The following is a 115,343-nucleotide window of genomic DNA, read 5'->3' as shown; positions in this document are numbered from 1 at the left end:
ATCTGATCTGCCGCAGCAAATCAACGATGTATCATTCACGTTACCTTGCCAGTCTCACGGGACTGATTTAAAGGTGCTATTCATGTCGTGCATATGAGGAACCTCACAGAGTTCTGTCTCAATATGCCCTTTTGTCTTCATGAATTATGACAGAAAGACAACCCTCTGTCAACACCTCACCATCGCAGGTGCAAATCCTCTGCTTCATCTGTATTAGAATCAGCAATTAGGCTAAAAAACATCCATGTCACATCACATGTCATTCGTCATTTATAATTATACAACAAACCTGCATATTTATCCATAGAGAATTGCAACATGCTTTCGATCCAAAATTCGCCACCTGACACTATTTTCAAATGCTTCTCCTGAAATCTATGAAGACTATGAATCAGTCTCCTTTCAATGGGGGAAAGTTTATACACGCGCTCATTTATTAAATACGCCTTTTTTCCGATATACATCAAGCTTAGAGAGTAAGAACGTAAGGAAGGTGAGCCTTTCCCTCCACTGTTATAACTCTCTTCATTATTTTTAAGGAGGATACTATGCGTCACATATGGCATATTTACAAGACAGACTGGCTGCATATTTTCAAAGTACCCACAGGTATATTCCTGATCATCGCAATCATACTACTGCCAGGTGTATACGACTGGGTGAATGTCAAATCTGTCTGGGATCCGTACAGTAATACGCAAGGTATCAAAATCGCCGTAACTAGTGAAGACAACGGTGCCACAGTTACGGGTACGGCCATTAATATTGGCGATGAGTTAATGAATAGTTTAAGTCACAACCACAAGCTGGGATGGACATTTGTAAATCAGGCCGAAGCTAACCGCGGTGTTCAGACCGGTGAGTATTATGCCAGCCTGCTCATTCCTGCTGATTTTTCATCACGGATCACGGGCATTGTGAATGGAAAACTGGATCGGCCGGAAGTCATTTACACAGTCAATGAAAAGGTCAATGCCATCGCTCCCAAAATAACCGGTTCGGGCGTATCCGCCATTACAACGCAGATTAATGAGAATTTCACTGAAGCCGTCAGTGAAGCTGTGCTTACCAAGCTGAAGGAAGCTGGCGTAGAGATTAATACACAGTTGCCAACGCTACGCAAGATGGAAAGTGGCATCTTTATGCTGGAGAAAAATCTACCTGAAATCCAGATAGCAGGTCAGAAAGTGCTCGAAGTTGACCAAGCCATGCCGGAGATTATGAAGCAGGCACAAAAAATTGTGCAATTGGAGAAACGACTGCCTGAAATTAATGAAGCTGCTGGGTATGTACTGAAAGTACAGCAGTATTGGCCCCAGATCAAAACCGCTGCTTCAGAGGTGGTAGCCTTACAAGATCGAATACCAGAAATAGAGCAAGCCGTCGCCCGCATTCAAGAAGTTGATGCCAACTTTGGACAAGTTTCTGGAGTGATTCAAACCGCCCTGGATAAAACGAATCGAGCTCTTGCAATTGTATCTGCTGCTGAACAGGATCTGGATAAAGTTTCCGAAATTTGGGATAACGCAGTGCAGTTTGCTAATGGATTGAATCAATTTGCAGGTTCCAGTCAGGAAGCTTTTCAATCGATTACGCCAACGATTCGGCAAAATCTGCTGTTAGTGCAGCAAATAACAAACGTAGCTGGCGCTATGTTCGAACAATTGAAAGGAACCGATTCGAGTAAACTGCCGAGCGCTGATGACATCGACCGTCTTACATCCCGTCTCGGCATTGCGGTAAAAATTATGGACAGTATGTCCGACTTGTTTGGCAAAATGGATGCTTTACTGCCCTCTCATCCACTGGCAACAAAGATACTGCAATTGCAGACGATATCTGAAGAACTTCAGCAACAACTAAAACTGGCCGGAATCATCATTACAGCCTTGCGTGAGAATACGATTCCTCCAGCAGATATTGTTGCCCAATTAAATGAAATGAATAGAAAAATTAGCACTGGGATTGATCGCTTCCTAAGCACCTTTGACAGCCAGATTGTTCCTGCGCTTACGGATGCAACCGATCAGCTAAAGTCTGTTCTATCTACGTCTGCCAATACTTTGCAAGCAGCAAAGGATCGTCTTCCAGACATTGCAGCAATTTTCGCTACAGCGAAGGAGGGTATTCAATTGGGTCAAGCAGAGCTGGAAAAAATTCAGGGTGATCTACCCGATATTCAGGCTAAGGTACATGAGATTTCACAAACCCTTCACACCAAGGGCAAATCCTTTATTCATGCTTTGAGTATGGTGTCTTCCCTTATTCAGCGTGATCTGCCCAAGCTGGAGGATAAATTAAATGCAGCTGCGGATTTTGTTCGTAATGATCTGCCTCAGGCTGAGAAGCATATTGGCAAAGCGTCCAGCTTTGTGCAGCACCAACTGCCCGATGTACAAAAAGGAGTACATCGCGTAGCTACTCTTGTTCGTAAGAACTTGCCAGAGCTGGAAAGTGCAATCCGAAAGGCTGCCGAGAAATTAAGAGAAGTCGAGGGCAATAATCAGTTTGCCGAGCTTGCCAAGTTGTTGCGAGGCGATATCCAAGAAGAAAGTGCATTCCTTGCTAGTCCAGTACAGATTAAGGAGCAACACCTGTACCCCATTCCCAATTACGGTTCAGCCATGTCACCGTTCTATGCCGTATTATCACTATGGGTAGGTTCAACATTGTTAATTTCCCTGCTGCGTGCGGAAGCAGAAAACCCGGAGGGGACATACCGCGGATATGAACTGTACCTTGGTCGTCTAGCTACTTTCTTAACCGTTGGTTTATTGCAGGCGATATGTGTTACAGCAGGAGACATTTGGATCCTGGGAACTTATGTCGCAGATAAATGGTTGTTTATTTTATTCGCCATGCTGGTGAGTGCTGTGTTTGTGACGATCACATATACCCTTTTATCTGTATTCGGCAATATTGGCAAAGGCATCGCCATTATCTTCATGGTGTTTCAGTTCTCCAGTTCGGGTGGTACTTTCCCAATCAGCATGACTTCGCCCTTTTTTCAGGCGTTAAATCCATTTATGCCGTTTACTTATGCGATCAGTCTGCTACGTGAAGCAGTCGGTGGTATTCTATGGTCAACAGCCATAAAGGACATCCTGTGGTTGTGTCTGTTCATTGCGCTTAGTCTGATTTTTGCTCTTTTGTTAAAACGACCATTAAGCAATTTAACGAAACGTTCTGCTGAAAATGCGAAAAAGACGAAAATCATTGCTTGAGGCGTCCGTTAAAAAAAAAGGAAAAAGCTTCTTGAACGTCACGTTCAAGAAGCTTTTTTATTACGAAATGGGACATTATACATCCTGATATTAATGTAATCTTCTTCTGAATTAATTATTGTTGCACTGAACGCTGCTTCTCCAGCTGTTGATAAGATTGTTTAATCGTCGTTAACGTTTCGAAATGACGATAGATATTGTTGCCAACCGTAACGAGCAGCGATGCCAAGAGCAGTCCAATCAGTACTTTTTTACCAAACCCGGAACGCAGACCGCTGATAAACATACCACCGAGCAGATAAAAAGCAAATACATAATGTCCTGCATACAGGTACATATCATATTGGTACACAGCCAGCCCGAATCCTACAACGATATGAAGCAGGAAAGCAAATAAAATGTACGGCATTAACGTCCACACACTACGTTCTCGAATACCACGAATGAAGCCGGCTAGTGCAAGCAGCAATAAAAATCCTCCCGTAATCTGAACATAAAGCGGATTAGAGCGGGTAAGATCCGTAACAAATGCGACCATACCCGGATCAAGCAAGTGCACTTTGGGAGATAACATCGGATTGATTGTCAGCAAGACTAATGCTTTGAAATGTACCGCCCACTGGAAAGGTGTCGCGTAACTGGTACCTCCACTTTGAATCCCTAACAGCCAGTTACTTACCCAGCTTCGTCCCCCAAACGCAACATACTGAATGGCTGTTATTACCACGATCATCAGCACAGCCAGCGCCATGATACCGATATATTTTTTCCACCCAGCCTTGTTACGCCATGCCTGCATATTAAAGAAGACAGCCCCCGCAAACGGGATAATATTAGTCGAAGTTAATCCGAAGTTAATTGTGGCAAGCAGCGCATTCGGGACATAACGGATGTCTCTCTGTACACGCGTATACTGCAAGTACAGAACAGATAGAAGAATCACAAACTGCACATATGGATATGAGTCCGGGATAAAGGCGGTAAACATAAGATACGAGCTGAAACCAAACAATAAAGCGAACAACAGCGGTGTGTGGGAAGGTCTCTCTTCATTTTGACTTAGGAAAACAAAGGCCAGCACAACCGACCCTGCATTCACAAGCGATTGTAAAATCAAGAAGAACCAGTTGCCTCCCAGCAGTTTGGAGATCGCTGCCAGTGTAACCGCCAAATAAGAAATTAAAGGATGAATCACAGAGGAACTGTTGTCCCCGTAATACATCGAAGGATCAAAATTAAACAGATTAAGGGGAAATAAGGCTGTATTAAATGGTGTATATTTTCCCAACATCTCTGCATGTTGACTGATATACAGAATATAAGATCCATTCATCAAACCATAAAAAAGGGAAAAACCTGCAAACAGAACAAAAGAAATCCAAGTCACTCTACGATCATAAAATATGTAGTCTAAAAATTTCATGCGTTCACATCCAATATTTGAATTAAATTTTAAATCTTATAATACGAGCAGGCATAATCCGCCCATAATACATACTACACCCATCCAGCGCATTGGCCCTACAGTCTCTTTAAAGGCCCATCTCGCAATAATAAGTGTCCAGACATAGGTTAAGGCGTTAGCAGGCAGGACAACGGTGAGAGGTAGAAATTTCAGCAAGACGATATTCAGCAGTGCACCTGTCCCGTAAAAACCAAGTCCAATCAACACATGCATGCGTTTACGGCTAGTTGCGTAAAATTTCAATCCCGCTCCACCCATCGCTCCGCACAAGGTCATCACAATTAATACAGCAATCATCCAGCTATCGTTCCACACTTGTTAATGTCACCCCGATTCCCAGGAGCACAACTGCAGCAAGCTTTTGTACTGTGATCTCTTCACCAAGCAGGAAGTACCCATAGATTAAAGCAAAAACATAACTGGCACACATTAGCGGATAAGCTACCGAGAGTTTCTCCCGAGCGAATGCTTTAATCATTAAAATCGCACCCAACCCGTAACATAGAAAACCGACGCCCATGTAGATCCATTCCGTCAATCCCCACTTCCAGAACAGCTGCCCGGTTGCTGTCAGGAATGCAGAAGCCAGCATCAACCATTTGCCGATATGACGTGCCCTACTTATTTCCCCCACGTTAATGCCTCCATCTCCGGAACACGTTTGTTAATAAAATACCGCTGGCTCACAAGCTGCATTACCGGAAGGTCGGACAACGAATCGGAATAAGAGCAGGATTGCTCATAATCAATTTCCAACTTTTTTTCGGCCAAATATGCCTGAATCCGGCGCACTTTCTCTTCGCCTTTACAATTGGCACCTTCAATGATGCAGGTATATCCATTCTCGTGTGGGACAAGTTCGGTCCCGATGACGTGATCGACCCAAGGAAAGTTCTTGAAGTACTTCATATACGCATGTGGAGAAGCTGTTACGAGCAACACATGATATCCTGCTTCCTTCCGATGTTGCATCTCTACACTAGCCTCAGTGAATATGGATGTGCGCAGGTGGGTATCAAAAAAATGTTCCAGATCCTTTTCAGACATCCGCCTGATTTCTTGAAAATAGGAACGTTTAACACGTTCAACTGTCATAAAGCCCGCTTTGAATAATATCGTGTGAAGAGCAATAACAGGTAATCTCCATACCTGCCACGGATAACGTCGCATCCCATAATATACAAACTGGAACATGGAGTCACTGCGTATAATCGTTTTATCAATATCAAAGATGGCAACTTTCGTACGTTTCACCCTGATCCCCCTCTACCTTATATTTCTCTCTATTTATTCGAAGATGGCAAAGATCGTAATTACACTAACGACGTACAAAATAACAGTAATTAGAATAGGCTTGTCCTCAAACAAAACGCGGTCCGGTGATCCACCTTGATTTTTCATATGGATCAGATATAAATACCGAAACATGCCATAGATCACCAGTGGGATCGTCCACATGAGATGAATCGTACGATCGGACGTAAAGGTGAACAGAGAATAACTGATGATGGTTGCTGTTGTCACGATAGTGTTAAACTGATCCAATAACGTAATGGAGTAGTTATCCAGCACCTTACGATGTGATCCTGTATTGCCTTCGAGCAATGTAAGTTCATTTCTCCGTTTCCCAATCGCCAGGAAGAGTGATAACAGCATCGTACAAATCAGGAACCAAGGTGTGAACGGAACATGAATCAAGACACCCCCAGCAATGGCACGTAGAACAAATCCAGCTGCAATGGTCATCATATCCAGAATTACGATATGTTTAAGCACAAATGAATAGGATACGTTCAGCAGGAAATACACTACGCACAGCACACCGAATAACGGATTCATGATAAAGGCGGCTGCCAAAGAGATTACCAGCAGTGCAATTCCGAATAATAACGCATGTGCAGGATTAACCTGCCCGGAAGCAATTGGTCGGAATTGTTTGGTCGGATGCTGCCTGTCCCGTTCCCGGTCTACATAGTCGTTTAATATATAAACACAGCCTGCAACCAGACTAAACAACAGAAAACCAACTCCTGTTGCAACGATGGTTTCTGTTCGAATTTCCTCAAATGAAAACAACAATGCAGCAAACAATAATAAATTTTTAGTCCACTGTTTAGGCCTTAACAATTTGAATAAGCCGGAAATCGTTCCAGCGCTGCCCTCAGCCGATGATATTGTATTTTGCCTTGATGAAAACAATGGTAATTACTCCCTTCAACAACAATTCTGTCTTTGATGTCTATACAAATAACGTAAAGACTTAATCATAAGTTGCTTGGTTATTTTTGTAAAGAGTATAAAGTATATATTTGGACATAAAAAAGAGACCGTTTCCGGTCTCTTTATACCAAACATAAGTCTATATTATCCCATATTTGAATTAAAATTCAAACTCTACGTCACTAAGACGACGTTTGATTTCAGCAATGACGCGTTTCTCTTCTTCTTCGCCGTTTGCGATAAACGTAACGGAGAAACGAACAAAGTTCCCTGCATCATCCCAAGGTACAGAAGAGATCAGCTTCTCACGGATCAGGAATTGGGAGAAATCTTCACCTGACTCAAAGCGGCGTCCACCTACAACACCTTTTGGCGCTTCAACATACAGGAAGAAAGAGCCTTTCGGTTTTTCAGCCTGGAAGCCCAGTTCATTCAATGCTGTAACCAACATATCGTGACGACGGGAATACTTTTCTGCAATTTTTTCCGTGATTTCCGGATGGTTCAACCCGTAAGCAGCTGCCTTCTGGATCGCGATGAATTGACCGGAATCATTGTTGTCTTTTACATCACTGAATGCTTTAACTACAAGTGGGTTACCCGCTACAAATCCAATTCTCCAACCAGTCATATTGTACGATTTGGAGAGGGAGTGCAGTTCTACACCTACATCCTTGGCACCAGGTACGGACAGGAAACTGAATGGTTTTTTGCCATCATACGTCAATGCCGCATATGGCGCATCGTGCACAACAACCACATTGTATTTTTTCGCCCATTCGACAACCTCAGTGAAAAACTCAACTGTAGCACTTGCGCCAGTCGGGTTGTTCGGATAGTTCAGATAGAGCAATTTCGCACGATTCGCAATGTCTTCCGGAATGGCCTTCAAGTCAGGCAAGAAGTTGTTCTCCTTCGTCAATTGCACGTTGAACACTTCTCCACCCAGATATTTGGTGTGTGTGCCCATAACCGGATAACCAGGAACCGTCATAATGGTTACGTCACCTGGGTTGATGAAGCAGGAAGGCATCATCGCCAAAGCCGGTTTGGAACCGATGGAGTGTACGATCTCAGTATCTGCATCAATACCTTCCACGTTAAAAACATTTTTCAGGTATGATGCTGCTGCAGTCTTGAACTCAGGAATCCCGTTATCGGCATAACCACGGTTCTCCGGTTTACCCGCTTCTTCAGCAAGTGCAGCTACGATGCCTGCATCTGCCATCTCATCCGGTTCACCTACCCCAAGGTCAATCAGCTCGACATCGGGAAAATCTTTTTTAGCCGAAGCTTTAGCACGTTTAATTTTCTCAAATTTATAGATGTTGGTGTCTTTACCATAGTTGGAGCCGCCGATACGGTCGGCAAAATTTGTTTGGATATACGTTTCCTGATATTTATCGATACTCATAATGTCGTTCATCTCCTCATTTGACGCAAATTTCTCATGTTTTAATATGAAGCATTTGAGCAATCAACACCATGGACAAAATATCCGAACATTTGTACTTTCTTCAAACGTCAGCGGCTTCTCAGCGAAGCCAGTACATCTTCCATATCCTGCGGGATCGGCGCGTTGAATTCCATGTATTCTCCTGTAGTAGGATGTACAAAACCAAGTATTGCCGCATGCAGGGCCTGTCCATTCATTCTAATGCCCTTGTTACGACCATATGTCGGATCACCAACAAGGGGGTGACCGATAAATTTCATATGCACTCTGATCTGGTGGGTACGTCCTGTTTCAAGCTTTAACTCCAGCAAGGTATAGTCGTTGATGCGCTCCGTTACTGTAAAATGAGTCACCGCATGTTTGCTGTTACGTTCCGTGACCGTGTACATTTTACGATCATTGGTGTCCCGTCCGATCGGTGCATCAATCGTACCTTGATCATGACTGAGATGGCCGTGAACCAGCGCAATATAACGTCTATTGACACTATGCTCCTTCAACTGGGCAGCCAGTGAAGCATGAGCACGGTCATTTTTGGCCGCCATAATCAAGCCTGACGTATCCTTGTCAATCCGATGTACGATCCCTGGACGCAATTCACCGTTAATGCCAGAGAGATCCTTGCAATGATACATCAAAGCGTTCACAAGTGTACCTGACGTATGTCCCGGTGCCGGGTGTACGACAAGTCCACGCTGTTTGTTAATGACAATAAGGTCACTGTCTTCGTAAACCACTTCAAGTGGAATATTCTCCGCAATGATCTCCACCGCAGCAGGCTCAGGTATCTGTAATACGATCTGATCTCCTTCATACAGCTTAGCGTTGGACTTTACTACAGCACCATTGACCGTAACCGCTCCGTCTGCAATCCATAGCTGAACCTGCGAGCGAGACACGTCATCTACAGCTTCTGTAATATATTTATCCACACGTTCTTTCTTATGTTCAGCGGCAACGATCCATTCCAACCGTTCCTCACCGTTAAATTGTTCATTGTTATTATGTTGTTCCTCATTTAATTTACTCATGATGCTCATTCCCTTCAATCTTTGCAGCCGCTTTTTCGCGGCGTCCTTCGAGCAATGTTTCCACAACAATCAGTGCAACCCCGATACAGATGGCCGAGTCAGCGATGTTAAAAATCGGAAACGTATAACTACCAAAATTAAGCTGCACAAAGTCTACGACTTCCCCTGTCAAAGCACGGTCAAGGAAGTTGCCAATCGCTCCTCCAAGCACAAGGCTAAGGGCTACTGGCAGCAATTTGTGCGGAGTATCTTTTACCTTTTGTAGATACCAAATCAAGGCGATAACCACAATGATGGTCACCACAATAAAGAACCAGCGCTGGTCCTGCAAAATGCCAAACGCTGCACCTGAATTACGATGAGAAGTGATGACAAAAAAATTGCCAATGACCGGAATTTCTTCTCTAAGTTCCATACGGGTAGCAATCAGGTACTTCGTTCCCTGATCTACTAAAAATACGATAAAAGCAAGGATATAATACACCACGTTTGTTGTCACTCCGTTCTTGTCTTTTCCAGCGATACCAAGCTTTCGCCAGACTTATTTATTGTAGCACAGCTGTTTAGAGATCGTCCATGACGCGGCAAACGTACAAGTTGGAAGCAGGGTCATACAGCATGGAAAATGCGATAACATTTGCCTTCTGTAATCCCGCCCGAAACGGTACATCCTAGAATGGAGACAATAACCGGATTCCAGATGGAACAGAAAGGGGAAAGCCATGTCACATTTTACAGCCGAGCAAATGCAATCTTTACGTTCCCAACTTTTGTCTGACAAACATGATATCGAGCACCGGCTATCGGAGAACGAACACTACGGCTTGGGAGACTCTTTAAAACTGCAGACCGGTGAATTGTCGCCGATTGATAACCATCCTGGGGATCTTGCCACGGAGGTGTATGAACGGGAGAAGGATATCTCCCTGCTCGAGCATGATGAGTTTCAACTCGAACGTATTGATTCAGCCCTGCACGCGATCGAAGAAGGTCATTACGGTACATGTGCTGTCTGCCAGCAACCAATCCCTTACGAGCGTATGGAAGCCGTTCCCTACACAAAATATTGTAAAAAACATCAGCCCGAGACGGTTGTTTCCGAAAATCGCCCTGTAGAGGAGGAATTCCTAGCTCCGTCGTTTGGACGTACCAGTCTGGACGAACGGGAAGATCAAAATGGCTTTGACGGCGAAGACGCCTGGCAGATTGTAGAGAGCTGGGGCAACTCGGACTCCCCTGCAATGGCGGAGAACGGTGATATTGACAGTTACGATGTTATGGCTATTGAAGCTACGGAGGAAATGGATGGTTTTGTTGAAGCTTACGAGAGCTTTGTTGCTACAGATATTTATGGTCATGATGTATCCATTGTCCGCAATCGCCAGTACCGACAGTATCTGGAGAATGGCGAAGGATCAGGGCTGCTTGAACCCGATGCCGGGGATGATGAACCATTTTAGGGTTTAGTGAAATGCTGAACCGTCATTGAAGCATTCTAGTAGGTATTCATATCAAGCTGCCGCTGCACGATCCGCACAATATCAGCAATGTAATCTCCGACGATGGGCAGATTTAACGCGCCAAGAACTTGTAACACATAGATAATGGTTGCGGCAAAAAAAGTAAATCCAATGGCGATCCCTACACCTCTCGCTGCACCGGACAACAAATTCAACCCGATGAGCTTCCACGGTCTGTTCAGCAGCTCTGTATACTGCGCGATTCGTGAACGCTCCAGTTCATTGGCAAGCCGGTTCGTTAATGTATGTAACTCTTCGATTTTGTCGTGGGATGTATTCACGGAATCTGTAACAGAAGTTTCCTTTATGGATTCGGCTGACTGTTCTTGTTTACTCATGTTTCGCTCCATTCCTTACATGAATATAGATCAAACGAACGAAATACTTTTTTAAAACTTTACCATTCAATCATTGCCTTATCCCCGAAAAAACAAACGAGCCCAGCTTCAGGAATTATTTCCTTAGCTGTGGCTCATTTATTTATATCCTCTATCTAATCACGTGTCCTAAAATATAGATCATGTTATCCGCAAGAACAGAAAACGTCTCTTTACCCTACGCTTCAATATAGATTCCGATGGCTTTGCCTCCGGCTTCTACACGTTCCATTGTATCCATCTTGCCAAATGTCACATCTGTGACGAGTACATTTTCACGCAAGACATCGTCAAATGCTTCAATTGCTGCTTGAAGATCTGCATCTACATCCAGCGTCAGACGCACTCTTTTTTCAATTGGCAGATCCAGTCGTTTACGTGTATCCTGTACCGCCCGAACCACTTCACGAACCCAGCCTTCCTGTTCCAGCGCCGTGGTGATTTCTGTGTTGAGGGCTACCGTCAAACCGTAACCGGATGCCGAGGCAAAGCCGGATTTGGCTTGTTTCTCGACCAGTAATTCCTCAGCCGTCACTTGCAGTTCTTCTCCTTCAGGAGAAACCACGTTGAAAGCACCTTCTGATACCACTTTACGAGTTTCATCAGCCGTCATACCTTTAAAGAGATTTTGCAAAAACCCTACGTTTTTACCGTATTTTTTACCGGCAACTTTGAGATTCAGCTTCAGTGTAAAGTCAACGAATTCCGCATCGTTATGCTCTGTACGGATTCCTTTGACGTTGATCTCTTCCTTGATGATCTCTTCATAACTTGCCAGATCGAAACCTTTATCGAGAGAAACGATCAACTCGGACAGTGGCTGACGGGTTTTGATGCCAGTCTCGTTACGTACGTTACGCGCAAGCTCAACGACGCGGCGAGCCGTTTCCATGTCTTGCTCCAGTGCTTCATCGATTAATGCTTCATTGGCTACAGGATAGTCATCCATATGCACGCTTTCGCCAGTAGTCAGGTTGAGGTAAATATCTTCCGCCAACATCGGCGTGAATGGCGCAACCAGCTTCGACGTAGTCACCAGCACTTCCGTAAGGGTGCGATACGCATCCAGTTTATCCTCCGTCAAACCACTTCCCCAAAAACGATCACGGGAACGGCGGATATACCAGTTACTGAGCTCATCTACAAAGGCTTCAATCGCTTTGGAAGAGTTCAGGTAGTCGTTCACAGACAACGCTTTTTCAACCACAAGAATCAGGCTGTTCAATCTCGACAGAATCCAGCGATCCAGCTTGTGAGCGGATAATTGGAACGGATGCTCCTGTGGATCAAATCCATCGATGGTCGCGTACAGCGTCAGGAATGCATGGGTATTTACCAGCGTATCCACCATTTTGGATTTCGCTTCCCCTACGATACCTTTGGAGAAACGTTTGCTGTTCCACGGTGCACTGTCAGACAAAAACGCCCAGCGGAATGCGTCAGTACCATACTCTTCAATGACTTCCCATGGATCGATAACATTGCCTTTGGATTTGGACATCTTCTGACCGTTTTCGTCCAGTACGTGTCCTGTTGCCATAACGGCTTTATAAGGTGCTTTGCCTGTCAAAAGTGTAGATACCGCAAGCAAGCTGTAGAACCAGCCACGCGTCTGGTCAATCCCTTCACAGATCATATCCGCCGGATATTGCTGCTCAAATACTTCTTTATTTTCAAAAGGATAATGCTGCTGTGCAAACGGCATGGAGCCGCTGTCGAACCAGACATCAATCACTTCAGGCGTACGCTTCATTTCATATTTGCCACAAGAGCTGAGCACTTTTACTTCATCCACATACGGTTTATGCAACTCCAGATTTTCAGGCACATCCCCTACGGCACGCGCACGTAACTCAGCAATGCTGTGAGGAGCAAACTGTTCGCCTGTCTCTTCACACACCCAAATGTTCAGCGGTGTTCCCCAGTAACGGTCACGGCTGATGTTCCAGTCCACGAGATCTTGGAGGAACTTCCCGAAACGGCCTTCACGCACATGACCCGGATACCATTCCACTTCGCTGTTGTTGGCAATCAGTTGATCCTTGATCGCTGTTGTCTGGATAAACCAGCTGTCCATTGCGTAGTACAGAAGTGGAGTATCACAACGCCAGCAGAACGGGTAGCTATGTTCGTATTTCTCTTTGCTGAACAGACGGCCATTCTCGGACAAGTATCTTACGATGTCAATGTCGCAATCTTTTACAAAACGACCTGCGAAATCAGTCACTTCTGCCACAAACTTACCTTCCAAATCAACCATGTTTACAAAACTGATGCCATTCTCGCGACATACACGGTAGTCATCTTCACCATGTGCAGGAGCCAAATGAACGATACCCGTACCGCTTGCATCCGTTACAAATCCTGCACCAAGCACGATGTTTGTTTTCTCAGCCTGTACGTAGTTAAATGGCGGGCTGTACGTTTTACCGACCAGGTCTGCGCCTTTCAGTGAACCGATGATCTCATACTCACCTTTGCTGTCTTTCATTACTTTTTCCACCAGATTCGTCGCCATGATGTACACTTCATCGTTTTGACGTACACGGGAGTAATCCATTTCCGGGTTCACAGCAAGAGCAACGTGAGAAGGAAGTGTCCATGGTGTCGTCGTCCAAGCCAATACGAATTCGCCGCTGTCTTGCAGCTTGAATTTCGCTGTTGCACTGAGGTCTTTAACGTCCTTGTATCCTTGTGCAACTTCATGCGAACTCAGTGTTGTCTGGCAAGAAGGGCAGTATGGACTTACGCGGTGACCTCGGTACAACAAACCTTTCTCATGGATCGTCGCAAGGATGTTCCACACACTCTCGATGTAGTTGTTGTCAAGTGTGATGTACGGATTATTCATATCCGTCCAGTATCCGATGCCTTCCGTCAAGTCGCGCCACTGCTGCTCGTATTCAAATACGCTCGCTTTACACTCGTTGATAAATTTCTCAACGCCATATTCTTCAATTTCCCACTTGTGGGAGATACCCAACTTCTTCTGTACACCTAGCTCTACAGGTAAACCATGCGTATCCCATCCAGCTTTACGTACAACGCGGTACCCCTTCATCGTGTTGTAACGACCCACAAAGTCTTTGATTACACGGCCGAGAACGTGACCGATATGTGGTTTACCGTTCGCTGTAGGCGGACCTTCATAAAATACAAAGTTTGGCTTACCTTCCCGATTCTCAATGGAGCGTTTGAACGTATTCTCCGTTTTCCATTTATCTAACACGCGTAATTCTCGTGCGCGTGCTTTCTCTTTGACATCCACTCGTTGCATGCTGTTCAACTTCCTTTCTGTTGTTAAGATCAATCGATTGTAAAACGTCCACAAGCGCGGCTCTTCCACTCACCGTTTCGGGACACAAAAAAACCTCGTCCCTTGGAAAGGGACGAGGTTTTGCTCGCGTTACCACCCTAATTCTGTTCATCACAAACCACATTCAGGTTACCCTGAGTATGCTCTGTCATCAACAGCGCTTAAGCCCCGCTAAACTGACGCAGGGTACCGTTATAACGTACGGTTTACGGTTCAGCTTACACACGGCAATGCATTACCGCTTCAGCGTCACTTCTCCGGGGAGATATTCGGCTATAACTCATCCGTTGGTTTGCACCAGACACCAACTCTCTGAGGGATGAGATCATAACGTACTGAGCCCGTCATGGAATCACTATTCAATATGAATATAGTTATAGCTTCTTTACCCGCAAAAGTCAACCGGGCGGCAGACTAATAAATTTCTTTCATCTCCCGCTCACGATCACGCACTTCCTGCTCACGGCTCTCCAGTGCCTGTTCACGGCTCTCCAGTGCTTCCCAGCCATCCTGTGTCAGCAGTTCCAGCTGAGCTTCAACAAGCGTGCGGAAACGCGCACGATAGATGGATGCCTGCTTCTTCAGCTCTTCCACTTCCAAAGCAATCTTACGTGATTTGCCAAGCGCTTCGTTAACGATTCGGTCTGCATTTTTCTCTGCTTCCTTCACAATTAACTGAGCTTCCTTCTTCGCGTTATTCTTCACATCGTCAGCAGCTTCCTGTGCAATGATGATCGTTTTGCTTAGAGTCTCCTCGATGGTAGCAAAATGATCCAGCTTCTCCTGAACGGACAGCAGCTGATTGCTCAGCTCTTTGTTCTCGCGAATGACGCCTTCGTAATCTTTGATGACTTGATCCAGAAATTCATTGACTTCATCCTCGTCATACCCACGCAAGCGTCGGGAGAATTCCTTGTTATGTATGTCCAGCGGCGTTAATGGCATGCTGTCCACCTCCTGTAAAAATTCCTTCTCGTGTTCAGAGAAGGTTTGAAACGTATGGGTTCCACCCAAGGGGTCATATGAAAGATTCCGATTCTGTTACTTGTACGGAATATAGGTTCTGTCCTCACATCGGCAGAGAACCACATATGTGTACTTTAATGTATATCGGAAACACCGAGTATTTTTTTACCTATACGTTTAACATTTCGACAAGAATTCGGATTATCCTGCATCAATATCAAGCAAATTTCCCGATTTTCACTCGGCAACGTCCCTTTTTGGTCATGCCATCCTGTTCCAATACCTTGAAACGACCAAAGCCTTGAATGGATACCACATCCCCCGCCTTGAGCGGCTTCGAAGGGTCTTCCACCACTTTCCAGTTCACTTTGCAGCGCCCTGCCTTGATTGGAACCAGCACTTTACTGCGGCTCATCCGATATACATCTGCACAGATGCCGTCCAGACGCAACGAAGCAACGGTAATATCTATGGTGTCCAATTTTGTGTCGGACCATTTCATCTGATTCAATGGCAATAGTTCTGTGAAAACATGTAACCGATGAACCTGATTCAATTGAAGCGATAAAAAAGCGCCGGTTTCCGCTGCCACCACTGTATGGCAACCGTCCTCCAGCACTTGAATATCTCCAATCTTGCCTCGTTTCATCCCGAGCCCGAGCAGGGAACCCATATAGTCCCCATGCTCCAGTTCCGAGATTTTATGATCGTCAGACGTAATGCTAAGCACCTGCATCCCCATATCTTCCTCATCCAGGTATCGATAATCGGGTGCAATCAATGCACGTTTGCGTTCAGCCGCTTCGTAACCGCCGTCCAGACGAATCTGAACGTCATCACTTCGGTTGACCAGGGTTTGAAGAATAAACACCTGTCTTGGATCAAGGAAATCAGTGAGCTTCATATCATGATACTTGCTCGCCCGTTCAACCCAATCGGTCGCTTTATCTACAAAGTCCCGTTCATCATGGCTAAAATGTTCGTAAATATCACCGCTCATCTATGTCACCCTAACCTAAAATGTCAAATACTGAACTATGGAGAGTAACCCAACAAGCGCCAGTCGAAGAACAAGCAACGCGACAATCGGGGAAATATCCAGCACACCGAACAGAGGCGGGATAAACCGTCGGAAAGGACTTAAATAGGGTTCCACAAATTTGCCTAACAATTCACCGATGAAGCTTTCCCGTGCGTTGGGAAGCCATGACATCAATATGTAGACAATGACCATGTAAAAATAAATCTGGTATAGCGTACCCAATATACCTTCAATCATCTGATACAAAAAAGGCTCACCTCATTCTGTTATAATCTTGCTCGCTGTCAGCCAGTATCTCCGTAATGGTTCCCTGAATTTCAACCGTATCTGGCGTACAGAGAAAAATGTTGCCGCCAATTTTAGATATACCGCCACCTAATGCATACACCGTGCCGCTTAGGAAATCAATCACACGTAAAGCCTGATCCTGACGGATTCGCTGCAGATTCACAACAACGGTACGATGCGACCGCAGATGGTCGGCAATCTCCTGCGCTTCGTCATAGGAACGAGGCTCATAAAGGACAACCTTAACATTTTTCTGGGAATGAATGCTAACCACATTATTACCCCTTTGGTTTCTACGTTTATCAAGTGCAGAGGTTTCATTTTCCTGCTGTTCAGACTCATGTTCTTCCTGTGCAGCAAGACGCTGACGCTCCACAATCTCTTCCTCTTCCTGAAGTCCAAGAAAATTCATAAATTTATTCATTACGCCCATCGTGTTCCCTCCTCTTTCCCTACGAGTATCGATCCAAGCCGCACCCAGGTTGCTCCTTCTTCAATGGCCACTTCGAAATCGTTAGACATCCCCATAGACAGCTCTGTGATCGGTTCTGCTGTCAGTGCTTGTCCATTCAAATCATCTCTCAGCTCACGCAACCCCCGAAATACAGGACGCGTCGTCTGTGGATTTTCCTCATGAGGTGCCATCGTCATCAGACCGATGACCTTAAGGTTGTTGAACGATTGAATATCCTTCAGAAAAGAACTCGCCTGTTCAGGCTGCAAACCATACTTGCTCTCTTCGCCTGAAATGTTCACCTGCATAAACGCGTTCACCTGCATTCCAAATGAAGCAGCTTTTTTATCCAGTTCTTTTGCCAGTGACAAACGATCCAGTGAATGTATGTACGCAAACTTGCCAATGACGTCTTTCACCTTGTTTGTCTGCAAATGGCCGATAAAATGCCAGGTACCCTTCTGCCCAAAGGCTTCCCATTTCGACTGTGCATCCTGCCAGCGATTTTCCCCAATATGCTCAAGACCATGTTCAAGCACAGACCCTGTCGTTTGCAGTGAAACATATTTCGTGACCGCAATCACATTCACATCCTCAAAAGGGCGGTTGCTGCGCTTGCACGCATCTTCAATCTTCTGATTAACAAGTTGTTTACGCTCCTCCAATGACACAGAGGATCACCTCTCTTCCAGCCCAATCCAGCTTGCCATTCTACCCGTTACCCCATTTTCCTTGCGATAAGAGAAAAAAAGTTCGGGATGACAACTTGTACACCATGTTGTACATTCGATATGATCCGGCATTATTCCTGCTTTCATCATAATGTGTCGATTGCATTCTTTCAAGTTTAACATCGTTTTTCCGTTCCCAGCAGGTGTGTATATGCTCTTTAGAGCAGAATGATCGTATTCATCATTACCCTGAGGTTCATCCAGCCAAACCCGGACATGCTGCATAACAGCCTCATCCACTTCATAACAGCAATCCCCAATAGAGGGTCCAATAGCCGTACGGATATCCTCTCTCCGGCTTCCATACTCCTGTTCCATCGTTTCCACCATAGAGAAGGCAATGCCTGCAACCGTGCCTTTCCATCCTGCGTGAGCGAGACCTACAGCCTGTTTCACCGGATCATAAAAATACAGCGGAACGCAGTCAGCGTAAAAAGAGGTCAGCAGCACACCAGGCACGTTTGTTACCAGTCCATCCGTATCTTGCAACGCTGATTGACGATCCAGCATACCCCTGCCGCGGTCTTTAGAAGTGATAACAGCCACCTCTTTGCCATGCACCTGTTCTCCACACGTCCATGCTTCCAGTGGAAAAGAAAGCTTTCTGGTCACGAGACGGCGATTTTCAAGTACCGCCCCAGCATCATCCCCAACGTGATACGCACAATTAAGCGTAGCGTATGGTTCTTGACCAATCCCTCCATGTCTGGTTGTAAAGCCCGCGGTCAACTGACTAAACGTACGTTTCCAAGGTTCAATATATAATAACAGCGGATCAGGAGCGCCATGACCCGTTGGACGGGCTCCCCTTTCACTTACATTTTTGTCCAATACAAATGGTTCCATTCTCTCACCTCACAACTTCCAGTGTACCAAATACAGGTGCAGTCTGTCTCCTTTATATCGTTCTCCGCTGACTCCGATCCAACCGTTCCAGTCGCTCTGTGCGTTCTGTCCGGCTCTGCTGCTGCTCATCGTATAACCGTGCTTCCCGTTCACGCTCATCATATCCCTGTTCCTTCACCTCATCCATTTTGACCAGAATGACATCTGAGCCAATCTTCACAATATTTTTCCAAGGAATGATCAGATCAGTTCCCCCTCCAAACAATCCCATAAAACGGCTATACCCTGGCACGACGATGGACTCGATTCGCCCCTGCTTGAGATCCAGCTCCAGATCACTGATCTGGCCGAGACGCTTGCCATCCGTAATATTGATAACGTCCTTCGTTTGAAAATCGGAAATCTTCATGCCGCGTGATGCTGAGTCACTCGTATTTGTTCTCATTCCTTCCGCCTCCCGTTAACGCTCATCTGCCCGTTCTGCATCCTTCTATATCAATATATGTCCTGTAGGCGAAAAATGTCCTGTTTTTCAATTGCCTATTCCAAAAAGCATATCTGAGTAACAGCAGTCTCCCCTCTTCTTTCTCTAATGCACAAAAAAGACGATCAATGGAATGGTTATCCGACCGATCGCCCTTTTGTTTTATGTCACCCTACGACTTCACATGTTTCTGCATCTGCTGTATAGCCGATTTTTCGAGACGCGAAACCTGAGCCTGTGATATCCCGATTTCATCCGCCACTTCCATCTGGGTTTTCCCTTCAAAAAAGCGCATCGATAAAATCATCTTTTCCCGTTGACCTAGACGGTGCATGGCTTCTCGCAATGCGATTTCCTCGATCCAGGACACATCTTTGTTTTTGTCATCACTGATCTGATCCATAACATAGATCGGGTCTCCCCCATCATGATATATCGGTTCAAACAGAGATACCGGGTCTTGAATGGCATCTAACGCAAAAACAACATCTTCCTTCGGCACATTGAGTGCCTCTGAAATCTCAAATATCGTTGGCTCGCGTGAATTTTTATTCGTCAGGCTGTCACGAACCTGAAGTGCCTTGTAGGCAATATCCCGCAGTGACCTGGATACACGAATCGGGTTATTGTCACGCAGATATCTGCGAATTTCACCGATAATCATCGGCACCGCATAGGTTGAAAATTTGACATTCTGGGATAAATCAAAATTATCAATGGCTTTCATCAGGCCGATACACCCAACCTGGAATAGATCATCGACAAACTCCCCCCGATTGTTAAAACGCTGAATAACACTGAGTACCAGACGCAGGTTGCCATTCACTAATTTCTCTCTTGCTGAGCGATCATGGTGCTGCTGAAGGGAATGAAATAATTCCCGCATTTCAATATTGGTGAGAACAGGCAACTTTGCGGTGTCCACGCCACAAATCTCGACTTTGTTTCGGGTCATCGTGATTTACCTCCCAAGGAGAAACATTAATGTACATTATCTCCGGGGCAGGCTTTTTTATTCGTCGTTGGCATCCTTGCCAGTAATACCCATTCTTCTTTTTCTACAGGATCAGACCATTTTGTTGAACTCTTTTCGCAGCCTCTTAATGATTCTTTTTTCTAGCCTGGAGATATAGGATTGGGAGATTCCAAGTAGATCCGCCACATCTTTTTGCGTCTTTTCCTCGCCATCCGTCAAGCCAAAACGAAGCTCCATAATCATTCGCTCGCGATCCGTCAGTTTCTCCAGTGCCTTATGCAACAGCTTGCGATCTACCTGTTCCTCAATATTTCGATAGATTGTATCATTCTCTGTCCCAAGCACATCGGATAGTAAAAGTTCATTTCCATCCCAATCAATATTCAGTGGTTCATCAAAAGAAACTTCCGTACGGATTTTACTGTTGCGCCGCAAATACATCAATATTTCATTTTCGATACACCGCGAAGCGTAGGTAGCAAGCTTGATTTTCTTTTCCGGATCGAATGTATTTACAGCCTTGATCAGTCCGATCGCACCAATGGACACCAGATCCTCGATATTGATGCCTGTGTTCTCGAACTTGCGAGCAATGTACACAACCAGACGCAAATTACGCTCAATTAACATGGCACGAATGGCCGAATCTCCTGAAGATAACTTCTGTAGCAAGTACTCCTCTTCTTCCCGTGTCAATGGAGGTGGAAGTGCCTCACTTCCCCCGATGTAATAAATCTCTTCACTTTTCAGCCCAAACAGGAACAACAAACGATAATATTGTAGCTGGGCAACCAGTTTCCATTTCACAAGCATGTAGGTTCCTCCTATACCACATTCAGCGGCTTTTCTGTTACTTCCGCGGATTGAGTCCTGGTCTGCGCAGAAGCATCTTCTTGCACCAGTTCAGGATGGATTACGGCCTGATATTTCCCGTCCGACGACAAAACGCCACCATCCAGTCCAATCAGAACCTTTGTCGTCACATAATCCGTTCCCTCCAATGTCACCTTCACCCGATCTGGCTTAATCGCCAGCATAAACGCCGTTCCTTTGTTAATCCCTCGATAGGGAACCAATCGTAGTCGATGCTGCCACTGAAAATATTCCTGGTCCAGCTCCATAATGAGTTTGTCCGGCGCTTCGTGCTTTAGTCTGCTCTTCCATGAATCAGGCAGCATATCCTGCCACAATGAAACCTCCATGACCATCACTGGCAAACGCGACAACGGATCTGTGAGCTGATTGCCCGTATCCAGAAGGCCTGTACAAGACACAACAACCTCATCAATGCATACCTCAACCTGACCAAGGTAAGTGTTCATCCGATCCGTTTTACGTTTGGCACCTTGCACAATTTTGAATAATAAGAGAACCGCGAAGAATACAATGAATGTGAACCAGAACGCAATCTTGAGATCAAATGACATGCCGCCAGATGCTGTGAACCAGATGCCATTGAACAGTTCTCCCGAACTCTGAAGCATATAGTGCACACCCAGGATGCCTCCAGCTGCGACAAAATTAATGATATAAAATGTGCCCAGCGTCCTCACAAAAGACTGCAATCCCTTATATCCAAACGCGATACTCAACATAACAAGAGAAAAACCAAACTTGATTAGAAACGTGAACAGAAAATCAAACTCCGGTACAAACATCATTACGACGTACAACGCGCCAACGATAGCTGATAACAACCATCTCCACCAGACCAGCTTCGTTTGGCGCATCCAGGCTGTCAGTCCAATGAGCGTTCCATCAATACAAAGGTTAGTCAAAAAGATCAGGTCTACATACACAACCACGCTCTTCACCTGCCTGCATCCAACCTATCGAAATGAGTGAATGTAGCGATCTCGCATGCTTCAGATTGAATCGGCCCAGACGCATCGGATCGAATCAACCCAACTGCTTTGGACCGAATCGACCCAACTGCTTCATCATCTCGATATCCATGAGCATATTCCCAAGTATACGGAGCCTCCTGTTCAAAGTCTGTCTAAATGTGGGAGCTTGTTTCCAACTTTTTTTGTCGGAATACGCAGGGGAGTTGTTCAGATTTTGTTCATTCCTGTATGTTAGACTGTATAAAAAAAAAGCAAAAAACCCGGCTGCTGCAGAAGCAGCACCGGGTTTCCAAGAGGTAGAATTAGCGTATTATTCGTTATTGTTGTTACGCGAACGATTGCGTAAAAATGTCGGAATGTCCAGCTGATCATTGCTTGGCTGGTTTCCGAATGGACGAAGATTCGGTGAACGTGTCTCTGCCGTCTCTGTTGCTGCAGCAGGTTTGCGTACTGGCGGAGCAGAAGGTTTATCTTCAAATCCAGTCGCGATTACCGTGACCTTGATCTCCTCTTTCAGATCTTCATCAATAATCGCACCAAAGATCATATTCACTTCCGGATCGGAAGCTGATGTCACGATCTCCGCTGCTTCATTTACTTCATACAAGGACAAATTAACGCCACCTGTGATGTTCATGATTACGCCGCGTGCACCTTCAATGGAGGTTTCAAGTAAAGGGCTCATGATCGCTTTGCGTGCTGCTTCTGCTGCACGGTTCTCTCCTGTCGCTTCACCGATACCCATGAGCGCAGATCCACGCTCGTGCATGATCGTTTTGACATCTGCAAAGTCAAGGTTGATCAAGCCCGGAACTGCGATCAAATCGGAGATACCCTGTACCGCTTGACGCAATACGTTATCCGCTTGGCGGAATGCTTCCAGCATCGGCGTCTTTTTATCTACGATCTCAAGCAACCGGTCATTCGGAATAACGATTAGTGTATCTACTTTTTCCTTAAGCGCTTCAATACCTTGTTCAGCATGGCTGGAACGCTTACGGCCTTCAAAAGTGAAGGGGCGTGTTACAACACCTACAGTGAGTGCACCACACTCTTTGGCGATTTCAGCGATCACTGGAGCTGCACCCGTACCTGTACCACCGCCCATACCGGCTGTAACAAATACCATGTCTGCACCTTTCAACGTGTTCATGATCAAGTCACGGGACTCTTCCGCTGCTTTTTTACCTACATCGGGGTTAGCGCCCGCACCAAGACCACGAGTTAATTTATCACCGATTTGCAGTTTATGCTCGGATTTTGCCAGGTGTAACGCCTGAGCATCCGTGTTCACTGTAATAAATTCAACACCTTGTACACCATTTTCAATCATTCGGTTAACTGCGTTGCTACCTCCGCCGCCTACACCGATGACTTTAATCTGAGCCAAGCTCTCCATCTCAAAATCAAATTCCAACATATTATTCCATCTCCCCCTCAATGTGCATGGATGGCCCGTCCAATTTTTGATTTGAACCGAATCAATTTCATATATCGACGAACGAAAGCGTTTCTGTTAGTACCAGCGCATTCAGACGGCTTCAAGAATGTATGAAATGGATCCAACCTGTTATATAAATTCACTGAACATATTCTTCAGTCGCTCGAACAGACCGGGTTTTTGCTCCGATTCCTGTGCCGCATTTGGCTTCGGACGGTTCGTCGGTTTCTTGCTATTGGTGTTGTTGTTATGACCGCCGTTACTGCTCGAGGGCCTGATGCGCAAACTGCGAATAACATTGTGTAGAATACCAACACCACTGGTAAATCCAGGATCACGGACACCAATGTAATCTGGAACGGCTACGCGTACCGAAGCAGCAAGCTCATGCTGTGCTACTTGTAGTACACCAGGCATAGAGACCGTGCCTCCCGTTAGTATATAACCTCCAGGTAACTCGTTGTAACCAAGGCGTTTGACTTCTTGTCCGATCATCTGGAATATTTCCTGAACCCTAGGTTCGATAATAGCAGCCAGATCCTCTTGTGAAAACTCCTTGTCTACATTACTGCCAATGCGCGTAACTTTGAACATCACATCTGCAGCAGCATCATCAAGCCAGGCACAGCCGTATTTCAGCTTCACTTTCTCTGCCTGATCTGTGAGAGTGCGCAAGCCATACGCAATATCATTGGTTACAAACTCCCCGCCGATTGGCAGTGTTGACGTTGCAACCAGACTGTCCTCTTCAAAGATGGCGATCGTTGTAGCTCCTGCTCCGATATCCACCAGCACAGAGCCCATCGTTTTCTCATCTTTGGATAAAGCTAACTGGCCAGCTCCCAATGACATGAGAACAAGGTCGCTCACTTTTAATCCCGCTTTTTCCACGCAGCGCAAAAGATTATGTATCGCGGTTTTTGCACCCGTAATAATGGTTGCTTCAACTTCCAGACGAACACCAATCATCCCACGCGGGTCTTGTATGCCCTCCAAGCCATCTACAACATATTGCTTGGCGACAACATCAATAATTTCCCGTTCGGGTGGAACCGCAATGACTTCGGCTGCTTTCAACACCCGCTCCATGTCTTCTTCTCCGATCTCACGATCCTCGTTCGATACTGCCACCACACCGTGACTGCTCATCAGTCCAATATGATTTCCTGAGATTCCAACATATACTTCGGATATTTGAATACCTACCATACGTTCTGCATGATCCACTGCATTGCGAATCGACTGCACCGTCTGATCGATATCTACGATTACACCTTTGCGAATTCCTTCCGAGTCGGCAGATCCAACTCCAATAATATTAAAGGTTCCATTGTTAATTTCCCCAATAATAGCGCGAATTTTGGATGTACCGATGTCCAAACTAACAATGATGTCATTGTTACTCAAGTCTGTGGCACCTCCTGACTCCAATAGTAAAATACGTTCGGGTTCAAACACTCATTAAAACATATTCAACACAGTTTAGGCTTTCCCTCTTTTTTCTACAATTTTTTTGGGTGCCAAGTTCTGGATGTGTAACATAAAACCTTGAAGAAAAAAGAAGGAGGCAACTCATGTGCCGTAAGTTCAAGTGTACCATTTTTTCTTCATCTCAGAAAGCACAAGTTTCATACGTCAGCGGTTGCCAGAGCCCGCTCCTGTCTACATTTTTACGCAATGCACCGCCAAGTAACGGCAGGCATCAGCGCCCTGCCCCCGGCTCAGCATCATCCTCGGGATTATCCGGAATAAACGGCACATACGTATCTGCCTCAAGCATCGTAATTTTTCCAGGTCGTTCGGTCTCAATCACCTGATTCAAATACTCCACTTTATCCGTTAACAACGAGATCGTGGTAATCACTTCAAACTGCGACTTCGTGTACATCCGAATCTGATCCGGAAATGATGATGTCGGGTTAGGAATAATTTCTGATATGTCCGTTGTCAGTTCATTCGGAATTTTAGCCAATGCCTCACTCAGTTTTGCTTTGAGTGGATCATCTGGCTTCCATTGTGTAAGAATCGGTTTCTCTACCGCCACACCAATCGTAGGCGGAACATTCAGGCTGGTCCCGCTGGACAATATAGCTTTAAGTGCTCCACTTGAATCAAGCTCATAAGCGACTGTGGGAAATTCCTGAACCTTGATATGAATTGTACCCGGGAATTGCTTGTCCACAGTAACCGTTGAGACAGCTTTAATCGTTTTGAGACGTTCAATGATTTCGGAAGCACTTGTTCCAAAAAACTGGTCTCCTTCCTTCAGGCCGCTCTTTTCCAGCAACACCGAAGTGGCCGTGTATACATTACCCGTAATTTCGATGGCCGATATACGGCTTACTGAAGAACGGAAGAATAATACAGCCAGCAATACAATAAATAGTAATAACAGGATGATTACAATTTTACGGCTTGTGTTTTTTTTAGGGCGATTCTCCTTGAGAACCGGAATTTGACTTTTAGGCATAATAACGCTCCACAAAGCCTCAGGCCCCCTCCTCATCAAAGAAGGGGACGCCAAGGACGTTAATTGGCAAAATCCAACTGTTTCGAAACAGTTGACTGTCTCTCCACCGAGGCACCAAGACTCTGGAATAACTTTTCGATTCGATCATATCCCCTATCAATATGGTGCACTTGCTCTACAACGGTTTTACCTTGAGCCGCCAGACCTGCAATAACCAATGCTGCACCTGCACGAAGATCCGTTGCCTCCACAGTAGCACCATATAACCTCGGCACTCCGCGGATAAACGCAGCGTTTAGATCCACAGAAATATCAGCTCCCATCACGTTCAGCTCATCTACATGTTTAAACCGGCCCTCGAATACAGTCTCTTTCATTACACTGAATCCATCTGCCAGACTGAGCAGCACCATGATCTGTGATTGAAGATCGGTTGGGAACGAAGGATACGGAGAAGTCACGATACGATCCACTGATTTTGGACGTGTCATACAACTCACAGTCATTATATCATTGCAGACTGCGATTTGAACACCAGTGCGCTTCAACACATGTATAAGCGAAGTAAGGTGTGCTGGATTGCAATGTGTAAGCGTAACATTGCCTCGCGTTGCAGCAGCAGCAATCATGACGGTACCGGCAACAATACGATCGGGTATGATCTCATAGGTGCATGGCTGCAGTTTGTCAACACCGCTTATCGTAATCGTATCGGTGCCTGCACCCATGATTCGTGCACCCATCGCATTCAGAAAATGCTGCAGATCCTGAATCTCAGGCTCCCTTGCTGCATTGAAAATTGTCGTTGTGCCCTCGGCAAGCACAGCGGCCATCATGATGTTCTCCGTGGCTCCTACACTAGGAAAATCCAGATGAATATCTGTACCGATCAGATTGGAGCCGTAACAGATGATTTGCTGATCTTGCTCTTCAATCTGTGCTCCGAGTGCTTCCAGACCCCGGAGGTGAAGATCAATTTTGCGCTCTCCGATCGCACAGCCGCCTGGCTGATAGACGGATACTCTCCCAAACCTAGCAAGCAACGGCCCCATTAGAAAAATGGAAGAGCGCATTTGCTTCATCAGATCTTCTGGCACATCATGTGACCGGATCAGCGACGTATTGATCGTCACTGTTCCCTGATTATGCCGACATGTGCATCCAAGCCGTTCCAGGATATACAGCATTACTTCGATGTCCAGCAAGTGTGGAACGTTGTGCAGCGTAATTTCTCCGTCTGCGAGCAAACTTGCGGCCATAATCGGTAAAGCAGCATTTTTTGCTCCATGGATGCGTATGGATCCTGATAGGGGTCTCCCGCCTTCAATCACCAATTTGTCCAATGTATCACCTCCGGGGTTTACGCTCACCCACTTCGAAGACATACGGTACCAGATGAATACCGCCATGAGATGATATAGTGCTACGATTAGACTGTAAATGGGTGAAGACGTCCTCTGCTGTCGCTTGGCCTGTGAGAACAATGAAATGCAAATCCATTGTTTCCAGTACAAATTCAGCGAATGAAATATCCGTGACACATCCGATCCATGAATACCTGCAATCCATTTCTTAATTTCACCAATCCATATGGGAGATGCCGCTGGATAGACCTATAGTCTTACAAAAGGTGCACCTTCTCCGGTATGAATGCTGTACTGCGGCATCATGGAACGATTGTCACGATTTATAAGGTATCTTATGTCAGTCCCGTCTAGTGTGTGACAATCGCCCACTAACACACATTAACGCCCTGCAACAAGACGCTTGATTTCATTTACAAGCACTTCTGCCGCGTCCGGTTTCCCTAATTTTCGAGAAGCCTCTGCCATCTGCTTACGCCCTGATTCATCATTCATGATACCTGCGATCGCTTCATACAGGCCCTTGCCTGTAAGATCTCTCTCCAGCATCGTGAGCGAAGCTCCTCCTTTTTCAAGCGTACGCGCATTAGCCTCCTGATGATTGTTGGTTACGTTTGGTGACGGAATCAGAATCGATGGAATGCCCAGCGATGTAATTTCCGCCAGGAATGATGCTCCAGCACGATTGACAATCAGAGAGGTGCAAGCGAGCACTTCAGGCATGTTATGAACATAAGGAAGTACATGCAGATGATTAGGCATCGTTCCCAAAGAGCTACGAATCGCTTCACGGGTTTCATCAAAATAGGTTTCACCTGTAACGTAAACCACATGTACATCATCCAGTTGTTCCAGCAACGCTGCCATCTCGATCATCGCCTGATTGATCGCTTTGGCTCCACGACTACCGCCAACGACAAGCACAACACGGCTGTCCATCGGAACACCTAATGTCGCAAACCCACGATTCCGGCTGGCTTGAGCTACTGTTGTTGCTCGCGGATTACCGGTGTAGATTACCTTTTTGGCACCGGAGAATGATTTTTCAGAACCTTCGAAGCTAACAGCCACCGTGTCTACATAACGCATTAAGAACTTGTTCGTCAGACCTGGAATTGCATTCTGTTCATGAATCACACTCGGGATTCCCAGCTTCGCCGCTGCATACACAACAGGCCCGCAGACATAACCGCCTGTACCGATGACAACATCAGGCTTGAATTCCTTCAGCATTTTTTTGGACTTGCGTACGCCCTGAACAAAACGCATGATGGTCTTCACATTTTCAAAGGACAACTTACGTCGAAAACCAGTAATATCAATCGATTTAAAAGGGATGTCTTCCTGAGGAACCAGTTTACTTTCAAGTCCGCGGGTTCCACCAATGTATAAAAACGTCGAGTCGGGATTCACCGCCTCGCACTGCCTTGCTATGGCAACGGCCGGATAGATATGTCCTCCTGTACCGCCGCCGCTAAGAACGACTCGCATCGTATAAGTCACCTCGCATAACGGGATAAATTCACTAATATGCCCAGTGCTGTAAGCATGAGAGTCAATGACGATCCGCCATAACTGATCAGCGGCAGCGTAATACCCGTGACAGGCATCAGCCCAATAACTACACCGATATTAATAATGACTTGTACAGCAACCATGCCAATGATGCCCACACCCAGCAGACTACCAAAGGCATCTGGAACGGTCATCGCTATACGCATTCCTCTCCACACCAGCACCAGAAACAATAATAAAACAATCATTCCACCAATAAAACCAAGTTCTTCCGCCAAAATACTAAAAATAAAGTCCGTCTGCGGTTCAGGCACATAACTGTACTTTTGCCTGCTCATCCCCAGCCCCAGACCAGCCAGTCCACCCGGACCAATCGCATAGAGTGACTGAATGATCTGATAACCGGCTCCAAGTGGGTCAGACCAAGGATCCATAAACGCTGTAATTCGCTGCAAGCGATAAGGTGCCGCTGCAATCAGTGCCGCAAACCCTGCAATTCCCCCAAGCGCAAGCAAAGCCAGATGTTTCATGCGTGCACCGGTTGTGAAAATAATGAGCATGGACGCCCCCATCATCACGGTGCCTGTACCCAAATCGGGCTGCAACATGATAATGCCAAAAGCCAGCCCGATCAACCCAAGCGGAGGCAATAGTCCGGTTGTAAAGATTTTGATCTTACCAGGATCTTTGCTCAGCCAATGAGCCAAAAACAAGATCATACCCAGCTTCATGAACTCCGAAGGCTGAATACCGAAAGAGCCAATCCCCAGCCAGCTGCGTGCACCGCCGCGAACGACACCGATTCCTGGAATTAATACCGCAATCAACATAATAAAACAAACGATTAATATCGGTTTGGCATACTTTCTCCATACCCTGTAATCCACGTTAGCCGTTACAAACATCGCTACAAGCCCAAGCACGGCGAATAAAACTTGTCTTTTCACAAAATAAAATGAATCGCCATAGTTGCGGAAGGCAAGCACCGAGCCTGCGCTGTATACCATAATGATGCCGATGGCAAGCAGAGCCAAAATACAAATCAGGAGCCAAATATCCGGCGCCGGTCGCGTCTGTTTCATCAGGAGGCCACCCCTTGCATGGAAGTAGGGGCTTTTCCACCCCCCTACTTACAAGTTATGCGCCGCCTCTTTAAAAATGCGTCCCCGTTCTTCGTAGGATGCAAACATGTCCCAGCTTGCACATGCAGGGGATAACAAAACAACATCCCCCGACTCAGCCAGCTTTGCTGCTTCCTGAACGGCAACCGTCAACGTACGGGCAGCGTTCTCCTCATTATCGACGACCTTGATTTGCTTTAATCCCGCAAGCTCAGCGACTTTAGCAATTTTGGCACGGTTTTCGCCAAGCACTACCAGTGCTTTGACACGCTCCTCGAATACGGGCAACAGTTCCATCATATCTGAACCACGGTCCAGTCCCCCAGCAATCAGTACAACAGGTTCCTTGAAGGAATTCAGCGCCATTACCGTCGCTTTGGAATTGGTGGCTTTGGAATTGTTATAATACACCGATCCATTGTGCTCAAGCACATACTCCAGACGGTGTTCAACTCCTTTGAAGTCAGATAGCGGAGCAGCCAGCATGGACGGGTCAGCACCAGCTGCAATCGCAATAGCTACTGCAGCCAGCGCGTTGCCCACATTGAAGCGTCCCGGTATCCCAATGTCCTCCACATCAATAATCATCTGCTGATTGCCAGTGCCGTCCGCATAGATCACTTGACGTTTCACGTCATCTTCTTCTCCATCGACATAAGGCGGATCTGCATACACGCCTGTTTCAAGTTTTTCCGTCAACGAGAACGGAATTAGTCTGGACTTGATATACGGAACCAGTTCACGGCATACTGCATCATCCCAATTGAGGATAGCGACGTCATCCGACTCCTGGTTGGCAAACAGTTTTGCTTTGGAAGCCACATAATCTTCCATGCCCCCGTGATAATCCAGATGCGTCTCTGCCACATTAAGCAACGCTGCAATACGTGGACGAAACTCCACTGTGCCTTTCAGTTGGAAGCTGCTTAGCTCAACAACCATCCAGTTATTAGCTGCAGCCTGCACTGCCGCTTCGCAGAGAGGTGTTCCAATATTACCGGCAACAATAGGATTCAAACCTGCTTGCTTCAGCATGTTACCTACCCATGTTGTCGTCGTCGTTTTACCGTTAGAACCGGTAATGCCGATGATAGGTGCCCCGCAGAGGTGATAGGCCACCTCTACCTCGGTCACCACTTCGATGCCTAGTTCAAGGGCATGCTGCACAGGAGCCGCATGATATGGAATACCTGGGTTTTTAACAACCAGCTTCACATCACTATGAATCAGATTATCAGGATGGCCTCCGCATACAACAGAAATTCCCAAAGCCTCCAACTCGGAAGCTTCGGGACACTGTTCCCTGTCTTTTTTATCATTTACAGTAACGTCAGCCCCGGCACGATGCAGTACCTTGGCAACTTGTACCCCGCTCTTGGCAAGACCAAGCACAACGACTTGTTGTCCGCGATATGTTTCTGGATGGTTCATAATTTACAGCCCCTTGTTGAGATAAAGTCCAAGAGCGGCCAAAATGGCACCTACCGCCCAAAAGGTAATAACAACCCGCCATTCAGACCAGCCACTAAGCTCAAAGTGATGATGGATCGGGCTCATTTTGAACACACGTTTACCGCGGGTTTTGAAAGATACAACTTGAATCACAACGGACAGGACTTCAATGACAAAAATACCACCGATGACAAGGAAAAGAAGCTCTGTCTTCGTAACGATTGCAATTGCGCCGATGGCTCCACCGATGCCGAGTGAACCCGTATCACCCATAAAAACTTTCGCCGGATGTGCATTGTAGACCAGAAATCCAAGGACTGCTCCAATCATGGCAGCTGCACACACAGCCGCTGGCATCGACGTTGCCTGCATTGCCACAATTGCAAATGCGCCAAAAGCAATTGCACTAACACCGGAAAGAAGCCCATCGAGACCATCCGTAAAATTAACCGCATTCGTAATAGCAAGCATCATAAACACAACAAATGGATAATAGAACCATCCCGTCCAGTCAAATGAAACTGAAGTTCCTGGAATGGAAATCGCAGTGCTATGTCCGTTTTGAATAAGCAAATAACACATCAGGCCACTGAAAAGAAGTTGCCCCAGCATTTTTTGTTTAGCTGTCAGTCCAAGCGAGCGCTTGAATACTATTTTGATATAGTCATCCAAAAAACCGATAAGACCAAATCCCAGTGTAGCGACAAGCAGCACATAGAAGTCTGTGTTCTTGACCGCTGAGAATTTAAGAAAAGCCAGCGTGAACGCAAGTAAAATAACAACGCCGCCCATCGTTGGTGTTCCGCTTTTTTTCAAATGGCTCTGAGGTCCGTCTTCCCTGACCTGCTGCCCAAATTTCATTCTCCGCAAAAGCGGGATCAGCAGCGGTGCGGCAATCACCGCCAAAATAAATGAAACGCCGATTGTTAACAGTAATACCTGAAAATCCATGGGTTCACCCCTCTAGTCTACTCGATTGTGTAATGATGCTGTTTGCAGTGCTTGAGCCACATCCTCCAGTTTCATGCCTCGTGAGGCTTTAAACAGGACAACGTCCTTTGGATGAAGGTTATCCAGTAAATAACGGGTCAACTCTTCTTTGCTCTCAAAAGCATGCACAGCTTCAGCTTCCATATGCTTTTTGGCGCCTTCGGCAATCTGCAAAGATAACGATCCGTATACCAGCACTCTATCCAACTTGGCAGGAGTAATATACGTCCCGATGCCATGATGAAGCTGTTGCTCTTCAGGGCCTAACTCCAGCATATCTCCCAGTACAGCCACTTTCATCCGATATCCTTTTAACCCTTCTAACACATCGATTGCAGCCCTCATGGAAGTCGGGCTTGCATTATATGCATCATTCAGGAGCGTGAGTCCGCTAACTGCCTGTGTAACTTCAATACGCATGCCTGTCAATTTCAACTGTGACAAACCTGCCGCCATGTTTTCTGGAGTAACTCCAAAATGACGTGCTACAGCCATGGCTGCCAGACAGTTAATTACATTGTGCGTGCCCAGCAGCGGGAGTGTATATGCTTTGTCTCCAGACTGCTTGGTTGTAAACACCATCCCGTTCTGCGCATTCATGAGCCCTGTTGGAAAATCATCATTCTCGGCTTGTAGCCCAAAGGTAAAGCGTTGCATGCCCTCAGGTTGTTTAGTTGCAGATTCTTCAAGCACCTGAGCGATTAAAGGCTCGTCTCCGTTGTAGATGAGTACTCCGCCAGGTTTCATTCCAGCCGCAATTTCAGCCTTCGCTCTTGCAATCTCTAGTCTTGAGCCAAGCTGAAGCAAATGTGATTCGCCAATGTTAGTGATGATTGCTGCATCCGGCTGAGCAATGACAGAGAGATCACGGATTTCGCCACGACCGCTCATGCCCATCTCCAAAATAATGATTTCCGTATCCGGAGCCATGCTCAATACTGTTAATGGCAGACCGATATGATTGTTGAAATTGCCTTGCGTTTTATGCACTTTAAATGTGGTCGAGAGAAGAGCATCCACAATATCCTTTGTCGTTGTTTTACCGTTACTGCCTGTAATGCCAACGACAGATGCCTTGTTCTCAGCAAGATACGCCGATGCAAGCGTCTGTAATGCAACAAGTGTATCGTCCACCAAAATAACCGTTCCCTGTGGTGGAACGCCATGATCCTTTTGCCACATTGCACCCGCAGCACCTTGCTCCAGACAAGCTTGCACGAACTCATGTCCATCAAAACGTTCACCCACCAAGGGGATAAACAAACTTCCTGCCACGGGTTTACGTGAATCCGTAAATACCCCTTCGGTTATAACTTCGCTATTAACCACAGCGTCACTTAGTGTGCCACCGCACATGTCGGCGATTTGCGCCAATGTTCGTTTTATCAATTGGATTTGCCCCTTATCGCTTCTTTGGCTATGATCCGGTCATCGAAATCCGTCTTGGTTGTTCCGATAATTTGATAAGTCTCATGACCCTTGCCCGCAATCAATACTACATCGGCTGGGCTTGCCATTTCAATAGCTTCATGAATTGCCTGGCGGCGATCCACAATCATCGTGTACCGTTCAGATGAAACGGACTCTTCCAGCAAACCTTGCTCTATATCCTTTAAAATCAGATCAGGACCTTCAGTCCGCGGGTTGTCGGAAGTCACTAATACAAAGTCACTGTACTTCGCAGCAATTTTCCCCATCAACGGTCGTTTCGTCCGATCCCTGTCACCGCCGCAGCCAAATACACAGATGACACGACCTTCAGCAAACTCTTTGACTGTGCGAAGCACATTCTCCAGTCCATCCGGTGTATGAGCATAATCCACGATAACCGCGAATGCCTGACCTTCATTGACAGCTTCAACTCTGCCGTCCACCCCCGGTACAGTTTCCAGACTACGCTTGATTTCTTCCAGTGGAACGCCCTCCACCAACGTTGCCGAGATCGCAGCCATCGCATTGTATACGTTGAACTTGCCCACCATCCGCAACTCGATGTCTGTACTACCCGCAAAGGTATCTACATGGAAGGAGGTTCCTTGAGCCGTAATTGAGATTGCAGATGCATGCACATCCGCATTTTCTTCCATGCCATATGTAATGACCTCAGCAGCCGTTACGGAAGTGAAATATGCGGCAGCCGAATCGTCCGCATTGATAACTGCATACTTACGCTGAGAATCATCTTCTGCGTACCCATTACCTAGCCGCGCAAAGAACAGTCCTTTAGCCCCGCGATACTCTTCCATCGAATGATGGTAATCCAGATGGTCCTGGGTCAGGTTTGTGAATACTGCGGTACGAAAATCTGTGCCTTTCACACGGCCTTGTTCCAATGCATGCGACGAAACCTCCATCACACAGCAGTTCGTACCCGACTGAACCATATCATGCAAACTGCGTTGCAGATCAAGTGCTTCAGGTGTTGTTCCCGACATCGGGTAAGTGCGTCCATCATAACGCATCTGAATGGTGCCGATGAGCCCGGTTTTCTGACCGTAATCACTCATAATTTTTTCAATCAGATACGTCGTTGTTGTTTTGCCGTTGGTGCCCGTTACACCGATCATTTTCATTTTGCGGCTTGGCGAGTCGAAAAAGAAGTCAGACAGAACAGCCATCGCAAAGCGACTGTCTTTAACAATTAACTGTGGCACAGGCAAGTCAAGCTGCCGCTCGACAACGAGAGCCGCTGCACCGGCCTGCACTGCTTTATCAGCATAATCATGTCCATCCACCGTATGCCCCGGAAGACAGATAAACAGATCACCCGGTTTAACCTGCCGGGAATCTGTCTGAAGGTTGTGACATTCTGTATGGGGGTCGCCCACGAGACGGGCGGTAATCAACTTGGATTCAAACTGTTTTAAAAGCACATGAATAACCTCACTTTTCCAAATATACTTCTGTATCCACAGATTCCTGTAATAATAATATCGACCATATCACCAAATAATGAAACGCGATCCTATGGAATTTGTTGCGGTGAGAGTCTGAAACTCCGCTTCATCCTTACTAGAACCCTCTTTGAAGCCTTCATTCTTGCTTTGTATGATCATGCTCATCCTTCAGGACATTCCCCATATAGATACGTATCGTTGAGCCCTGCTCGACCCTGGCTCCCGGTTTAGGCGCCTGATTAATAACGTATTTACCACTGCCGGATTTCGCCAACATAAAATTCATGTTTAGATCCTCATACAAATCTTCCAACGTAGCCCCCGTAAGATCAGGAACCGTCACAATTTTGGTTTCACCATATTTGTACTCTTTAGCGAGCTGATCTTTACGTACGGGCACATTCATATAATGCAGCGAGTCTTCCAGAATGTTTTGCACGATTGGCGCGGCAACCACTCCCCCAAACTGAATGCCTTTGGGATTGTCAACAGCCGTATACACTACGATCTGTGGATCATCGGCCGGAGCAAATCCGATAAAAGATACAATATGCTCGCTTGAGGAGTAACGTCCATTGATGACCTTCTGGGCTGTACCCGTTTTACCTCCAACCCGGTATCCATCGATAAACGCTGGACGCCCTGTACCTTTGGCCACGACGCTTTCGAGTGCTTCACGCACTTGCTTTGACGTTTCCTCCGAAATCACTTGGCGAACCAGTTCAGGTTTCACTTCTTCCAGTACCTCTCCGGTTTCTGGATGCACCCATGCTTTCGTAACATAAGGTTTGAAGAGTTTACCTCCATTAATGGCAGCCGATACCGCTGCAACTTGCTGAATAGGGGTTACGGATACACCTTGGCCAAAAGCGGTCGTTGCAAGTTCAACAGGACCAACATTCGATAATTTGAAAAGAATACCGCTAGCTTCTCCGCTGAGATCAATTCCAGTTTTTTTGCCAAAACCGAAATTTTTAATGTAGGAGAACAATGATTCTTTGCCAAGCTTCTGTCCCAATGCAACAAATCCCGGGTTGCAGGAGTTCTCCACAACTTGGAGGAAGGTCTGGCTTCCATGACCACCCTTCTTCCAGCAACGCAGACGTGCACCGCCAACTTCAACAAATCCGGGATCAAAAAATTGATCCTGCTTCAGATTCACCTTTTTTTCTTCCAGCGCAGCAGCCAGCGTAATGATCTTAAAAGTCGAACCCGGTTCATAAGTCATCCAGATTGGCAAATTCCGGTTATAAATCTCAGCCGGGTACTGCTGGTAATCCGCCGGCTCGTAGCCCGGTCTGCTAGACATACCCAATATTTCACCGGTTTTGGGATTCATTGCAATCGCCAGAGCAGAATTAGCTTGAAACTTAACCATAGCCTGATCCAATTCCCGTTCCATAATGGACTGAACAGATTTATCAATGGTCAGCTTGAGGTTAAGCCCGTCCTTCGGTTCCACATACTTCTCGGATGAGCCCGGCATGAGCCTTCCGGCCGCATCGGACAAGTAGGATACGCTGCCATTCAAACCATTCAGCTTGTCATCATATCTTTTCTCTACACCAGTCAGTCCTTGATTATCAATCCCTGTAAAACCAAGAATATGAGCAGCCAGATCATCATATGGATAGAAACGTTTGTTGTCCTCAGCAACAACGATACCCGGAAGCTTCAAATCACGGATGCGCTGTGCTTTCTCCATCGTAATTTTGCGGCCACCGGGTTGTAGTCGTACGATCAATTCTCGTTTCTTGATGGTTGCCAGCACTTTTTCTTCCGTCATGCCTAACAGCGGTGCAAGCGACTTGGCCGTTGACTCCGCTTCTTTGACTTGAGCTGGGATAGCCATAATCGTTGGGGTTGTCACATTATAGGCCAGAGATGTTCCGTTTCGATCCAGAATCTCTCCCCTTTTAGCCGAGTATGGAATGTTGCGGCGCCAGGATTCTTCCGCTTTTGCCGATAACTCCGGGCCTTTCCCCAACTGTACATAAGCAAGCCTGATAACCAAGGCCGAAAATAACATCACCAGAATTAATAAACTCCATAACAATCTGCGGCGCAGATTCACACTTGATCCCTTCACGAAAAGATCCCCCCACTCGTCCCAAAATCATGAACTGTCTCATTCATGAATATTCAGGACAACCGGGGGTTAGAACAAGCTGTCTATGAAGCTTATGGCAGGGAAGCCCCTCCAGTCGCAGGTTTATCAGATGTCTCGCTTTCACTCTTCTGTGTCTGAGATGGGCTTTGATTGGACGTGCTTCCTGACGGAGCTTTGCCTTCTTCTTTACCCTGTTCACCCGTTGTCGCATCTTTGTCTTGCTTCGTAGCTTCTGGATTGGATGAGTCGGGTGCTTCATCGGCGATACCAGTAACTGCGGCTTTCGCCGTCTGTAATGTCAGTTGCACCGTTCGCTGCTCGCCCGCTATCTGTTCCTTCTGCTTTACGACATATCCCTCACCCTTGACTGTCACGCCTACCTTCATAAGTGAAAGAACCTCTAAGGCATCACGAAGGGATTCACCCGTCAGATCTGGCACCTTCATTTTACTACTTTCTTCTGTGAGCAAATAGATTCGCTGCCCTGGATTCATAGAAGCACCTGCCTGTGGATACTGCCGAATCACATTTTCGCCTTGACCAAGTGTCACATAAGCAATACCCGAACTGAGAAGCTGACTTCGAGCCTGTTTAGCGGTTTTACCACCCAGATCTGGAGCCTTAGCCTGAACAACAGATGTTCCTTTTGATTTTTTGTCTGTTGTTTTGGCTGTGTCTTTCGGAACGCCCATATATTGCAGGGTTTGACTTACAACCTTTTTGAACACAGGAGCTGCTGCAGTTCCTCCACCAATGTTCGTCCCATCCGGCTGGTCAATCACAATCAGCATAGCAATTTTCGGATTGTTGACCGGTGCAAACCCAATAAATGAAACCACATCTTTGCTTTTACTGTATTGACCGTTGATAACTTTTCTCGCTGTTCCCGTTTTACCTGCAACGCGGTATCCTTCGATATAGGCATTACGCCCTGTACCGATCGTCTGATCTGCTACGACCTGCTCCAGATACCCGCCAACAAGCTTGGCTGATTCTTTCGAAATCACCTGACGAATCACTTTCGGTTTGATCACTTCCGTCGAACCATCATTCGGATTGATAATTTCTTTCACCAGATGAGGCTGAAGCAGTTTACCACCGTTGGCAATAGCTGAAATCGCAGAAAGCTGCTGCATTGGCGTTACCTGCACGAGACCATGCCCATATGCTGCGGTAGCAATCTCTGATTTATAAATCAGAGGTTTAATTGGAGAAGCAGCTTCACTTGGCAGATCAATGCCTGTCTTTTTACCAAAACCAAACTGGTCGATGTAGTGACGCAGGCGTTCTCCTCCGAGCATGTTGTATCCCAGGTTAACAAAAGCAATGTTACTTGACCGCTTTACTCCTTCGAGATAAGAGATGCGTCCGTACGTATGCCCGTTATCACTAATCGGAAAACCACCAATGTAGATACGCTTCGATTCAAACGTCGCATTCGGATCAAACAGTTTCTCTTCCACGGCCCCCGCAAGCGTCACTATTTTGAACGTTGAACCTGGTTCATAGATCGATTGCGTTGCATGGTTGATAAAGTTCTTCTGATCCGGCGTGCTCGCATACGTATTCGGATTAAACGTTGGCCAGTTGGCCATCCCCAGAATCTCCATCGTGTTTGGGTCGGCTGCAATGACGGTCATACTCAACGGATTATATTTCGCAACCGTTTCTTTCATTGCACTCTCAATATAAAACTGGATAGTATCATCAATCGTCAGTTTCAGGTTTTTACCGTTTTTCGGCGGTAAATAGTTATCCTGTGAATTCGGGAGTTTGATACCTTTGGCATCTTTTTGGTAATTCAGGAAACCATCTGTACCTGTCAACATATCATCATACGAGACTTCGAGCCCATTGACAGCTTTGCCATCGCGACTCATATAACCGAGCACGTGCGAAGCCAATGTTTCCTCCGGATAAAACCTCTTCGATTCCTGCGTCATGACAATGGCGTTGCCAGCCTTATATTGATCCTGCAGCTCTTTACGCAATTCTTTGACTTTTTCCGCAAGCTCGGGACTAATTTTGTATCCTTCACTACGTACTTCACGTTGTTGAAAAAATTCCCCGTCTTTATTCTTGGCTGTGACCAAAGCACGCATCTCACCCTCATTTTTCTTGAGCAGAGCAGACAGCTTCTTGGTCACCTCGTCCTGAATGCCTAGTTGATTAATCAGAAGCGGGTTAACTGAGACGGTGTACGCCGGCGAATCCGTAGCTAGCACATTTCCATTTCGATCCGTAATCGTTCCCCGAGCGGCTTTAATCGTCTGTTCCCTTTCGATTAGTCCAGCCGCACGTTCCTGCCATTTGCCACCATTGACCACCTGAATGAAAAATATGCGGGTTACGAGTACAAGAAAAAAGAGGGTAATGAATCCCCCTATTAACAACGTGCGCATTTTTATTCTTTTTACCATCGAATCACCTCTTTACTTGCTACTGGACGCATTCGAGGATGATTCAGTACCTGTAGATGTATTCGTTGTTGAGCGTGGTACAAAAATGACATCCTTATCGGAAGCTTCAACGTAACCCAGATTTTTTGCATTCTCGATAACCTGATTGTTTAGCTTTTCTTTTTCCACCTGCAAATCGGCAATGGTCTTCTCGGTATCTTTAATTTTTACGATGGTTGACTGAGCCTGTTTATTCAGTTCATAAATATGAGCGTAACGAGACATCAAGGCACCACCCACAATAATGACGGCAACAAGCGTGATCAGATATAAAAATTTTTCTCGAGCCGACAGGCCAGTGCGACGTGTCACGACTTTGGTTGTTTCCTTGTACCTTTGCTGCGTCACACGCTCTTGGGCTTTTTGTTTGACCGCTAGGTTGCCACGTGTATATGCCATTCGAAGGCTCCTCCTCCACTTTGTTCTACAATTTCTCCGCTACGCGCAGCTTCGCTGATCGCGCACGAGAGTTCTCGGTCAGTTCCGCTTCTGTTGGCATAAGCGGTTTTCGGTTTACGAGACGCAAGGTCCCTTTACCACCACATACACATAACGGAAAGTCAGGTGGACATGTACATTTTTCGAGATAGCTGCTGAAGATCTGTTTACATATCCGGTCCTCAAGAGAGTGGAAAGTAATAACAGATACACGCCCCCCTGGCGCAAGACAACGAACAGCTTGGTGCAGGCCTTCTTCAAAAGCGCCCAGTTCATCATTCACAGCAATACGCAGCGCCTGAAAACTTCTCTTCGCAGGATGTCCACCTGTGCGGCGGGCTGCTGCCGGAATGCCTTCCTTAATCAATTCCACAAGTTCCCCTGTCGTTTCGATCTCTGACTCACTACGTCTGTTCACAATGACACGAGCGATCCGTCTGGAAAACTTCTCTTCACCATAGCGATAAAGTATCCGGGCAATCTCTTCTTCAGGCCATTCATTCACAATCTCTTTCGCCGTCAGAAGTGCATCCTGATCCATACGCATATCCAGCGGTGCATCGTGATTATAACTGAACCCGCGTTCCCCTTCGTCAAACTGTGGTGATGACACACCCAGATCATACAGAATCCCGTCGACCTGTGGTATACCATCCTTCATAGGAAGGTCAAGATCCTTGAGAATCTGTTCCAAATCTCTAAAATTGGTTTTCACCAATGTTACCTGGTTTTCATAAGCAGCGAGTTTCTCGCGTGCATTGTCCAAAGCCCAATCATCCTGATCAAGTGCGATCAGACGTCCCCCTGGGCCTAACTTGGATGCAATCACGGAGCTGTGTCCCGCGCCGCCTAAAGTGCAGTCCACGTAAATACCGTCCTGCTTGATGTTTAGTCCCTCAGTTGCCTCTTCTTTGAGTACGGTGATGTGGTGAAACAACCTGCACCCCTCCTTACTTTATAATTCAAAATTAAAATCAACCAGCTTTTCGGCAATGTCGTTGAATGCTTCTTCGGATTGATTGAAATAACTTTCCCATATGCCTTTGCTCCAAATCTCCACCCGGTTCGACACGCCAAGAACAACACAATCCTTGTCCAATTTGGCATACTCTCTCAAGTTGCCCGGCAGATTTACCCTGCCCTGTTTGTCCAGTTCACATTCAGTTGCACCCGAGAAAAAAAAACGGGTAAATGCACGTGCATCGGATTTCATCAGTGGCAGTGCTTTGAGCTTCTGTTCCATGACCCCCCACTCCTCCATGGGGTACACGAAAAGACATTGATCCAAACCTCGTGTGACAACGAAAGAGGCTCCAAGAGATTCGCGGAATTTGGCCGGAATAATAACCCGACCTTTGTCATCAATGCTATGTTGAAACTCGCCCATAAACATTGTTCCACTCACTCCTCACCTATTTGCCCCACTTTGCCCCACTTTCCACCACCTAAGCATAATAGATTCGGTTAAAAAAATCAAAACCCTTCTTGACATACCTGCATTTTTATTTGATTCCACCCAAAAAAAACGTCTCTGATCCTGTCATTCAGGATCAGAGACGTTTCCCGGTTACGGGCAATCGTATGTGCACCCGTACATGAGCCATATCATCAATACACCATTTTACATCTATTGAAGCAGTTTATCCGCTTGTAATTATTGGATGAACCTTTAAAATTTCCAACTATCCAGATACTTTTCTTGCTCAGTTGATAAGGAATCAATGGCAATATTCAGACTTTCCAGCTTGTAACTTGCCACCTGTTGATCAATTTCGTAAGGAACATTAACTACGTTTTTGCCAAGGCTTTCGTAGTTTTCACTAACATAACGCAGTCCTAGAGCTTGAAGAGCAAATGTGGTATCCATAATTTCGGCCGGATGTCCGTCAGCAGCTCCCAGATTTACCAAGCGTCCTTCTGCGAGAAGATACATTTTACGACCATCTTTGAAGCGATACTCCTCAATATTGCGACGCACGGTCCGAATAGATTCTGAACGTTTCGCAAGCTCAGGTTTGTTAACCTCAACGTCAAAGTGACCTGCATTACTTAAAATAGCTCCGTCTTTCATGACATCATAATGTTCTCCTGTAATAACATCCTTGTTGCCTGTCACTGCGATAAAGAAGTCACCAATCTTCGCCGCTTCAAGCATCGTCATCACTCGGAAACCATCCATATGTGCTTCCACTGCTTTAATCGGGTCGATTTCAGTGACAATGACATTTGCACCCAACCCTTTTGCGCGCATAGCCACACCTTTACCACACCAGCCATACCCGGCAACAACGACATTTTTCCCGGCAACCACCAAGTTCGTTGTACGAATGATACCATCAAAAGCAGATTGCCCCGTACCGTAACGATTATCAAACAGATATTTGCAATAAGCATCATTTACCGCAACCATCGGGAATTTCAATCGTCCTTCTTTCGCCAAAGCTTTCAAGCGGATAATACCCGTTGTCGTTTCTTCTGCACCTCCGCGAATGGTCGCCGCAAGTTCAGGACGTTCAGAAGCAATAATCGTTGCAAAATCTCCGCCATCATCAATGATCAGATCAGGCTTCACTTCAAGAGCACGAAGTTGCAACGCCTTGAATTCAGCTGGCTCCGGATTATATTTTGCATAAACCGTAACACCGTCTTCTACCAAAGCGGCGCAAACATCATCTTGAGTGGATAACGGATTACTGTGCGTAATCGTCACATCAGCTCCACCAGCTTGAATGACTTTTGCCAGATACGCTGTCTTGGCTTCCAGGTGAAGACAGATCGAAACCTTCAGACCTTTGAAAGGCAGATCTTGCTCAAACTGACGCCGAATCCTGTTTAGCACCGGCATATGCGCCTCGACCCAATCAATTTTCAAATGGCCCTCTGAAGCAAGCCCCATATCTTTGACGATACTGTTTTGCAATGCAGATGTGGTCAAACGAACTCCTCCTTAAATATGTTTCTTCTATTATAAAGATCGATATTATCCTAGATGCTTACATTGGTATAACCTTATGTTGACCTTGGAATGTAGCAGAAGCTTTAATTAGTTCCTCAATCCAGTCGGTTCCATAACGATTCAGGTAAAAGAGTGCATTATGTACTCGTTCCTGCGGTTTGCCCATCGGGAACAGAGCATTCTGAATACCATTCCAATGCCCTATGCTCACTTGATGTTTATCTTCAATAGCCTTGCGCGTCTGACGCTCCAAATATTGAATTTGCTCATTCATTTTAGCCAGATTCGCTTCTCCGATCCGGTTTAGGCCGGGATGCACTTCTGCAACCTGATCCAGCAATGGACGATAGAGTGTTATGAACTGCTCACGAATCTGAGTGAACTGCTCATCGACCTGGAAAGTTTCCTGCTGAGCCAGCCACTGTGCTTTCTTTTCATCCAAGCGGTGCTGTACATCCTGAAATGAAAGTCCGTATTGCTTCATATGTTTATGCTGTACTTCCTCCAGAATCGTAAAGGATAAGCGCGGCAATAATATCGGCATTTGCAGCCCAAATGTACGGAACGCTTCGCATGTAAGGCCCCAATAAGCGATTTCACCATGACCTAAAATTACAGCTGCCACGGGAAGCAATGAATCTTGCATCAGTGGCCGGGTGAGTACATTATTACTAAAACGCTCAGGATGATCCGCCAGTTCTTGTAACAAGCGCTCCTCCGTAAAGGATACCAGCCCTTTGCGATCTTGATACAGGTTATCTTTCATCGTCAATAGCAAACGGGTGCCCTCATGAATATAAAAAAGATTGGCCCCATCTTCCGCCACTTCTGCAGGCATGGCATAACCTGCTTGTTCAACAAGCGATGCTCCTTGCAAATAAGCTGCACGTAACGAATCATTCTTCCGAATCAAACGCTCAAATACAGGCTTCTCCAACTTCCGTAATTCCGGATCGGCAGCATCCATCAGTACAAGTCCGGTGCCTGCAAACAAGGTCGATATCATTCGCGCAAACGCATCACTCAGATTCGTGCTGGAATGATGAATTTCCGTAATCATTTTCATTAAACCGGGCTTGTGGATTGTATCAGGTAATAAAAGTTCTACTTGTTCCAGCGCCGTCTTCCACTGTTCCCATTTCACTTCCACATGACTTACCGAATCTCTTCCCGTAAAATGCCCTTGAAGTTTGATTTTGTGAATGTCTCCTTGGGAATCCGGCAAAAACGTATGGTTAACCTCATCCCAGTCATGGTCTTCACCTGCAATCCAGAATACTGGAATAACGGGACGTTTCAGCTGCTGTTCTGCTTCACGCGCAGCAGCAACCACACTTGCTGCTTTATATATCACGAACAATGGTCCCGTAAAGAGGCCGCTTTGTTGTCCCCCGGTAACGACTAATGCATTTTCTTCAACAAGGCGAGTAATGGAAGCATGAACCTTGTCATGATCATTTACTCGCTTATTATATAAACGTAAATACGCCGCCAGTTCATGACGGTCAACACGTGTATGCTCCGATTGTTTCAGCCATTCAGCACGCGCGTGGAGGCCGTTTTCCCAGCGAATGTCATATTCATAAAGGCTTCGCGCAGCATCTGCTTTACAGATATAATCTTCTGCAAGCTGTGATCCGCTGCGGAGCGCCTCGGTAATCCCTTTCATGAGGTCTGCCTCCTATTCTGCTTCTAAAGAGCCTTCCTTGATTGTACCGAATTCAATAGCTCTTCGTCAAAGTAAAGTCACAAATAATATAAAAAAAACCGCCGATTTTAATCGGCGGTTATGATGTATATAATAGCATATTCGTTTTCGAAACTATTATACGTAAGGTTCTGCAACCCAGTGACCTTTGGAAACCTCAATCAATTGAGCGTTTTCCAAATTATACGGATCGTTTTTAGAACCGCCTAAATCATTTTGAATCGGGCTAGCTTGCTCATCCGGCAACAAAATGCGGCGTTTGTTCGCTTCTACTTCCGGATCTGGAACAGGGATAGCAGAAAGCAATGTTTTGGTGTATGGATGAATCGGGTTGGCGTACAATTCTTCACTCTCTGCCAATTCCACCACTTTACCCATGTACATAACAGCAACACGATCACTGATATGTTTAACCATGGACAAGTCATGGGCGATAAAGAGATACGTCAATCCAAGACGCTGCTGCAGCTCTTCAAGCAATTTAACGACCTGGGCTTGAATGGATACATCCAGCGCAGAAAGCGGCTCATCACAAATGATAAATTTAGGGTCAACGGCAAGTGCACGTGCGATCCCGATCCGCTGTCTTTGCCCACCGGAGAATTCATGCGGATAACGTAAAGCATGGCTTGGGTTGAGGCCCACGAGATCCAATAGCTCTTCTACACGTCTCTTACGCTCTTTAGAGCTTGTTGCCAGACCGTGAATATCCAGAGACTCCCCGATAATATCCATAACGTTAAAACGCGGATTCAGTGAGGCATATGGATCTTGGAAAATCATCTGCATGTCTTTACGCATTTCTTTCATCTTGCGCGGAGACAACTTGTAAATATCCGTACCGTTGAAGTTAACATTTCCGCCAGTTGGCTCGTAAAGACGTAAAATCGTACGTCCAGTTGTGGATTTACCACAACCTGACTCACCTACAACACCAAGCGTTTCTCCTTCAAAGATGTCAAAGCTCACGTCATTTACAGCTTTCAGGATATTACCTTTACCAAGGTTGAAGTATTGTTTCAGGTTTTTCACTTGAACCAAAGGTTTATTACTACCTTTGACAATACCTACCGGAGTTGGCTTTTCCTTTTTCGGCTCGTCCAGACGCGGAAGAGCGTTCAACAATTTAATGGTATAAGGATGCTGCGGGTTGCTGAAGATCTCAGCTGTTGTTCCTGTTTCGACAACTTCGCCTTCCTTCATGACAACCACACGGTCACACATGCCGGCTACAACGCCAAGATCATGTGTGATCAGCATAATTGAAGTTCCGAGCTTTTGCTGCATGTCTTTCATGACATCCAGGATTTGAGCTTGTATTGTAACGTCCAGTGCTGTAGTCGGCTCATCCGCAATCAGCAAAGATGGACGACAAGCAAGCGCAATCGCAATCATCGCACGCTGACGCATACCACCAGAGAATTGGTGCGGATAATGATTCATACGAATGGCTGCATTTTTAATACCTACAAGTTCAAGCATTTCTAGTGCAGCTTTGTTGGCCGCTTGCTTGGACATATTTTGGTGTTTACGCAATACTTCCGTAATCTGTTTACCAATTTTAATCGTAGGATTCAGGGATGTCATAGGATCCTGGAAGATCATACCGATATCTTTACCACGAATGGATTCCATTTGTTTATCTGTTTTATTTAACAGATCCTGCCCGTGAAACGTAATATCTCCGCTCTTAACCTTCGAAGGCGGGGAGGGGATCAATTTCATGATCGTTTGGGCGGTAACACTCTTACCACTACCCGATTCACCCACGATCCCCAGCGTTTCACCTTTGCCAATTTCGAAACTCACATTTTTAACGGCATCAAATTCACCCGAGCGCGTTGAGAACGATACGCTTAAGTCTTTGACTGTTAAAATCGGCTCCATAATCCCACCTCCTCTTTCTATTTACGTAATTTCGGATCAAGTGCGTCACGCAATCCATCACCGAGCAAATTAAATGCAAGCATTGTAATAACCATCAGACCAGCAGGGAACCACATCCGCCATGGATACAGTGTCCAGCCTGTAAGTGCGTCATTGATCATGGATCCCAGGGAAGATCTTGGTGCAGATACACCCAGACCGAGGAAACTCAGGAATGCCTCAGCAAAGATCGCATTTGGAATAGACAATGTCAAGGTAACGATAATCGGTCCAACTGCATTTGGCAATAAGTGGCGGAACAATTGACGTCCAGTACTTGCACCCATCGATCTTGCAGCAAGGATAAAATCTCTATTTTTGAGTTGCATAATCTCACCACGGACAATCCAGGACATACTAATCCAGCCTGTAATGGTAAGGGCAATAATAATCGTTGTAAGACTTGGCTCCAAAACAACCAGCAACAGGATAACAACCAACATGTAAGGCAAAGAGTACAAAATCTCGGAGAACTTATTCATAATTCCGTCAACTCGTCCACCATAGTAACCCATGATCGCACCATAGATAACCCCGATCACAAGGTCAATCAACGCCGCAGCCAGACCAACCGTCAGGGACACACGTGCGCCGACCCATGTTCTTACCCACACATCACGACCCAGATCATCCGTGCCGAACCAGTGTTCCGCACTGGGAGCAGCATTCGAATTAAGCAAGTCATTAGAGTAATAATTGTACTTTGTAAACAAAGAAGTTGGTCCAAATATAGCAAACAGTACAACAAGTACCAGCACGCTAAGGCTAATCATTGCAGCTTTATTCGTTGCCAGTCTGTACATTGCGTCTCTAAAAAGGGATATACTTTCTTGCGGCTTCACCGCTGCCTGACTGTTCAGGTCAGTGTTCGCCGTTCCATTATTGTTATTCTTTGTGCCAGACAACGTTATGCCCCCTTCCGGCTTTCCAGCTTAATTCTAGGATCTACCAATACGTAAACGATATCTGTAAGGAAACGCGCAAACATCAAGAGAATACCATAGAAAATGGTAATACCCATAATCGAGGTGTAGTCACGATTCGTGATACTTTCTACAAACACTTTACCGATCCCACCGATATTGAAAATTTGTTCAATAACTACTGAACCTGTAATGATGTTTGCTGTCATTGGTCCAACATACGTAACAACTGGCAAAATACCATTACGCAGAACATGTTTAAACATGATCGCAGGCCATTTCAAACCTTTGGCCTTCGCTGTTTTGATATAATCCGCGTGTAAAACCTCCAACATGCTTGAACGCGTCAAACGCGCAATAAAGGCAATTGGCGATGCAGACAAGGCTGCAACAGGCAGTACATAGTCGAGCGGTCCGTCAAAGCCCATCACATTAAACCATCCAAGCTTGAACGCAAAAACATACTGTATTAGCGATGCAAGCAAAAAGCTTGGAACCGCAATACCGATAACAGCTAAAATCATGGTGATATCATCAATAAGTTTACGGTGATATACTGCCGCGATAAGACCGAGCAATACACCCACAATAATTGAAATAATAATCGCAAACACACCAATTTTTAATGAAGCAGTGAATGTTTCCACAATCATATCGGATACATCACGATTTAGATACTTCATTGAAACACCGAGGTCCCCTTGGACAATTCCACCCATATACTTCAGATATTGCTCATACATTGGCTTGTCCAGTCCGTACTTCGCCTCCAAAAGTGCCCGAATTTCAGGCGATACTTTTTTCTCGGATGTAAATGGGTCGCCAGGAATGGCCTTCATCAAGAAGAAAGTCATTGATGCGAGTATGAAAAGCGATAGCAGCATAAATAGCAGTTTTTTCAAAACGTACTTAACCAACCCTTGCACACCTCCACAAACAATATTTTGTATACAAATCGATTGTAGAATCAGACACAAATAATGTCCAATCCATTTATCGGAAATTTCAAGAATAATAAGGAAAATTGATGAGCAAACAAAAAATCGGGATATATATGGAGAACCACATATACATCCCGAAGCAAGCATATTAGACTTCAGAACAACTTATTTTTCTTCCAGATACGCACGAGTGAAGTCAATTGCTCCACTGAAATCAAGTTGTACACCTTTCAGGTAAGGCTTAGTCAAAGAAACGTTAGTGTAGTAGTAAATTGGCAATACAGCCATTTCATCTTGAACCAAGACTTTCTCAGCGTCAGCAAATGCTGCCATACGCTTTGCAGGATCAGCTGTTTTCACAGTTTCTTTAACATCTTTGTCGAATTGTTCGTTACTGAATTTTGGATCATTGTTTGTGTTGCCAGTAGTCCACATTTCCAAGAAGTTGTACGGATCGCTATAGTCAGCAGACCAGCCTGCACGAGCGATTTGGAAGTTTTGGTTTTGACGATTCTCAAGGAATACGCCCCACTCTTGGTTTTCCGTTTTCACATCAACACCAAGGTTCTTTTTCCACATGTCAGCAATAGCCAGAGCGATTTTCGCATGGTTATCACTTGTGTTGTAGATCAGAGTAAGTGCAGGCAATGTTGTATAACCTTCTTCTTTCATACCTTCAGCAAGCAATTTTTTTGCTTCTTCTACATTTTCAGCGAAGTAATCATCTTTATGTTCATCACGGAATTGACCTTTTTCACCACGAATACCTGGAGGTACAAAACCGAATGCAGGAATTTGACCGCCTTGTGTTACTTTGTCAACAATCAACTGACGGTTGATTGACATTGCAAAAGCTTTACGAATCTTAAGATTGTTAAATGGTGCTTCTTTCAAATTGAACAGGTAGTAGTACGTACTTGCAATACCTGTAGCTTTAAATTCATTAGGTAATTCTGCCTTCAAAGAAGGGATTTGGTCTGTAGGAATTTCACCATTAGGTGCACCACTATAGTCCAATTGACCTGATTTATAAGCTTGCAACTCGGAAGCACTGCTGCTTGTCAGGGACATGTCAACTTGAGTCAATTTAATGTCAGCTGCTGCATGGTAACCTTCATTTTTCTTCACAACAATTTTTTGACCTTTAGCGAATTGATCCATTACAAATGGTCCGTTAACGATCATGTTTTTGTAATCAGAGAAGAATTTTTTGTTGGTATCAGCAGATTTGTGTACTGGATAATACGTATAGAAAGCTGTCAGACCCAAGAAGTAAGGAGTAGGATTTTCCAACGTCACTTCAAGCGTATGTTCGTCCTTAGCTTTAACGCCTACTTGTGAGAAGTCCTTAGTTTTACCTTCGTTGAAAGCTTGAGCACCTTTGATGTAGTACAATTGGTATGCATATGGAGAAGCTGTTTCCGGTTTCAAAGCGCGTTCCCAAGAACGTGCAAAGTCTTCGGCAGTAATAGGATCACCGTTGCTCCATTTTGCTTCTGGGTTCAGGTTGAAAACATATTTCAAACCATCTTCAGAAATGTCCCACTTCGTAGCAATACCAGGAGCTTCTTTGCCCTTGTCATCGATACGCACGAGGCCCTCATACAAAAACTTCAGTACTGTGTTGGTTTGGCTGTCTTTGGCTTGAGCCGGGTCCAAGGTAGGAGGTTCAGCTGTTAAGTTGATTTTCAGAACTTGATCTTTGGCAAGACCCTTTTCTCCACTTGCAGAATTGTTATCTGTTTTGGTACCTGTGCCTTCATTTTTCGATCCGCACGCTGCAAGTACGGTACCGAACGCCAAGATCAGCGTCAAAAGGACTAATAGACTTTTCCTTTTCATCTAACTTTTTCCCCCTAAATTGATGTGGTTTATGTTTATAGATTATACAACCACCGGTCAAAAAAATCTACATTACTTTTTCAGAAAGTAATGTTTTTTTCAGTTTTCGACAAAATCGACACATCTTTTCGGGATTTTGCGTTATGTAACCTCACATCTTGTTCATAATGTATCTAAATAATCCAAATAAAGTAAACAAAATATATCCAAAACTCATCATTACAAATGACATGCGCCATACGGCCCGGAACATTCTTCCCCCATCGACCTTACCTTTTAGTCGATTTTGCGCACCTCCGATAAAACCAAGCGCTATTAGTATGAGTATTAATGTCAGATAAAAACCAAAATTCGAATCAAATGTTAAGTTGAATAACGCCGACACGGAAAATATAAGAAAAAATGTCGTGACATCCATTGCTGTTCGCAATGCGACTGGTTTATCTTTCTTCCATACCATCATGCCCCAATACACGAGAAAAAACGGAAAAAAGGGCAAAATGCTCAAAACAATGAAAAATCCCATTAACTCACCCCTTCTGATTGCATACCTTGGATCAGATGAAGAAGCATTTCATGTGTAGGTACCTTTACATTGAGCTGCTGTGCCATTCTTATCATTGATCCATTAATTGATTCAACCTCTGTTGTGCGCTTATGTAGAACATCTGCAAGCATCGATGACGTGTTGGTAGCGGTATCTTGACATACCTCCTTGATCTGCTGCCACAAATCCCCTTCCAATTGGATGCCCATAGCCCCGTATACGGTCAACGCCTCATCGTACAGCTGACGCATTATTCTGATTCGTTCCATCTTGTGAAGCAATTCACCATTGGGTATTCTCCATATTGCCGTAAGCGGGTTAATGACGGCATTAATCAGCAGTTTTCTGTATATCAGCTTATCGATTTCATTCGACACTGTACAGTCAAATCCTGCCTGTTGCAGCCTCTTCGCTAAAGTAAATATTTGTTGTTTATCCGATTCCTCTATATTTGTGGCCGTTAAAATATGACTTACACCCAGACGTGTTTCTCCTATACCAGCCCGGTGCACTTGATCCTCGCTACGTTTCGCTCCCTCTGTGGTAATCGCACTACATAACAGTGAAGATGGCAAAGCAGCCTTCAACTTCTCCAAATGTCCCTCACCATTTTGATAACAAGCCATTTTTAATGTCTGCTGACCTTTCAGTTTCTTTATCTGTGTAATAAAATCATCAATATGGGTTTGCTTCACCGTGAGCAGCACCCAGTCTGCCGGTGTCTTGTTCCAATGCTCTGCCAGCTTGGATACGGGATAAGCCTGAATCTCATCTGGCCTGATACACACCTCTCCATCTTTCTCTGTAATTGTAAATCCCTTTTGTTTAAGCTGATCAGCCTGCTCCGATGTTCTAGTCCAGAAACGTACACATTCCCCTGCTGCTTGCAACTTGCCTCCATATAGAAGTCCCAACGAACCCGCTCCTACTACATCTATAATCATGTAATCCTCCTGCTCTCGTCATTTCATTTATTCCACTATTTCCTCTGTATGCTTCCACTGATTCTTCTTCTATCTATAATAGAACAAAATACGTACAACTAAAAACCCGTCATACCTGCCGTAATATCACGGAGGTCTGGCGGGTATATGATTACGATATTACACTCACATTGAATCTTATTACTCAATCCGTTCCAAATTTCCGTTAGCATCCATTTTGAACCTTGTCTTAAGCTCTTCTTCTTCTTCGGATAAAAAGGCAAGCCTACGTGCGCGATCCATAATCTGGATCAATGCTTTGTAATCATCATTAACAACACGATAATCGGTCTGAACCTCGTTGACTTCCTTGGAGAGCCGGTCGTTCTCACAGCGCAGTTCCAACAATTCATCTTCCTTTTCTCGCAATTCCTTCTCCAGCATTTTAAGCTGACGGTTACTCTCCTGCACCGTACCTTTCCATTGCCGCAGGAAACGGATCACCGCATCCATAGATAAGGATTCATCCGATAAACCATCGGTCTTAAAGATCCCCTCCTCCGCGTCTATTGTTGCCAGTGCAGCAACCTGTGGACCCAGCATTGCCGGCTGTTTGCGAAGGTAACTGCGTTTTTGTCTTTGCGCTTTAGCATTACTAATGGCTGATTCATACTTCTTACGTACACAGCTGTTCCAACGAAATCCACATGCGGCAGAAGTTCTACCTATTTTTTCTCCTACTTCTTCAAAAGCCGCTAGCTGCGTGCTACCTTCCCGAATATGACGCAATGTAACCTCTGCCAAAATCAAATCGTCCTCTGTACTCCAAGCATCCTGTCTCACTGCAGTCATGCTATAATACCCTCCTAACACCATCCTGAAATAACCGTTCCCATAACGGATAACCCGTTATGGGAATTAGGTATAAAAGTTGCTTACTCATTCTTATGCCTCTCATAGAGTTCATAGAATTGATTTTCATACTAAAATGTATTTCCATATTCAGGTTCCCTCATACGTAATCATGATAATTATGCCAACTTTTAATCCTAGCCCACAAAAAAAAGAATTCGCTTTCATACCCAAATTTGTTTACACGTTTTTCCTTTCTCGGTATAATATTATGTAGACAATCTATGAACGTACATAAGAGAGGAGGATTTACCGTGGCACGCATGTTTCGGGTACTCGGGTTCTTCACGCTTGCGATTGGCCTGATGGCTTTTGCAGGAGATTTAGTCGAAATGGCTTTACTATTCTTCCTGCAGACTGCGTTTTTTGTCCTTTTGGGATACTTGAAGTTTACAGAACGTACGTATATATTGCTCTTCTGGGGTTATATGATCGTAACGTTCACAGGTTTCAGCTACTGGACTGTATTCGAAATGGGACTGCCGCTTTAATCCGCCAGCAGCATCAAAGCAATCCGGCTCTTGTTGTCGGGTTGCTTTTTTGTTTTTTTCAGATTACATATGAAGATATGGTGTTATGTAACCACTAAGGATATTTTACGTATCCATTTCATATATTGTTTGGAAGAGAACTCGTCTATAGGATTGTGCAAGGAATTAAAGAAGGGAGAATGCTTGTGAAGTATCGATATGGTTTAACCGCCATCTTGTTCATTATAATATTGTTTGTACAGCCCGCATCATCATATGTATATGGAGAATCCTCACCGGAGGACACACAGGCCATTTTGCAAAAAACATTATCTATTGTAGAGATTGATCATGAGATTGAACGAATTGCAGAAAAACAGCAAGAATTAGCCAAGCAACATGAGACACTGACCGCCCAGCGACTACAACAAGAAAAGGAAATACATATCCAGCAAGACCGAGCCGGAACTGTCGTTCGATCTTATTACACAGGGGAGCGTGACAGCCTGCTCATGACGGTGCTTGGAGCAAGATCATTCAAAGATCTGTTTGTTCTGTACGACTACTATCAGATCATCATCGGCAGAGACCAAGCCGTTCTGGACAAGTATCAGTCTCGCTATAAACAACTGCAGCAAACGTCGGACCAAATCCGTCAAACCTCTATTGAACTTACAGAGATGAAAACCAACCTGCAGAACCAGCGTACAAGAGTAGCCTCACTGCAAAAAGAAGTAGATAAGCAAATAACCGCCAGCGGTGACGCGGCAGCTATCCAAAAATTAATGAATGAACTAACACTATATTGGGAAAACATCGGTATATACGAAGTGAAACGTTATTTCAAAGCATTGGCATCAGCCATGCAGAACCTGCCCGATTTTATCCAGAAACAAAACGGCGCCATATCTACCACGGGAACCACATATACCATTCGCATTGGTCAGGATGAATTAAATACTTTTCTACGTTCACAAAATGTAATCTTTGAAGATTTCGCCTTTACATTTGATCAGGATAAAATTACAGCGTCGGGTCAGCGTGATCAGTTGCAATTAAGTATTGAAGGCCACTACACGGTAGAGAATGAACCGCAAAATTCCATTCGCTTTCATGTGGATAAGTTGGTATTCAATCAGCTTGAACTGCCAGACACAACACGTAAAATGCTGGAGAAGGAGTTCGACCTCGGGTTTTATCCACAAAAAATTCTGTCCTTTGTCAGAGCTACGGATGTCTCTACAGATGAAGGTGTCTTAGAAGTGAAATTAGCCATTTCGTTTTAGGGTTTTATCGCTTTTCTAATGCTGTTAATATACTGTGCAGCACTAATCTCCCCTTGGAGAACCTGCTGCACCCGCTTTTGAGAGCGAGTGATCATTGATCTATTTTCGGCCAATTGCACAGAGCTATACTCTTTGGAGAACCAGGATTGATTGTGAACCATACTATACCGACCTTCAATACTTCCGGCTTCCTTCTCCATCTCTTGCTGCCTCGCAGGTAAGCGCTTGGTTTGTTTAGCCCACTTGTTCTGCGTTGCTGCAGACGACATCCCCTCAATCCATCGACTTGCTGCATCCGTCTCCACAGATCCAGCTGTAATGACCAGACTTCTGGAGTCTACCGCCTGCAGAGCCTGTAAAGAAACAGGCGAGGCAAATGTCCCCTTACCTTTGGCAGCTTCATCTGTACGAAGTATACGAGACAGCGTAGATACAAACATCGGAGTTTGCACCTTGTAATCCGAAGCAGATAATAACGGATCGACAGACATGGTCAAAATATGGGGTTGAAGCTCGCTCAGTAAGCTAACTCCCTGTTGAAATTCATTTGTCATTGATGCAGGTTGCATTTTTAAAATCTGATCAGGACTCATCCCCGGCGGTAAATAACTCATCCACGCACTTGCTCCGTATAAATCATCTATATTCATCGAAATCAAAGGAGTACTCTCTGTTTGAGATTGCCTGATCAGCTTGAACCATTGCTCTCTGTTTAGAGGGAACCCTGGTGACCCTGTCTTGTTCAAGTATGCGGGTGTTGCTCCCATCACATAAGGATCAAAATCAAAGGGCATCGCCCATTGATACCCGTTCCATTCTGTCATTCCCCGTAGTTCAATAATTGTATCCCCAATCAACTTGGATAGCGAAGTCCCATTGAGAGGAAGCAAATATCCTTTTCTCGCATAATAATGTATCTGGTCACTATCCAACAGAATAATATCTCCGTTCTCACCCAAAGAAAACTCCTGATCCAACACCTCTTTATATTTATCAGGTTCCACATTGCGAACATTAACCTCAACAAAACGAGAAACCGCCACTTCTTTAGCCACTTCCTGAAACAAAGTAAACTCCTCTTTGGTCATGGATACCACCACACGGAGAGGAGCTCGTGTATCCTCATTCCGGGATGAACCATTCGGATATGTATCTTTCTCTTGATTTCGTGCCAGATTATGCTGTGAATCTCTAAAATCAAAGCTAGGTGAAAGGATCGTTAGCGAAAGCAGCAGCACTGCAAATAAAACAACCTGATGTCTACGCTTCATTCACTCTCCCCCTTGGATTAACTTAATTTCGTATTACCGCAACAATTATTGTAACAAATATACAGTACTCTTGTCCTACCCTGCCAAAAAACACTTTTCTTGTATTTTGCATATTACGAGCATATCCAGTTCTGTATAACAATTGATTTTTATTTTTTCAGCAAAAAAGCCGACTTCAGGAGTCGGCTCTCATGTAGAACATTTTCCGGGAAATAAATCCAGATATGAACTGGAGAAAAACTTACTATAACAAGTCTGCTGCAAGTTGTGCCAGCTTGGAACGCTCTCCTTTTTCCAGCATAATGTGTCCACTGATTCCCTCTTGTTTGAAACGCTCCACAATGTAGGTCAGTCCGTTGCTTGCAGAATCGAGATATGGATGGTCGATCTGTTCCGGATCACCCATCAAAATAATTTTACTACCTTCCCCTACGCGGGAAACGATCGTTTTCACTTCGTGACGAGACAAGTTCTGGGCTTCATCAATAATGATGAATTGGCCAGGAATGGATCTTCCGCGGATATAGGTAAGTGCTTCTACCTGAATGCTGCCAAGGCCCATCAGAATCTTATCAATATCTCCTGCCTTTTTTGTATCAAATAAAAACTCAAGGTTATCATAGATCGGCTGCATCCACGGACGTAGTTTTTCTTCTTTCTCGCCTGGCAGGTACCCGATATCTTTGCCCATTGGTACGACAGGTCGGGCGATCAGGAGCTTTTTGTATTTGTGATCATCCTCGACCTTCAATAGACCTGCTGCCAATGCAAGGAGCGTTTTACCTGTACCTGCCTTGCCAGTAATCGTTACGAGCGGAATATCATCGTTCAACAAGAGCTCCAGAGCCATTCGTTGTTGTGCATTACGAGCACTTATGCCCCAGACATTATCATTGCTTAGAAATAGTGGTTCCAGCTTGGTACCTTCTGTATTCACTTTGAGCAAAGCGGATTTATTCGTGCCCATCTCATCTTTCAGAATGACAAATTCATTCGGGTAAAGCGAGTAGGACAGCTGTAACGGTTTGATCGGTAAGAAACGGTATGTGTAAAACTCATCGATGACTGACGGGTGAACTTTAAGCGCCGTATATCCCGGGTACATCTCGCTGAGTCCTGCCGTACGATCCGATAAGTAATCCTGTGTGAACAGCCCAAGTACGTCCGCCTTGATCCGCACCAGAACGTCTTTGCTGACAAGAACAACTTGTCGCTCCACCAGTTCTTTTTCATTTTCTTCAATCTGATAATTCAGCGCAACGGCCAAGATTCGATTGTCATTGGACACTTCCCCGAACATCTCCTGAACTTTCACAAAACTTCGGTGATTAAGCTCAACTTTCAGATTGCCTCCATTCGCAAGGGGTACGCCACTATGCAGGTGACCCAATTCCCTGAGTCCATCCAGCAGTCTGGATACGTTGCGCGCGTTACGGCCGATCTCATCGGCATTCCTTTTTTTGGAGTCAATCTCCTCCAGTACAACCGCGGGAATGATTACCTCATGTTCCTCAAAGGCAAATATGGCATTGGGGTCATGCAGAAGCACGTTGGTATCCAATACAAAAATCTTTTTCATTCAATCCCCTCCAAAGCGGCGTCGTTAAAGGCATGGGCTGGAACGTGTTCTCGGGAATGACGAAGATGCTCTGTTCGAGCCTTCCGTTTCCCTTCATTCCCGAGTTCTTCTTGATCATGTGATCTTCAGCAGCTGCATGGACAATCATGCTCCTATACATAAATGTATTCGACTAGGGCAAAATAATTGTCAACCATTCTGAAAAACTCCAAGAAAGGATGAAGATTTATGAAAATGGGGATATGCACGCTGCTTCTCATCTGTATACTTACGGGCTGTAATAGTTCTACACGTAACGCCTCACAAGAACCGCATGAGATGCATCCAAGAAGTTACGGAGGAAACATAACAACACAGCAAGAAGATCGAATGAATCCTTCGCGCCTGGATCAATTGAACGAAAATACAGGCGAAGTTCATGACCTCAATGTTGCAGATGATCCCGAAGCTGGATCAATGAGCAATAAAAAACGAGTGAGTCACCTCAAAGCTCTTGCCAAGCAAGTGGAAGGTGTAAAGGATGCTAATTGTGTCATACTCGGAAACACAGCTGTGGTCGGCATTGATGTCGATGGTGATCTCGAACGGGCACGCGTTGGCACCATTAAATATGCCGTTGCTGAAGCCTTGCACAAAGACCCGGAAGGCGTGGATTCCATCGTAACTGCCGATGCTGACGTCACTGAACGTATCAAAGAAATTGGGGAGCATATTCGCAAGGGACATCCCATTTCCGGATTTGCTTCAGAACTTGCCGATATGGTAGGCCGCATCATTCCGCAGCTTCCAAAAGACGTCAAAGTTCGTCAAAACCCGGATGAACCCGCTCAAGATCAATACATGCAGCAACACACATCTGAAAAAAGACAACAAAAAGCCCAGTGATCTCTCACTAGGCTTTTTTCATGGCTGCAAAGACTTGCTCATCAAGCTTCTCTGCAGCACGCTGATCATATATTTTGACAAATTGAGGCACAGAGGACAGTTGAGCGCCATAAAACAAGGCGTTCCTCACCGCTTCAATGGTAATGTCGAAACAGCACATCTTAAAAGGCACATCCTGTAACGGATCTTGTCGCACCGACGCACGTCCGTTCACTGCATACACCATCTCTTCGCCAAAAACAGTAATCGTAATCAGCGGATTGTGTATCATATTATTCACCAGACGTGAACGATGGTCAATCGCCAAACGAAACGTAGATGCATTTTCAGCATAAATCCAAGAGATTGCTGTTGAAGTCGGACCTCCGGATTCTACATCCACGGTGTTCAGAAGAACAAAGGTCTCGTTCGTGAATTGCTGTAAAAGAGATTCTGTTAATTGTGTGACGGCTTCGGACATTCAACCAGCCCCCTGACCTTCGTTATGCAATTCTTATCTTGGTTGATGATATTATAGCATACTGCGAACCGCTCTTCCAATCCCCAAAACGTTCATCTATTCTTTCGGGGATGACGCCGCTACTTTACCTGAAAGTGTATCTTGCAGCGCTTGCTTGGCATTAGCCAGTTCAGTATCATTAATATATACATAAGGACTTCTCCACTCCCCGGTTACCGGAGTAAAGTGTACGTCTGAAGTAGAAATATTCCAATAGGTAGCAATAAAATTTTTCATTTGTTCGGATTCCACATCCGTGGTCATGTTTTTATCTACCGCACTAATCACTTTGCCAATCTTCGTAATGCCCCCAAGCGACTTCATCTGATCCAGCATCGCATTCATCACCTGGCTCTGCCGTTTGTTGCGATCAAAATCGTTGGATTCAGCCGTCTTTGGCTTACAGTTGGACTTGCGATAGCGAACAAAATCAAGTGCCTCTTTCCCGTCCAAATGTTGAGGCCCTGCCTTCAGATTGATATCCGTATTGTCGGCCGTGTCTCGGTAGCACATATTCTTATCCACCGTAACATCCACTCCACCCACAGCGTTTATTGCGTCACGAAAAGCCTGAAAGTTCAGAACGGTTGTATAGTTAATATCCACACCGAGGTATTTACCCATCAATTCCTTCATTTGATCCTCTGCCTTTTTGCCAGAGGACTTTTCTTGTGTTTTGAACCGCGGATAATAGGCGTTCAGTTTGTTTGACTTGTATCCATCAAGCTGAATGCGCGTATCCCGAGGTAAAGATACTACCGTCGCCGTCTTCGTATTCGGATTGAGTGCAGCAACCATTACAACATCAGACAGAAATGTACCTGTTTCGGGCCGATTATCTGTACCCAGCAGTAGCATCGTCAGCGGTTTTGTTGAAGCGGACATACCTGGTGGAACCGGCTTATCCACGCCTGTATTCGCGACCTCGTTATATATCCAGTACACATACCCCGCACCTGCCAGAATACCAATAATCAGCACACTCAGAAATACTCTGACGAAACCACGCATACGTTTTTTCTTCTTCGGCTGCTTTCCCTTACTGCTTTTATTGCCTGAGTGGCTAGATGAATTCGGAGCTTGTCTCCGTGGAGGCAGTCCGTTTGAATTTGAGTTCATGTTCTCAACACCTTTATCACATCTGTTTGGTCTATATAAAACACAACCGCTTTCCCTAGGGGAAAACGGATGTGTTTGTGCTTAGACAGCATTATGAGTTTCGAGCGGCAGCTTCCGCTTTTTTCTTCTGACGACCTTCAATGAAATAACGCACACGCACTAACAGCATCAGACCTACAGCAACCAGCAAACATTGAATGATAGGTAACTTGTCGATCTGAAAAATAAGAAGCATGAATGTGCCCATCGCCATCAATATATACAACACAATTTCCTTACCAATCGGCAATTTCTGACGCACCCGAAAGACCTTGTTATACACGTAAGTAATGAGTACAAAGATGACGATATAGGCAATGATCGGGTTTGATGCAAACCATGCTTGCATGTTAAGGCATCTCCTTTCATGATCATGCTGTACAAATTTCAATCATTGGCGGGACTTTACTGTTGCACAATGAGATTCTTCGTCGCTCGTTCGACCGTTCCGGGTTCGGATCGTTCTTTTGATCGCTGTTGTCCACGAATTTCTATGAACACTCTTTCAAGTGTTGAAATTCGGTGACAAAGGCGAGCGCTTCGCTTCTGCAGAATCGATTCCTCTCCCTCCACTACCCGTGGCGAGAGACAGGAATCGTTCCATCGTGCAATAATGCCCCCCTCAAACATTGACTTTTGTATCTCTTAGGGTAGTGGGTATTACGCGTTATTTTGAGCCATTTTGCGTTGTTTTTCTGAACGCTCACGCTCGGATTTGTTCAAAAGTTTTTTACGAAGACGAATAGATTTTGGTGTAATCTCACAATATTCATCGTCATTCAGATATTCAAGCGCCTGCTCCAACGAGAAGATAATCGGCGTTTTAATTTTAACCGTATCATCTTTACCCGAAGAACGAACGTTAGTCAGTTGTTTTTCTTTGCAAATGTTCACGACGATATCATTGTCACGTGTATGCTCACCAACGATCATACCTTCGTAAATCTCTGTTCCTGGCTCAAGGAAGAGTGTACCACGATCCTCAACACCCATCATTCCATAGAACGTAGATGTACCCGTTTCAGTTGAGATCAGCACACCTTGGTGACGTCCACCCACTTGACCGGATACGACTGGAGCGTAGCTGTCAAATGCATGGTTCATTACGCCATAACCACGAGTCAATGTCAGGAAGTTGGTGCTGTATCCGATCAGACCACGTGCAGGAATCAGGAACTCCAGACGTACTTGACCGCTACCATTGTTGACCATGTTAACCATCTCTGCTTTTCGTGCGCCCAGGCTCTCCATGACGGAACCCATGCTTTCTTCAGGGATGTCAATCAACAAGCGCTCAAGAGGCTCCATTTTCTTACCGTCAATTTCTTTGACGATAACTTCCGGTTTGGATACTTGAAGCTCATATCCTTCACGACGCATATTTTCAATCAGGATACCGAGGTGAAGCTCACCACGTCCGGAAACGATAAATGCATCCGGGCTCTCGGTTTCTTCAACACGAAGGGATACGTCAGTTTCCAATTCTTTAAACAAACGCTCGCGCAATTTACGGGAAGTTACCCATTTACCTTCACGGCCTGCGAATGGACTGTTGTTTACGAGGAATGTCATTTGCAGTGTTGGCTCATCAATTTTCAGAACCGGCAAAGCTTCTGGGTTGTTCGGGTCAGCAATCGTTTCACCGATGTTGATATCCTTAATACCCGCGATCGCAACGATGTCACCTGCGCCAGCTTCCTCTGTCTCAACACGTTTCAGACCTTGGAAACCAAACAGTTTTTCGATACGAGCTGTTTTGCTTTTGCCATCACGCATAATAACGGTAACGGATTGGCCTTGACGAATGACGCCGCGGTTTACACGACCGATAGCGATACGTCCGAGGTATTCATTGTAGTCCATCAGGGTCACGAGGAATTGCAGTGGCTCTTCCACGTTCTCCGTTGGATGAGGGATATGACTAACGATGGTATCATAGATCGCCATCATGTTGTCATCTTGTTTGGCGGGATCGTCTTCCATGCTGGATGTTCCGTTCAAAGCGGAAGCATATACGACAGGGAATTCGAGTTGTTGATCGTTGGCACCCAGTTCGATGAACAGGTCAAGTACTTCATCAATAACCTCAGCCGGACGAGCCGCTGGACGGTCAATTTTGTTTACGATAACGATTGGAGTCAGGTTGTGCTCCAGTGCTTTACGAAGTACGAACTTCGTTTGTGGCATACAGCCCTCATAAGCATCAACAACGAGCAATACGCCGTCAACCATTTTCATGATCCGTTCTACTTCACCACCGAAGTCGGCGTGTCCAGGTGTATCTACAATGTTGATCAGGTAATCTTTATAAGTTATAGCCGTGTTTTTGGCCAAAATCGTAATACCGCGTTCACGCTCCAAATCGTTGGAGTCCATTGCGCGCTCCTGTACCGTCTCGTGATCACGGAATGTACCGGATTGCTGGAGCAACTTGTCGACGAGTGTTGTTTTCCCGTGGTCGACGTGGGCAATAATCGCAATATTGCGAATGTGTTCTCTTGAATGCATGGTTTGTATCCATATCCTTTCCAATTTCAATTCTTATCTACTAAACTTCCCGCAAATTCGCAGGTTACTCACAAAATAAGCGTCGGTGATAACCCGACGCATGTCTATATCCATTATATTATAGTTTATCATAGGTAAAAATCAAGATATTTCGCTCGAAACTACGCATGAAATTGATGGATATATTTACCACCCCTTACTTCGGCCTGTACGTCCTCGTCCAACAAGTAGCCAGAACCCGCCTAGAATGAGCAGAACAGCAAGCACATATATGATACCTGTCTGAAGCAGCGTGAACGCCAATAGTACGATGGACACCGCACCGATGATGAGTGCTGCGGGGTAGACATATTCAGGTCTGCGTCGCTCGACCATACCATATCCTAACAAACCTGCTGCAATCCCGAGCAGAAGTACGGGCCACAAGTTTCTCATCAGTCCTGCGCCCCATATGTTGGTAATGCTAAATAACACACCATATACGGAAAGGATGCCTGCTGGGACCAATGACCAGGACGGCGAGACCCGGGCATAGAACAATGCGTAAAGAGCTATCCCTGGCAGCAAAAGCAACAACGGCCAGAAATTTCGACCAATAAATCCAAAGACCCCTAATTTGCCGAGCAAAATGATAAAACCGGCAATTACAATGAACAGTCCAATGGCTTTTTCATTTTTCATCTTCATCACCTCTTGTTTTCATTAACTATGTAATTTCCATACTGTGCTGAATTTCAGCACTGAACACATTTTTAATTGCAAAAACAAGCTTCAATCCTTGTTTACAGTGTATCTGATGTTTCTGCAAAAAACTATACTGATGTCGAAAATGTGTTGTCCAACTCAGTCAAAATAAACATAACACATCTAACCTTACGATCCAAAGATTACTCTCCCTCCTTTATCTTTTACATGCGTCAAATAACGTAAATTTTATTTGGTGGAACATTTAAGTCTGATCCGACAAAAAAGGCATCCAGATGGGACACCCTCCAACTAAACGCCTTTTACATCCCATGTGACATCTAGGCATTCCGGCGCACGAATCTTTGTGCTCCTCCCGCCGCTATAACCAGACAAGCCATAGCCGCTGGCAACATTGCATGAGCTTGTGCAGCCATACCTCCCAACCACTCCCCAAGCTTCGGATCTTTCACTAACATCTCCCCTGCGGTAAAAGCCAATATACCTGATCCAGCAAATATCAGAATGGGAAACCGCTTGAGCAGATCCACTATGATGCCACTGCCCCAGACAACAATAGGGATACTGATCGCAATTCCGATGACAATCAGAGCCAGATCTCCATCTGCCAAAGCAGCAATCGCTAAAACATTATCCAAACTCATCACAAAATCAGCAACCAGAATCGTTTGAATGGCTTTCCAGGTTGTAGATGCATTGCGGATATGTACTTCATCTTCGTTTTGAAGCAGCAGTTTCAGTGCAATCCAGAATAATAATAATCCGCCGGCCGCCTGAATAAAGGGAATACCCAGCAGCAGTACAGCTGCAAATGTAAGTACGCAACGTAAAACCACTGCACCAAACGCACCCCACCATACCGCCTTTTTACGTTGCGCCGGAGGTAGATCTTTGCTTGCCATCGCAATAACAACCGCATTATCTCCACTCAGCACCAGATTAATCATTAAAATTTGAGTTAACAGCCATAGCGTATCCATCTTCTCATCCCCCCCACTCTAACTTGTATGTAAAAGATGTACATGCTATTCTTAGTGATTGAAGAATACATAAGGAGTGACATAACGCCATGGAGCTGTTTAGTCCCGCATTCTGGCTGGCTTTGTTAAACGTTGTCTTTATCGATCTCATTTTGGCTGGCGATAATGCAATCGTCATTGGTCTTGCAGCTAGAAATTTGCATCCTTCCATACAGAAGAAAGCCATTCTATACGGTACAGGCGGTGCACTACTCATCCGAATTGTGGCTACCGTTGTTGTATTATGGCTGTTAAAAGTACCTTGGCTTCTGCTTATCGGAGGCCTGCTGCTCGTCTGGATAGCCTACAAACTGCTGGCTGATCAGGAAGATGAGCACAATGATATCCAAGCAGGGACTTCACTGTGGACAGCCGTTCGTACGATCATTATCGCAGATGCTGCCATGGGGCTGGATAATGTAATTGCCGTCGCCGGGGCTGCGCAGCAACACCTGTTACTCGTCATCCTCGGATTACTGATTAGTATCCCCATTATCGTTTGGGGCAGCACCTTGTTCATCAAATTGATTAACCGCTTCCCCTGGATTATTTATGTTGGCGCCATTGTACTGGGTTACACTGCCTCCAACATGATTACCGAAGAAAAACGGATCATGCCTTTTTTCAGCGAGCATCCGGCACTACGCATCCTGTTCATCGTTGTAGTAATTAGCGGCATTGTGCTTGCCGGTTATCGCAAACGTACCGCAAGCAGTAGAGCTCAAGCTGAACGACAGCGCTCCTCTGCTTAGACAAGAAGTAGATATACGGATCTACGCATTAAACATTTCCTCAATTTAAACATATCTTCAAAAAAACAGGACTGACCCGATTCTTTTTTATCGGTCAGTCCTGTTTTTTGTTCAATTAACATTTCATTTGTTATGTCTACTCTAATTCCATACCTAGAACCAGTCGTCCTTCATGGCACTGACGTTGTCCTTTGACTGCCCCGTCAGTATCGAAGCCTCTCCAGCATGCAAATTGATCGTTTCGGTCTGTTCTACTGCTTGATCCAGCCATTCTGGCAGATGGCTCATCGTCGCTTCAATTTTGTCAACAATCCGTAGATTCGGATTGGTTGATGGCGATTTTGGAACAAACAATGTACAACAATCTTCGTAAGGCAGAATGGAAATATCATACGTACCAATCTGTTTAGAAAGTGAAATAATTTCCTGCTTGTCCATCATGACAAGGGGCCTGAGCAGAGGCAGGTCTGTAGCACGTCCGATCACATTCATACTTGGAAGAGTTTGGCTTGCAACCTGACCCAGACTATCTCCGGTAATCAGCGCCAGTGCACGCTCACGTTCTGCCAGTTTGGTCGCAATTCGTAACATGGAACGGCGCATCAATGTAATAATCAGATTATCTTGACCCAACTGGGTGAATGCTGTCTGAATCTCCGTAAAGGGAACGAGATGTAATTTGATCGTACCCGCATGATCTGCAAGAGCGCGGGCCAGATCAATAACCTTCTCCTTCGCCCGCTGACTTGTAAACGGATAACTGTAAAAATGTACACACTCCACTTCTAATCCCCGGCGCATGGATGACCATGCCGCTACAGGACTGTCTATCCCTCCTGATAAAAGAACCATCGCTTTACCATTTGTTCCAAGCGGGAACCCCCCCACAGCAGGAATCACTTCACTGAAAATATAAGTTCCTTGTTCGCGGATTTCTACCCGCAGTTCGATATCCGGATGACGCACATCCACTTTCAGTTGTTGAAACTTACGTAGAATAGGTGAACCGACTAAATGATTCGTTTCATGAGACGAGTGCGGGAATGCCTTCCACACCCGCCGTGCATTCACCTTAAAGGAAGTGCCTTCCCCAAATTCAGCTGCACGTTCTTCCATAAAGGCCACCGCTGTTTGCACAACTTCATCAATCTCGGACGGTGTTACTTTCACGGGACTAATGGACATCACACCAAATACACGTTTCAATACAGGGATCAACTGCGTATGGGATTCGCCCCCAAGATCCACGTAGACCCGGCCATATTCCTTGCGAAGGCTTGCTCCAGGATAAGGCTTAAGCAGTGCTTTAACTTGAGTGATGATGGTTTTCTCAAAACGGGAACGATTTTTCCCCTTTAACATAAACTCTCCAAAACGGAGAAGCAGCATATCATAATTCAACATTTAATTTACATCCGCCTTTCGAGTGGCCGCAGCTGTGCCACCATCTGATGCAGTGCCTTTTCCAGCATAGCTGCATCTTCTTCTGTATGTTCATCACCGAAACTAATCCGCAAGCCACCAGCGGCACAAGCAACATCTCTACCCATAGCAAGCAGCACCCGGCTTGGCTCAGCCGAACGCGAGGAACATGCAGACTGGGTGGACACCGTACATCCAAGCTGCTCGAGCGTGTGCAGCGCCACTTCTGCCTTCATGCCAGGATAGGAGAAATGTATGATATGTGGCGCTCCTTCTTGAGTACTGTTGAGTTGAAGCTCAGGGATGGCAGTGATTGTCTCCATGACGCGGTCACGCAGTACACGTATACGCCTTGAAAAATCAACTTGTGCCTCTGCCGCAATTCGCATCGCCTTGGCCATACCCACAATCAGAGCCGTGTTCTCTGTCCCTGCCCTGATCCCATGTTCCTGCGAACCGCCTGACAGAAGCGGAGTAAGTTCTATACCGCTTCTTACATATAGGAGCCCCGCACCTTTGGGTCCACGAACTTTATGTGCGGACAAGCTGAACAGATCCACCTTCCACTCCGCAGGTGCAACGTGCATTTTCCCAAAACCTTGAACACCATCCACATGAAAAAGGACACGCGGCGCGTTTTTTTTGAGCTGATTGCCAATCTCATCTATCGGATGAACCGCCCCGGTCTCATTGTTCACATGCATCAAACTAACAAGTACCGTATCCGAACGGATAGCCTTCAGAACCTGCTCAGCAGTAACGACACCCCTCGAATCCACAGGTACAAAAGTTACATCCCATCCCCATTGCTGCAGCTGTAGCACACTCTCATACACAGATGCATGCTCTGTTGCCGTGGTTATGATATGTTTCCCCCGTGAGCAATACCGGAGTGCAGCCCCTTTGATTGCAAGATTATTACTTTCTGTTGCCCCGGATGTAAATACAATCTCATCTGCCTTCACACCGATTGTAGCAGCGCAGCCAGCACGCGCCCGGCGCAGTAATTGGTCTGCCCGCTCCCCATATCCATGAATCGATGAGGCGTTTCCGAACTGTGTTTCCATAATTTCCGCCATCGTGCGAACCACATCCGGATATGGAGGTGTCGTTGCCGCATAATCAAAATATTTCAAAACGAGGTGCACCTTCCTTATCGGTTCGTTCATTAACCTATAGTGAGCATTGTACCATGATCTCCGTACAACACAAAAAAAAGACCAACCAGAAGCAGGCACAAAAGCCTGTCTTTTCAGTTGGATCTCTTTGTTCGGGATATGCTCCGAAAATGTCCATTCTAGCTCATATATTTGGAGCGAGCTCGTTCCACTTTAGCAATATAATTCTGTGTTTCCACAGGCAGACGGTGAAGCATACTCATCAATTCATTATCGTTCGAGACACCGAGTCTGGACACCCGTCCTGGGCCAGCATTATAGGCAGCCAGAGCCATTTTCTCCTGCCCGCCAAAACGCTGGAGCTGCAGTGATAAATATTTGGTTCCCGCATCAATATTTTGACCTGGATCAAAGGAGTCGCTCACACCGAGTCCAGCTGCCGTTCCATCCATTAATTGCATCAGACCTTTAGCACCTGCAGAAGAGACAACGCTTGGGTTAAAACCTGATTCCGTATCGATGACGGCTTTGATTAAAGATTCGGGTACGCCGTATTTCTTACTTGCCTGTGAGATAAGTGATTCAAAATCCGTAGGTACGGATTGGCCAGAGTCGGCTTGTCCTGCACTGGATAAAGCAAGCAAGGATTCCAGACTGTCTGTTCCGGTCGAACTCACTGTATTGATATCCGGACTATAGGTGCTTCCCAGTTGCAGCCACAACAGACCATCGTTCGATCTCTTGGAGATCATAGCCTGATTCCCTGAATCGTTTTGACCACCAGTATCAGCATGTAACAATCCATCCATCACATTCGAAAAATCAGTCGTCGAGCCAGCTTGCACAGCTGATCCGCTCGTAGGGTTATTCATATTATTGGACAGTTGCAGTTCCAGTAATTGCCGCGAACTGCGTGGATCAATTTGCATGGGTTATATCCACTCCCGTTTCATTCAAGCTTAATGACTTTATTCTACATGTTTTTACAGACAGGTTCCATCATTTTCATAAAAAATAGCTGATTAGACGTTTAAATATGCGTGAATGCGAAAAAAACCTTCTGTCCTCACCATAAAGAGGTGAATACAGAAGGCTACTAACTTCCCTCACGGATAAAGGATCAATCTGAGCCGCGAGGGTGTAAGTTCCCTTTTTTAACGTGCAAAAGGAATCATAAAAAAGTAACTCAGCGTAGCCACGATACCCAATCCAATCGCCCAGGCTCCTGCTGTTTTACGACCATTCACAAACGCATAATAACCAAGCACTGCCGCAGCAGGTCCAAGCACGATAGACCACATGAATAATGATGCAATACCAAAGGCAAGCCCCATATAACCTGCAACACGGCCTGTAGACTCCATTACACGGTCTGCCTCATGTTTCTGAGGTACCTGTTCTAAACGTCCACGGTCTCTATCCCCGGTTCGTACAACGGCTCGCGGCGGCGTTATCTCCGCCCCATATTCTTCACGAAATGATTTCCTGGGATAATCCACACGCTGTCGTTGATGTTCACCCTTCGCTTCTGTGTTATAACGATCCTGACGAGTGTCTTTAAAATCATCATTTTTCACGTGAAAGCACCTCCGTTATAATTGGATGACTGCTTACTTGGGTTTAAATGTGTGGCAGCAGGTGGCTGAAGAGGTACGTGCATGATCATGATGATCGGAGTCAAACGTCTCTCCGGCAAATTCCTCATGCAGACGACGGGTAGCGTGCTGGTCAATGTCAATCATGATGGCATCGGCCTGGCAAAAGTTGTTTTCTCCCCAAAAATTACAGTTGGAGACGCTGCATTTGACAATTGGTTTGTCATGGCTCATTTTTTATCACCTCGACACCTATTGTTTCCCCCTGCTAAATCCGATATTCTCCGTCAAAATGCCAGATGATAACATGTCGGGATCAGCATGCGCCCAACGTCTCTTTCAATCAAAAAGCGTTTAAATCCGAATCCAAACACGAAAAAACCGCCACAAGGGCGGTTTAGGTTTTGCGTATAATTAAGCGTGATTACGTTGATTTTGCATACGACGCTGAGTCAGGTAGTCACTTTCATAATATGCCAGATCGTCGCGCAGTTCTTCATAAGTCTTGGAAATTTCCAGGATAACATCGCGTACCGCACGAATCGGCTTGTCACGGAAACGAATAGCATCCTGACCTGTGTAAGCGTATCTTCCGTCCTCGGAGTAACACTCATTTTTCGGATAGAAAAAGCTGTTTACACTTTGGTGATACGTATTATAAAGAGCCTTTTCGGCAAATTCGACATCAAAGTTGGCACGACGCAGCACAACGCCAAGTTTTTCGTAAGAAACTTCAGAAAAAACAAGCAAATGACGGAGATCGGATAGAAATCCTTTGTAGAAGGCAGTTGATTCCTCCGTCTGGTTTTGATCCAGTTCAGGCAAAGCATTTTCATTCAAAAACTTTTCGATTCGATCGATCGCCGGTTTTAATTTTTCTCTGGTTGACTCACATGTTTTCTGTACATTGGCTGCTGACATAAAGGTAGCTCCCCCTTAAATAAGTCCTTACATATTTACATATAGGTCGGCCAAACAGTAAATGTTCCCTGACCTTTTGAATACTCAGATATAATCCTACCATAAAAAGTTGACGAGCGGTATCCCTTAATCGCGCTTTCCAGTTATGTCATGGAACAAGCGTGATCTGCTAAAGAGGCTCAGAACTCTTTTGCATAAAAAAACGTGCTTCTCCTAACGATAACTACATCCGTGACAACGACGATGCACCTTGGCACGCCATATGATCATTGTCCATAATGAACGAGGAGGTTCTATCCATGTCCAGACCAAAGTGGATAAACTGGGCTCTTGCAGCAGGTGCTGGCGCATTAGCACTGGCTATACTGCTTCCCACATCCAACCGTACCGTACCCACACCGAGCGCGATGCAAGAAAATCCTCAGAAGGAGCATGCAAGCAAACAACGTCTGAAAGTTCAAGATATTAAAGCCACCGATCTGTTGACCCGTGTAGATGCCAAACAACACCTTGGAATTATACTGGATAAAACGGCCACGATGACTGATGCACAGCTAACCCGGTATATGAAAGAACTTCAAGATTCACATGGCCACATTCGATCCATTCAACTTATGAATCTACACAGCCCATCAAGCAAACGATTTGACCGTACGTTCAAACCAGGAAGTAAGCTGGAGCAGCAAAAATTAAATCACACACTGAATTTGGCAAAGAAAGCGGTGAACAAACGTCAAAGCTTCGAGTCCTCTTCGTTTCCACTCGGAAAAGAAAAGTACTTTGTAATGGGACAGCCCTCCAAGAATGGAAAACGAGCCATCATCGCTCTGTTTAGTCAAAGCGTATTAAATGCCGTTGAGCAACATCAGCGCAAAAACTTACGAATGATCCCATACCCGCGTGAAGGAAAATTCAAAATTGAATCCGTTCATCCCGACACCCTAAATGAAATTACGGTAAAGACAGGACATGACAACGCCAATGCAAGCCATTTTTACGAAAATGAAATCGTGATTCGTTTCCGGCAAGATCCCGGTGAACGGGATATGCGAATGATTCGTTCTGACTTGAAGATGCAGTCTGTCCGCAAGCTCGGTTATACGTATGTTTTTCGGTCTGAGACGATGAATTATAAACAATTGCGGGATTATTTCGGAAGTAAATGGAACCCGTTATACATGGAACCTCACTATATGTACTTAACCAACGAAACGGCTACTGAACAACCGGATGTACCTATCCCTAACGATGTTTTATTCTCGGATTATCAGTGGAATCTGCCTGCCATTGAGACAAACCGCGGGTGGAATATCACAAAGGGGAACAAAGATGTTATCGTAGCAGTAGTTGATACAGGCGTTGATGTGAATCACCCGGATCTTAAAGGCAAATTGCTCGAAGGATACAATGTCGTGAACCCGGGCAACAAACCGCTGGATGATGTCGGTCATGGCACTCATGTTGCCGGTATTATCGGGGCCATCGTGAACAATAACGAAGGTGTGGCTGGCATGAGCTGGTACAATAAGGTTCTTCCCGTCAAGGTGCTGGACAACTCAGGATCGGGTACAACCTATGCGGTTGCTGAGGGTATCATTTGGGCGGCTGACCATGGCGCAAAAGTTATTAACATGAGTCTGGGCAATTATGCCGATGCCCAATTCCTTCATGATGCCATCAAATACGCTTTTGATCGAGATATCGTGCTTATTGCTGCAACTGGAAACGATAATACGGAGCGTCCAGGATACCCCGCTGCTTATCCTGAAGTTTTTGCTGTCTCGGCCACAGACCCGGATATGAATAAAGCGTCGTACTCCAACTACGGCGATTATGTGGATGTGATGGCTCCGGGATCAAGTATCGCAAGTACCTATCCGGATAACCAGTATGCCGCTCTGTCAGGTACATCCATGGCAAGTCCGCACGTCGCGGCGCTGGCAGGATTAATTCGCTCACTCAACCCGGATTTGACCAATACCGAAGTCATGGATCTGATGCGGCAGAGTGTAATTGATCTGGGTGAGCCCGGCCACGATAAATACTATGGCTATGGGCAGATTGATGTATATAAAGCATTGCAGGCCGCATCTGGAAGCAGTGCTCCGCTACAGTTTTGGCCGCAGCATGTCAGACAACAGATGGATAATACGATGAAAAAATATATTCGATAATCAATATAAGTTGGTTCAACTTATACAAAAACAAAAGCAGCTGCGCCCCGGGGCGTATGCTGCTCTTTGGTTTGGTTCTTTTCCCCGGGGCATTCGCTGCGATTAGCGTTTGCGTGAAGTGGTGCGGGCTTTGTTAGATTTTTTCACGGATTTTTTCTTATGGCTGGATACATACATCGGGCCTTCTTCTCTTATAACGACCGGGTACATATGGTGAGGAATCGGAACACAGTGATGTTGCTTCACAATTTCAATCGGGTGGATTACGGGCACGATCTGGGGAATGTAATAATCCTGAATAACCTGGATCGGGTCACATACAATCGGCGAAACCTGTGGACAACAGTGGTTCATTTCAAACCAACTCCCTTTCAAGTGATACTATAACCTATTGCAGTGAGGCCGATGTGGTATGGATGGATGTCCATTATTCTAAAATTAAATAAGCGGTAGCCTGTCCGCCGTTGCCCCGGCTTGTTGTGAAGAGACCTTATCAATGACAGTACACAGAATACGAAGACCTTGCTTCAATGCTTCGGAACTCGTCACAGTGAAGCATATCCGTAAACTGGAAGTGTCGCTCTCAGCAACATAGCAGGCAGAACCAGGCAGAAAAGAGACCCCCGCAGCGAGTGACTGCCGATGCAACTCATGTATGTCCATGTTCCCCTGGAATTCCAGCCACAAATTAAGCCCGCCCTCGGGAAGACGCCACTGCATATCCCTTGTCGCATGCTGTTCCAACACGTCTGAAGCAGCACACAAGCGCGAGTATAGCTCTTCTCTGAGCTGATATACATAAGTATCGTACTGATTATGAATGTAAGCCTGCAATGCCTTCTGCGTTAATAGAGGGCTCCCCAGATCGGCCGTTGATTTGGCGGCTACAAGCCGGGTGAGTACACTCCCGTCCGCTATAGCGCAAGCTACACGGCAACCTGGAGACAGCACTTTGCTGAAACTTTTAATGTAAACGACATGTCCTGCACTATCCATAGATTTGATGGAAGTAGGAGGTGGGTCACGGAAGTATAAATCTGCAAACGGGTCATCCTCCAGAATAAGACAATGATAACTTTGTGCAATGTTAAGCAACTGAGCCCGTCTTCTGGCACTCATCGTTATCCCTGTTGGATTGTGATAGGTAGGGATCGTATAAATCAGCTTCGGCGGATACGTGTCACACAAGCGAGTAAGCAGATCAATACGCATACCTTCGTTGTCCATAGGAACAGTAATGATCTTGGCCCCACGGCTCGTAAATACGTCAATTGCCCCTGTATACGTGGGTGCCTCCATGTAGACAACATCACCAGGACCAATAAATGTACGAGCTACCAGATCAATCCCCTGCTGTGCACCGCTCGTGATTAACATTCTTTCAGGTGTGACTTGAAGTCCGCGAGAAGCGAAGTGTGTTGCAAACGTCTGTCTGAGTTCCCAATCTCCCTGAAAAGATCCATAAGCCGCCATTCGCTCCGCATGATCTGAAGATAGATGATACGCACTGTCGATAATATCACGCGTAGGTAATAACTCGGGCTGAATGGCCGACATATGCAGTTCATAGCGGACTTGAGGGGATGCGTCAAAATGCCTCCACAGTTGCGCTCTGGGCAAATAATCAACCAGGGTCATCTGCCAGTTCAGCGATCCGCCCGAGTCACTGTTGCTTATTCTGTGGGCAAGATCTTCCTGCCCCGTGCGATTGATCTGTGTGGAAGGCTCGATTCCGGCTACGTAACAACCCTTCCCCTGAGAGCAACGGATCAGTTGAATGGCCTCCAGTTCTGCATAGGCCTTGGTTACTGTAACCAAACTAACGCCCAAATTAGCAGTCATCTTACGAACGGATGGCAGCCGGGTTCCCGGTTCAATCAAACCTGAGCGGATGCGATCCGCGAGCGTCAGGGCAATCTGCATATATAATTTGGTACTGCTTCCTCGCTTTAACTCAATATGCATGTCTACTCATCACCCCCAACTGTTATGATCGTTGTTTTACTGTTATAGTGTGTTACGCCTAATATAGTTTATAATATCAGTATAACAGTGAATAACAGGAGATGAGAATAATATGAATACACCTTGGTCCAAAATGGCACAAAACACCCCGTCCTCTGTCGTTCGTGACATGTTACAGGCTGCTCAGGCACCTGGAATGATCTCACTTGCTGGAGGATTGCCAGCACAGACTTCATTTCCACTGGAGGCTATTCGCCTGGCTTATGAAAAAGTATTTATGAGCGGATCAGCCGCTCTTCAATATGCAGAGACGGAAGGCTACCGACCTCTTCGTGTCAAAATTGCCGAGCGCCTGGAATCAAAAGGACTGCCGGCTTCACCTGACCATATGCTTTTGACTACAGGATCACAGCAATCCATTGACCTGATCTGCCGTATCCTCGTGGACCCTGGTGATCGCGTGCTCGTTGAATCCCCCACTTACCTCGCAGCCTTGCAGGTCATCCAGTCCTATCAAGGCGTCTCGCATGGCGTAGCCTGTGATGATCACGGCATGTTGCCTGAATCGCTTGAGGAGCAGCTTCAACTGCACCGACCTAAACTCGTTTACATTAACCCTACGTTCTCCAATCCGACAGGAAAAATATGGTCACGGGAAAGAAGACAACAAGCTGTAGATTTATGTCGTAAATATAATGTGCTTATTCTGGAAGACGACCCTTATGGTGAAATCCGCTTTAACCCGGAACAGCTAGACGTTCCTGCCCTTGCTGCACTGGATGCCGCTTCCTATGAGGGACCTTCGAACGTGATTTACACCAGCACCTTTTCCAAAACGGTAGCTCCTGGTCTTCGTACAGGCTGGATTCTGGCCGCTCCCGACATTGTCAAAATTGCAGCCCGGGCTAAACAAGGGGCCGATTTGCACTCCAGCAGCATCGATCAGCGGGCACTGCATGCCTTGCTTGAAACCTTTGATCTGGATGCTCATATTCGTCAGATCTCTCAAGACTATGAGCAGCGTATGCAAAAGCTGACCGCACTGATGGCGTCCAAATCTTGGAATGGCATCACATGGAACTCACCACAAGGTGGAATGTTCCTGTGGCTTCAATTGCCCGAGGGTATGCTCGCCACCAATTTATTCACTTATGGCATTCAGGAAAAAGTATGTATTGTACCCGGGGATTCGTTCTATGCAGGCACGCCAGAACTTAACCGGATGCGCATTAACTTCACTCATACAGACCCTGAGCTTCTTCCAGAAGCCGTTGAGCGGATGGATCGCGCGATCCAGCGCTGGCATGCTTCCAATCAATCAGACCAATTCGTTACGATGTAACGAATTGGCAGTCATGAAACTGTACTGATTTGTAATTGACCACCATAACCATTGACCGCTTATGCCATATGAGGAATAGGCGGTTTTCTTAATGTGTGCGTGTTTCTCTTTTCACCATGAATGAAAATTTTAAAAAAATAAGGCGACAAATTCGTTAAACCGAATCTGCCGCCTTATTTTATATAACCTGTCCTGTCATGAACAGGAATCATTAAAAGTATAGTTGTTGCAGTTAGGAAAGCTTACCGTAAGCCGGGTTCTGTGCTCTTCGTGGTTCAAACGGGAACTACCCTCCCACCAGAAGCGACAATCATCTATCTAGGCCATACATTGCTGCACAGCTCAAGCGACCAACCTAGACACACCTCGGGCTAAGGCTGTCCCCTCCAAAGAGGTGACCGTGTCCCATTAGGTCTTGCTCCAGATGGGGTTTACCAGGAACGAAGTCACCAGCGTTCCTCGGGGTCTCTTACACCTCGGTTCCATCCTTGCCTGTGCCGGAAAAATCCGGCCATCGGCGGTCCATTTCTGTGGCACTATCCTTCAACTCGCGCTGACTGGACGTTATCCAGCATCCTGCCCTGTGGAGCCCGGACTTTCCTCTCGTGGCAACAAAGGCCACCAGCGATTGTCTGTCAAGCTTTCCGAACAACATTACATAGTATACAGGCATTTGCTATCCCATACAAGCTAAATATTAATGGAAATCAGGTTACATCCCTTTTTTACAAAAAACGAAATACTTCTGTATCTACCTCGGATGCAGACACCTGTGTCTCATATCGCTGTTCTGCAAACTGGGCACGCAGCCACTCGGCCGTTTTAGGTTTCATGATTTTCTCTGTATTATGACCCGGATCGATGATACACATCCCTGCCATCAAAGCATCATGTGCTGTGTGATAGTCAATATCCCCGGTTACAATAACATCTGCTCCCTTGAAACGTGCAGTAAGCACATAACGGCTGCCTGAACCGCCGAGCACGGCCGCTTTTTTAATCTTTTTGCTCAAATCGCCAACGACACGAACATGAGGCACGTTCAGTTTAGCTTTCACGACCTCTACCAGTTCGCCAAGGGTTTTAGGTTCCCGAAGTGGTCCAAGACGTCCCAGGCCAAGTGTACGCCCTTTTAAATCCATCGCATAGAGATCATACGCCACTTCTTCATAAGGGTGCGCCTTTAACATCGCCTGAATGACCTTGTTTCTCAAACTCTGAGGTACGATCGTCTCAATACGCATCTCTTCCACACGTTCCATCTGACCCTGAGATCCAATAAAAGGCTGTGTGCCTTCACCAGGTACAAATGTGCCTGTTCCTTCCGTACTGAAGCTGCACTTGTTATACTGACCGATACTGCCAGCCCCAGCCTCCAGAACCGCTTGTAACACCTGCTCATGATGCGTCCTTGGCACAAATACCGCCAGCTTGTACAGATGGTCTGTATGCACATCCTCCAGCGATTCCTTGCTGTCTATTCCGAGTGCCTCCGCCATCCAGTCATTGATGCCACCCTCGGCTACGTCAAGATTGGTGTGACTGATATATACTGCAATATCATGTTTGATCAACTTCTCATACAATTTGCCCATAGGTGTATCGGTACTGAGTGATTTTACGGGACGGAAAATAATAGCATGATGGGCAATAATCAGATTGGCTCCGATCCGTATCGCTTCATCCACAACCTCGTCTGTGACATCCAGCGCCACGAGAACATGAGTAATCTCCTTTTGCAGACTGCCCAACTGCAGACCAATACGATCATCCGGTACTGCCAGATGTTTTGGAGCAAGTCGCTCCATCAGTTGAATTACTGTTTGACCTTTGGCAAACATGCCAATACCTCCTTCAAACTTGCGATAAGCCCCTCCACTTCAGCTGCTTTGTCTTTGGAAGAATCCTGATCGGATTTGGAGATGGACTGTAACACGCCCTGTAATTTGACAATTTCACTTTCCCATTTGGCAAAAAATACTTCCGTTGGACGGTCCGTCAAGTATGGCCCCATACGTAGTAGCAAATCTTTAGTCAATTCCACGTCACCTTGTAAAGGACGAGCGCGGTATACCTCTTCATTTGCAATTGGACTGCTGGCCTGCGGCATCGCGGTAATAATTTCATATATCTTGCCGTCTTCTTCAAGAAGCTGCTCGGCTACGACAACCCAATGGTGATCTAACAACCAGCGTCTCAGAATATCCTCGCCTACATTGGGCTGCAGAATCAGCAACTGTACACCTTCCAGTTTGGCGATTCCTCGATCCAGAATGGAAGCAATCAATGCGCCGCCCATGCCAGCAATAGTAATAACCTCGACTTCTCCAGCAGTAATGACATCGAGTCCGTCTCCACGACGTACCGTAATCTGCCCCTTCATTCCGGCGTCACTGACTTGTTTGCAAGCAGCATCATATGGCCCCGGATTCACTTCTCCAGCTATTGCATTTATGGCTTTTCCACTGCGAATTGCAGCGACAGGCAGTAAAGCATGGTCTGAGCCGATATCTGCCAACTGGCTTCCTGCAGGAATTTGATCATGTATTCGTTGTAATCGATTCGAAAGTTTCATGGAGCACCTACACCATTCATTTAATTTATTGATTTGCATTGAGTGAAGAAAAGCGATAAAATAAAATCCAATCAAACATTTCAAGGATGAATTTCCAAAAGAAAGAAATATAACTGTTAAAATTAAAACTAAAGGAGACCCCGCCGCCGCCAAAGCGTCTCGCAGAAAGTCTCCCACAGTTCAATTATTCGAGGAAATCCTTGAGTCGTTTGCTGCGACTCGGGTGACGCAATTTACGAAGGGCCTTGGCCTCGATCTGACGAATACGCTCACGCGTAACACCAAACACTTTACCTACTTCTTCGAGTGTTCTCGTACGTCCATCATCCAAACCAAAACGCAGACGAAGCACATTCTCTTCACGCTCTGTCAAGGTGTCCAGAACATCTTCAAGTTGTTCTTTCAAGAGTTCATAGGCAGCAGCATCTGCCGGAGCCAGTGCTTCCTGATCCTCGATGAAATCACCCAGATGGGAATCATCCTCTTCACCAATTGGTGTTTCGAGGGAAACCGGTTCCTGTGCAATCTTTGTAATCTCACGTACTTTTTCTACACTCAGATCCATCTCTGCAGCAATTTCTTCAGGAGTTGGTTCGCGTCCTAGTTCCTGCAGCAGCTGACGGGATACCCGGATCAGCTTATTAATTGTTTCTACCATGTGCACAGGGATACGAATGGTACGTGCCTGGTCAGCAATAGCACGTGTAATGGCCTGACGAATCCACCATGTTGCATACGTACTGAACTTGTAACCTTTTTTATGGTCAAACTTCTCTACCGCTTTAATCAGACCCATGTTACCTTCCTGAATCAGATCTAGGAACAGCATTCCGCGTCCTACATAACGCTTCGCGATGCTGACAACGAGACGAAGGTTGGCCTCGGCCAGACGCCGCTTCGCTTCCTCATCCCCATTCTCAATCCGTTTGGCGAGCTGTACTTCGTCGTCGGCTGACAACAAAGGTACACGTCCAATCTCCTTGAGGTACATCCGTACAGGGTCATTAATTTTGATACCAGGAGGCAAGCTTAGATCATCATCAAAATGGAACTCATCGTCTCCCTCTCGACTATTGTTTTCGGAATCCTCGCTAGGACGAAGAGTTACCTCTTCATCATTTTCATTAACAACATCGATACCGAGGTCGCTAAGCTGTTCGTAAAACTCATCCATCTGCTCTGCATCCTGCTCAAACGGTGAGAGTTTCTCAATAATTTCCTTGTAGTTCAATGAAGCTCTTTTCTTACCTGATTCAATCAATTGATCCTTAACCTGATCCAGTGTTAATTCTGTTTCTAGTTCAGTATGCTGATCATTCGCCATAACTCGACTCCCTCCTCCCTAGAAACATCCAAGTCATCCAGACGTTCACTGTCTCTCTAGGGCAATCATCTCAAGTGCAATTTGTGCCGCGCGTACAGAATCACCTGCCCGCTCTGCAGCAATCATTTCTTCTTTTTTCAGATCGTACTGTTTTTTGCGCGGATACTTCAATACTTCCCTGATGCAATCATCGAGCACCTGGATACTCCATTCACCTGGGCCATCCATCATCGAGATTGAGCTGACCGTCTTTTCCAAACGATCATCATGCAACGAAGACATAAAACGACTTGTATCCGGCGGTTTGCCCTGCGCATAATAGGCATATAGATAAGCAGCAATTGCTGCATGATCATCCAAGTTAAAAGCCTCGCCAAGATGTTCATTTACATACTGAGCCGCTTCATCATCCTGTAACATCCAGGCGATCAGTTTGCGCTCAGCAGAATGGTACGCTGGCAACAGATTGGGTGTAGGCACATGCCTATTTTGTTGCCTACCATTATTCCACCTTTTCGGGTTATTATCCCCATAATCCTCGTTATTTTTCATCGCTTCCCGTTCCTCGTTACATTCTTGCTTCAATGTTTCAAAGGATACATCGACTTCAGCCGCAAGTTCACGAAGATATACTTCGCGCTCCGTTGGTGAAGACAAGGGAGCAATCAATTTTACTGCTTCTTTGGAATAAGCGATTTGTCCGCCGCCTTCTAGCAGTATATGGTTTTTTTTGAGGTTTATAAGCTTAAATTTTGTAGTCGTTACAGCGCCATCTATAATCTGGTTACGGAATCGTTCACCGCCGTGTTTTCGGATAAAATCATCCGGGTCAAGTCCCTCTGGAATGAGCGCCACCTTAACCTGTAATCCGGCTTCCTCCAAAATAGGAAAGTTCTTCATTGCGGCAGCCTGTCCGGCCCGGTCGCCATCATAACAAAGGATAACTTCATCACACATGCCTTTGATCATCAAAGCCTGATTCTCCGTAAGCGCCGTACCCATAGCTGCAACACCATTCTGAACATCTTGATCCCATGCGGAGATCACATCACCGTATCCTTCAAACAAAATGACTTGTCTCTGTTTGCGTATTGCATTTTTAGCCTGGTGCAGATTGTAAAGAACACGACCTTTGTTAAACAACCGGGTTTCCGGGGAGTTCAAATATTTCGGCTGTCCATCTCCCAATATCCGCCCCGCAAATGCAATCGGCTTGCCGCTCCTGCCATGGATCGGAAACATAATTCGGTCTCTGAACTTGTCCACATATCCGTGACCTTCACTTCGCTCTGACAGAAGTCCGCCTCGCTCCATCTCTTCCAGCGGATAACTTCGCTTTTCCAGGAATTGTACGAGCGTGTCCCAGCGATTTGGAGCATAACCAATCTGAAACTGATCAATCAATTTGTCACCGATACCGCGTGAGCGTAAATATTCCATGGCCACTTTGCCATGCTCTGTATTTTTCAACAAAAAGTGATACAGCTTAGCGGTTAGCTCATAAGCTTCCAGCAGACGTGCCGTCTCCGGATTAACATGGGCTGTTTCGCGCCCCTGCCAGTCCCCCATGGAGATATGACTTTCTTCTGCCATCGTTTTGACAGCCTCGGGAAAGGATAACCCTTCGATTTCCATCCTGAATTTGATGGCATTTCCGCCCGTGCCGCAACCGTAGCAGTAGAAAATCTGTTTCTCAGGTGTGACGGTGAACGAAGGCGTCTTCTCCGAATGAAAAGGACAGAGGCCTTTCATATACTTCCCCTGCTTGGTCAGATGTACAAATCGGCTTACCGTATCGACGATATCATGTTGCTGCAATACCGATTCAATAATACTTTCGGGTATACCGCCTTGTCCGGTACTCATCTCGGCCACCTTCATCTCTTCTAACACGTAAATATAATTCGATAAACTTACACATTCTCCTGCAAATCTTTCAAAAGTTTTGTCAGTTTATGTTGAAAAACTTCTCGATCCTGCTCCGTGAAGGGTTTTGGACCTTTTCCATAATGCCCTCTTCGCCGAGCTTTTGCCGCAGTATGACGGGAATCGAGCATAAAATCAATATCCCGATCATTAAATTCTCGACCTCTAAACGATAGAACATAACACCGTTTGCCAAGCGCAAGCGCCGCAAGTCCGTAATCCTGCGTAATAACTACATCATACGGCTTGATATGATTCGCAATGTACAAATCTGCGCTCTGATCACTCCGATCCACTTGTACGGTGCGTACACCCTCTCCTCCTTGCAGCAAATGATCAAAGGAAGAGACCAACAGTACAGGAATATGAAAGAGACGTGCTGTGTTAGCAATCTCGGTCTTGACCGGGCAAGCATCTCCATCAACAACGATGTGACGTATATTCAATTCACTCAAACCCAGACCACCCGGTTTCATAAAATATCTGCATATTGTAATATACGACCTCGGTCACTGAAAATCCTTCTGTACTGAATGGAGAAAAACAGAGGCTAAAATACGGAGCGGCTGTTCAAACACTGAAACAACCCGTTCCGTATATTTATACCCTCTTATATCGTTCTTTAATACTGTACTTATATTCTGCTGAGTTATACGAATATAATCATTGAATTTAAGAAGATTTATCCAACTAATTTGGAGAAGTCAGCAAAACCTTTTAAATCCTGATCTATGGCTGCAAGCAGAGCAAGTCGATTCGCACGAACCGCTTCATCTTCGGCCATGACCATGACAGAATCAAAGAACAACGTGATGGCACCCTTCCATGATGAAGCGATAGCCAAAGATTCTACAGCATTATGCTTAGACAAAGCATCGCGGTAGTTCCCGTTCGTTTGATTCCATGCATCAAATAGCTGACGCTCTCCATCTTCTATAAATAGTTCAGGATGTACGGAAGCGTTCGATGCTTTAGCTGCAAGGTTCCCTACCCGGTTGAACGATTCCAATGTTGTTTTAAATTCATCCGCTGCCAGCACGGCTTTCATCAATGCCTCGCCTTTCGGAACGATCGCACTGATATCATCGAATCCGGAAGCAATGATTGCATCAACAACGTCATAGCGTACCGTCTCCGAAAGCAATTTCTTTACACGCAATGCGAAGAAGTCCTGCAGATCTTTACGAACCTCTGCATCTGCACGTTTCAACAGATTCATCTGCGCATGAACTTCAAGTGCTGCACCAAATACATCGGACAAGGTCAGGGGAAGTTGATGATCCAGCAAAATTTGTACAATACCCGCTGCCTGACGTCGAAGTGCATAAGGATCCTGAGAGCCTGTAGGGATAATGTTAATCGAGAAACAGCCTACGATTGTGTCGATTTTGTCTGCCGCACTAACGATTGCACCCACAAGAGATGCAGGAGACTGATCACCAGCGAAACGAGGTTGATAATGTTCGAACACGGCCTTGGAAACTTGCTCTTTTTCACCAGCTTTTCGAGCATAATCCTCACCCATTACACCTTGCAATTCAGGGAATTCCCCAACCATCAGCGTAACAAGGTCAAACTTGCAGATATCTGCGGATCGGCTAACCGATTCAGCCACGTCGCCAGATACTTGCAACTTAGCAGCCAGGCTGTCAGCGATTTTGCGAATGCGGCGAACTTTATCCCCCACCGTGCCAAGTTCTTCTTGGAATACGATGCTCTCAAGTTTCGACAATGCGTCCTTGATCTGTAGCTTCTGATCTTCCTCGTAGAAAAACTTCGCATCAGACAGACGAGCACGCAGCACCTTTTCGTTACCTTTGGCGATGACATCAAGTGAATCACTGCCGCCATTACGAACCGTAACAAAGTATGGCAACAGTTGACCTTCCTGATTTAATACAGGGAAGTAACGCTGATGCTCGCGCATCGACGTAATTAACACTTCCTGCGGAATGTTCAGAAATGACGAATCAAATGTACCGAACAATACCGTCGGCGTCTCCACAAGGAACACGACCTCTTCGAGCAAATCTTCCTTGATCGCAATATTCCAGTTCTTCTCGGCAGCCAGTGCCTGAATCTGGGATACAATCATCTGCTCACGTTCAGTTACATCTGCAATGACATGCTGAGCACGCAGCACATCCACGTAAGCTGAAGGCTCGGATACAACCGTTTCATTGCCTAAGAAACGATGTCCACGCGTTACATTGCCTGCTTTTACGCCCGTTACTTCAAGATCAATCACTTCCGTGCCAAACAGTGCAACAATCCAGCGGATCGGGCGAACAAATTTGAAGTCATAGGACGCCCAGCGCATAAATTTCGGGAAAGTCATTGCGTGCAGCACCGATAATAAACCTTCGCCAATAACCGATGCTGTATCTACACCTTTACTGCTTTTCGTTGCGTAAATGTATTCCACACCGTTCAGTTCCTTGAAGCTGAATTGATCAGGTTCTACACCTTGACTACGTGCAAATCCAAGTGCTGCTTTGCTCCAGTTGCCGCTGTCATCCAGTGCAATTTTGCGGGAAGGTCCTTTTACCTCTTCTTCCACATCTTCCTGTTTCTCTGCTACGTTATGAATCAGAATTGCAAGACGGCGAGGTGTGGCGTAAGTTTGCACTTCACCATACGCAATACGGGATGAATCAAGCCATTTCACGATGCGTTCCTGAAGCTGTGCAATGGCTGCGCGCATAAAACGTGCAGGCACTTCTTCCAGACCAATTTCAAACAACAGATCCTTAGACATTCTCGGCCCCCCCTTTCTTGATCAGCGGGAAGCCCAGCTTCTCACGCTCTTCCACATATGTTGCCGCCACTTGACGAGCAAGGTTGCGGACACGGGTAATGTACCCTGTGCGTTCTGTAACACTAATAGCGCCGCGTGCATCCAGCAAGTTGAAGGTATGGGAACATTTCAGCACATAGTCATAAGCCGGGAATACCAGATGCTGTGCCATCGCTTTGTTCGCTTCTTCTTCGTACATATTGAAAAGGGTAAACAACATTTTAACGTCTGAGATCTCAAACGTATATTTGGAATGTTCGTATTCAGGCTGACGGAACACATCACCATAAGCGATGCCTTCAACCCATTCAAGATCGAATACATTTTCTTTTTCCTGTATATAAGAGGCGAGACGCTCCATACCATACGTGATCTCCACAGCTACCGGATTGGTCTCAATTCCGCCGACCTGCTGGAAATACGTAAATTGTGTAATCTCCATCCCGTCCAGCCAAACTTCCCAACCAAGACCTGCGCAGCCAAGCGAAGGATTCTCCCAGTTATCTTCAACAAACCGGATATCGTGTTTAAGTGGATCAATACCCAGACGATTCAAACTTTCCAGATAGATTTCCTGAATGTTGTCCGGAGAAGGCTTGATAATGACCTGGAACTGGTGATGCTGATACAACCGGTTAGGGTTCTCACCATAACGTCCATCGGATGGACGGCGGGAAGGCTCAACATAAGCCACTTTCCAAGGCTCTGGTCCAAGTGAACGTAAAAAGGTCATTGGGTTCATCGTACCTGCCCCTTTTTCCGTGTCATATGGCTGAACGATAATACAATTATGCTCGGCCCAGAATTGTTGCAGCGTCAAGATCATCTGCTGAAAATTCATAATCATGCTCCTTTTCGGGTAGTTTGTTAACAAGCATAGGAGGGGTACAACCCATAATAAATAGCCCTCGCCCTACTACGCCTGATGTACAGACGTAGGGACGAGAGCTGTTCCCGCGGTTCCACCCTACTTGGCCTGAGTCAAACAAATCCTTGTTTGATCCGGCCCACTTTTCCGTGTCCATTCATGCTCCCGAGTGCCTTGTTCACAAACGGATTCAACCAGGCTCCCACCATCCCTGACTCGCTTATCATCGATACACAAGATTTTCATAATACAGCTCGTATATCAATCATATGATGAATCCCGTTTCCTACTTTCTCGTTCAATGCATGTCTCCAAAAAGAGAATTTATATTTCATAATATATAAAATGAAGTATGAAGTCAATCATTATTTTTCAAGTTTGATCACAAATCAAATCCCGTACTTTTCCATCTGATCCAGGAAAGAACGGGACTTGAGATGAAGACCTAACTGGTGATCCATGAAAGCTCGCATTACTTTTTTGATTTCATTACGGGTAGAATCACTTACAGATATGTTTCCCAAGCGCTGCAGATCCAGTCGCACAAACAAGCGTAGCAACTTCAGAGTCTTTGCACTAACGGCCATCGCTGGCGGGTCAAAATGTTTACACGCCCTGCATAAGACACCACCAAGTCTGGGACTAATAAATAACTGCTCATCAGGACGCTCTTGGTTACACGAAATACACTCATCCAGCTGTGGCCCGTAACCAGCTGCCTGTAATACTTTCATCTCATACAGACTTATAATGACTAAAGGATCTTTATCTTCTTTCAAAGCCTGCAAACACGCTTTTAATTGCTTGAACCAAAAGGCACCCGTTTCTTCATCCTGGAGCACCCGATCTAGCAGTTCACATACATAGGAAGCATAGGAAGCCTTCACCAAATCTTCCCTGAGCTCATGATTGGATTCGATAATTTCTCCAGCATTCAGTGTACCAAGACCTGTATTGCGAAAATAAACATATTGACCATAAGTAAAGGGCTGCACCAGTGCTGCATGCCGACTTTTGGGCTTTTTGGCGCCGCGAACAAGTACACCTGCTTTACCGCCACTTTCAGTGCACAGTGTTACTATTTTATTTCCCTCACCATAGTCCATGCTGCGGATGACAATGCCTTCCACCCTATATAACATGCCTCGTCACCTAACCATTCCTGAATCAGCCCTTTATTCTGTAGCTTCTTCGTCTTCACTCACTTCCCTTGCAGTGTCTGACTCCTGCCCTGACGAGTTACACGTCTCGGTATATAACAAATAGGACTCAACATCCCCTGTCATTGCAAATACCTTCCACGAAAAATCCCGCATCGGAAATTCATCCTCTCTTCGGAAATGACGTCTGGTTCTACCCGATAGGATGGAGTCCTGCAAGACAAACTATGTGTTGCAATTAATGGATATGAGCTTCAACTCTCATGTCATATCCCGTAATATCGACTATTCACGCCCGAAACCAAGGTCTCGCAGAACACGATCCTGATTTCTCCAGTCTTTTTTCACTTTGACCCACAAATCCATGAAAATTTTGGAACCGAGCAGGTTCTGAATATCATGTCGAGCTCGTTTACCCACTTCTTTCAAGAGAGCACCTTGTTTGCCAATGATAATACCTTTTTGTGAATCCCTTTCCACAAATATGACAGCTGAGATATAAACGACACCATTATCCTGTACTTTCATATCTTCAATCGTTACGGCAATGGAGTGAGGTACTTCTTCACGAGTCATTTGTAGAATTTTCTCACGGATCAACTCTGCACAAACAAACTGTTCCGGGTGGTCTGTAACCTGGTCATCGGGATAATACTGCGGACCTTCAGGCAAATACTTTCCAAGCTGTTCCAACAAGGTGCTTACATTGCTTCCCAGCATGGCAGATACAGGCACAATTTCAGCAAAATCATGCAGTTTGCGATATTCTTCAATCAACGGAAGCAATGCCTCCGGCTCAATTTTGTCAATTTTGTTCATGACAAGAATGACAGGAGTGCGGATATTTTTCAACTGCTCCGCAATATATCGGTCACCGCCACCCATCCCTTCAGAAGCGTCAATCAAGAACAGCGCTGCTTCCACTTCTCCGAGGGTGTTCAGAGCAGTCTGGTTCATGTAATCGCCAAGTTTGGATTGACGTTTATGAATACCCGGCGTGTCCAGGAAAACAATCTGTTGTTGCTCCGATGTGTACACCCCGTGAATTTTGTTACGTGTCGTTTGCGGCTTGTCCGACATAATTGCAATTTTCTGTCCAATCACCTGATTCATCAAAGTCGATTTCCCCACGTTTGGACGTCCAATGATCGCAACGAATCCGGATTTGAATGCTTGTTTTTTCATATGTTCCTCCTCAGGCGCCTAGGCCTGAAATTTATTTTTTGGCAGAGTTTAGATCTGATGGACCAAATGCCCATGGCAGCAATTCAGCAACCGTAGTTTCTAACAAGTCGCCCTTTAAATTTCCTAAAATGACTTTCATGTCTGGTTCACACAATTCAAACATGACTTGACGGCATACCCCACAAGGGGCAATCGGACCTTCGGTATCTCCTACAATAGCCATTGCCTTGAAACTGCGCGGCTTATGACCTCCAGCAATGGCACTGAACATCGCAGTACGCTCGGCACAGTTACCTGGTGTGTAGGCTGCGTTCTCAATGTTGCATCCATGATGCACATGTCCTTCGCTATCCAGCAAAGCTGCTCCTACCCCGAAATGAGAATATGGCGTGTACGCCTTGGTACGTGCCTTTATTGCTTCTTGCATCAACAAGCTATTATCCATTGATATTTCTCTCCCTTAGGGTGTATATAAAGGTGTGCTCTTGGAGTTAAGTTGATTAAAACCATTTGATTACAGTGGGTCACTCCGATGACAGAATAACCTTTTGATCGCTGTTATCCTCGGATTTTTTCGATCACTTTTTCCAAAGTGAAAATCCGATGATAAAGGCGAGCGCTTCGCTTCTCCAGGTTTTTTCTCCCTCTTCGTTATTGTGTAATCTTAGGAAAATCAACTTAAAAGCAGAGACACACCTTCATTGATGGTGTGCAATAAAAACCTTAAACCATTTGAATTACACTGCTCACTCCGATGACAGAATACACTTTTGATCGCTGTTATCCCAGTAAAATCCTCAACCAAGTGAGCACTGGTTTTAGGAAAACAATACATCCAATGATGACGGCGAACACCGCAGCCAGTAAAACTGCCCCAGCCGCGGTGTCTTTTGCCGCTTTTGCGAGCGGATGAATATCGGGCTGTGCCAAATCAACAGCTGCTTCTACAGCTGTATTCATTAGTTCGGTGACCAAAACCATAAATACAGCTGCCAGAACAAACATCCAATCTATTCTCGAAATGCGGAAAAAAAATCCGGCTGCACACATCAAAATGGCAACTCCTGTGTGAACTCTAACATTCCGTTGCGTACGCAAGCCGTATGCAATTCCTTCCAGAGCGTTAAGGAATACCAGACCCCAGGAGCGCCTTTTCATTATCGTGTCAACCCGGCCCGGGCGAGAACAGCTTCCTGTTTCCCCATCATTTCTGCTTCACTTGCCTCATCCTGATGATCATAACCGAGCAGATGCAGGAAGCCATGAACAAACAGGAATCCCAGCTCACGCTCGAACGAGTGTCCATACTCCTCACTTTGCAATATCGTCCGCGGAACAGAAATGATGATGTCACCAAGCACATCCGGCATTTCTTCCATTTCCTCATCCTCATCAAGCTCGTAGATGATGTCCAACTCTTCATCCACGGTTTCGTTCATTGCAAAGGACAACACGTCTGTAGGACGGTCGATACCTCGATAATCACGATTTAGCTCGTGAATCTGCTCATCATTAACAAACGTGAGAGCAACCTCTCCATCCGTAATCCCCTCGGCTTCACCAGCAAGAGCCAGCAATTGCTCCAGCATCACGATCATTGGCTCTGTAATTTCTTTATCCTGTTGTTCATTATTCCATGCGAGGTTAAGACTCATTCTTTCATAACTCCTGTCTACTCATATTAATATTGATCAGCCGGCCTCAGGCGATGTCGGCTTTGGTTTCTTGATCTCTTCCGGATACTCGATTCTGGAGTGGAAAATGCCCATGACCGTTTCCTTTAATGTCTTGGCGACGATATCCAGTTCACGCATGGTAAGATCACAATCGTTAAATTGATGATCGTCCAGACGTCCCTTAATGATTTTTTCGATCATCGACTCTACCTGCTCCACAGTCGGCTTGCGAAGCGAGCGAACCGCAGCTTCTACACTATCGGCAATTCCCACAATAGCAGATTCTTTGGACTGTGCCTTCGGCCCTGGATAACGGAAATCCTCTTCCGTGAAATCGGGTTCAATCCCCGCTTCTTCCGCCTGACGTAGCGCCTTATGGTAGAAGTAGTGAAGGAATGTTGTGCCATGATGCTGCTCGGCAATATCCCGAATCGGCTTTGGCAGCTTGTAGTCCTTCTGCATCTCTACGCCATCCCTTGCATGTGCAACGATAATTGACTTGCTCAGCTTGGGATCGATCGAATCATGCGGATTCTCTATATTGTTCTGATTTTCAATAAAATAGATGGGCCGTTTAGTCTTCCCGATATCATGATAATATGAGCCGACACGACAGAGCAACCCGTTAGCACCTATAGCCTCAGCGGCTGCTTCCGACAGATTACCAACCATCACACTGTGATGATATGTGCCAGGTGTTTCGGTAAGCAATTTGCGAAGCAACGGATGGTTCGGATTCGAAAGTTCCACAAGTTTAAGTGCAGATAAAATTCCAAATGACGTTTCAAAAAACGGCATTAACCCGATCACCAGAATAGCTGTCAGTACTCCGCCAGCAAAGGCGTATCCGATGCCATACAGCGTCGTAGTTCGATTCCAGTCTCCTGTGTCGATCAAAGCCAGGGTGAACACGGCCAATGAACCAAACAGACAGACCATAATAGCGCCTTTTAAAATGGTCGACCGTTGACTTGCTCGATGAGTTGCAAAAATCGCCACAAACGAAACGACAACTGCAAAGAAACCAAGCTCAAAGTCAAACAACTGCCCCTGATGTGTATTCAAAATAATACTGGACAACATACCGATCATTATCGAGCACACAAACGCAAGTGAGGTATCCAATAACAGAGCAATCAACATCGCACCTACTGCCACAGGTGCCAGGAAACCGATAAACGGACGTTCATTGGTCTGGATTAAAGCGGTCACATGCATCACAACAATCGTAATAATAAAAATGAGTACTAACATGAGCAGCTGCGCATTATTGTATTTGAAATGTGTTCCGCTGCCTTGTTGAATAAACATTAAAATCCCCGCCGACAACATACCTGAGAACAAAAGCAGCCCCAGCTGCGGCCAGTAGTTGACTTCATTTTTAAGCAAATCATTTTCATTAAGCAGTGCATACATTTCCGGGGTAATCATATCCCCTTTAGACACAAGTGTATCCCCTTGCTTGATAAAGACGGTTGGTGTAATTTCACGCGCTTGAACTTTCGCTTCCTTGGTTCCCTCTTCATCGTAAAAACGGTTAGCGGTCACCACCAGTCGCGTAAGCTCCTGCACAACCTCACGCTGCGTACGTTTGCTAAGTGAGCTAACACTAACCATTTCCGCCACTTTTGCACGCGCCGCTGAAGCCTCACCGACCTGATCTGTCATCAATCTCGCCACAATATCTCGTGCAACAGGTTTCATCTCCTGAATATCATCCGAAGTCAAACGGGAGATTTTGATGTACGTTTCTTCTGGAATGCGGTAACTCTGTTCCTGCACCACGTTTCGAATTTCTTCAAGCAGCGTGTCGGAGTATGTACCTGTTTTCCGATTGTTATTAATATAATTAGACACGAAATCCTTCTGACGCTGCGGAATTTCGTCCCGATATATATCAATCTTGTCCTGACTTGAGATTTGATCGTCCTGATTCAAACGGTCAATGCGATCCAGGAGCGTTGTCATCAAGTTTTCATTGCGCATCTGCACGATCTGATATATCGGTTGTACACGCTCGGCTGCTTCTTCCTGAGCCTTAAGTGTAGCCTTGTTATTCGGAATCTGCATAGGCGCAGCAATGTCCACTTCACTCCGTGTACCTTCCTGGATATCATATTTCTCGGGTAAGAGCTTGGAGGAAAGGCTCACGAAAAAGAGGATCACTAAAAACAAAAAGAGAAGATAGCGTGCCCACACGCTATACTTCCATCCTGTCGCTCTATTTTGAAAAGATTTGCCTTTTGACATTTCTTTCGAGGTCACTTTAGACAATCCCTTTCTATGCTTGATTTTCTGCGGCGTGGTTGTAAGCCACAATGATTTTCTGGACGAGGGAATGACGCACAACATCCTGCTCGGCGAAATGTACAAATCCAATCTCCTGAACCTCGCTCAGGATCGTATTCGCTTCCACCAGTCCTGATTTTTTGCCGCGCGGCAAATCAATCTGTGTCACGTCTCCGGTGATGACCATTTTGGAGCCAAAACCAAGACGAGTCAAAAACATTTTCATCTGCTCCGGTGTTGTATTCTGTGCTTCATCCAGAATGATAAAGGAATCATCCAACGTACGCCCACGCATGTAGGCCAAGGGAGCGATTTCAATCAATCCGCGTTCCAGTGCCTTCGCTGTCTGTTCCTGCCCCATAACGTCATAGAGCGCGTCATACAGCGGTCTCAGATACGGGTCTACTTTCTCCTGCAGATCACCTGGCAAGAAACCTAAACTTTCACCAGCTTCAACCGCAGGTCGTGTAAGCACGATGCGTTTGACACTGCCTTCTTTAATTGCGGCAACAGCCAGCACAACAGCAAGATAGGTTTTGCCTGTTCCGGCAGGGCCAATTCCAAATACGATATCCCGTTTTTTAATCGTGGTTACGTAATGTTTCTGTCCAATCGTTTTCACACGAATCGGCTTGCCACGATATGTCGTCGTAATTTCGCCTTTGAACAGATCCAGAAGCTGATCTGCCCGCAAGTCTTTTGCCAGTTCTATTGCATACTTGACATCCCTTTCGGTTAACACGTAACCGTTACGTATCAATTGCAATAACACATCGAATAGTTGTTCAAGGGATTCCACCTGCTGCACAGTACCAAAGATATTAATCTCTGCTTCGCGTGACGCGATCTGGGCAGGAATCTCGGATTCAATCAGTTTCAGAAAAATATCTTGGGGGCCAAACAGAGATTGCCCCTCTCCCGCACTCTGGAGCGAGATTTGTATGCTGCGTGTTTGCTCTGACAAATATCCTCTTCTCCTTGACTATGGACTAACGGAAGTTCTTCCGCGATGCTTTCTTCTACTTCAAATAATACTTTCATATAAACTTTACCATTCTCTTTCTTCTCATGCAAAATTTTTTCACTTAAAATTTCCGTGCCCTTACCGTTTTTGGCCAAAATATCATTTCGCGCCCCTTCCAAACCTTTTGTTTTGGCCCACGCGACACTCTGCTCTTCTTGATGGAAATTCGTTTCCATATCCTTCTCTGTCATCCATCCCATAGGTAAGGTGAAGGAACGCCAGGTCAGAGGTTTGTGGTAGGTCTCCGTTTCATATGATCTGTAGGGCGTACTTCCATACCCCCATAATTGTATTGCCCAATCGCCAAGCACCACATAAAATCGCTCTTTGCTCTCCCCCGTCATCGTTTGATATTTCTGTATCAGGGGGACTTGTATATCATATTCCCGCCAGACCATTCCCCGGACTTCGCCTTTAGCAACAATCGTTTTCGTATTTTCCTCATCACCCAAGATGCCCGAGATCAGCACTTGTCCTTTCTTGACACGCATGTCCTTCTGTACAACAGGACGTCCCTGTTCGGCATAAATCTGGGTGACAACCGCATCGGATTTACTGATCAGATGTCTAGGGTTCAGCAAAGGCTCACGTTTAGGCTGTGCCGATTCGACCACCTGAATCGTAACTCTTGTCCCCTCTTTGGTTACGCCAATCCAGGTTACATTCGGCAGTGCAAGTGCCAGCTGCCTGGAGAGCTTGTCCTGGCTTTTCATCCGGAAGCCCCATTGAAAGGGGTAGAGTCCCTCCTTTTTGGCCGCAGCCAGCACCTCGTCTGTTGGAATCGTTACGTTCCCTTTGACTTCCACATTCCAAATCATGGACGATAGTGCAAACAGGGCTGCTACAAAAAATAACATGCCGAAGGCAAAAAACTTTCTGCGGAACAAACGAGCCAGGAAAAAGGGTAACCCACTGCGGTGAGTGATTTTCACTCTGCAGCCTGTCCCTTTTACAAGGGGACGCAGTCTGAAAAAATGCGGAAGCAAAATGCTCATCTCCGCCTGGCGTCCATCCTGTGCACGCAGATCCCAGACACTCAGCCGCTGTTCTGTTATCATATTGATTAAGGTCTCAATGTCTCCGCCTGTAACTTTGATCCGCACGGCTCCCCGCAATTTATACAGACTTGGCTGCTGCTTCATCCGTTTCCCTCCACTCCATTCATATGGATATCCAGAATAGTACCTTCTATTGCTACTTCATCCGGCAAAATGTTACGTATGACCAAAGCACTGCCTTTGATCTCTAATTGGCCTTGTGACAGAGCAAGTACGATGCGATCCGGTGTGAAATGGATGACACCACGATGATTTTCTATATACAGTTGCTTGCTGCCGATCAGGGTTAACCGTGGCATATCATAAAGCACATCCTGCGGCAGATCCAACACTTCACTGGTCCATCTGCGCAGCTTGCGACTGATCCGGGTCATTCGAAGGTCTTCCCCCTTCCTCTACAGTTCAACTTATGCGCAAATTCAGGGAATTATGAAGAATTGGTGAGCGGTAATGTACAAATTTTGCTAAAAACATAGGTATACAAAAAAAGCCTTCTCTGGAGGCAGAATGCCGCCAGAAAAGGCTTCATTGGATCTTCAATGTAAGGGATTGACTTGCCGACGTCTACAGCTTACCTCTTGTGCCAAAAGGATGCTTTGAACGGGGAGAACCAAGCACCTCTGCCCAGAGCACCCCTGTTCGGATATCTTCTTGGCGAAGACGGGAAGTTCCTGTATCCGTTGTATCGGTGTCTTCCAAGCTTGAGTTCGATACCGATGGAAAACTTGCTGAAGAGATACGATTCAGTCTCTCCTGTATCATACGTTGCTGTTCTTCCATCAATCTCATCTGCTCATCGACCGAGCTCTTCATGCTACCCATTGATTGGTCGCCTCGAAAGTCACCTTCCGAACGAGAAGACGCTACAGGCTCCGAGTAAGGCTGGTCATAACGTTCATCATCATAGCGCTCACTGTCATAACGCTCGTCATACTGCTCCTCGTAACGGCGGTCTTCTGTTCCGGATGACTGCTGAGGAGAAGCATTACCTGATCGACGATTCGCGTCTTCACCGCCCCCAAACGTCGGCATCCCGTTACCAGGACGCTTCTGATTGGGGTTTGCTGATTTCCCTAACTTTCCCAGGAACGAAAAGAGGGCAAAGGCAACAATGGCTACAACATACAGATTGTTAAATATCCATTCGAATAGGCTCATATGCATTCACCGCCTATCTTCCGTTTTTGGAATCACCCTGATCATTGGAATTCGGACTCTCAGCAGGTTTCCCCAAAGTGTTGCGCATCTGAGTATCAGCTTCAATGTTTTTCAGGTTCATATAATCCATCACGCCAATTTTACCACTACGGAGTGCTTCGGACATCGCGAGTGGTACTTGGGACTCGGACTCTACGACACGTGCTCTCATCTCAACAACGCGCGCTTTCATCTCTTGCTCTTGTGCTACGGCCATTGCACGACGCTCTTCTGCTTTTGCCTGTGCAATACGTTTATCTGCTTCTGCCTGCTCGGTTTGCAAGAAGGCACCAATGTTTTTACCTACGTCTACGTCCGCGATATCAATAGACAGGATTTCAAACGCAGTACCCGCGTCCAAACCTTTGGACAATACCGTACGAGAGATCAAATCCGGATTTTCCAGGACATCTTTGTGAGAGTTCGAGGAACCATTCGTACTTACAATACCTTCGCCGACACGGGCAATAATGGTTTCCTCACCAGCACCACCGACGAGGCGATCGATATTGGCACGAACTGTAACTCGCGCTCTAACTTTAACTTCAATACCGTCTTTGGCAACCGCGGATACGATTGGTGTTTCAATAACACGCGGGTTAACGCTCATTTGTACGGCTTGCAATACGTCACGACCTGCAAGGTCAATGGCTGCAGCACGTTCAAATTCGAGTGGAATATTGGCACGTTGTGCAGCAATCAATGCATTAACAACACGGTCAACGTTACCACCAGCAAGGAAGTGACTCTCCAATTGGTTCATTGTCAGTTGAAGACCTGCTTTGGTTGCTTTGATCAACGGGTTAACGATACGACTTGGTGTTACACGTCTCAATCTCATCGCCACCAACGTGATGATGCCAACACGTACGCCGGATGCAATAGCCGAGATCCAGAGCATAACCGGGAAAAAGCTGAAAAATACGCTCAGTACGATAATAGCCAGCACCGCGATGAGCAAAATGGTGATCATTGGATCCATAGTTTAAATTCCTCCGTTTGTAATATGTTTTTTTGTAAAAGGGAGCATCAGAACTGACGCCAATGAATCCGCTGCTGAAACATCTTTCCACCACATTGCCTGCAGCTCGGCATTATGGTTATGTACGTTGCCGAAGTGATATCATCGCTTCGGCAACCTCAGGGTTACACCGGCAAAGCCTGTTGCACAACAATCCGGGTACCTTCTGCTTTGATCACAATAATCGGCGTATCAATTGGAATAAATCCGCCATCTGTGACCACATCGATGCGCTCACCATCAAACATCGCCGTTCCTGATGGACGAAGCGGTGTAAGACTGATGCCCTGCAAGCCAATCAGCTCTTTACGCTCTGTAGCCGAAGAATATCCACGATCAGCCGATAACTTGTCGCTTAATATGAATCGATTCCATATTCCTCGATCCTTAAAGACCACAGCGATGATCGCGATTACAACCAGCGCAGCTCCAAAAGCAATACCCAGGGACACAAACGCATCACTCGTGTCGTAAGCCGCTCTGACAACTCCGGCTACCAACGCAATGGATCCCAAAATCCCCAGAATCCCAAAGCTTGGAATAAACATCTCCAGAATCATCATGACAAGCCCGACCGTAAATAATACCCATGTCTCCGCCCCGGCAAACCCCGCAATGTAGTTTCCGGAGAAATAAAGCACAAAACATACAATCCCTACAATTCCTGGAACGCCAAATCCAGGCACAATCAGCTCAATGATGACACCAGCAATACCAATGAACAGAAGTACCGTCATCACAATCGGATTGGTTAAAAATGTGGAAACATTCTCGGCAGCAGTGCGTTCCAATTTGAACACATGTTCTTGACTATAACCAAGCCAAACTGCTGCTTCCTCAGGAGTATTGCTGATATGGTCGGCATAACCCACTTTTAATGCGTCCTCAGCGGAGAGAGCAATAATTTCACCTTTTTGTTTAGTTTTATTGATCTCCGGCATCTCTACCACCATATTCACGTCAGCCATGCCTGCCGCAATATCACCATCCCGGCCACTCTTTTGGGCAGCACCCTCCATTTTACTCGTCCAGTATGCTACCAGCTTGGGATCGTCGACATGTTTGCCTGTGCTGTCTACCATGGCTGCCGCACCAATCATACTGCCTGGTGACATTACGATCTTATCTGCATTCAGTGCAAGAAAACTCCCTGCGGATGCAGCGTCACCGCGAACAAACGCCAACGTTTCAATCGGGCTGTCTTTGATCATCGTACCTAGCGCATCTGCAGTATCTACACGGCCTCCCGGCGTATTGATATCAAGAATGATCAAGCCAGCATTCATTTCCTCTGCTTCCTTGAATCCGCGCTCCATGAATTTGCCTAATCCCTGTTCGATTGGTTTATCCACCGGAATAATATATACGGCGCCGCTTTTCTCAGCTGCATGCACTGACGGTATTCCAATCAAAACAGGAAGCAAAAGCGTCAGCAGCATCAAGAGCAGTATTGAACCCGCAAGCTTCTTCCGGCGCTTTCCCTTCACATTAGTCCCCCCTTTTCCGATAATGTTATACTGTCCAGCTTATGGTATTTATTACGTACAATGCAACATTACGTTTCAAAAAACTTAAAATTATATTTGAATATTCGAGTAATTGCAAGAAATATATATCCAAAATCATGTTTTTAATCCATTATTTTTTAATTATTGTGTATAATTAGTGAAGGAAAGAAATGCATATTTAAGAATAAGACATCCACACAAGTAATACAAAGTAATCTTATGCTATCGCAACAAGTTAGAGAATGACATTCTCGTGAACTATTCCACTATAAAAAAATAAGAAGATGATACTAATGACGATGAAGACGAAATAGAAAAAACACCTCCTGACAAGTCAGGAGGTATTTATTGAATTTGCTTTATTGCAGAAATTGTTGAACTGCTTGATTAACCAGTTTGCCGTCCGCTTTGCCTTTGACTTTCGGCATAAGGGCCGCCATCACTTTCCCCATCTCGGCTTTCGAAGAAGCACCGGTTTCCTGGATGGTCTGCTGTACAATTACTTTAATTTCTTCTTCGGTAAGCTGTGCAGGAAGATACTGGATAAGTATTTCAATTTCCGCTTCGGCATTTGCCGCGAGTTCTTCGCGACCTGCTTTGCCAAATTCTTGGAGGGCATCTTTGCGCTGTTTGATTTCACGACTCAGGATATCAAGCACTTCGTTGTCATCCAAATCTCTTTTCAAATCTATTTCAAGATTCTTGATCGTCGAACGAATCAACCGAATGGTGGAGAGTCTGAACTTGTCCTTACTCTTCATCGCTTGCTTCATATCTTCGTTCAATCGTTCGCTAAGATTCATGTAGTTAAAATCCTCCTAAAACTTTCTCTTACGAGCAGCCTCGGACTTTTTCTTGCGCTTTACGCTTGGCTTCTCATAATGCTTACGTTTCTTCACCTCAGCCAAGACGCCATCTTTAGCGATGGAACGTTTAAAACGGCGAAGTGCAGCATCAATAGTCTCGTTTTTGCGAACTTTAGTTTCAGACACCAGTTTTCCCTCCCTCCGACCAGACCGTCCAAGAGCAATAACACGGTTCATCATCTTTCATTATAGGCGAAAGGCAATAAAAGTGTCAACCTTAACGTGATCCCTTAATATTAGCTGAGGTACAGCAATTTATCAAGTGCAAAAAACAATATTGCAACCTGAATGCATCATAACGTGAACTTATTGGTGTGAATCAGACAAACTCGTGAGCGCGCCCAGCCTGGTTCCGCCCAGCAAATGATAGTGCAAATGGTGCACCGTCTGCTCGCCGTCTTGGCCACAATTGTTAATTAATCGGTATCCCGATTCCTGCACGCCCAGCCGTTTGGCAGCCTCCTGTGCAGCCACATGGATTTCCCCGATCAAGGGCAGATCTTCTGCGGTTACATCGTTCATGGATGCGATATGTTTCTTTGGAACGATCAACACATGCGTAGGTGCCGCAGGGTGAATATCGTGAAATACAATCACATGGTCGTTCTCCAGTACTTTGTTGGAGGGAATGGTGCCCTCTACAATTTTGCAAAATAAGCAGTCCATCGTACAATCCCTCCTTCCTTTGACTTCAAATTATGTATACCCCTATATCATACTAAAACTAAAATCGTACGTCCAATGCTGTGCGGACTTGTTTAATTTTTTGTACAACACTGGAACAAATGCTTTTATTTACGTCGCGCACTCCATTTCCCTTGTGATTGTTTTTAAAGGAAAAAGTCACACCCGAAGGCATGGAATCCCATTGCCAGGGTATGACCTTAAGATGTTTGCTTGTAATGAGGTCAATTTGATGTGGACTTAAAACCGCTTTTAATAATATGGCAGTAAGCTTAATGCTGTCAGTGCAAATAAAGGCAGAACCAGCCTGTTAAATCGTCTGCGACCATATCCATAATAAGGATAAGGGGTAGGATAACCGTAACCAGGATAAAATCCACGAGCAGTCGTCGCTGGATAATGAGCTACAGGCATCATATTTGGAGCCACATTTGCATGGCCTGCCATAACTTCATTCCCAACAGGAACGGCCAAATAAATCATTTCGTCATCCACATTCTCTACAATGCCATCATAATACGAACCATCATTCATCTGAATACATACATAACGATGGATGTGATCCTTACATAGTTTCTTTGCTGCTACTTTATCCACGCCTATCGCCTCCCAATTGATCTCTTCTTCACCCTTCATCGTATTCAGAACTGGGCGGATTGACACTGCATTAGAGAGGTTTAGATCAAAGCGTAAGCATGAGAGGATAAAAATAACATAACGGGAGGCATACTGAACAAAAAAAGAAGCCCCTCGCGAGAGGGCTTCTGTTGAAGTCCTGCTACGCGGACATCTATACAGGATGCTTCCTGAACAGATGTCCGGGCGGGGAGCTTAAAACAAGTTTGTCGGCTTAACTGTAGTATAACAGCGTGGTGAACCTGTATCTGTGATGTAACTCACTCGTTTATCGTATGACATCAAAAAAAAGAAATATTTTACAATGATTCATGACCACGAATCAGAATCTACAAACGTTCCAACACAACCCTTGATCCTGCACCAGCGTCCCCTGCCGGAATCACGACCAGCTTGCGCGGCAAACGCGCACGCAGTTCAGGAACGTGACTGATAATCCCTACGGTGAGCCGATCATCATGCAATTTCTCCAGGGATGTGATGACCGTGTCCAGCAGTTCCGGATCCAATGTGCCGAATCCTTCGTCCAGGAAGAAAAATTGCAGCGGATATTGTCCCCTCAGTTGAATCTGAGCTGATAAAGCTAAAGCCAGCGACAATGAAGTCAGGAATGTCTCTCCCCCCGACAAGGTAGACACCGGACGTTTTACGCCACCATTCGCATCGTCACAGATGACAAAACCGCCGCCCGAATCCACCTCAAGGGAATATCTCTGCTTCGTCAGGAAACGTAAACGTTGGGAAGCTGCATGACTTACCTGCATCAGCTGCTCTTCCGCAATGTACTCTACAAACGCATTGCCTCGGAAAGCGGCTTGCAGCTTGCTCAGCAACTCGCCTTGATGGCTAATCTCCAGTCGTTTTGTCTCCAGCTCAGTCCAGCGAACATGGCGTTGCTGCACATCCTCCAGATCTCGCTCGGCACGCGCTTTTGCTTGCAACGCTGTCTCATCCTCGAATCTGGCCTGTTTCAAACGATCCGTGCAAGCGATCCACTGTTCTTCCGTAACAACTGCACCATCCAGCTTCTGTTCCAGCTCACGCAGCTGAGAAGTAAGTTCGCGCTCACGTTCACGATGATGCTGAATTTCTTTCTTCAACCGTTCGGCGTCCTCGGCAGCGATAGCCGCCTGTGTAACAGCGATATCTGTTTCGAACGGCGACTGTTCCAGAAGTTGTTGCCAACGCTCCTGCGCCTGTTCCAGATGCTCTGCCGCAGAAACGGACGCCTGCTGTGTCATTACGTCACGTTTCACTGATTCCTGCTTCTGCGCATCCGCTTGTTTGAAGCGTTGTGCAGATTCTTCCGCAATCTTGCGCAGTTCGTGCAAGCGCTTCTGCGTTCCATGGATCAGATCCTCTACCCGTTGCTCGCCAACCCACTGGCGCAGACGTTCTTCTTTCTCCGCAAGCTGCTTGCTGCCGCCTTGCCATTCGGTCTGCCACTGGATCAGCTGCTTGTCCAATTCCACCAGCTTCTGCTGCAATGTCTGGACAAGCTGCTCTTTTTCCTCAAGGAACGTGACGCTTTTGCTCAGGCGTTCCTTGATGTCTTCTGCGCGTGCATCGCGCTCCTGCATCGCTTGATAGCGGCCTGCGGCCTCCTCCTGCGCGATGTCAGGCAGTTCTGCGGCCCAGCGGCTCTGCAATGCAGCCGCAGCGGCTTCGCTCTCGGCCAGCTTGCGCTCCGCCTGGGCGAGCCCGGCACGGCCGGCCTCTTGCGCAGCTGCCGCTTCCATGCGGCGCTGCTGCGCGCCCGAAGCCGCCTGCTGCAACGCGGCGGCTTCGCCCTGCAGTGGCGCTGCTGCGTCAGCCAGCGCTTGCGCGGCTTCGCGCAGCGCAGCGGCACGCGTTGCCCAGCCCGCCGGAGATCGCCCACTATCGGGCGATCCGGCAGGCTCGGGCTCCGCTGCCGCAGGCGCGGCCTCGGCTGCGGCCGGGGCATCGCCGGCCGCGGCGCCAAGCTGCGTCAGCAGGCTGCGACGTTCGTGCAGCTGCTGGCGCAGCCCGAAGCGCAGCTCCTGCAGCTCCGCGTGCAGGCTGCGCAGCAGTTCCAGGTCCGCATCGTCTGCGTGCGGACCTTCTCCCGGCGGCGCAGCCGGGAGCGGGTGGTGTGCGGAGCCGCACACCGGGCATGGCTCGCCATCGCGCAGCTCGGCGCGCAAGGCGGTGGACAGCCGGTGCAGCTCCTGCTCACGCATCGTGCCGCGCAGCTGTTCCTCCGCCTGGGCCAGCAAGCGTTGTTCGCGGCTGATATCCTGCTCACAGGCAAGCAGGGCCTCAAGACCCGCTGACGCCTGTTCAACCAATTGCTGGCGCTGTTCGGTCAGGCGTCTTTCTTCCGCAGCCGCCACTTCCAGCTTGGCGGCTCCTTGTTCGGCAGACTGCTGATAGGTCTGCATATCCGCTTTATGCTGTTTTACCTGCTCAGACGCCGTATCGATCCGATGCTTCAGTTCAAGCGCTGCTTGCAGCTGTCTGCGTTCCTCGGACTTCACTTCGTTTGGCTTGAGACTCTCCTGTAATTCCTCACGCCGTTTACGTCCACGCAGTTGAAGCTCCTGCTCTTTATGAAGCTGTTGCCTCAATGTTGTCTGTTCAGCTTGCCCTTTCTCCATCAGCTGTGCAAGTCGTGAACAATCCGCCTGCAGACCATCCCGTTCCCGTTGCAGTGCCTTGGCTTGTTCCAGCTGATCCAAACGCAGGAGTAATTTCGGCTCTTCTGCTGCCAGCTGTTGCCGGGCCTCTTCGGCCTTTTCCGCTTCCTGCACAGCTAGACGTTCATGCTCCGCTGCCTGCTGCCGAGCCATTGCTGCCTCCATCTGCCTCTGCTTCTGGGTTGCTGATGCACTCTGCACGGTCTGAAGAGCAGGTAGCATCGCTTCGGCAGCTCCCGATAACTTCAAACGTTCTTCATTTGCTTCAATCTGTTCTGCCTTGGAATGCAGTTGCTCCTGCTCTTCCATTCGTGTTTGCCGTTCCTGACTCAGCTCACGAATTCTTCCGAATTGTTCTGCTTCCTTCACCGCTGAATCCAATACTTTTCGCGATACCTCGGCATGCTGAATTGCCGCCTGAAGCAAATGTTTCGTTTCTTCGAGCGTTTCTCGACTGGCATTGCCAAGTCCCTGCTGCTCTGCAGCAAGGGATTGATGCGCCATGTCATTGTCCTTGACTCGCCGACTCAATTTAATCGAGAGCTGATCTCCGTACTTTTCCAGATGGAAGAGCCGTTGCAACATCTGCCTCCGCTCACTCCCTTTCAGCGAGAGAAACTCGGCAAATTTCCCTTGTGGCAAAACAACCGCCCTTGTGAAATCATCCATTTTCAGACCAATCACATCTTCAACGCACCGATTCACTTCGGCCAGCTTGTCAGCAAGCACCTGATCTTCCCCGTCAATCGTCTCGATAAACTTGCTGACCGTATTGCTGACAGATACTTCATTGTTACGCTTGAAACGCCGTTCTACCCGAAATCTCCTTGTCCCCTCTGCCGAAACAAGCTCAAATGTAAAAGCAACAGAGAGTGAATCTTCAGCATGATTCATAATGCCCTGTGTACCATTCACCGCCCGCTCCACCTTGCCATACATGGCAAGGGTAATCGCATCAAGCAAGGAAGATTTGCCACTCCCAGTGGGCCCGAAAATTCCAAACAAACCGGTCTCGGTCAGCACCGTAAAATCAACTTCCTGCATCTCACGATAACTTTGCAGTCCGGCAACCTTCAGTAAAATCGGTCTCATCTGCCTTCGACCTCCTCGCGCACACCTGGCTCATCTTCATCCACAAGCTCCAGGAACAACTGTACAAGGCTATCTTCGGGCTGTGCTCCGCCGGTCTGACGCTGATAAAACTTGCGGAAAAGTTCATGCACAGGCAGCTCTGAACGCTGCTCTATAAGCCCTGCTGCCTCCATCTCGGGATATACAGGACGAATATGGATAATGCCCTCATGGGCTTTGCGCAACTGCTGAATCTCTTTCAGAGACATCGCATCCTCCAGCCAGACTTCCATATCGATATATGCCTTGGAGTCACGTCCTTCGTCAAGCCAACGGTACACTTCAGCCAGACCGCCGCGTGCCTTCCAGCGAACGAGCGGATTACCCGACGTAAGCAATACCTCTTCGACTTGTGCTGCTCCGCCTGGCGTAAGATCCACCATTGTAACGGATTTGCTCTGTCCGGCTTCCGAGAAACTGTACGCCAGTGGAGAACCGCTGTACCGAATGACACCATCCCCTTTGACGGCTTGTGCCCGATGCAAATGCCCCAGTGCAGTATACTGTGCCCCTGTAGCCAAAGAAGATGGGTCTACCGTGTAGGCTCCCCCCACTTGAATAGGCCGTTCTGAATCGCTCTCTACTCCGCCTAACACATAAATATGGCTCATAGCGAGATTCACTGTATCTGGACGAAAGGAAGAGGCCAAACGCTGCATTAACATGCCCACTCTGCGGCTGTAGGCTTGACGAAGCACATTCTCGTCCCCATCCGTCGTTAACAGCTCATTTAATCTCGCTTCCGAGGGGTACGGTAAAGCTGCGATGTGTGCTGTCTCTCCGGTTCGCCGTGTATGAATGGTAACCGCTTCTGACACAGGCGTGCCCACCAACGTAATCCCTTGTCTGTTCACAAGAGGAGTCACCGAAGCTACCCGCTCGGGTTGATCATGGTTGCCTGCAATGACAACAAGGGGTCTTCCGTCCTCTGTCAAACGTGCAGCCGCCTCATAAAACAGCTGTTCCGCCGAGGCAGGTGGATTCACCGAATCGTATACATCTCCAGCCATCAATATAACATCGGCTTGTTGATCATCGGCAAGTTTGACGAGTTCATCGACAAAATCCTCCTGTTCACGAAGCCTGCTTCGCCCCTCCAGCGTTTTCCCCAGATGCCAGTCTCCCGTATGCAAGATACGCATCGTCCGTTCCACCTCTCTTCTCTAAACTCATCTATCATTTCTTCTATCACTTTATAATTTAACCGCATGACCACCATCAAAAAAGTAGAGCCATGTATGGTCAACTTGCCGACCCAATATATCCTCAATCGCCCGTCCGTACAATTCTAGTTGGAAACGATAGTTTTCAACCAGCGATTCCATTCCCCCGCGATGATCCAGTACACGATCCGTCTTGTAATCTAGCAGAACAAGTTCGCCATCGACCTCATAAAGACAGTCAATGATTCCCCTTACGAGCACGGTTTCGTTCTCTAGCAGAGCCTGTACTTTACTATGTTCACCGAACATCTCCTGCTCTTCATTCCGCTGCAATTCATGAAGCCACTCCGCAGGAGATTGATGTGCCGGGAGGCCATAAGTAAATGGTATCTCTCTTTTAATCCATGCCGCACGAAGCATCTCCATTCCTGGTTGTGTTTCAAAGAAGGCCGTTAATTCACCGCGATCAATTGCCTCTACCTGATAAGGAAGCAAAATTTGAAGCTCCAGCACGCGGGAAATGGTCTGTTCCACAACCGCTGTATCCACAACAGATCCGTCTACAGGAAGATGCTGCATCAACGTGTGATACACGATTCCCCGTTCTGTTCCCGTCAGTTGTCTCTCTTCCATGAATTTGGGACGGCGCAGATGTAGCTTGAATGAAGATTCTATTGCTTGGGTTCCCTGGAGAATCTCCGTATGCTCCCGCAGCTCTTCCATCACGGGATACGAAACATCCTCCTGTTTCGAAAGTAAACTCTTCATTTCCGTCACCGAAGTGCTCGCAGCCACATGTGAAGCTTGTTCATACGGATACGACCAGGAAAGTCTTTTATCTATTTCACGTACAAGTCCATCCAGAACCTCTTCATTGCATTCGTTTGAATCTGACTGCTCAATCACTGCTGCCGACGAATTTAATCGAACTGGCCGCAACTCTTGCAGAGCTGTCGTCCGTTCTGTTCTCAACTCATTCATCACGTCTTCTTCGTTCTGCATACCGCCTGTGTTCATATCACGAGACACTCGATCCGCAGCAACCACCGATATGTTCCAGCGTGATTCATCACTTGCCAGACAGGCCGCAAAACGATCACGATCCCCCGCAAGCTCACGCAGCACTGCCGCATCCCTGTGTCTTATTAATGCCGGGCCGATCCAGTCCAGATAATTTCGTCCCGCAGCAAGCAGATAATCGGGTAGCGCCAGTTCTGGACTGTCTTTAACCTGTGACCAAACCTGCGCCTTTTTAGTTGCATCCTTCACCGTTCCTACCAGAATCATTTTCTCTTTTGGCCGGGTTAAGGCAACGTAAAGCACCCGCATCTCTTCCGCCAGAAGTTCAAACTGAGCCCGCCGACGTATAGCCAGATTGGCTAATGTGGGATAGGCCACCCTGTTGTCACGATCCACAAATCTCGGGCCAAAGCCAAGTTCCTTGTGCATCAGAAACGGTGCATGAAGATCCTGCTGATTAAACATTTTTGAGACGCCGCCGACAAACACAATCGGGAACTCCAGACCTTTGCTTCGATGAATGGTCATGATTCGTACCGCATTGTCCTGTTCTTCTGAACCGCTGGCTGCTGCTCCGAGGTCACCGCCATTTTCCCGCAATCTGGAGACATAGGTCAGGAAACGGAACAACCCTCGATTTGCCGTAGCTTCCTCATATTGACGCGCTCGATCATATAATGCCTTCAGATTGCTTTGGCGCTGTTGACCGCCCGGAAGCCCGCCAACCCAGTCCAGATATCCGGTTTCACGAAAAATGCGCCAAATCAGCTCACTTAAGCTGCCTTGTCTTGCCTCGAGTCTCCACTGTTCCAGCTGGCGCAAAAAACGAATGAGCTTCTGTTGCAGATCCAAATGAGTGAATTCGTTGTCACCCACCAAGCCTGTATCTTGTTCAAGCAGTTCAGGTCGCGCACCCTCTATCGAATCCACTTCCATTTCAGTAGTAACGGCTGATTCGCGCTGCCCCTGTTGGATCTCTGACCAACCTTCCGGCCACTGCAACTGAATCAAACCTTCATCCTTCGAGTCCTGTCCTGGCTCAGACCGCTGACCGGGCCCATTCGATCCACTCTTCCACTCTCCTGCAGCTGATACAACTGCATCATAGAAAGACTGTCTCTTGTCCCCTAGACGAATCTGGGCAAGTTCTTCTTCATTCAATCCAACTATAGGAGAACGTAGCACGGACGCTATGGGAATATCCTGTCTTGGATTATCCACAAGCTGCAATAGTGATAACATAATTTCGACTTCCGTAGCTTGAAAATACCCCTTACTCTGCTCTCCACCTGCAGGGATGCCCTGCTGTCTGAATTCCTCAATCATCAGCGGTGCCCACATCAGGGTCGAACGCAACAAAATAACAATGTCTCCATAACGTGCCGGACGCATTGTCTGCAGAGCCTTATCATAGACGCTGAGAGCGGGTTTATCTGTTTCTCCCACCATTTCTCGAATTCGCGCGGCAATTGCACGTGCTTCCAGTTGAGCCGTTTCAAGTTCGGCGTTCTCCAGTTCTGCAGTTACAACCGCATCTACTCCATCTTCGGTTACCTCCGATAGATCCGCTCCGCTGCCTTGGCGATCAATTAACAAAAGCTCGGGCGTGTACGCTTCGCTTCCAAGTGTCTCTGATGGAAAGGATGCACCGTAGGCCAGCTGAGCCCGCTCATCATAGGCAATCTCAGCAACACCTTCGTTCATAAGCTGTTTGAATATAACGTTGACGGAATGCACCACTTCGGCACGACTACGGAAATTACGGGCAAGTTCGATTCGTTTCCCCGTTCTTGTACCGTTCTCTCCATTGTCATCCGTATGCAGATGAACACTCGCCGTGTAGTTACGATATTTGTTCATGAACAGGCCAGGCTCAGCCAAGCGGAAACGGTAAATACTCTGTTTGACATCACCAACCATGAAGCGGTTACCCGGGTTCTCTCTGGAGATCAATCTGACGATATCCTCCTGAACCGTATTCGTATCCTGATATTCATCCAGCAGTACTTCATCAAAACGTGCACGATATTCCATCGCCGCATCCGAAGGCATCGAATGTTCAGGTGTGGAATCCTCATGGCGCAAAATGTGCAGACAATAGTGCTCCAGGTCGTTAAAATCAACCTGTCCGCGTTCCTGCTTCGCCTGACGATAACGCTCGCCAAAGGTACTGACCAGACGAGAAAGTTCTTGCATCAGCGGTGCAGCCTGCTCCAGTTCCTGCCAGAAGGAGAATGCACTCCTGCCAAAAAGTGAACCTTTCAGATCGGCAACAGCCTTTTTGGCTGTTTCCCGCAACTCCTTCACCTGCTCCTGCAGCCCAGGGTCGGTCTGATCTTTTTTACAAGGCTTCAATTTGCCAAATGCAACTGGCTCGAATACCTCAGGCAACCTGTCCCAAGGCATGACTTCAACAGCGGATAAAAGCTCTTCAACCATCGCCAAATCCTTTTGGAGTGTCTCCGCATAAGGTGCTGGGCCCTCAGGCTGCAACGAAATCTGAATTCCTTGTCGTAGCAAACCTGCTGCCCCGCTAAGAGCGAGAGCCGCATCATTTAAAATGCTCTGCACCCATGCCGATTGACCCAGCGCCTCTACACTTTCCACTTGAAAAGCTTCTGCCATCTCCAACAGCCAGTGATCTGGCCATGAATGGCTTCGGGAGAAATCGTACAATCGCTGCACCAGCCGATGCATCGCATCATCGTTTCGCTCTCCACTGAACCAGTCCACCAGTTCGCGGAACTTACTGCCCTCGTCTTCTTCGCCGTATTTTTCCTCGAACAGTTCCTCCAGCAATTCCTGACGAAGCATCTCGGCCTCATTTTCATTCAGAATACGAAAAGCCGGATTCAGCGGAATCTGCTGATAGTACCTGCGAATGACTTCCATACAGAAGGAGTGTAGCGTTGTAATGGATGCTCGTCCAAGCAGCGACAATTGCCTGCGCAAATGTTCTTCCTCCGGCTGCTCCTCAAGTGCACGCTCCAGTGCTTCCCGGATGCGCTGTTTCATCTCGGCAGCAGCCGCCTTCGTAAATGTAGCAACAAGCAATCGATCCACGCTGAATCCTTGGGAAGGGTCTGCAATTTTGCGAATAATTCGTTCGACCAGAACAGCTGTTTTACCCGATCCGGCAGCTGCGGCGACCAGAATATCTTCTCCATGCTCGGCAATGGCGCTCCACTGATCATCACTCCAGAAGCTGCCTTCCGGTTTAGGCATATGCATTATAACGTTTCCCCTTCCTGGCTATGAGACAGCATGTCCCAGATTTGCTGTTTGCCCGGTTTGGACAGCAATTTATAATCATTACCCTCAATATTTTCATCAAACTGACAGACCGGTTTGTAAGCACAAAACGTACATGCAATTTCCTGCTGTATTCGATACGGCTCAATCGCAGTATCTCCGTCCGTAATCCGGGTTCCAATCTCGCGGATATTGCCACGAACGGCGGCAAGCAGTGTATCCCACTGTTCTGGAGTCGCTACAGCGGCACTGCTGTAGAAGCTGCCATCTGCTTTTAATGCCACCGGAATTATAGCGGAATGCCCTTTGTCCAGCGTGTTATCCATTTGAGCAACGGCATCACGGTCAGCGAGTAGCAGACCTTTCATTTTAAAACGTTTCAGGAGCTCTTGCCCGGCCTGTTCCGATGTCATGCCATTGGCAGATTGCAGTAGCGGATTATGCACATGGAAATAGAGAGTACCTCCTGGCATCGCCGTTTCCCCTAACCACTCCTCAGCCGCACTGAGCAGCACTTCCAGATAGGTGAGCATCTGCAGCGATAACCCGTAGTACACCTCATGAAGCTTGAGATCCGTCTGGCTGGATTTGTAATCGATCACCCGCAGCAACAGACCATTCTCACCTTCTGCAACATCTACGCGGTCGATCCGGCCAACAATCTCCAATACACAGCCGTTCTCCAGTTCAAAACGCAAGGGCGGCAAGGGTTTCCCTGGACCAAAATCAAGTTCCAGCCCAATCGGTTCGAAGCTGCCGCGTCTGGACTGTTCGCCCAGAATAACGGATGCACGGCTGACGATATCTTTTAATTTGCGGAAAATATAACCATAACGCTTTGTGCTTAGCAAAATTTCGCCCTGAAGCTGCGGAGCGATCTGCTCCACCGTTTGCTCCGCTTCCTGGCGGCATTGATCCGGTGTCAGACTGCCCCAGCTACGATTTTCCTCACGCAGGCGCATCGCCAGTTGACTCAGTGCAGCATGGAACAACTGACCGATATCCGGAGCCTGAAGGCGATATAATTGCCGTTCTTTAAGCTTCAATCCGTGTGATGCAAAATGAGAGAACGGACAGGCAACAAACCGTTCCATCCTTGAAACACTTGTCCGCACCTCCGTACCGTACAGCCGGCGGCTGGTTGAAGTTTGCAGCCGCAGCGCACGGTTACGATAAAAGACAGAACCCAGCAACCGCTCCAGCCCAGGACGGCTCTCTTCACGACTAACATGCCAATTGTAGACTACCCACCATATGTCGGAAATGTCTTCTCCTCTGCGCCACCTGCGCAGCTGTCCAATTAACATGGATAGGCTCTGTTCTGGATGAAGCGCATATGAGAGATGCATGGCCTCCGAATCCGAAACCGGCGGCTGGGCAAGCAAAGGCTGCTCCTGCAATCCAAACATTTTGCGTACATGGCGCACAATTTCGGAAGGCAGTAGTGATTTACCCTCATCATCTGCGACTGGATAGCTCAACCATAACTGCTTGCTGGCCGCTGTCAAAGCGGTGTAGATCAGAAAACGTTCATCCAGCATGAGTCTCGTTGCTCCAGGTCCTAGACCCATACCTCTTTCATTGAGTAACAATCTTTCCTGCTCGGTTAACACACCGTTATCTTGAGGAATCGCTGGCAGCTCTCCATCAACGGCTCCGAGAATAAAAACATATTTCATATCACGCAGACGTGTGCGATCCATAGAACCAAACAACACCTGGTCAAGTGCCGGGGGAACAAGCCCCAGCTTGAGTTCAGTCAATCCCGTTTCCATCATGCCCGCGAACAAAGTGATGTCCAGGCGTTCATTACCCATCATGTCAACCATCTGATCCAGCAGATCCAGCACAGCACCCCACATTTGACGATGCTCTCTGAATCGCTCCGGATCCCCTTGTGCCTTGGCCTGAGCGGACATCTGATCCAGCTTACGTGCAATATCTGCGTCCTCTAACAGCCTGAATAAAGCCTCACACTGGGCGGCAGCCGTTTTTGCTTTTTTCATTCGTTTCTCGAACGTGCCAAGTGCCGATGTGATTAAGGTTCTGCAGCTTTCCATCAGTGATAATACAGCATCGCGTCCTCGGCTACGTCCTTCCTGGCTGTTATCCTCGAGAGATAAACTCGGTACATACTTCCACGGCTTTCCATCTGTCCAGCGATATCCGTGAATACCGCAGGCAAGCACATAATTCTCCAGTTGATCCATATCTTCACGCGTGATAGATCCATCCAGAGGAAGGAGCAGCTCTGTTTTGATACAGCGAAATACATCCTCATAACGCCAGTTGCGCCTGACGATATCCAGTGCTGAACGGATGAATTCGGATAAGGGATGATGCAGTTCACTTCGTCTTCGGTCCAGAAAGACCGGAACATCATAATCCCTGAATAACGGCTCCGCAATATCAGCATAAGTCTCCAGTCCGCGAACCAGCACCGCCATATCCCGATATCTCGCTCCATCCTCCTGTGCCAGACGACGCATTTCACGCAGTGCTCCCTCGAGCTCTGCCCTGCGATTCTCCGCAGCGATCAAGCGTATGCCTGAGTCCTCGCCCTGACTTCTCCAGCGAACACGCCGATCAAAACCAGCCTCCAGATGAGCAAGTCCCGGCCGATCCTTAAATCTCGGCAACACTTCGTCGTGAAATACCGTTGTATCGGTAGACACTCCCAAATGTTCGGCCATGCCTTTAAGGCGCACATAAGCACTGGCAGTGGGATAAAACAACTCCAGTTCTCCCGGCAGAACACCTTGCTCGTAAGCATGATCAAGCGTCAGGGAGATGGTTACAGACGAGGCTTGTAACATCAGCTGCCCAATAACACTCATCTCTTGCGGCGTGAAACCGTGAAATCCGTCAATCCACACTTCAGCTCCCTGCAGCCATGTGCTTTCCGGTAAACGACCCTTCAGTTCATTCAGCGTGTCCTCATCATCTATATATAAATCGGCCAATTCCTTCTCATAGTCATGGTAGATCAGATTCAAATCATGTAGCTTGTCTTCCAGAATAGGTGAAGCAGACGCAATGCTCCATTCTGCAATTCCCTCTTCGAGTGCCGAGGCATGAACTTCATATCGTTTGAACTCACTATATAAATTCGTCAATTCCCCAATAAATCCAAGCTGGCTGCCCGAAGCAGCAAACAGTCTCAGTTCTTCTTTCCGACGCTGGATGACTTTATATAAAAGCATCTTCTTGCCCTCGGCTCCAATCGGAATACGGGCAGAACCGCCAGCCTCCTGCATGACGCGATAAGCAAGACGTCGAAACCCAAACACCTCGGCACGCATCGTGCCTTTAATTCCTCCTGAAGAAACCAGCGCCTGTTCTGTCCGGAATGAGCTCTGTTCCGGAACAAGCAGAATCAGTGGTTTTCCTTGAGGCTCCTGTTGAAGCAGGGATGTGATTTCCCGAGTGATCAGTGTGCTTTTGCCACTGCCTGCCCGGCCAATTACAAAGCGTACGGACATGTGTCATCCTCCAAACTGCACGTACAAGATTTTAATTTCCAGTATACCATACCTCGTCCGCTTCGGAACATACGTTTGCCATGATCCACCTAATAAGACCATAATATTGTTATTGGCATATAAGAAATAAGACTGATATTAAAAAAGCCGCCGCCTGTATAATGCAGCCAGCAGCAATAATTATGGAATGAAGTTTATTGCCAAACCCGGTGACCAATAAGCCTATTCATAGTTTCCAGTCAACAATTCAGTTAAACAAATTCAAGCTCTGTAGCCTTTAGTATGGCCTCAAAAAAGTCCCGGTTTCTCTGGCTATATCCCGGCTTGTTTAAGATTTCGAATGTACGCTCAATCCCCTTATGCACGAATGCCTGATCATTGATTAGTAATCCGTAGCTTAAAATCGTTACGCAGCAGTTAAAAAGATCACCAGTAGGCCAGTGATGTGGTCGTTTGGTCAAATATTCATCAACAGCAGAACGTTGCTCTATACGAGGCAGCAAATACTTGCTTTCTGCTTCTTTAAATCTGTCTGCTACTTGCAGAGCAGCTTCTCGTAAATTTTCAGAGGAAACAAGAACAGGATATTTATGCTCTGTATACTTTTCAACACTGTTGCCGAAGCCGACTGTAGCATTTGAGATCAACGTTATTTGATGCTTTTCAAGAAATGTATGTAATCGTTCAGTGGCATCCTCAAAACGGCACGACATGATTGGTAAATACAGCATACGGCGGTTTTGAATGAACAAAATGACTATGTAAGCTCCAAACCACACCCGGCTTAACATTTTTCTTGAAAGTATAGTCCGTCGGGCTGGAATCAGTCTCTCTATGTTCCACGTACCCTTCCGCTGCAATGATTTGCCGCAATTCAGCATAAAAATAAGGCGGGACGAAGACTGAACGCCGTATCCTTTTTGAATCTATAACGAGAACAGCAGGATCTGGCTCTATCATTAAAAACAAAATACCCTATAAGATGGACTTTTTAAAGTGTCTATCCCATAGGGTACATTTTTCATTCTTAATCAAAGAAGATTCTCTTAATTCTTTTTGCTTCTTACTTCGAAAATAGCGAATTTCAGGTAATGTCCTTCATCTACACCCAAAATTTGCGGGTGATCCTTGCCGGCTGCTTTCCAATCGATTAAACGCAGCACTTTGCCAGCATCTTCCGCTGCATCCGCAATCGTTTCAAGGAACAGATCAGGGCGCATGTGGTAAGAGCAACTTGCGGTTACCAAATATCCACCCTCGTTGACAAGTTTCATGCCCTGCAGGTTGATGTCCTTGTAGCCGCGGCATGCGCCTTTTACTGCCGATTTTGTTTTGGCAAATGCAGGCGGATCAAGGATAACGACATCAAACGTTTTTCCAGCACTGGATAATGCCTTGGATGTATCCACCTTTTGCTCCGCTGCTCGTGCTCGTGCATTGCGCTCATCAAGTCCTTTGACTTGCTCACGCAGATACTGGAAAGCATCGGCTACCACGAACTCGACCCGATCTGTGAATCCATTTAGCTCCACATTGGTTCTTGCGCTTTCGATGGCGTGTTCAGAAATATCGAGACAGGTTACCTTTTTCGCACCATATTTGCACGCGTTCAGGGTAAAGCTGCCGGTATGAGAGAAACACTCCAGCACAGTTGCTCCGTCCCAATACGGGAAAGTAACCACTTTGCCGCTTTTGTTCACCGGCAGCAGCTGTTCAGTTCCTTCGTGCTCGATCTGCTGCAGTGTGATGTCGCTTTTGTATCCCCAGCCTTTCATCAACGGCTCAATGGCCGCACGATTCTCACGCTGGTCGAAGAAGTATCCCGTTTTCTGCCCTTCCACGATATCCACCTTGATGAGCAACCCATTTTCAGTCACCGTAACGTGACGCGGACATTCTCCATAAAGTGGTCCTTTGACCTGCTCCAGACCTTCCAATTCACGGATGGATACATCACTGCGTTCATAAATACCTTCCGGCTGCATCACTTCAATGAGAGCCTGCACCATGGCTTCACGGCAGCGATCCATACCAAGTGTAAGGATTTGCACAACCAAGATGCTGCCGAATCGGTCCACGATCAATCCTGGTAGAAAATCAGCTTCGCCATAAACGAGACGATAGGCCTCGCCATCTTGGATGAAACGTTCCCGATGACGCAGACAATCGCGGAAGCGAGCTGCAAAAAAGGCCGTGTCCATCTGTTCAAACTCCAAAGGCTGGTATGAGACAACTCGAACGGTAATCTGGGAAGCCGGGTTATAATAGCCTGTCGCCAAGTAGCGACCTTGATGATTCAATACGTTGACGATATCTCCCGGTTCCGGGTCACCATCTACAGATGCAATTTCATTATTAAAAATCCAGGGATGTGCATGTTCCAGCCGCTTTTTGCGGCTTCGTTCCAGTATTACGGATGGCAAGATTGATCCACTTCTTTCGTAAGTTAGTTGAAAAGATAGGTTTGGGCGGCAACGAGACGCTCCGGGGACGAATTGATCCTATGATCGCTGTTGTCCTCGGACTTTTCTAATTCCCCTTCTCCAAAGGGAAAATCCGACGACAAGCCTATGCTTCCGATGTAGCTTTCTTTCAGAAAGCTTTCAGGCGTACGCTTCGCTTCTTCGGATTCAATTTCGCCCCCTCTGTTACGTTTGCCGAATCACCGTATCTTTTGAAATGGGGGCTGGCCGTATTATTCAATTCCCCTTGCTTGTCATGCTTGTCTCTGCTTCCTCATAGGATAAGTGATAAGGAATTGGACGGGAGGAATGATTCGGGATGTTCAGAGAAGTTATTCTGCCTCTGTTATATGGGCTTATTATCTTTTTTGGCGGTATGAAGCTAATGGAGACGGCACTACAGCGCATGGCAGGGCCGATGCTGGCAGACTGGCTGAACCGTGCCACTTCTGCCCCATGGAAGGGCATGGCGTTCAGTGCAGGTGCAACTGCCTTGTTGCAGAGTAGCACTGCCGTGACGGTGCTAACCATTGGA

At 46.4% G+C, this 115,343-nt stretch carries 99 protein-coding genes, 1 other RNA gene and 1 other annotated feature (1 of these 101 cut by a window edge); of the genes, 9 read left to right on the top strand and 91 right to left on the bottom strand.

All coding sequences use genetic code 11. The features are described from left to right. Positions 1-548: 548 nt before the first annotated feature. A complete protein-coding gene (locus ACR8BL_RS25715; RefSeq protein WP_434750162.1) occupies positions 549-3,224 on the top strand; it encodes a YhgE/Pip domain-containing protein in 2,676 nt (891 codons plus the stop codon). Positions 3,225-3,339: 115 nt separating this feature from the next. On the opposite strand, the gene ACR8BL_RS25710 is transcribed toward ACR8BL_RS25715, so the two are convergent. The 8 genes from ACR8BL_RS25710 to lspA all read right to left on the bottom strand — a co-directional run bounded on the left by ACR8BL_RS25710 (position 3,340) and on the right by lspA (position 9,883). Then, positions 3,340-4,515 (bottom strand): DUF6080 domain-containing protein, encoded by a 1,176-nt coding sequence (locus ACR8BL_RS25710; protein WP_434756472.1) that lies wholly within the window; start codon positions 4,513-4,515, stop codon positions 3,340-3,342. 168 nt (positions 4,516-4,683) lie between these two features. Continuing rightward, a complete protein-coding gene (locus ACR8BL_RS25705; RefSeq protein ID WP_434750160.1) occupies positions 4,684-4,986 on the bottom strand; it encodes an EamA family transporter in 303 nt (100 codons plus the stop codon). A gap of 4 nt (positions 4,987-4,990) precedes the next feature. Next, positions 4,991-5,281, bottom strand: coding sequence for an EamA family transporter (locus tag ACR8BL_RS25700; protein ID WP_434753253.1), 291 nt, complete (start codon positions 5,279-5,281; stop codon positions 4,991-4,993). Between the two features lie 29 nt (positions 5,282-5,310). Next, positions 5,311-5,943, bottom strand: coding sequence for an HAD family hydrolase (locus ACR8BL_RS25695; RefSeq protein ID WP_434750159.1), 633 nt, complete (start codon positions 5,941-5,943; stop codon positions 5,311-5,313). Between the two features lie 33 nt (positions 5,944-5,976). After that, positions 5,977-6,888 carry a decaprenyl-phosphate phosphoribosyltransferase gene (locus ACR8BL_RS25690; RefSeq protein WP_434750158.1) on the bottom strand — a complete coding sequence of 304 codons (912 nt, stop codon included), beginning with the start codon at positions 6,886-6,888 and terminating at the stop codon, positions 5,977-5,979. 181 nt (positions 6,889-7,069) lie between these two features. Further along, positions 7,070-8,323 (bottom strand): LL-diaminopimelate aminotransferase, encoded by a 1,254-nt coding sequence (locus ACR8BL_RS25685; protein ID WP_434750157.1) that lies wholly within the window; start codon positions 8,321-8,323, stop codon positions 7,070-7,072. A 110-nt stretch (positions 8,324-8,433) separates the two neighbouring features. After that, complete coding sequence (locus ACR8BL_RS25680) at positions 8,434-9,396, bottom strand: RluA family pseudouridine synthase (protein WP_434750156.1); 963 nt, start codon at positions 9,394-9,396, stop codon at positions 8,434-8,436. Next, a complete protein-coding gene (lspA, locus tag ACR8BL_RS25675) occupies positions 9,389-9,883 on the bottom strand; it encodes a signal peptidase II (RefSeq protein ID WP_434753252.1) in 495 nt (164 codons plus the stop codon). Before lspA ends, ACR8BL_RS25680 begins: the two co-directional genes overlap by 8 nt. A gap of 235 nt (positions 9,884-10,118) precedes the next feature. Here lspA and ACR8BL_RS25670 point away from each other — a divergent pair, with 235 nt between their 5' ends. After that, positions 10,119-10,856: a TraR/DksA C4-type zinc finger protein gene (locus tag ACR8BL_RS25670; protein ID WP_434750155.1), complete on the top strand. Its 738-nt coding sequence runs from the start codon at positions 10,119-10,121 to the stop codon at positions 10,854-10,856. Positions 10,857-10,891: 35 nt separating this feature from the next. Here the strand turns inward: ACR8BL_RS25670 and ACR8BL_RS25665 are convergent, their stop codons facing one another. The 36 genes from ACR8BL_RS25665 to ACR8BL_RS25490 all read right to left on the bottom strand — a co-directional run bounded on the left by ACR8BL_RS25665 (position 10,892) and on the right by ACR8BL_RS25490 (position 53,118). Beyond that, positions 10,892-11,254, bottom strand: a complete 363-nt coding sequence (locus tag ACR8BL_RS25665; protein ID WP_434750154.1) for a DUF5665 domain-containing protein — start codon at positions 11,252-11,254, stop codon at positions 10,892-10,894. Positions 11,255-11,471: 217 nt separating this feature from the next. Next, on the bottom strand, positions 11,472-14,570 hold the full coding sequence (gene ileS, locus ACR8BL_RS25660) for an isoleucine--tRNA ligase (RefSeq protein ID WP_434750153.1): 3,099 nt from the start codon (positions 14,568-14,570) through the stop codon (positions 11,472-11,474). 105 nt (positions 14,571-14,675) lie between these two features. Next, positions 14,676-14,966, bottom strand: a binding site (T-box leader). Positions 14,967-15,023: 57 nt separating this feature from the next. Further along, positions 15,024-15,554 carry a DivIVA domain-containing protein gene (locus tag ACR8BL_RS25655; RefSeq protein WP_434750152.1) on the bottom strand — a complete coding sequence of 177 codons (531 nt, stop codon included), beginning with the start codon at positions 15,552-15,554 and terminating at the stop codon, positions 15,024-15,026. A gap of 238 nt (positions 15,555-15,792) precedes the next feature. Beyond that, complete coding sequence (locus ACR8BL_RS25650) at positions 15,793-16,575, bottom strand: RNA-binding protein (RefSeq protein WP_434750151.1); 783 nt, start codon at positions 16,573-16,575, stop codon at positions 15,793-15,795. A gap of 15 nt (positions 16,576-16,590) precedes the next feature. Next, positions 16,591-16,854, bottom strand: coding sequence for a YggT family protein (locus ACR8BL_RS25645; protein WP_090923796.1), 264 nt, complete (start codon positions 16,852-16,854; stop codon positions 16,591-16,593). Positions 16,855-16,870: 16 nt separating this feature from the next. Further along, positions 16,871-17,338, bottom strand: coding sequence for a cell division protein SepF (locus ACR8BL_RS25640; RefSeq protein WP_434750150.1), 468 nt, complete (start codon positions 17,336-17,338; stop codon positions 16,871-16,873). Continuing rightward, a complete protein-coding gene (locus tag ACR8BL_RS25635) occupies positions 17,329-18,030 on the bottom strand; it encodes a YggS family pyridoxal phosphate-dependent enzyme (protein WP_434750149.1) in 702 nt (233 codons plus the stop codon). Before ACR8BL_RS25635 ends, ACR8BL_RS25640 begins: the two co-directional genes overlap by 10 nt. Positions 18,031-18,036: 6 nt before the next feature. Next, positions 18,037-18,936 (bottom strand): peptidoglycan editing factor PgeF, encoded by a 900-nt coding sequence (gene pgeF / locus ACR8BL_RS25630; protein ID WP_434750148.1) that lies wholly within the window; start codon positions 18,934-18,936, stop codon positions 18,037-18,039. 52 nt (positions 18,937-18,988) lie between these two features. Next, complete coding sequence (locus tag ACR8BL_RS25625) at positions 18,989-19,381, bottom strand: YlmC/YmxH family sporulation protein (protein WP_434750147.1); 393 nt, start codon at positions 19,379-19,381, stop codon at positions 18,989-18,991. Positions 19,382-19,592: 211 nt separating this feature from the next. Continuing rightward, a complete protein-coding gene (sigG, locus tag ACR8BL_RS25620; RefSeq protein ID WP_110898501.1) occupies positions 19,593-20,375 on the bottom strand; it encodes an RNA polymerase sporulation sigma factor SigG in 783 nt (260 codons plus the stop codon). A gap of 111 nt (positions 20,376-20,486) precedes the next feature. Continuing rightward, entirely contained in the window at positions 20,487-21,209 is a 723-nt protein-coding gene (gene sigE, locus ACR8BL_RS25615) for an RNA polymerase sporulation sigma factor SigE (RefSeq protein ID WP_090923750.1), read from the bottom strand. Between the two features lie 11 nt (positions 21,210-21,220). Further along, a complete protein-coding gene (gene spoIIGA / locus ACR8BL_RS25610; protein WP_434753251.1) occupies positions 21,221-22,201 on the bottom strand; it encodes a sigma-E processing peptidase SpoIIGA in 981 nt (326 codons plus the stop codon). 352 nt (positions 22,202-22,553) lie between these two features. Then, positions 22,554-23,663, bottom strand: a complete 1,110-nt coding sequence (ftsZ, locus tag ACR8BL_RS25605; RefSeq protein WP_434750146.1) for a cell division protein FtsZ — start codon at positions 23,661-23,663, stop codon at positions 22,554-22,556. Between the two features lie 150 nt (positions 23,664-23,813). Further along, entirely contained in the window at positions 23,814-25,091 is a 1,278-nt protein-coding gene (gene ftsA, locus ACR8BL_RS25600) for a cell division protein FtsA (RefSeq protein WP_434750145.1), read from the bottom strand. 295 nt (positions 25,092-25,386) lie between these two features. After that, positions 25,387-26,154, bottom strand: coding sequence for a cell division protein FtsQ/DivIB (locus ACR8BL_RS25595; RefSeq protein WP_434750144.1), 768 nt, complete (start codon positions 26,152-26,154; stop codon positions 25,387-25,389). Positions 26,155-26,213: 59 nt separating this feature from the next. Continuing rightward, entirely contained in the window at positions 26,214-27,497 is a 1,284-nt protein-coding gene (gene murA, locus ACR8BL_RS25590; protein ID WP_434750143.1) for a UDP-N-acetylglucosamine 1-carboxyvinyltransferase, read from the bottom strand. Positions 27,498-27,899: 402 nt separating this feature from the next. Next, positions 27,900-29,009 (bottom strand): undecaprenyldiphospho-muramoylpentapeptide beta-N-acetylglucosaminyltransferase, encoded by a 1,110-nt coding sequence (murG, locus tag ACR8BL_RS25585; protein WP_434750142.1) that lies wholly within the window; start codon positions 29,007-29,009, stop codon positions 27,900-27,902. Between the two features lie 8 nt (positions 29,010-29,017). Further along, positions 29,018-30,115 (bottom strand): stage V sporulation protein E, encoded by a 1,098-nt coding sequence (gene spoVE / locus ACR8BL_RS25580; RefSeq protein WP_434750141.1) that lies wholly within the window; start codon positions 30,113-30,115, stop codon positions 29,018-29,020. Between the two features lie 48 nt (positions 30,116-30,163). Then, complete coding sequence (murD, locus tag ACR8BL_RS25575) at positions 30,164-31,585, bottom strand: UDP-N-acetylmuramoyl-L-alanine--D-glutamate ligase (protein WP_434750140.1); 1,422 nt, start codon at positions 31,583-31,585, stop codon at positions 30,164-30,166. Positions 31,586-31,588: 3 nt separating this feature from the next. Then, entirely contained in the window at positions 31,589-32,557 is a 969-nt protein-coding gene (gene mraY / locus ACR8BL_RS25570) for a phospho-N-acetylmuramoyl-pentapeptide-transferase (protein ID WP_434750139.1), read from the bottom strand. A 12-nt stretch (positions 32,558-32,569) separates the two neighbouring features. Beyond that, positions 32,570-33,982 (bottom strand): UDP-N-acetylmuramoyl-tripeptide--D-alanyl-D-alanine ligase, encoded by a 1,413-nt coding sequence (locus tag ACR8BL_RS25565; protein ID WP_434753250.1) that lies wholly within the window; start codon positions 33,980-33,982, stop codon positions 32,570-32,572. Continuing rightward, a complete protein-coding gene (locus ACR8BL_RS25560) occupies positions 33,982-35,469 on the bottom strand; it encodes a UDP-N-acetylmuramoyl-L-alanyl-D-glutamate--2,6-diaminopimelate ligase (RefSeq protein WP_434750138.1) in 1,488 nt (495 codons plus the stop codon). The genes ACR8BL_RS25565 and ACR8BL_RS25560 overlap by 1 nt, the downstream gene beginning before the upstream one ends. 160 nt (positions 35,470-35,629) lie before the next feature. Further along, complete coding sequence (locus ACR8BL_RS25555; protein ID WP_434750137.1) at positions 35,630-37,582, bottom strand: stage V sporulation protein D; 1,953 nt, start codon at positions 37,580-37,582, stop codon at positions 35,630-35,632. 92 nt (positions 37,583-37,674) lie between these two features. Continuing rightward, a complete protein-coding gene (locus ACR8BL_RS25550; RefSeq protein ID WP_434750136.1) occupies positions 37,675-40,023 on the bottom strand; it encodes a penicillin-binding transpeptidase domain-containing protein in 2,349 nt (782 codons plus the stop codon). Between the two features lie 12 nt (positions 40,024-40,035). Then, a complete protein-coding gene (locus ACR8BL_RS25545; protein WP_434750135.1) occupies positions 40,036-40,461 on the bottom strand; it encodes a hypothetical protein in 426 nt (141 codons plus the stop codon). A gap of 25 nt (positions 40,462-40,486) precedes the next feature. After that, positions 40,487-41,437: a 16S rRNA (cytosine(1402)-N(4))-methyltransferase RsmH gene (gene rsmH, locus ACR8BL_RS25540; RefSeq protein WP_434750134.1), complete on the bottom strand. Its 951-nt coding sequence runs from the start codon at positions 41,435-41,437 to the stop codon at positions 40,487-40,489. Between the two features lie 18 nt (positions 41,438-41,455). Then, the gene (mraZ, locus tag ACR8BL_RS25535) at positions 41,456-41,893 is read right to left on the bottom strand and encodes a division/cell wall cluster transcriptional repressor MraZ (RefSeq protein ID WP_434753249.1); all 438 of its coding nucleotides are present in this window, start codon (positions 41,891-41,893) and stop codon (positions 41,456-41,458) included. 276 nt (positions 41,894-42,169) lie between these two features. Next, positions 42,170-43,435, bottom strand: coding sequence for an adenosylhomocysteinase (locus ACR8BL_RS25530; protein WP_434750133.1), 1,266 nt, complete (start codon positions 43,433-43,435; stop codon positions 42,170-42,172). Positions 43,436-43,493: 58 nt separating this feature from the next. Continuing rightward, a complete protein-coding gene (gene bshC / locus ACR8BL_RS25525) occupies positions 43,494-45,125 on the bottom strand; it encodes a bacillithiol biosynthesis cysteine-adding enzyme BshC (protein WP_434750132.1) in 1,632 nt (543 codons plus the stop codon). Positions 45,126-45,281: 156 nt separating this feature from the next. After that, positions 45,282-47,051 (bottom strand): ABC transporter ATP-binding protein, encoded by a 1,770-nt coding sequence (locus tag ACR8BL_RS25520; RefSeq protein WP_434750131.1) that lies wholly within the window; start codon positions 47,049-47,051, stop codon positions 45,282-45,284. A 17-nt stretch (positions 47,052-47,068) separates the two neighbouring features. Continuing rightward, on the bottom strand, positions 47,069-47,950 hold the full coding sequence (locus ACR8BL_RS25515) for an ABC transporter permease (RefSeq protein WP_373323256.1): 882 nt from the start codon (positions 47,948-47,950) through the stop codon (positions 47,069-47,071). Positions 47,951-47,997: 47 nt separating this feature from the next. Continuing rightward, positions 47,998-48,930: an ABC transporter permease gene (locus ACR8BL_RS25510; protein ID WP_434750130.1), complete on the bottom strand. Its 933-nt coding sequence runs from the start codon at positions 48,928-48,930 to the stop codon at positions 47,998-48,000. Positions 48,931-49,119: 189 nt separating this feature from the next. Continuing rightward, positions 49,120-50,796, bottom strand: coding sequence for a peptide ABC transporter substrate-binding protein (locus tag ACR8BL_RS25505; protein WP_434750129.1), 1,677 nt, complete (start codon positions 50,794-50,796; stop codon positions 49,120-49,122). A 151-nt stretch (positions 50,797-50,947) separates the two neighbouring features. Beyond that, positions 50,948-51,322 (bottom strand): DUF3397 domain-containing protein, encoded by a 375-nt coding sequence (locus ACR8BL_RS25500; protein WP_434750128.1) that lies wholly within the window; start codon positions 51,320-51,322, stop codon positions 50,948-50,950. Next, on the bottom strand, positions 51,322-52,287 hold the full coding sequence (locus ACR8BL_RS25495; RefSeq protein WP_434750127.1) for a ketopantoate reductase family protein: 966 nt from the start codon (positions 52,285-52,287) through the stop codon (positions 51,322-51,324). Before ACR8BL_RS25495 ends, ACR8BL_RS25500 begins: the two co-directional genes overlap by 1 nt. A gap of 180 nt (positions 52,288-52,467) precedes the next feature. Then, positions 52,468-53,118 carry an RsfA family transcriptional regulator gene (locus tag ACR8BL_RS25490; RefSeq protein ID WP_434750126.1) on the bottom strand — a complete coding sequence of 217 codons (651 nt, stop codon included), beginning with the start codon at positions 53,116-53,118 and terminating at the stop codon, positions 52,468-52,470. Positions 53,119-53,432: 314 nt separating this feature from the next. Here ACR8BL_RS25490 and ACR8BL_RS25485 point away from each other — a divergent pair, with 314 nt between their 5' ends. Both ACR8BL_RS25485 and ACR8BL_RS25480 read left to right on the top strand, forming a co-directional pair. Next, positions 53,433-53,669 carry a DUF2626 domain-containing protein gene (locus tag ACR8BL_RS25485; RefSeq protein ID WP_110898524.1) on the top strand — a complete coding sequence of 79 codons (237 nt, stop codon included), beginning with the start codon at positions 53,433-53,435 and terminating at the stop codon, positions 53,667-53,669. A 185-nt stretch (positions 53,670-53,854) separates the two neighbouring features. Beyond that, positions 53,855-54,934 carry a hypothetical protein gene (locus tag ACR8BL_RS25480; protein ID WP_434750125.1) on the top strand — a complete coding sequence of 360 codons (1,080 nt, stop codon included), beginning with the start codon at positions 53,855-53,857 and terminating at the stop codon, positions 54,932-54,934. Here the strand turns inward: ACR8BL_RS25480 and ACR8BL_RS25475 are convergent. Beyond that, positions 54,931-56,205 (bottom strand): extracellular solute-binding protein, encoded by a 1,275-nt coding sequence (locus ACR8BL_RS25475; protein ID WP_434758279.1) that lies wholly within the window; start codon positions 56,203-56,205, stop codon positions 54,931-54,933. The genes ACR8BL_RS25480 and ACR8BL_RS25475 overlap by 4 nt on opposite strands. 244 nt (positions 56,206-56,449) lie before the next feature. After that, positions 56,450-57,784: a PhoH family protein gene (locus ACR8BL_RS25470; protein WP_434750123.1), complete on the bottom strand. Its 1,335-nt coding sequence runs from the start codon at positions 57,782-57,784 to the stop codon at positions 56,450-56,452. A gap of 228 nt (positions 57,785-58,012) precedes the next feature. On the opposite strand from ACR8BL_RS25470, the gene ACR8BL_RS25465 reads away from it, so the two are divergent. Next, positions 58,013-58,669 (top strand): YhcN/YlaJ family sporulation lipoprotein, encoded by a 657-nt coding sequence (locus tag ACR8BL_RS25465; protein WP_434750122.1) that lies wholly within the window; start codon positions 58,013-58,015, stop codon positions 58,667-58,669. A gap of 7 nt (positions 58,670-58,676) precedes the next feature. On the opposite strand, the gene ACR8BL_RS25460 is transcribed toward ACR8BL_RS25465, so the two are convergent. The 6 genes from ACR8BL_RS25460 to ACR8BL_RS25435 form a co-directional block, all read right to left on the bottom strand. Beyond that, the gene (locus tag ACR8BL_RS25460; RefSeq protein ID WP_434750121.1) at positions 58,677-59,129 is read right to left on the bottom strand and encodes a pyridoxamine 5'-phosphate oxidase family protein; all 453 of its coding nucleotides are present in this window, start codon (positions 59,127-59,129) and stop codon (positions 58,677-58,679) included. Between the two features lie 96 nt (positions 59,130-59,225). Further along, positions 59,226-60,287, bottom strand: coding sequence for an LCP family protein (locus tag ACR8BL_RS25455; RefSeq protein ID WP_434750120.1), 1,062 nt, complete (start codon positions 60,285-60,287; stop codon positions 59,226-59,228). Between the two features lie 91 nt (positions 60,288-60,378). Then, entirely contained in the window at positions 60,379-60,675 is a 297-nt protein-coding gene (locus ACR8BL_RS25450) for a YlaH-like family protein (RefSeq protein WP_434750119.1), read from the bottom strand. A gap of 311 nt (positions 60,676-60,986) precedes the next feature. Next, a complete protein-coding gene (gene typA, locus ACR8BL_RS25445) occupies positions 60,987-62,834 on the bottom strand; it encodes a translational GTPase TypA (RefSeq protein ID WP_434750118.1) in 1,848 nt (615 codons plus the stop codon). Between the two features lie 186 nt (positions 62,835-63,020). Further along, positions 63,021-63,515: a hypothetical protein gene (locus ACR8BL_RS25440; protein WP_434750117.1), complete on the bottom strand. Its 495-nt coding sequence runs from the start codon at positions 63,513-63,515 to the stop codon at positions 63,021-63,023. Between the two features lie 344 nt (positions 63,516-63,859). After that, on the bottom strand, positions 63,860-64,519 hold the full coding sequence (locus ACR8BL_RS25435) for a TerC family protein (RefSeq protein WP_434750116.1): 660 nt from the start codon (positions 64,517-64,519) through the stop codon (positions 63,860-63,862). An 89-nt stretch (positions 64,520-64,608) separates the two neighbouring features. Here ACR8BL_RS25435 and ACR8BL_RS25430 point away from each other — a divergent pair, with 89 nt between their 5' ends. Then, entirely contained in the window at positions 64,609-65,310 is a 702-nt protein-coding gene (locus tag ACR8BL_RS25430; RefSeq protein WP_434750115.1) for a TerC family protein, read from the top strand. Positions 65,311-65,463: 153 nt separating this feature from the next. On the opposite strand, the gene thiI is transcribed toward ACR8BL_RS25430, so the two are convergent. The 6 genes from thiI to ACR8BL_RS25400 form a co-directional block, all read right to left on the bottom strand. Further along, on the bottom strand, positions 65,464-66,711 hold the full coding sequence (gene thiI / locus ACR8BL_RS25425) for a tRNA uracil 4-sulfurtransferase ThiI (protein ID WP_434753248.1): 1,248 nt from the start codon (positions 66,709-66,711) through the stop codon (positions 65,464-65,466). Positions 66,712-66,719: 8 nt separating this feature from the next. After that, positions 66,720-67,868 (bottom strand): cysteine desulfurase family protein, encoded by a 1,149-nt coding sequence (locus ACR8BL_RS25420; protein ID WP_434750114.1) that lies wholly within the window; start codon positions 67,866-67,868, stop codon positions 66,720-66,722. 161 nt (positions 67,869-68,029) lie between these two features. After that, positions 68,030-68,779: a lytic transglycosylase domain-containing protein gene (locus tag ACR8BL_RS25415; protein WP_434750113.1), complete on the bottom strand. Its 750-nt coding sequence runs from the start codon at positions 68,777-68,779 to the stop codon at positions 68,030-68,032. A 225-nt stretch (positions 68,780-69,004) separates the two neighbouring features. Continuing rightward, positions 69,005-69,427 (bottom strand): hypothetical protein, encoded by a 423-nt coding sequence (locus ACR8BL_RS25410; protein ID WP_434750112.1) that lies wholly within the window; start codon positions 69,425-69,427, stop codon positions 69,005-69,007. A gap of 33 nt (positions 69,428-69,460) precedes the next feature. Continuing rightward, a complete protein-coding gene (locus ACR8BL_RS25405) occupies positions 69,461-69,679 on the bottom strand; it encodes a DUF1540 domain-containing protein (protein ID WP_434750111.1) in 219 nt (72 codons plus the stop codon). Between the two features lie 180 nt (positions 69,680-69,859). Then, positions 69,860-70,366 carry a YpuI family protein gene (locus ACR8BL_RS25400; protein WP_434750110.1) on the bottom strand — a complete coding sequence of 169 codons (507 nt, stop codon included), beginning with the start codon at positions 70,364-70,366 and terminating at the stop codon, positions 69,860-69,862. Positions 70,367-70,665: 299 nt separating this feature from the next. On the opposite strand from ACR8BL_RS25400, the gene ACR8BL_RS25395 reads away from it, so the two are divergent. Further along, positions 70,666-72,540 carry a S8 family peptidase gene (locus ACR8BL_RS25395; RefSeq protein WP_434750109.1) on the top strand — a complete coding sequence of 625 codons (1,875 nt, stop codon included), beginning with the start codon at positions 70,666-70,668 and terminating at the stop codon, positions 72,538-72,540. Between the two features lie 102 nt (positions 72,541-72,642). Here ACR8BL_RS25395 and ACR8BL_RS25390 read toward each other — a convergent pair whose 3' ends face one another. Next, complete coding sequence (locus ACR8BL_RS25390; protein ID WP_434750108.1) at positions 72,643-72,894, bottom strand: hypothetical protein; 252 nt, start codon at positions 72,892-72,894, stop codon at positions 72,643-72,645. A gap of 84 nt (positions 72,895-72,978) precedes the next feature. Then, positions 72,979-74,505, bottom strand: a complete 1,527-nt coding sequence (locus ACR8BL_RS25385) for a PLP-dependent aminotransferase family protein (protein ID WP_434750107.1) — start codon at positions 74,503-74,505, stop codon at positions 72,979-72,981. Between the two features lie 112 nt (positions 74,506-74,617). On the opposite strand from ACR8BL_RS25385, the gene ACR8BL_RS25380 reads away from it, so the two are divergent. Further along, positions 74,618-75,847: a PLP-dependent aminotransferase family protein gene (locus ACR8BL_RS25380; RefSeq protein ID WP_434750106.1), complete on the top strand. Its 1,230-nt coding sequence runs from the start codon at positions 74,618-74,620 to the stop codon at positions 75,845-75,847. A gap of 233 nt (positions 75,848-76,080) precedes the next feature. Here ACR8BL_RS25380 and rnpB read toward each other — a convergent pair. The 31 genes from rnpB to ACR8BL_RS25225 form a co-directional block, all read right to left on the bottom strand. Continuing rightward, positions 76,081-76,491: RNase P RNA component class A (gene rnpB, locus ACR8BL_RS25375), an RNA gene on the bottom strand. Positions 76,492-76,572: 81 nt separating this feature from the next. Then, complete coding sequence (locus tag ACR8BL_RS25370; protein WP_434750105.1) at positions 76,573-77,688, bottom strand: Nif3-like dinuclear metal center hexameric protein; 1,116 nt, start codon at positions 77,686-77,688, stop codon at positions 76,573-76,575. Further along, positions 77,664-78,422 carry a tRNA (adenine(22)-N(1))-methyltransferase gene (locus ACR8BL_RS25365; RefSeq protein ID WP_434750104.1) on the bottom strand — a complete coding sequence of 253 codons (759 nt, stop codon included), beginning with the start codon at positions 78,420-78,422 and terminating at the stop codon, positions 77,664-77,666. Before ACR8BL_RS25365 ends, ACR8BL_RS25370 begins: the two co-directional genes overlap by 25 nt. Before the next feature lie 184 nt (positions 78,423-78,606). Beyond that, positions 78,607-79,746 carry an RNA polymerase sigma factor RpoD gene (gene rpoD, locus ACR8BL_RS25360; protein ID WP_434750103.1) on the bottom strand — a complete coding sequence of 380 codons (1,140 nt, stop codon included), beginning with the start codon at positions 79,744-79,746 and terminating at the stop codon, positions 78,607-78,609. 45 nt (positions 79,747-79,791) lie between these two features. Next, on the bottom strand, positions 79,792-81,612 hold the full coding sequence (gene dnaG / locus ACR8BL_RS25355; RefSeq protein WP_434753247.1) for a DNA primase: 1,821 nt from the start codon (positions 81,610-81,612) through the stop codon (positions 79,792-79,794). Positions 81,613-81,659: 47 nt separating this feature from the next. Further along, positions 81,660-82,148, bottom strand: a complete 489-nt coding sequence (locus ACR8BL_RS25350; protein ID WP_434750102.1) for a YaiI/YqxD family protein — start codon at positions 82,146-82,148, stop codon at positions 81,660-81,662. Positions 82,149-82,354: 206 nt separating this feature from the next. Next, complete coding sequence (gene glyS, locus ACR8BL_RS25345) at positions 82,355-84,430, bottom strand: glycine--tRNA ligase subunit beta (protein ID WP_434750101.1); 2,076 nt, start codon at positions 84,428-84,430, stop codon at positions 82,355-82,357. Beyond that, positions 84,423-85,310, bottom strand: coding sequence for a glycine--tRNA ligase subunit alpha (gene glyQ / locus ACR8BL_RS25340; RefSeq protein ID WP_090914724.1), 888 nt, complete (start codon positions 85,308-85,310; stop codon positions 84,423-84,425). Before glyQ ends, glyS begins: the two co-directional genes overlap by 8 nt. 416 nt (positions 85,311-85,726) lie before the next feature. Next, entirely contained in the window at positions 85,727-86,479 is a 753-nt protein-coding gene (gene recO, locus ACR8BL_RS25335; protein WP_434750100.1) for a DNA repair protein RecO, read from the bottom strand. 33 nt (positions 86,480-86,512) lie between these two features. Further along, a complete protein-coding gene (locus tag ACR8BL_RS25330; RefSeq protein WP_434750099.1) occupies positions 86,513-86,653 on the bottom strand; it encodes a YqzL family protein in 141 nt (46 codons plus the stop codon). Positions 86,654-86,782: 129 nt separating this feature from the next. Beyond that, positions 86,783-87,682, bottom strand: coding sequence for a GTPase Era (gene era, locus ACR8BL_RS25325; protein WP_434750098.1), 900 nt, complete (start codon positions 87,680-87,682; stop codon positions 86,783-86,785). Positions 87,683-87,713: 31 nt separating this feature from the next. Continuing rightward, positions 87,714-88,127 carry a cytidine deaminase gene (locus ACR8BL_RS25320; protein WP_434750097.1) on the bottom strand — a complete coding sequence of 138 codons (414 nt, stop codon included), beginning with the start codon at positions 88,125-88,127 and terminating at the stop codon, positions 87,714-87,716. Between the two features lie 335 nt (positions 88,128-88,462). Then, positions 88,463-88,840 (bottom strand): diacylglycerol kinase family protein, encoded by a 378-nt coding sequence (locus tag ACR8BL_RS25315; RefSeq protein ID WP_434750096.1) that lies wholly within the window; start codon positions 88,838-88,840, stop codon positions 88,463-88,465. After that, positions 88,840-89,337, bottom strand: a complete 498-nt coding sequence (gene ybeY / locus ACR8BL_RS25310; protein ID WP_434750095.1) for an rRNA maturation RNase YbeY — start codon at positions 89,335-89,337, stop codon at positions 88,840-88,842. Before ybeY ends, ACR8BL_RS25315 begins: the two co-directional genes overlap by 1 nt. Before the next feature lie 36 nt (positions 89,338-89,373). Then, the gene (locus ACR8BL_RS25305) at positions 89,374-91,623 is read right to left on the bottom strand and encodes an HD family phosphohydrolase (RefSeq protein ID WP_434750094.1); all 2,250 of its coding nucleotides are present in this window, start codon (positions 91,621-91,623) and stop codon (positions 89,374-89,376) included. Between the two features lie 16 nt (positions 91,624-91,639). Then, entirely contained in the window at positions 91,640-92,611 is a 972-nt protein-coding gene (locus ACR8BL_RS25300) for a PhoH family protein (protein ID WP_434750093.1), read from the bottom strand. Continuing rightward, the gene (yqfD, locus tag ACR8BL_RS25295; RefSeq protein ID WP_434750092.1) at positions 92,524-93,813 is read right to left on the bottom strand and encodes a sporulation protein YqfD; all 1,290 of its coding nucleotides are present in this window, start codon (positions 93,811-93,813) and stop codon (positions 92,524-92,526) included. Before yqfD ends, ACR8BL_RS25300 begins: the two co-directional genes overlap by 88 nt. After that, a complete protein-coding gene (gene yqfC / locus ACR8BL_RS25290; RefSeq protein WP_123062571.1) occupies positions 93,810-94,103 on the bottom strand; it encodes a sporulation protein YqfC in 294 nt (97 codons plus the stop codon). Before yqfC ends, yqfD begins: the two co-directional genes overlap by 4 nt. Positions 94,104-94,293: 190 nt before the next feature. Further along, positions 94,294-94,887: a hypothetical protein gene (locus ACR8BL_RS25285; RefSeq protein WP_434750091.1), complete on the bottom strand. Its 594-nt coding sequence runs from the start codon at positions 94,885-94,887 to the stop codon at positions 94,294-94,296. Between the two features lie 13 nt (positions 94,888-94,900). Then, positions 94,901-95,908 (bottom strand): flotillin-like protein FloA, encoded by a 1,008-nt coding sequence (gene floA / locus ACR8BL_RS25280; RefSeq protein ID WP_434750090.1) that lies wholly within the window; start codon positions 95,906-95,908, stop codon positions 94,901-94,903. Positions 95,909-96,072: 164 nt separating this feature from the next. Continuing rightward, positions 96,073-97,386, bottom strand: coding sequence for an NfeD family protein (locus tag ACR8BL_RS25275; protein WP_434753246.1), 1,314 nt, complete (start codon positions 97,384-97,386; stop codon positions 96,073-96,075). 428 nt (positions 97,387-97,814) lie between these two features. Then, complete coding sequence (locus ACR8BL_RS25270) at positions 97,815-98,258, bottom strand: GatB/YqeY domain-containing protein (protein WP_090914751.1); 444 nt, start codon at positions 98,256-98,258, stop codon at positions 97,815-97,817. 15 nt (positions 98,259-98,273) lie between these two features. Beyond that, positions 98,274-98,447, bottom strand: a complete 174-nt coding sequence (gene rpsU / locus ACR8BL_RS25265; RefSeq protein ID WP_005547957.1) for a 30S ribosomal protein S21 — start codon at positions 98,445-98,447, stop codon at positions 98,274-98,276. Between the two features lie 180 nt (positions 98,448-98,627). Then, the gene (locus ACR8BL_RS25260; protein ID WP_434750089.1) at positions 98,628-98,987 is read right to left on the bottom strand and encodes a histidine triad nucleotide-binding protein; all 360 of its coding nucleotides are present in this window, start codon (positions 98,985-98,987) and stop codon (positions 98,628-98,630) included. 270 nt (positions 98,988-99,257) lie between these two features. Continuing rightward, the gene (locus ACR8BL_RS25255; protein ID WP_434750088.1) at positions 99,258-99,641 is read right to left on the bottom strand and encodes a hypothetical protein; all 384 of its coding nucleotides are present in this window, start codon (positions 99,639-99,641) and stop codon (positions 99,258-99,260) included. A 329-nt stretch (positions 99,642-99,970) separates the two neighbouring features. Further along, positions 99,971-103,390, bottom strand: a complete 3,420-nt coding sequence (locus tag ACR8BL_RS25250; protein ID WP_434750087.1) for an SbcC/MukB-like Walker B domain-containing protein — start codon at positions 103,388-103,390, stop codon at positions 99,971-99,973. Continuing rightward, positions 103,387-104,571: an exonuclease SbcCD subunit D gene (locus tag ACR8BL_RS25245; protein ID WP_434750086.1), complete on the bottom strand. Its 1,185-nt coding sequence runs from the start codon at positions 104,569-104,571 to the stop codon at positions 103,387-103,389. Before ACR8BL_RS25245 ends, ACR8BL_RS25250 begins: the two co-directional genes overlap by 4 nt. Positions 104,572-104,622: 51 nt before the next feature. Next, positions 104,623-108,843 carry a helicase-exonuclease AddAB subunit AddA gene (addA, locus tag ACR8BL_RS25240; protein WP_434750085.1) on the bottom strand — a complete coding sequence of 1,407 codons (4,221 nt, stop codon included), beginning with the start codon at positions 108,841-108,843 and terminating at the stop codon, positions 104,623-104,625. Then, positions 108,843-112,346, bottom strand: coding sequence for a helicase-exonuclease AddAB subunit AddB (gene addB / locus ACR8BL_RS25235; RefSeq protein WP_434756469.1), 3,504 nt, complete (start codon positions 112,344-112,346; stop codon positions 108,843-108,845). Before addB ends, addA begins: the two co-directional genes overlap by 1 nt. A gap of 251 nt (positions 112,347-112,597) precedes the next feature. Then, entirely contained in the window at positions 112,598-113,137 is a 540-nt protein-coding gene (locus ACR8BL_RS25230; protein ID WP_434758278.1) for a hypothetical protein, read from the bottom strand. Positions 113,138-113,392: 255 nt separating this feature from the next. Continuing rightward, complete coding sequence (locus tag ACR8BL_RS25225; protein WP_434750083.1) at positions 113,393-114,769, bottom strand: class I SAM-dependent rRNA methyltransferase; 1,377 nt, start codon at positions 114,767-114,769, stop codon at positions 113,393-113,395. Between the two features lie 358 nt (positions 114,770-115,127). Between ACR8BL_RS25225 and ACR8BL_RS25220 the strand changes: the two genes are divergently transcribed. Continuing rightward, positions 115,128-115,343, top strand: partial view of a Na/Pi cotransporter family protein gene (locus tag ACR8BL_RS25220; RefSeq protein WP_434750082.1) — the beginning only. Its footprint extends 786 nt past the window's final position; the window shows 216 of its 1,002 coding nt (coding positions 1-216); it begins with the start codon at positions 115,128-115,130; its stop codon lies beyond the right edge, outside the window.

Origin of the sequence: Paenibacillus amylolyticus, assembly GCF_051136285.1 — a bacterium.
Classification (GTDB): domain Bacteria; phylum Bacillota; class Bacilli; order Paenibacillales; family Paenibacillaceae; genus Paenibacillus; species Paenibacillus amylolyticus_F.
Note: the sequence above shows the minus strand (reverse complement) of the source record. Positions and strands in the feature narration are given on the sequence as shown.

Bases quoted from the DNA above. Each gene is read 5' to 3' on its own strand.
- era (WP_434750098.1), bottom strand. From the start codon at position 87,682: ATGAAAAAACAAGCATTCAAATCCGGATTCGTTGCGATCATTGGACGT.
- ACR8BL_RS25550 (WP_434750136.1), bottom strand. From the start codon at position 40,023: ATGGTAAAAAGAATAAAAATGCGCACGTTGTTAATAGGGGGATTCATT.
- typA (WP_434750118.1), bottom strand. From the start codon at position 62,834: ATGCATTCAAGAGAACACATTCGCAATATTGCGATTATTGCCCACGTC.
- ileS (WP_434750153.1), bottom strand. From the start codon at position 14,570: ATGCAACGAGTGGATGTCAAAGAGAAAGCACGCGCACGAGAATTACGC.
- ACR8BL_RS25715 (WP_434750162.1), top strand. From the start codon at position 549: ATGCGTCACATATGGCATATTTACAAGACAGACTGGCTGCATATTTTC.
- ACR8BL_RS25385 (WP_434750107.1), bottom strand. From the start codon at position 74,505: ATGCATATTGAGTTAAAGCGAGGAAGCAGTACCAAATTATATATGCAG.
- bshC (WP_434750132.1), bottom strand. From the start codon at position 45,125: ATGAAAGGGATTACCGAGGCGCTCCGCAGCGGATCACAGCTTGCAGAA.
- ACR8BL_RS25460 (WP_434750121.1), bottom strand. From the start codon at position 59,129: ATGTCCGAAGCCGTCACACAATTAACAGAATCTCTTTTACAGCAATTC.
- ACR8BL_RS25685 (WP_434750157.1), bottom strand. From the start codon at position 8,323: ATGAGTATCGATAAATATCAGGAAACGTATATCCAAACAAATTTTGCC.
- ACR8BL_RS25245 (WP_434750086.1), bottom strand. From the start codon at position 104,571: ATGCGTATCTTGCATACGGGAGACTGGCATCTGGGGAAAACGCTGGAG.
- ACR8BL_RS25520 (WP_434750131.1), bottom strand. From the start codon at position 47,051: ATGGAGCCGATTTTAACAGTCAAAGACTTAAGCGTATCGTTCTCAACG.
- ACR8BL_RS25395 (WP_434750109.1), top strand. From the start codon at position 70,666: ATGTCCAGACCAAAGTGGATAAACTGGGCTCTTGCAGCAGGTGCTGGC.
- ACR8BL_RS25500 (WP_434750128.1), bottom strand. From the start codon at position 51,322: ATGGGATTTTTCATTGTTTTGAGCATTTTGCCCTTTTTTCCGTTTTTT.
- ACR8BL_RS25625 (WP_434750147.1), bottom strand. From the start codon at position 19,381: ATGAGAACAAATACGAGTGACTCAGCATCACGCGGCATGAAGATTTCC.
- ACR8BL_RS25495 (WP_434750127.1), bottom strand. From the start codon at position 52,287: ATGATTATAGATGTAGTAGGAGCGGGTTCGTTGGGACTTCTATATGGA.
- ACR8BL_RS25665 (WP_434750154.1), bottom strand. From the start codon at position 11,254: ATGAGTAAACAAGAACAGTCAGCCGAATCCATAAAGGAAACTTCTGTT.
- ACR8BL_RS25275 (WP_434753246.1), bottom strand. From the start codon at position 97,386: ATGCTGCTGACGCTTTTGCTTCCTGTTTTGATTGGAATACCGTCAGTG.
- ACR8BL_RS25455 (WP_434750120.1), bottom strand. From the start codon at position 60,287: ATGAACTCAAATTCAAACGGACTGCCTCCACGGAGACAAGCTCCGAAT.
- rpoD (WP_434750103.1), bottom strand. From the start codon at position 79,746: ATGGCGAATGATCAGCATACTGAACTAGAAACAGAATTAACACTGGAT.
- ACR8BL_RS25255 (WP_434750088.1), bottom strand. From the start codon at position 99,641: ATGAAGGGTGAAGAAGAGATCAATTGGGAGGCGATAGGCGTGGATAAA.
- sigE (WP_090923750.1), bottom strand. From the start codon at position 21,209: ATGCTTGTGAAATGGAAACTGGTTGCCCAGCTACAATATTATCGTTTG.
- ACR8BL_RS25655 (WP_434750152.1), bottom strand. From the start codon at position 15,554: ATGCCATTAACGCCGCTGGACATACATAACAAGGAATTCTCCCGACGC.
- addB (WP_434756469.1), bottom strand. From the start codon at position 112,346: ATGTCCGTACGCTTTGTAATTGGCCGGGCAGGCAGTGGCAAAAGCACA.
- ACR8BL_RS25350 (WP_434750102.1), bottom strand. From the start codon at position 82,148: ATGAAACCGGGTGGTCTGGGTTTGAGTGAATTGAATATACGTCACATC.
- ACR8BL_RS25680 (WP_434750156.1), bottom strand. From the start codon at position 9,396: ATGAGTAAATTAAATGAGGAACAACATAATAACAATGAACAATTTAAC.
- ACR8BL_RS25320 (WP_434750097.1), bottom strand. From the start codon at position 88,127: ATGGATAATAGCTTGTTGATGCAAGAAGCAATAAAGGCACGTACCAAG.
- murG (WP_434750142.1), bottom strand. From the start codon at position 29,009: ATGCGAGTCGTTCTTAGCGGCGGCGGTACAGGAGGACATATCTATCCG.
- glyS (WP_434750101.1), bottom strand. From the start codon at position 84,430: ATGTCTAAGGATCTGTTGTTTGAAATTGGTCTGGAAGAAGTGCCTGCA.
- ftsZ (WP_434750146.1), bottom strand. From the start codon at position 23,663: ATGTTGGAATTTGATTTTGAGATGGAGAGCTTGGCTCAGATTAAAGTC.
- ACR8BL_RS25435 (WP_434750116.1), bottom strand. From the start codon at position 64,519: ATGGATACGCTATGGCTGTTAACTCAAATTTTAATGATTAATCTGGTG.
- ACR8BL_RS25640 (WP_434750150.1), bottom strand. From the start codon at position 17,338: ATGGGCGTAATGAATAAATTTATGAATTTTCTTGGACTTCAGGAAGAG.
- ACR8BL_RS25475 (WP_434758279.1), bottom strand. From the start codon at position 56,205: ATGAAGCGTAGACATCAGGTTGTTTTATTTGCAGTGCTGCTGCTTTCG.
- ACR8BL_RS25670 (WP_434750155.1), top strand. From the start codon at position 10,119: ATGTCACATTTTACAGCCGAGCAAATGCAATCTTTACGTTCCCAACTT.
- ACR8BL_RS25270 (WP_090914751.1), bottom strand. From the start codon at position 98,258: ATGAATCTTAGCGAACGATTGAACGAAGATATGAAGCAAGCGATGAAG.
- ACR8BL_RS25400 (WP_434750110.1), bottom strand. From the start codon at position 70,366: ATGTCAGCAGCCAATGTACAGAAAACATGTGAGTCAACCAGAGAAAAA.
- ybeY (WP_434750095.1), bottom strand. From the start codon at position 89,337: ATGAGTCTTAACCTCGCATGGAATAATGAACAACAGGATAAAGAAATT.
- mraZ (WP_434753249.1), bottom strand. From the start codon at position 41,893: ATGTTTATGGGCGAGTTTCAACATAGCATTGATGACAAAGGTCGGGTT.
- ACR8BL_RS25645 (WP_090923796.1), bottom strand. From the start codon at position 16,854: ATGATTGAAGGTATATTGGGTACGCTATACCAGATTTATTTTTACATG.
- glyQ (WP_090914724.1), bottom strand. From the start codon at position 85,310: ATGAATTTTCAGCAGATGATCTTGACGCTGCAACAATTCTGGGCCGAG.
- ACR8BL_RS25490 (WP_434750126.1), bottom strand. From the start codon at position 53,118: ATGACTGCAGTGAGACAGGATGCTTGGAGTACAGAGGACGATTTGATT.
- yqfD (WP_434750092.1), bottom strand. From the start codon at position 93,813: ATGAAGCAGCAGCCAAGTCTGTATAAATTGCGGGGAGCCGTGCGGATC.
- floA (WP_434750090.1), bottom strand. From the start codon at position 95,908: ATGGATCCAATGATCACCATTTTGCTCATCGCGGTGCTGGCTATTATC.
- dnaG (WP_434753247.1), bottom strand. From the start codon at position 81,612: ATGAGTACCGGACAAGGCGGTATACCCGAAAGTATTATTGAATCGGTA.
- ACR8BL_RS25710 (WP_434756472.1), bottom strand. From the start codon at position 4,515: ATGTTGGGAAAATATACACCATTTAATACAGCCTTATTTCCCCTTAAT.
- ACR8BL_RS25330 (WP_434750099.1), bottom strand. From the start codon at position 86,653: ATGCGGGATTTTTCGTGGAAGGTATTTGCAATGACAGGGGATGTTGAG.
- ACR8BL_RS25465 (WP_434750122.1), top strand. From the start codon at position 58,013: ATGAAAATGGGGATATGCACGCTGCTTCTCATCTGTATACTTACGGGC.
- ACR8BL_RS25380 (WP_434750106.1), top strand. From the start codon at position 74,618: ATGAATACACCTTGGTCCAAAATGGCACAAAACACCCCGTCCTCTGTC.
- ACR8BL_RS25705 (WP_434750160.1), bottom strand. From the start codon at position 4,986: ATGATTGCTGTATTAATTGTGATGACCTTGTGCGGAGCGATGGGTGGA.
- ACR8BL_RS25370 (WP_434750105.1), bottom strand. From the start codon at position 77,688: ATGTTTGCCAAAGGTCAAACAGTAATTCAACTGATGGAGCGACTTGCT.
- ACR8BL_RS25700 (WP_434753253.1), bottom strand. From the start codon at position 5,281: ATGCTGGCTTCTGCATTCCTGACAGCAACCGGGCAGCTGTTCTGGAAG.
- ACR8BL_RS25390 (WP_434750108.1), bottom strand. From the start codon at position 72,894: ATGAACCACTGTTGTCCACAGGTTTCGCCGATTGTATGTGACCCGATC.
- ACR8BL_RS25545 (WP_434750135.1), bottom strand. From the start codon at position 40,461: ATGGCATATACACGTGGCAACCTAGCGGTCAAACAAAAAGCCCAAGAG.
- ACR8BL_RS25505 (WP_434750129.1), bottom strand. From the start codon at position 50,796: ATGAAAAGGAAAAGTCTATTAGTCCTTTTGACGCTGATCTTGGCGTTC.
- recO (WP_434750100.1), bottom strand. From the start codon at position 86,479: ATGTTATATAGGGTGGAAGGCATTGTCATCCGCAGCATGGACTATGGT.
- sigG (WP_110898501.1), bottom strand. From the start codon at position 20,375: ATGACCCGAAACAAAGTCGAGATTTGTGGCGTGGACACCGCAAAGTTG.
- ACR8BL_RS25315 (WP_434750096.1), bottom strand. From the start codon at position 88,840: ATGAAAAGGCGCTCCTGGGGTCTGGTATTCCTTAACGCTCTGGAAGGA.
- ACR8BL_RS25250 (WP_434750087.1), bottom strand. From the start codon at position 103,390: ATGAGACCGATTTTACTGAAGGTTGCCGGACTGCAAAGTTATCGTGAG.
- ACR8BL_RS25365 (WP_434750104.1), bottom strand. From the start codon at position 78,422: ATGAAACTTTCGAATCGATTACAACGAATACATGATCAAATTCCTGCA.
- pgeF (WP_434750148.1), bottom strand. From the start codon at position 18,936: ATGGAACCATTTGTATTGGACAAAAATGTAAGTGAAAGGGGAGCCCGT.
- yqfC (WP_123062571.1), bottom strand. From the start codon at position 94,103: ATGACCCGGATCAGTCGCAAGCTGCGCAGATGGACCAGTGAAGTGTTG.
- ACR8BL_RS25415 (WP_434750113.1), bottom strand. From the start codon at position 68,779: ATGCAAATTGATCCACGCAGTTCGCGGCAATTACTGGAACTGCAACTG.
- ACR8BL_RS25440 (WP_434750117.1), bottom strand. From the start codon at position 63,515: ATGAAAAATGAAAAAGCCATTGGACTGTTCATTGTAATTGCCGGTTTT.
- ACR8BL_RS25450 (WP_434750119.1), bottom strand. From the start codon at position 60,675: ATGCAAGCATGGTTTGCATCAAACCCGATCATTGCCTATATCGTCATC.
- ACR8BL_RS25650 (WP_434750151.1), bottom strand. From the start codon at position 16,575: ATGAGCGGTGATATTTACGAACATTTTAGCCATGATGAACGGGACTTT.
- ACR8BL_RS25595 (WP_434750144.1), bottom strand. From the start codon at position 26,154: ATGCCTAAAAGTCAAATTCCGGTTCTCAAGGAGAATCGCCCTAAAAAA.
- spoVE (WP_434750141.1), bottom strand. From the start codon at position 30,115: ATGAAACAGACGCGACCGGCGCCGGATATTTGGCTCCTGATTTGTATT.
- ACR8BL_RS25230 (WP_434758278.1), bottom strand. From the start codon at position 113,137: ATGTTAAGCCGGGTGTGGTTTGGAGCTTACATAGTCATTTTGTTCATT.
- ACR8BL_RS25405 (WP_434750111.1), bottom strand. From the start codon at position 69,679: ATGAGCCATGACAAACCAATTGTCAAATGCAGCGTCTCCAACTGTAAT.
- ACR8BL_RS25430 (WP_434750115.1), top strand. From the start codon at position 64,609: ATGGAGCTGTTTAGTCCCGCATTCTGGCTGGCTTTGTTAAACGTTGTC.
- murD (WP_434750140.1), bottom strand. From the start codon at position 31,585: ATGAACCATCCAGAAACATATCGCGGACAACAAGTCGTTGTGCTTGGT.
- ACR8BL_RS25285 (WP_434750091.1), bottom strand. From the start codon at position 94,887: ATGAGCCTATTCGAATGGATATTTAACAATCTGTATGTTGTAGCCATT.
- ACR8BL_RS25470 (WP_434750123.1), bottom strand. From the start codon at position 57,784: ATGAAAAAGATTTTTGTATTGGATACCAACGTGCTTCTGCATGACCCC.
- addA (WP_434750085.1), bottom strand. From the start codon at position 108,843: ATGCATATGCCTAAACCGGAAGGCAGCTTCTGGAGTGATGATCAGTGG.
- mraY (WP_434750139.1), bottom strand. From the start codon at position 32,557: ATGGATTTTCAGGTATTACTGTTAACAATCGGCGTTTCATTTATTTTG.
- ACR8BL_RS25260 (WP_434750089.1), bottom strand. From the start codon at position 98,987: ATGGACTGCTTATTTTGCAAAATTGTAGAGGGCACCATTCCCTCCAAC.